The organism is Paenibacillus sabinae T27, assembly GCF_000612505.1.
GTDB lineage: Bacteria > Bacillota > Bacilli > Paenibacillales > Paenibacillaceae > Paenibacillus_AQ > Paenibacillus_AQ sabinae.
Genome location: NZ_CP004078.1, coordinates 4,735,001 through 4,850,343, shown reverse-complemented (window position 1 = coordinate 4,850,343; position 115,343 = coordinate 4,735,001). Strand labels below are relative to the sequence as shown.

At 54.0% G+C, this 115,343-nt stretch carries 81 protein-coding genes, 1 rRNA gene, 3 pseudogenes and 1 riboswitch (2 of these 86 running past the window's edge); of the genes and pseudogenes, 62 read left to right on the top strand and 23 right to left on the bottom strand.

Annotation, left to right across the window (positions count from 1 at the left end; genetic code table 11):
- The 10 genes and pseudogenes from secA to argH all read left to right on the top strand — a co-directional run.
- Positions 1–1,388: the 3' portion of a preprotein translocase subunit SecA gene (secA, locus tag PSAB_RS22385; RefSeq protein WP_025336787.1), read on the top strand. It extends 1,120 nt beyond the left edge of the window; 1,388 of the gene's 2,508 nt are visible here — the last part of the coding sequence; its start codon lies beyond the left edge, outside the window; its stop codon occupies positions 1,386–1,388.
- 135 nt (positions 1,389–1,523) lie between these two features.
- A protein-coding gene (prfB, locus tag PSAB_RS22380; RefSeq protein WP_144240570.1) for a peptide chain release factor 2 occupies positions 1,524–2,637 on the top strand; the annotation gives its coding sequence in 2 pieces (ribosomal slippage) (positions 1,524–1,595 and positions 1,597–2,637; 1,113 coding nt in all).
- A gap of 3 nt (positions 2,638–2,640) precedes the next feature.
- Positions 2,641–3,525 carry a YitT family protein gene (locus PSAB_RS22375; protein ID WP_025336785.1) on the top strand — a complete coding sequence of 295 codons (885 nt, stop codon included), beginning with the start codon at positions 2,641–2,643 and terminating at the stop codon, positions 3,523–3,525.
- 227 nt (positions 3,526–3,752) lie between these two features.
- Positions 3,753–4,808 (top strand): N-acetyl-gamma-glutamyl-phosphate reductase, encoded by a 1,056-nt coding sequence (gene argC / locus PSAB_RS22370; protein ID WP_038596227.1) that lies wholly within the window; start codon positions 3,753–3,755, stop codon positions 4,806–4,808.
- A 20-nt stretch (positions 4,809–4,828) separates the two neighbouring features.
- Positions 4,829–6,055, top strand: a complete 1,227-nt coding sequence (gene argJ / locus PSAB_RS22365; protein ID WP_025336783.1) for a bifunctional glutamate N-acetyltransferase/amino-acid acetyltransferase ArgJ — start codon at positions 4,829–4,831, stop codon at positions 6,053–6,055.
- Between the two features lie 88 nt (positions 6,056–6,143).
- The gene (gene argB / locus PSAB_RS22360) at positions 6,144–6,974 is read left to right on the top strand and encodes an acetylglutamate kinase (RefSeq protein ID WP_051529806.1); all 831 of its coding nucleotides are present in this window, start codon (positions 6,144–6,146) and stop codon (positions 6,972–6,974) included.
- Between the two features lie 130 nt (positions 6,975–7,104).
- Positions 7,105–8,393: pseudogene (locus PSAB_RS22355) on the top strand (aspartate aminotransferase family protein).
- 69 nt (positions 8,394–8,462) lie between these two features.
- Entirely contained in the window at positions 8,463–9,425 is a 963-nt protein-coding gene (argF, locus tag PSAB_RS22350) for an ornithine carbamoyltransferase (protein WP_025336781.1), read from the top strand.
- Between the two features lie 64 nt (positions 9,426–9,489).
- Positions 9,490–10,725: an argininosuccinate synthase gene (locus tag PSAB_RS22345; RefSeq protein ID WP_025336780.1), complete on the top strand. Its 1,236-nt coding sequence runs from the start codon at positions 9,490–9,492 to the stop codon at positions 10,723–10,725.
- A 117-nt stretch (positions 10,726–10,842) separates the two neighbouring features.
- Positions 10,843–12,255 (top strand): argininosuccinate lyase, encoded by a 1,413-nt coding sequence (gene argH / locus PSAB_RS22340; protein ID WP_025336779.1) that lies wholly within the window; start codon positions 10,843–10,845, stop codon positions 12,253–12,255.
- 459 nt (positions 12,256–12,714) lie between these two features.
- Here argH and PSAB_RS22335 read toward each other — a convergent pair whose 3' ends face one another.
- Complete coding sequence (locus tag PSAB_RS22335) at positions 12,715–13,500, bottom strand: alpha/beta hydrolase (RefSeq protein ID WP_025336778.1); 786 nt, start codon at positions 13,498–13,500, stop codon at positions 12,715–12,717.
- 190 nt (positions 13,501–13,690) lie between these two features.
- Between PSAB_RS22335 and PSAB_RS22330 the strand changes: the two genes are divergently transcribed.
- Genes PSAB_RS22330 through PSAB_RS22320 form a run of 3 tightly spaced genes read left to right on the top strand, consistent with a single transcriptional unit; the run spans position 13,691 to position 16,615 of the window.
- Positions 13,691–14,257, top strand: coding sequence for a type IV pilus modification PilV family protein (locus PSAB_RS22330; protein ID WP_038596224.1), 567 nt, complete (start codon positions 13,691–13,693; stop codon positions 14,255–14,257).
- Positions 14,241–14,765 carry a PulJ/GspJ family protein gene (locus PSAB_RS24780; protein WP_025336777.1) on the top strand — a complete coding sequence of 175 codons (525 nt, stop codon included), beginning with the start codon at positions 14,241–14,243 and terminating at the stop codon, positions 14,763–14,765. The genes PSAB_RS22330 and PSAB_RS24780 overlap by 17 nt, the downstream gene beginning before the upstream one ends.
- A gap of 8 nt (positions 14,766–14,773) precedes the next feature.
- Entirely contained in the window at positions 14,774–16,615 is a 1,842-nt protein-coding gene (locus PSAB_RS22320) for a hypothetical protein (protein ID WP_158442614.1), read from the top strand.
- Positions 16,616–16,716: 101 nt separating this feature from the next.
- Here the strand turns inward: PSAB_RS22320 and PSAB_RS22315 are convergent, their stop codons facing one another.
- A complete protein-coding gene (locus tag PSAB_RS22315) occupies positions 16,717–20,139 on the bottom strand; it encodes a DUF5057 domain-containing protein (RefSeq protein WP_025336775.1) in 3,423 nt (1,140 codons plus the stop codon).
- Positions 20,140–20,512: 373 nt separating this feature from the next.
- On the opposite strand from PSAB_RS22315, the gene PSAB_RS22310 reads away from it, so the two are divergent.
- From PSAB_RS22310 to PSAB_RS25605, 8 genes are all read left to right on the top strand, one after another.
- The gene (locus PSAB_RS22310) at positions 20,513–22,177 is read left to right on the top strand and encodes a GspE/PulE family protein (protein ID WP_025336774.1); all 1,665 of its coding nucleotides are present in this window, start codon (positions 20,513–20,515) and stop codon (positions 22,175–22,177) included.
- A gap of 19 nt (positions 22,178–22,196) precedes the next feature.
- The gene (locus tag PSAB_RS22305) at positions 22,197–23,258 is read left to right on the top strand and encodes a type IV pilus twitching motility protein PilT (RefSeq protein ID WP_038596221.1); all 1,062 of its coding nucleotides are present in this window, start codon (positions 22,197–22,199) and stop codon (positions 23,256–23,258) included.
- Positions 23,245–24,453, top strand: coding sequence for a type II secretion system F family protein (locus PSAB_RS22300; protein WP_025336772.1), 1,209 nt, complete (start codon positions 23,245–23,247; stop codon positions 24,451–24,453). The genes PSAB_RS22305 and PSAB_RS22300 overlap by 14 nt, the downstream gene beginning before the upstream one ends.
- Positions 24,454–24,497: 44 nt before the next feature.
- The gene (locus tag PSAB_RS22295) at positions 24,498–24,986 is read left to right on the top strand and encodes a prepilin-type N-terminal cleavage/methylation domain-containing protein (RefSeq protein WP_051529805.1); all 489 of its coding nucleotides are present in this window, start codon (positions 24,498–24,500) and stop codon (positions 24,984–24,986) included.
- A gap of 90 nt (positions 24,987–25,076) precedes the next feature.
- The gene (locus PSAB_RS22290) at positions 25,077–25,826 is read left to right on the top strand and encodes a prepilin peptidase (protein WP_025336770.1); all 750 of its coding nucleotides are present in this window, start codon (positions 25,077–25,079) and stop codon (positions 25,824–25,826) included.
- 16 nt (positions 25,827–25,842) lie between these two features.
- Complete coding sequence (pilM, locus tag PSAB_RS22285) at positions 25,843–27,474, top strand: pilus assembly protein PilM (RefSeq protein ID WP_025336769.1); 1,632 nt, start codon at positions 25,843–25,845, stop codon at positions 27,472–27,474.
- Positions 27,458–28,123 carry a type 4a pilus biogenesis protein PilO gene (gene pilO, locus PSAB_RS22280; RefSeq protein ID WP_025336768.1) on the top strand — a complete coding sequence of 222 codons (666 nt, stop codon included), beginning with the start codon at positions 27,458–27,460 and terminating at the stop codon, positions 28,121–28,123. The genes pilM and pilO overlap by 17 nt, the downstream gene beginning before the upstream one ends.
- A gap of 109 nt (positions 28,124–28,232) precedes the next feature.
- On the top strand, positions 28,233–28,412 hold the full coding sequence (locus tag PSAB_RS25605; RefSeq protein WP_144240568.1) for a hypothetical protein: 180 nt from the start codon (positions 28,233–28,235) through the stop codon (positions 28,410–28,412).
- Between the two features lie 31 nt (positions 28,413–28,443).
- Here the strand turns inward: PSAB_RS25605 and PSAB_RS22275 are convergent, their stop codons facing one another.
- Together PSAB_RS22275 and PSAB_RS22270 are read right to left on the bottom strand one after the other, a co-directional pair.
- Entirely contained in the window at positions 28,444–28,863 is a 420-nt protein-coding gene (locus PSAB_RS22275; protein ID WP_025336767.1) for a CBS domain-containing protein, read from the bottom strand.
- A gap of 250 nt (positions 28,864–29,113) precedes the next feature.
- Positions 29,114–30,541: a VanW family protein gene (locus tag PSAB_RS22270; RefSeq protein WP_025336766.1), complete on the bottom strand. Its 1,428-nt coding sequence runs from the start codon at positions 30,539–30,541 to the stop codon at positions 29,114–29,116.
- A gap of 285 nt (positions 30,542–30,826) precedes the next feature.
- Between PSAB_RS22270 and ftsE the strand changes: the two genes are divergently transcribed.
- From ftsE to PSAB_RS22245, 5 genes are all read left to right on the top strand, one after another.
- On the top strand, positions 30,827–31,513 hold the full coding sequence (ftsE, locus tag PSAB_RS22265; RefSeq protein ID WP_025336765.1) for a cell division ATP-binding protein FtsE: 687 nt from the start codon (positions 30,827–30,829) through the stop codon (positions 31,511–31,513).
- Positions 31,503–32,417 (top strand): permease-like cell division protein FtsX, encoded by a 915-nt coding sequence (gene ftsX, locus PSAB_RS22260; protein ID WP_025336764.1) that lies wholly within the window; start codon positions 31,503–31,505, stop codon positions 32,415–32,417. Before ftsE ends, ftsX begins: the two co-directional genes overlap by 11 nt.
- A gap of 47 nt (positions 32,418–32,464) precedes the next feature.
- The gene (locus tag PSAB_RS22255) at positions 32,465–33,778 is read left to right on the top strand and encodes a murein hydrolase activator EnvC family protein (RefSeq protein ID WP_025336763.1); all 1,314 of its coding nucleotides are present in this window, start codon (positions 32,465–32,467) and stop codon (positions 33,776–33,778) included.
- A gap of 118 nt (positions 33,779–33,896) precedes the next feature.
- On the top strand, positions 33,897–35,363 hold the full coding sequence (locus tag PSAB_RS22250; protein ID WP_025336762.1) for a S41 family peptidase: 1,467 nt from the start codon (positions 33,897–33,899) through the stop codon (positions 35,361–35,363).
- Between the two features lie 279 nt (positions 35,364–35,642).
- Positions 35,643–37,013, top strand: coding sequence for a PDZ domain-containing protein (locus PSAB_RS22245; RefSeq protein ID WP_084266674.1), 1,371 nt, complete (start codon positions 35,643–35,645; stop codon positions 37,011–37,013).
- A 1,514-nt stretch (positions 37,014–38,527) separates the two neighbouring features.
- Here PSAB_RS22245 and PSAB_RS22240 read toward each other — a convergent pair.
- Entirely contained in the window at positions 38,528–39,172 is a 645-nt protein-coding gene (locus PSAB_RS22240) for a response regulator (RefSeq protein ID WP_025336760.1), read from the bottom strand.
- Between the two features lie 45 nt (positions 39,173–39,217).
- Positions 39,218–40,474 carry a sensor histidine kinase gene (locus tag PSAB_RS22235; RefSeq protein WP_025336759.1) on the bottom strand — a complete coding sequence of 419 codons (1,257 nt, stop codon included), beginning with the start codon at positions 40,472–40,474 and terminating at the stop codon, positions 39,218–39,220.
- 227 nt (positions 40,475–40,701) lie between these two features.
- On the opposite strand from PSAB_RS22235, the gene PSAB_RS22230 reads away from it, so the two are divergent.
- The 4 genes and pseudogenes from PSAB_RS22230 (at position 40,702) to PSAB_RS22215 (ending at position 45,997) form a co-directional block, all read left to right on the top strand.
- The gene (locus PSAB_RS22230) at positions 40,702–41,637 is read left to right on the top strand and encodes an ABC transporter ATP-binding protein (RefSeq protein WP_025336758.1); all 936 of its coding nucleotides are present in this window, start codon (positions 40,702–40,704) and stop codon (positions 41,635–41,637) included.
- 14 nt (positions 41,638–41,651) lie between these two features.
- Entirely contained in the window at positions 41,652–42,824 is a 1,173-nt protein-coding gene (locus tag PSAB_RS22225; RefSeq protein ID WP_025336757.1) for an ABC transporter permease, read from the top strand.
- Complete coding sequence (locus PSAB_RS22220; RefSeq protein ID WP_038596217.1) at positions 42,817–44,040, top strand: ABC transporter permease; 1,224 nt, start codon at positions 42,817–42,819, stop codon at positions 44,038–44,040. Before PSAB_RS22225 ends, PSAB_RS22220 begins: the two co-directional genes overlap by 8 nt.
- 797 nt (positions 44,041–44,837) lie before the next feature.
- Positions 44,838–45,997: pseudogene (locus tag PSAB_RS22215) on the top strand (cation:proton antiporter).
- A gap of 24 nt (positions 45,998–46,021) precedes the next feature.
- Here the strand turns inward: PSAB_RS22215 and PSAB_RS22210 are convergent.
- The gene (locus PSAB_RS22210; RefSeq protein ID WP_025336756.1) at positions 46,022–46,945 is read right to left on the bottom strand and encodes a DMT family transporter; all 924 of its coding nucleotides are present in this window, start codon (positions 46,943–46,945) and stop codon (positions 46,022–46,024) included.
- Positions 46,946–47,115: 170 nt separating this feature from the next.
- Here PSAB_RS22210 and PSAB_RS22205 point away from each other — a divergent pair, with 170 nt between their 5' ends.
- Both PSAB_RS22205 and PSAB_RS22200 read left to right on the top strand, forming a co-directional pair.
- Entirely contained in the window at positions 47,116–48,000 is an 885-nt protein-coding gene (locus PSAB_RS22205) for a LysR family transcriptional regulator (RefSeq protein ID WP_025336755.1), read from the top strand.
- A gap of 212 nt (positions 48,001–48,212) precedes the next feature.
- Positions 48,213–51,233: an efflux RND transporter permease subunit gene (locus tag PSAB_RS22200; RefSeq protein WP_025336754.1), complete on the top strand. Its 3,021-nt coding sequence runs from the start codon at positions 48,213–48,215 to the stop codon at positions 51,231–51,233.
- Positions 51,234–51,425: 192 nt separating this feature from the next.
- Here PSAB_RS22200 and PSAB_RS22195 read toward each other — a convergent pair whose 3' ends face one another.
- From PSAB_RS22195 to PSAB_RS22185, 3 genes are all read right to left on the bottom strand, one after another.
- Positions 51,426–53,222 (bottom strand): EAL domain-containing protein, encoded by a 1,797-nt coding sequence (locus PSAB_RS22195; protein WP_025336753.1) that lies wholly within the window; start codon positions 53,220–53,222, stop codon positions 51,426–51,428.
- Between the two features lie 276 nt (positions 53,223–53,498).
- Positions 53,499–54,311 carry an alpha/beta fold hydrolase gene (locus tag PSAB_RS22190; RefSeq protein WP_025336752.1) on the bottom strand — a complete coding sequence of 271 codons (813 nt, stop codon included), beginning with the start codon at positions 54,309–54,311 and terminating at the stop codon, positions 53,499–53,501.
- A 44-nt stretch (positions 54,312–54,355) separates the two neighbouring features.
- The gene (locus tag PSAB_RS22185; RefSeq protein WP_025336751.1) at positions 54,356–54,841 is read right to left on the bottom strand and encodes a DinB family protein; all 486 of its coding nucleotides are present in this window, start codon (positions 54,839–54,841) and stop codon (positions 54,356–54,358) included.
- A 174-nt stretch (positions 54,842–55,015) separates the two neighbouring features.
- On the opposite strand from PSAB_RS22185, the gene PSAB_RS22180 reads away from it, so the two are divergent.
- A complete protein-coding gene (locus PSAB_RS22180) occupies positions 55,016–55,966 on the top strand; it encodes a helix-turn-helix transcriptional regulator (RefSeq protein ID WP_025336750.1) in 951 nt (316 codons plus the stop codon).
- Positions 55,967–56,091: 125 nt separating this feature from the next.
- Here the strand turns inward: PSAB_RS22180 and gcvPB are convergent, their stop codons facing one another.
- The 3 genes from gcvPB to gcvT form a co-directional block, all read right to left on the bottom strand.
- Positions 56,092–57,552, bottom strand: a complete 1,461-nt coding sequence (gcvPB, locus tag PSAB_RS22175; RefSeq protein WP_025336749.1) for an aminomethyl-transferring glycine dehydrogenase subunit GcvPB — start codon at positions 57,550–57,552, stop codon at positions 56,092–56,094.
- Positions 57,549–58,901, bottom strand: a complete 1,353-nt coding sequence (gene gcvPA, locus PSAB_RS22170) for an aminomethyl-transferring glycine dehydrogenase subunit GcvPA (RefSeq protein WP_025336748.1) — start codon at positions 58,899–58,901, stop codon at positions 57,549–57,551. The genes gcvPB and gcvPA overlap by 4 nt, the downstream gene beginning before the upstream one ends.
- 90 nt (positions 58,902–58,991) lie before the next feature.
- Positions 58,992–60,095 (bottom strand): glycine cleavage system aminomethyltransferase GcvT, encoded by a 1,104-nt coding sequence (gene gcvT / locus PSAB_RS22165; protein ID WP_025336747.1) that lies wholly within the window; start codon positions 60,093–60,095, stop codon positions 58,992–58,994.
- Between the two features lie 501 nt (positions 60,096–60,596).
- Positions 60,597–60,694, bottom strand: a riboswitch (glycine riboswitch).
- A gap of 184 nt (positions 60,695–60,878) precedes the next feature.
- Between gcvT and gcvH the strand changes: the two genes are divergently transcribed.
- On the top strand, positions 60,879–61,271 hold the full coding sequence (gene gcvH / locus PSAB_RS22160; RefSeq protein WP_025336746.1) for a glycine cleavage system protein GcvH: 393 nt from the start codon (positions 60,879–60,881) through the stop codon (positions 61,269–61,271).
- Positions 61,272–61,981: 710 nt separating this feature from the next.
- Here the strand turns inward: gcvH and PSAB_RS22150 are convergent.
- From PSAB_RS22150 to PSAB_RS22135, 4 genes are all read right to left on the bottom strand, one after another.
- Positions 61,982–62,623: a hypothetical protein gene (locus PSAB_RS22150; protein WP_025336744.1), complete on the bottom strand. Its 642-nt coding sequence runs from the start codon at positions 62,621–62,623 to the stop codon at positions 61,982–61,984.
- A 147-nt stretch (positions 62,624–62,770) separates the two neighbouring features.
- Positions 62,771–63,994, bottom strand: a complete 1,224-nt coding sequence (locus PSAB_RS22145; RefSeq protein WP_025336743.1) for an AGE family epimerase/isomerase — start codon at positions 63,992–63,994, stop codon at positions 62,771–62,773.
- Positions 63,995–64,419: 425 nt separating this feature from the next.
- The gene (locus PSAB_RS22140; protein ID WP_025336742.1) at positions 64,420–65,295 is read right to left on the bottom strand and encodes a flagellar motor protein MotB; all 876 of its coding nucleotides are present in this window, start codon (positions 65,293–65,295) and stop codon (positions 64,420–64,422) included.
- Positions 65,292–66,071 carry a flagellar motor protein gene (locus PSAB_RS22135; RefSeq protein WP_025336741.1) on the bottom strand — a complete coding sequence of 260 codons (780 nt, stop codon included), beginning with the start codon at positions 66,069–66,071 and terminating at the stop codon, positions 65,292–65,294. Before PSAB_RS22135 ends, PSAB_RS22140 begins: the two co-directional genes overlap by 4 nt.
- 182 nt (positions 66,072–66,253) lie before the next feature.
- Here PSAB_RS22135 and uvrB point away from each other — a divergent pair, with 182 nt between their 5' ends.
- Both uvrB and uvrA read left to right on the top strand, forming a co-directional pair.
- Entirely contained in the window at positions 66,254–68,245 is a 1,992-nt protein-coding gene (uvrB, locus tag PSAB_RS22130) for an excinuclease ABC subunit UvrB (RefSeq protein WP_025336740.1), read from the top strand.
- Positions 68,246–68,795: 550 nt separating this feature from the next.
- Positions 68,796–71,669: an excinuclease ABC subunit UvrA gene (uvrA, locus tag PSAB_RS22125; protein ID WP_025336739.1), complete on the top strand. Its 2,874-nt coding sequence runs from the start codon at positions 68,796–68,798 to the stop codon at positions 71,667–71,669.
- Positions 71,670–71,807: 138 nt separating this feature from the next.
- Here the strand turns inward: uvrA and PSAB_RS22120 are convergent, their stop codons facing one another.
- Entirely contained in the window at positions 71,808–73,442 is a 1,635-nt protein-coding gene (locus PSAB_RS22120; RefSeq protein ID WP_025336738.1) for a nitrite/sulfite reductase, read from the bottom strand.
- Positions 73,443–73,915: 473 nt separating this feature from the next.
- Here PSAB_RS22120 and PSAB_RS22115 point away from each other — a divergent pair, with 473 nt between their 5' ends.
- From PSAB_RS22115 to PSAB_RS22105, 3 genes are all read left to right on the top strand, one after another.
- Complete coding sequence (locus PSAB_RS22115; protein WP_025336737.1) at positions 73,916–74,125, top strand: hypothetical protein; 210 nt, start codon at positions 73,916–73,918, stop codon at positions 74,123–74,125.
- A gap of 144 nt (positions 74,126–74,269) precedes the next feature.
- Positions 74,270–75,373 (top strand): S1C family serine protease, encoded by a 1,104-nt coding sequence (locus PSAB_RS22110; protein ID WP_144240566.1) that lies wholly within the window; start codon positions 74,270–74,272, stop codon positions 75,371–75,373.
- A 27-nt stretch (positions 75,374–75,400) separates the two neighbouring features.
- Positions 75,401–77,320 (top strand): stalk domain-containing protein, encoded by a 1,920-nt coding sequence (locus tag PSAB_RS22105; RefSeq protein WP_025336735.1) that lies wholly within the window; start codon positions 75,401–75,403, stop codon positions 77,318–77,320.
- 137 nt (positions 77,321–77,457) lie between these two features.
- Here the strand turns inward: PSAB_RS22105 and rfbC are convergent, their stop codons facing one another.
- Positions 77,458–78,018, bottom strand: coding sequence for a dTDP-4-dehydrorhamnose 3,5-epimerase (rfbC, locus tag PSAB_RS22100; RefSeq protein WP_025336734.1), 561 nt, complete (start codon positions 78,016–78,018; stop codon positions 77,458–77,460).
- A 19-nt stretch (positions 78,019–78,037) separates the two neighbouring features.
- Entirely contained in the window at positions 78,038–78,916 is an 879-nt protein-coding gene (gene rfbA / locus PSAB_RS22095; protein ID WP_025336733.1) for a glucose-1-phosphate thymidylyltransferase RfbA, read from the bottom strand.
- Positions 78,917–79,227: 311 nt separating this feature from the next.
- Between rfbA and PSAB_RS22090 the strand changes: the two genes are divergently transcribed.
- From PSAB_RS22090 to PSAB_RS22080, 3 genes are all read left to right on the top strand, one after another.
- On the top strand, positions 79,228–81,807 hold the full coding sequence (locus PSAB_RS22090; protein ID WP_025336732.1) for a U32 family peptidase: 2,580 nt from the start codon (positions 79,228–79,230) through the stop codon (positions 81,805–81,807).
- A gap of 337 nt (positions 81,808–82,144) precedes the next feature.
- Complete coding sequence (galU, locus tag PSAB_RS22085) at positions 82,145–83,035, top strand: UTP--glucose-1-phosphate uridylyltransferase GalU (protein ID WP_025336731.1); 891 nt, start codon at positions 82,145–82,147, stop codon at positions 83,033–83,035.
- A gap of 147 nt (positions 83,036–83,182) precedes the next feature.
- Complete coding sequence (locus PSAB_RS22080; RefSeq protein WP_420835615.1) at positions 83,183–84,283, top strand: glycerol dehydrogenase; 1,101 nt, start codon at positions 83,183–83,185, stop codon at positions 84,281–84,283.
- Between the two features lie 111 nt (positions 84,284–84,394).
- Here PSAB_RS22080 and PSAB_RS22075 read toward each other — a convergent pair whose 3' ends face one another.
- Entirely contained in the window at positions 84,395–86,854 is a 2,460-nt protein-coding gene (locus PSAB_RS22075) for an O-antigen ligase family protein (protein ID WP_025336729.1), read from the bottom strand.
- 173 nt (positions 86,855–87,027) lie between these two features.
- Between PSAB_RS22075 and PSAB_RS22070 the strand changes: the two genes are divergently transcribed.
- The 19 genes and pseudogenes from PSAB_RS22070 to PSAB_RS24775 all read left to right on the top strand — a co-directional run bounded on the left by PSAB_RS22070 (position 87,028) and on the right by PSAB_RS24775 (position 110,628).
- Positions 87,028–87,813, top strand: coding sequence for an ABC transporter permease (locus PSAB_RS22070; RefSeq protein WP_025336728.1), 786 nt, complete (start codon positions 87,028–87,030; stop codon positions 87,811–87,813).
- On the top strand, positions 87,803–89,065 hold the full coding sequence (locus PSAB_RS22065; protein ID WP_025336727.1) for an ABC transporter ATP-binding protein: 1,263 nt from the start codon (positions 87,803–87,805) through the stop codon (positions 89,063–89,065). The genes PSAB_RS22070 and PSAB_RS22065 overlap by 11 nt, the downstream gene beginning before the upstream one ends.
- Positions 89,065–89,664, top strand: a pseudogene (locus PSAB_RS26275) (class I SAM-dependent methyltransferase); the annotation flags it as partial. The gene PSAB_RS22065 and the pseudogene PSAB_RS26275, both read left to right, overlap by 1 nt.
- 584 nt (positions 89,665–90,248) lie before the next feature.
- Entirely contained in the window at positions 90,249–91,160 is a 912-nt protein-coding gene (locus tag PSAB_RS22055; RefSeq protein WP_025336725.1) for a glycosyltransferase family 2 protein, read from the top strand.
- A gap of 11 nt (positions 91,161–91,171) precedes the next feature.
- Positions 91,172–93,112, top strand: a complete 1,941-nt coding sequence (locus tag PSAB_RS22050; RefSeq protein ID WP_025336724.1) for an HAD family hydrolase — start codon at positions 91,172–91,174, stop codon at positions 93,110–93,112.
- Between the two features lie 260 nt (positions 93,113–93,372).
- Positions 93,373–94,395 carry a dTDP-glucose 4,6-dehydratase gene (gene rfbB / locus PSAB_RS22045; protein WP_025336723.1) on the top strand — a complete coding sequence of 341 codons (1,023 nt, stop codon included), beginning with the start codon at positions 93,373–93,375 and terminating at the stop codon, positions 94,393–94,395.
- Positions 94,395–95,264 carry a dTDP-4-dehydrorhamnose reductase gene (gene rfbD, locus PSAB_RS22040; protein ID WP_025336722.1) on the top strand — a complete coding sequence of 290 codons (870 nt, stop codon included), beginning with the start codon at positions 94,395–94,397 and terminating at the stop codon, positions 95,262–95,264. The genes rfbB and rfbD overlap by 1 nt, the downstream gene beginning before the upstream one ends.
- Before the next feature lie 193 nt (positions 95,265–95,457).
- Entirely contained in the window at positions 95,458–96,486 is a 1,029-nt protein-coding gene (locus PSAB_RS22035) for a glycosyltransferase family 2 protein (RefSeq protein ID WP_025336721.1), read from the top strand.
- Entirely contained in the window at positions 96,486–96,803 is a 318-nt protein-coding gene (locus PSAB_RS22030; RefSeq protein ID WP_226991844.1) for a chorismate mutase, read from the top strand. Before PSAB_RS22035 ends, PSAB_RS22030 begins: the two co-directional genes overlap by 1 nt.
- 106 nt (positions 96,804–96,909) lie before the next feature.
- On the top strand, positions 96,910–97,857 hold the full coding sequence (locus PSAB_RS22025) for a glycosyltransferase family 2 protein (protein WP_025336719.1): 948 nt from the start codon (positions 96,910–96,912) through the stop codon (positions 97,855–97,857).
- Positions 97,854–99,260, top strand: coding sequence for an undecaprenyl-phosphate glucose phosphotransferase (locus PSAB_RS22020; protein ID WP_025336718.1), 1,407 nt, complete (start codon positions 97,854–97,856; stop codon positions 99,258–99,260). The genes PSAB_RS22025 and PSAB_RS22020 overlap by 4 nt, the downstream gene beginning before the upstream one ends.
- Positions 99,261–99,353: 93 nt before the next feature.
- Positions 99,354–100,235 carry a phosphatidylinositol-specific phospholipase C/glycerophosphodiester phosphodiesterase family protein gene (locus PSAB_RS22015; RefSeq protein WP_025336717.1) on the top strand — a complete coding sequence of 294 codons (882 nt, stop codon included), beginning with the start codon at positions 99,354–99,356 and terminating at the stop codon, positions 100,233–100,235.
- Between the two features lie 153 nt (positions 100,236–100,388).
- A complete protein-coding gene (pcrB, locus tag PSAB_RS22010; RefSeq protein WP_025336716.1) occupies positions 100,389–101,096 on the top strand; it encodes a heptaprenylglyceryl phosphate synthase in 708 nt (235 codons plus the stop codon).
- 70 nt (positions 101,097–101,166) lie between these two features.
- A complete protein-coding gene (gene pcrA, locus PSAB_RS22005; protein ID WP_025336715.1) occupies positions 101,167–103,515 on the top strand; it encodes a DNA helicase PcrA in 2,349 nt (782 codons plus the stop codon).
- 123 nt (positions 103,516–103,638) lie between these two features.
- The gene (gene ligA / locus PSAB_RS22000) at positions 103,639–105,678 is read left to right on the top strand and encodes an NAD-dependent DNA ligase LigA (protein ID WP_025336714.1); all 2,040 of its coding nucleotides are present in this window, start codon (positions 103,639–103,641) and stop codon (positions 105,676–105,678) included.
- Between the two features lie 229 nt (positions 105,679–105,907).
- Complete coding sequence (locus PSAB_RS21995; RefSeq protein ID WP_025336713.1) at positions 105,908–107,635, top strand: alkaline phosphatase; 1,728 nt, start codon at positions 105,908–105,910, stop codon at positions 107,633–107,635.
- A gap of 12 nt (positions 107,636–107,647) precedes the next feature.
- On the top strand, positions 107,648–108,364 hold the full coding sequence (locus PSAB_RS21990) for an ABC transporter ATP-binding protein (protein WP_025336712.1): 717 nt from the start codon (positions 107,648–107,650) through the stop codon (positions 108,362–108,364).
- Complete coding sequence (locus PSAB_RS21985) at positions 108,361–109,590, top strand: ABC transporter permease (RefSeq protein WP_025336711.1); 1,230 nt, start codon at positions 108,361–108,363, stop codon at positions 109,588–109,590. Before PSAB_RS21990 ends, PSAB_RS21985 begins: the two co-directional genes overlap by 4 nt.
- A gap of 15 nt (positions 109,591–109,605) precedes the next feature.
- Positions 109,606–110,628: a hypothetical protein gene (locus PSAB_RS24775; RefSeq protein ID WP_025336710.1), complete on the top strand. Its 1,023-nt coding sequence runs from the start codon at positions 109,606–109,608 to the stop codon at positions 110,626–110,628.
- A 60-nt stretch (positions 110,629–110,688) separates the two neighbouring features.
- On the opposite strand, the gene PSAB_RS21975 is transcribed toward PSAB_RS24775, so the two are convergent.
- A complete protein-coding gene (locus tag PSAB_RS21975) occupies positions 110,689–111,957 on the bottom strand; it encodes a molybdopterin-dependent oxidoreductase (RefSeq protein WP_025336709.1) in 1,269 nt (422 codons plus the stop codon).
- Between the two features lie 180 nt (positions 111,958–112,137).
- Positions 112,138–113,394 carry an MFS transporter gene (locus tag PSAB_RS21970; protein ID WP_025336708.1) on the bottom strand — a complete coding sequence of 419 codons (1,257 nt, stop codon included), beginning with the start codon at positions 113,392–113,394 and terminating at the stop codon, positions 112,138–112,140.
- Positions 113,395–113,798: 404 nt separating this feature from the next.
- Here PSAB_RS21970 and PSAB_RS21965 point away from each other — a divergent pair.
- Positions 113,799–115,343: ribosomal RNA gene (locus PSAB_RS21965) — 16S ribosomal RNA — on the top strand; it runs 12 nt beyond the window's last position.

The window sequence follows — 115,343 nt, the reverse complement described above, 5'->3', positions numbered from 1 at the left end:
CGGCCAAGACGGAAGAAGAGGAATTCAAGAAAATTTACGGACTGGAAGTTCTCCAGGTGCCAACGAACAAGGCGAACCAGCGCGCGGATATGCCGGATGTGGTCTACAAGAGCGAGAACGGCAAGTTTAACGCTGTTGTCGAGGAGATTGTGGAACGCCATAAGAAGAACCAGCCGGTGCTGGTTGGTACGGTATCGATCGAGAACTCCGAGCTCGTCTCGGAAATGCTGAAGCGTAAAGGTGTCAAGCATCAGGTGCTTAACGCCAAGCATCATGCGGCGGAAGCGGAAATCATCTCGCATGCGGGACAACCCGGCACCGTGACGATCGCAACGAATATGGCGGGCCGCGGCACCGACATTATTCTGGGCGAAGGCGTGGCGGAGCTCGGCGGACTGCATATCATAGGTACCGAGCGCCATGAATCCCGGCGGATCGACAACCAGCTCCGCGGCCGGGCGGGCCGTCAGGGCGACCCGGGCTCGACGCAGTTCTACCTTTCGCTGGGCGACGAACTGATGAAACGCTTCGGCGCAGACAATGTGCTGAATATGATGGAGCGCCTCGGGTTTGAAGAGGACCAGCCGATCGAGAGCCGGATGATTACTCGTGCGATTGAATCGGCCCAGAAACGCGTCGAAGGCAATAACTTCGACATCCGTAAAGTGGTTCTCCAATATGACGATGTCATGAACCAGCAGCGCGAAATTATTTATAAGCAGCGCCGTGAAATTCTGGAGTCGGATAATATTAAGGACATCGTCGTGGAAATGATCCGTCCGGTTATCGAACGGGTTGTGGAAGCGCACTGCAGCGACGACATCCCCGAGAACTGGGAGCTGCAGGAAGTCGCTGATTATGTGAACAGCAAGCTCCTTGACGAAGGCTCCCTCACCCGCGATGATCTGTGGGGCAAGGAAGCCGACGAGATTGTCGAGTTTATTTTCGAGAAGGTGCTGGAAAAATACGCGGCCCGCGAAGAACGTCTCGGCTCCGAGCTCGTACGCGAATTCGAGAAGGTTATCGTGCTGCGCGCCGTCGACAGCAAATGGATGGACCATATCGACGCGATGGACCAGCTTCGCCAAGGTATTCATCTTCGCGCCTACGGCGGTACCGATCCGCTGCGGGAGTATCAGTTTGAAGGCTTTGAGATGTTCAATGCAATGACCGCAACCATTCAGGAAGAAGTGGCCACCTACATCATGAAGGCTCACATCGAGACGAACCAGGAGCGGCAATCCGTGGTGGAAGAGAATAAAATCTCGACCAACGGCGAGCCTGCCGAGAAGCGTCCGGTTGCGGTTGGCGCGACGGTGGGACGCAATGATCCTTGTCCTTGCGGCAGCGGCAAGAAGTTCAAGAACTGCCACGGACAAAACGCTTAATTTGATTAATCCACTGACGAAAGTCGGTATGATGAAAATGAGGAACGGCTGGGCCGGGGAGATTCCCGTAAGCGGCTCGGCCGTTTCTTCTTGATGAATATAAACATTTCTTTAATCGAAAGGTGCAGTGAGAACATGATCGATCCAAGTGTAAAACAAGACTTGCGCGAAATCGGCAAGAAATTAACCAACCTTAGGGGGTCTCTTTGACTTAGACCTGAAGCAGGAATTGATCGCCAACTTCGAAGAGAAGATGGCCGCTCCGGATTTCTGGGATGATAACGAGAAGGCGCAAGGCGTTATTGCCGAAATGAACGCTGTTAAATCCAGCGTGGACCAGTACCAGAAGCTGCAGCAGGAATATGATGATGCGCTGCTGATGGCGGAACTCGCGGAAGAAGAAGGCGACGAGGAATTGGCTGTCGAGATCGGAACAAATGTCCGTGCGCTGACGAGCAAGCTGGAAGAGTTCGAGCTTCAGCTTCTGCTCAATCAGCCTTACGACAAGCTTAACGCTATTCTGGAGCTCCATCCGGGCGCCGGCGGAACGGAATCCCAGGACTGGGGTCAGATGCTGTACCGGATGTACACCCGCTGGGCCGAGAAGCGCGGCTTCAAGGTGGAGGTTCTGGACTATCTGCAGGGCGATGAGGCCGGAATCAAAAGCGTGACGCTGCTCATCAAGGGCTACAACGCTTACGGTTACCTGAAGGCGGAAAAAGGCGTTCACCGCCTTGTTCGCATTTCCCCGTTCGACGCCTCGGGGCGCCGTCATACCTCCTTTGTATCCTGCGACGTGGTGCCGGAAATCAATGAAGACATCGACATCGAGATCCGCACCGAGGATCTGAAGATTGATACGTACCGGGCCACTGGCGCAGGCGGCCAGCATATCAACACGACCGATTCGGCGGTCCGGATCACTCACCAGCCGACAGGCATAGTCGTTACCTGCCAGAATGAACGCTCCCAGATCAAGAACCGGGAACGCGCGATGACGATGCTTCGTTCCAAGCTGTATGAGCGCAAGCTCGAGGAACAACAGCGTGAGCTGGACGAGATTCGCGGCGAGCAGTCCGACATTGCCTGGGGCAGCCAGATCCGCTCCTATGTATTCCACCCTTACAGCATGGTCAAGGACCATCGCACATCGGTGGAGACCGGGAACGTCGGCGCTGTTATGGACGGCGACCTTGACGCCTTTATCGACGGCTATTTGCGCAGCCAGATTAAGACCGAGGCGGAGTAACGGATGACGTCAACGAAAACAAGGGGCAGGCCGCCGCTTATTCCGCTTAACGGGCCGCTCCGCCATCTTGCGGATACAACCATGATCACCGTCGGCTCGCTCATTACCGCGCTCGCCTTCAACTTGTTCATGCTGCCGAACCGGATCGCTTCCGGCGGCGTATCGGGCTTGTCGATCCTGGCGAAGGCGTGGTTCGGGGCGGAGCCGGCTTTTACCCAGTGGGCTCTTAATATCCCGCTCTTCATCCTTGGCGTGCTTATTCTGGGCCGCAGCTATGGACTCCGGTCGCTGCTGGGCAGCATTGTGCTGCCGCTGTTTATCTACTTGACCAAAGACGGTCCGGTACCGACAACGAATCCTCTGCTGGCTTCGATCTACGGGGGAATCGGCGTCGGTCTCGGCCTCGGGCTTGTCTTTCGCGGACGCGGATCGACGGGGGGTCTTACGATTCTGGCGCAGATTATCCAGAAGTTGACCGGTTTCAGTTTCTCCCTGTCCGTCGTCCTGCTGGACGGTACGGTGATTACGCTGGCGGCATTCGTGCTGGGGATGGAGCAGGCCATGTACGCGCTGATCGGCTTGTTCGTCACAGGCCGGGTCATCGACGCGCTGGAAGTCGGCTTTAGCTACACCAAGGTAGCTTATATTATTTCGGATCATACCGAGGCGATCTCGGAAGCGATTTTGCATGATTTGAACCGGGGGCTGACAAGGCTGGATGCCCGAGGCGGATATACCGGCGACAACCGCACGGTGCTGATGGTAGCTGTAGGGCAGAATGAGACGACCCGGCTGAAGGCGATTGTCCGGTCGGTGGACCCCGGAGCATTCGTCATTATCAGCGACGCGCATGAGGTGCTGGGCGAAGGATTCAAGAGAGAAGCGTAGTTTTTCCTAAGAGGACAGGAGAAGCGGCGCTTCTTTTTTTTCAATAGCGGGAGGTGGAAATGGCACATGATAAGGGTAAGGAAGCCGGAATACTGTCAGGGTATAAATATTACATAATCTGTTGTATTTATATTAATCCGGTTGTATAATAATACATATTTCTTAGGACGGCGGATAAGGCGATTTATCCGGTATAATAGAAAGAAAAGGCAGAAGGGAGCCGGGAAATGACGGTGGAAGGCAAGTTAAGAGCGGCAATCGTGGGATCGACGGGATATGGTGGCGTGGAGCTGATCAGGCTGCTGCAAGGGCATCCGAAGGTGGAGATTACCTCGGTGATTTCCTCTTCAAGCGCGGGAGAGCCGATTGAGAATGGGTTTCCGCATTTAACCGGCGTGTTTCATAGAAATCTAGACGGCGTGGATGCGGCGGAGATAAAGGAGAGGGCGGATGTCGTGTTCACGGCGACGCCAGCGGGCGTAAGCGCCAAGCTCGCTCCGCAGCTGCTGGAGGCGGGGCTTAAGGTCGTTGACCTGTCCGGCGATTTCCGGCTGAAGGACGGCGGCGAGTACGAGCGCTGGTATAAACGTCCGGCTGCGGAGGAGAGCTATTTGAAGCAGGCGGTTTTCGGCCTCTGTGAGGTATTTGGAGATCGCGCGGCTGGCGCGGAGTTCATCTCTAATCCGGGCTGCTACCCGACGGCGACGCTGCTTGGTCTGATTCCGGCGCTGAAGGCCGGATGGATTAAGCCGGAGAGTATCATCGTTGATGCGAAATCGGGCGTATCGGGCGCCGGACGCGGCGTGAATGTGGGCGTTCATTATGCGGAAGTGAATGAGAACTTCAAAGCCTACAAGATTAACAAGCATCAGCATATCCCCGAGATTGAGCAGACTCTTACAGAGATTGCCGGGGAACCGGTAACGGTAACCTTCACGACGCATCTCGTTCCAATGACACGGGGGATTATGGCGACGATGTATGCAGGGATGAACGGGGCTTACAGCGAGCAGGATTTTGTCGATTTATATCGTAACTATTATGAGGGAAGATCTTTTGTCCGCGTGCGGGATGCCGGAATTTGGCCGGCGACGAAGGAAGTCAGCGGCTCGAACTATTGCGACATCGGATTTGCGGCGGATGCCCGGACAGGCCGGGTCACGATTATTTCGGTAATCGACAATCTCGTAAAAGGCGCTGCGGGGCAGGCGATTCAAAATCTCAATTTAATGATGGGATGGGAGGAAACCCTTGGGCTCGGTTACACGCCTGTGTATCCGTAAAGCTTAGCGGGAAACAAGACATGAGCGAGAAGCTGTACACCGTCGTGGAAGGCGGAAGCATTACGACACCGAGAGGGTTTACATCCGGAGGCCTGCACTGCGGCTTGAAAAAAACCGACCGCAACGACCTCGCCGCCATACTGTGCGAGGTGCCGGCGACGGCAGCGGCGGTATATACAACGAATCTGTTCCAGGCGGCCCCGCTCAAAGTAACGCGGGAGAGTCTCGGCAGCGGTATTCTGCGCGCGGTTGTGGTCAACAGCGGCAATGCCAATGCCTGCACCGGAGAGCAGGGCGAAGCCGATGCCTATGAAATGCGGGCGGCAGCCGCCCGTTACTTGGGAGTAAGCGAGGACGATGTGGCGGTTGCATCGACGGGCGTTATCGGCGAGCTGCTGAAGATGGACCGCGTGCGCGACGGCCTTGCTGGGCTTCCGGCGAAGCTTTCAGGCGACGCGGACGGGGCGGAGGAGTTCTGCCAGGCGATTTTAACGACCGATCTGGTGAAGAAGGAATGCTGCGTGAAGGTCCGGATCGGAGATACGGAAGTCCTGATCGCCGGCGCGGCGAAGGGTTCCGGCATGATTCATCCGAATATGGCCACCATGCTCGGCTTTATGACAACGGATGCTGTCATTGGGCAGGAGGCGCTTCAGACGCTGCTGCGCAAGGCGACGGACACGACCTTCAATATGATTACTGTAGACGGCGATACGAGCACGAACGATATGCTGGTGTCGATGGCGAGCGGTTTGGCCGGCAACGAAGAGCTGGATCAACAGCATACGGATTGGGAAGCTTTTGCAGCGGCGTTCACGCATGTGTGCCGCCATCTTGCGATGGCGATCGCCAGAGACGGCGAGGGCGCGACTCATTTGATCGAGGTGCGGGTAAGCGGAGCGACCGACGAAGCGGCCGCCCGGGCGATTGCGAAGACTGTGGTAGGCTCCAGCCTGGTTAAATCCGCTATTTTCGGCGCGGATGCGAACTGGGGACGGATTATTGCCGCAGTTGGCAGAGCGGGCGTTCCCGTATCGGTCGACAAGGTGGATATTTCGCTCGGAAATATCGAAGTGCTGCGCCAGTCGAAGCCGGTCGTGTTTGATGAAGCGGAAGCATTGGCCTATTTGCAGGGCGATACCACGCTGATTACAGTTGATCTGGCGGACGGCGAGGGCAGCGCCATCGCGTGGGGCTGCGATTTGACCTATGATTATGTGCGGATTAACGCCGCATACCGGACTTAAAGAGGGCCGTTTCCGGCCTTTTTAAAAATATGAAACCTATACGATGAAGGCATATTTCAGCCTTTGATAAGGAAGGATAACGAAACTCATGACGCAAAATGGTGCTTTCAAAGAGAATGGCGCGGGCAATGAGCGAATGTTCGTGATGAAGTGCGGCGGCAGTACGCTGACTGCGCTTCCTGACTCTTTTTTTGATGAGCTTCGGCATCTGCAGGAGGATGGGGTCAAGGCGGTTATCGTACACGGCGGTGGCCCGGCTATATCGGACAATTTGGCTCGTCTTGGCATTGAAAGCAGCTTTGTGAACGGCCTGCGGGTGACGACCGAGGAAGTGCTTGACGTCGTGGAGATGACGCTGTCGGGCAGCATCAACAAGGCGATTGTAAGGCGGATTCAAGGGAGCGGCGGCAGGGCGATCGGCCTGTCCGGTGTGGATGGCAACCTGATTACGGCAGCTCCCGTGGCGAACAGTGACGAGGTAGGGCTCGTAGGCTATGTGACCGAGGTGAAGGCGGAAATTGTGGCGGGTATTCTGGCACTCGGTTACATCCCTGTGATCGCGCCGCTTGGCGTGGACGCTGCCGGTCAGCGGTACAACATTAACGCCGATACGGCAGCCGGTGCAGTCGCTTCCTACATGCAATCGCCGCAGATGATTGTCGTGACGGATGTGCCGGGCATTCTGACGACGGCGGAAGATGGCAGTAAAAAGGTTCTTCCTTCGGTAACGGTTGCGCAGATCGACCAAATGATCGACAGCGGCGAGATTTACGGGGGAATGATCCCCAAGGTCCGGGCTGCGGTCGACTGCATCCAGGGCAGCGTATCCGAGGTCGTTATCGTCGACGGCAAGGAGCCGGGAGTGCTCAGGCGGGTACTGTCTGGAGAGACTATTGGCACACGGATCGTGCGGGTTTAAGGAAAAAAGCGGAAAAGCAGGCAAACGGCATAGCACGCTTTTGTACGGAACGCCGGGAGGCCTGCTGGATTTAGGGCAAATCAAATCATGCCGGCAGTCGCGACAAGCGGCGTGTGCGGAGGGAGAGTGAATGGAAATGAGCAAGCTTACGCAGGTTGAGGGCCATTCTTTGAAGGAAAAGCAGGCGGCAGACACCGGAACGGGAATCAGCACGACGAGTCAGCCGGCGTCTTCGGGGAAGCTGGAACATGTTTTTCCTTCCTATGCGAGATTTGATATCAGTCTGGTTAAAGGCAAAGGAAGCTGGGTATGGGACGATAAAGGCAATAAATATCTTGATTTCACCTCCGGTCTGGCGGTAACCAGCCTCGGGCATGCTCCGGAGAAGGTCGGGGAGAAGCTGAAGGCCCAGATCGACACGCTGTGGCATGTGTCCAACCTGTTCCACAACCCTGGGCAGGACAAGGTGGCTGAGCTGCTGACCGCCAATACCTGCGCGGATCAGGTGTTCTTCTGCAACAGCGGAGCGGAATCGAACGAAGCCGCGATCAAGCTGGCGCGCCGCTACCACCAGAAAGTGAAGGAACGGGCCGCTACGAGGTCATTACATTCAAGCAGTCCTTCCACGGGCGTACGCTGGCGACGCTTACGGCAACGGGACAGGATAAGGTCAAAGACGGCTTCCTGCCGCTGCCGCAGGGCTTTGTGACCGTACCGCTCCATGATCTTCCGGCGCTTGAAGCAGCCATCGGTGAGAATACAGCGGCGATCATGCTGGAGATGGTACTGGCGGAAGGCGGCGTTCTTGAGGTTCAGCCGGAATTCCTGAACAGCGTTGTGGCCCTGTGCAAGCAGCACGGCCTGCTGCTGATCGTCGATGAGGTGCAGACCGGGATGGGCCGCACGGGCAAATTGTTCGCGCATCAGTATTACGGTATTGAGCCGGATATTTTCACGGTTGCCAAAGGCATTGCGAGCGGCTTCCCGGCGGGCGTGATGCTGGCGAAGGGCTATCTGCGCGAGGCGTTCACTCCGGGCAGCCATGCCACAACGTTTGGCGGCACGCCGCTGGCGACGGCGGTTATAGCGGCGACCATCGAGACGATGCTGGAGGATAATCTTCCGCAGCGCGCGGCCGAGTCCGGCGAGTATTTGACCGGGCTGCTCAAGGAGAAGCTGGCTGATTGTCCATTCGTGGTGGACATCCGCGGCAAAGGTCTGCTGATCGGCATCGAGTGCCAAGCTCCAGTGTCAGACATCGTTCTGGCCGGGCAGTCCAAGGGGCTGCTGTTCGTCACGGCGGGAACCCATGTCATCCGTCTGCTGCCGAACCTGTACGTGAGCAAGGAAGAAATCAATCAGGCGGTGGACATCCTTTCGGAACTCATTCATACTTATGCTAACGAACACAAGGCTTAAGCGACAGAGCCTGCAAGCATTGATATATTTGCGTAGTTTTAAGCAAGAATAATAAGGAGGAACGGATTCATGGGTCAGGGCGTCACGGGCAATACACAGGGCATCGAGCTCAAAGGCCGGGATTTTCTGGAGCTGGACGACTACACGACGGAAGAAATCCAGTATCTGATCGATCTGGCGATCGAACTGAAGCGCAAGCAGAAGAACGGTGAAGTGTATCAGCCGCTGAAGGGAAAGACGATCGGTCTTATTTTTGAAAAATCATCTACACGCACGCGCGTATCCTTCGAGGTTGGCATGTATCAGCTGGGCGGACATGCTCTGTTCCTGAGCAAGAATGACATTCAGCTTGGACGCGGCGAGACGGTAAGCGATACGGCGCAGGTCATGTCGCGTTATCTGGACGGCATCATGATCCGCACATTCGGGCATGACAAGGTCGAAGAACTGGCGCGCTATGCTTCGGTGCCCGTCATTAACGGCCTGAGCGATCTGGCGCATCCATGCCAGGTGCTGGCGGACTACCAAACGGTTTATGAGCACAAAGGCCGCTTGAAAGGCCTGAAGCTTGCCTATATCGGCGACGGCAACAATATGGCGCATTCCCTGCTGCTTGGCGGGGCCAAGCTTGGCGTGCATGTGTCGGTTGCTGGACCGGAAGGCTATGAACCGGATGCCGCCGTTGTGGCCAAGGCACGGCAAATTGCCGAAGAGACCGGCTCCGAGATCGTCATCACGCGCAGTCCGGAAGAAGCGGTAAAAGATGCCGACGTCATCTACACGGATGTATGGGCCAGCATGGGCTTCGAGGAAGAGCAGCTCAAGCGGGAAGCGGCATTTAAGGATTACCAGGTGAACGAGGAACTCGTCAAAGGAGCGAAGAGCGACTTCATGTTCCTGCACTGCCTGCCGGCCCACCGGGGCGAGGAAGTGACCGCCGAAGTGATCGACGGGCCGAACTCCTTTATTTTCGATGAGGCGGAGAACCGGCTGCATGCCCAAAAAGCGCTGATGGCCGCTCTGATGGGCTAATCCGTCCTTGACTAAGAGATAAGTACAACGAGAAATCCCCTAACCAGAAAGGAAGACGTTTGTAATGGCAAAAGAAAAAATCGTGCTCGCCTATTCCGGCGGCCTGGATACATCGGTCATTTTGAAATGGCTGAAAGAAACGTATGATGCGGAAATTATCGCTTTTACGGCCGATATCGGCCAGAAGGAAGAGCTGGACGGCTTGGAGGAAAAAGCGCTCGCCACAGGCGCGTCAAAAGTCTATATCGACGACCTGCGTGAGGAATTTGCCAAGGACTTCATCTACCCGATGTTCCAGGCCGGGGCGCTGTATGAAGGGCAATACCTGCTCGGCACCAGTATCGCCCGCCCGCTGATCGCCAAGCGCATGGTCGACATCGCCATTGCAGAAGGCGCGACAGCGATTGCTCATGGCGCGACCGGCAAAGGCAACGACCAAGTGCGCTTCGAGCTTGGCGCGGCTGGTCTGGCTCCGAACATCAAGGTGATCGCGCCTTGGCGTCTGGAAGAGTTCCGCAACCAGTTCCCGGGACGCGCGGAAATGATCGCCTACGCGGAAGCGAACGGCATCCCGGTTCAGGCTTCGGCGGCGAAGCCGTATTCCATGGACCGCAATCTGCTGCATATCAGCTATGAGAGCGGCGTCCTCGAAGATCCGTGGTTCGACGCCAGCGCGCCGGAGAACAAGGAAATGTTCCTGCTGACGAACGCGCCGGAAGACGCTCCGGATCAGCCGGAGTATATCGAACTGGAATTCCTGAAAGGCGACTGCGTTGCCCTTAACGGCGAGCCGCTTGCGCCTCTGCAGGTAATGGAGAAGCTGAATGAGCTGGGCGGCAAGCACGGCATCGGCCGCGTAGACATGGTCGAGAACCGCTTCGTCGGCATGAAGAGCCGCGGGGTTTACGAGACTCCAGGCGGCACCATCCTGTTCACTGCCCATCGCAAAATGGAGTCCATCACGATGGACCGTGAAGTGATGAACGTCCGCGACAGCCTGATTACCCGTTACAGCACGCTGGTGTACAACGGCTTCTGGTTCGCGCCGGAACGCACAGCGATTCAGGCGCTTGTAACCGAGAGCCAGCAGAACGTAACCGGCACGGTTCGCCTCAAGCTGTACAAAGGCAACATTATCGCCGCCGGCGTCAAGAGCCCGGTCAGCCTGTACAATCCGAATATCGCGACGATGGAGGCCGATCCGACGCAGGCCTACGATCAAGGCGATGCTACCGGCTTCATCCGCCTGAACGCGCTGCGTCTGAAGGTTTCCACCGGAGTGGCTGAATCGGCGAAATAAGGCTACCTGAGCAATAAGGTATACCCGGGACTGGGGAGCGGCAGTATATCCTCACAAGCCCGGGTTTTTCCATGAAGGCACACGGAAGAGGCATATTTGAGAAGGAGGAATTAAGCGGTGAGCAAGCTGTGGGGTGGACGTTTCACCAAAGGAACAAATAAGCTTGTGGAGGAGTACACAGCCTCCATCGGCTTCGATAAAGCGCTGGCGGAAGAAGATGTGCAGGGCAGTCTGGCGCATGTGACGATGCTGGGCAAATGCGGGATTTTGCCGCAGGAAGATGTAGAGACGATTAAGCAGGGACTTCAGAAGGTGCTGGAGAAGGTCCGCGCCGGCGAAGTCGAATTTTCCGTGTCGGATGAAGATATTCATATGAACATCGAGAAGCATCTGATTCAGGAGATCGGGCCGGTTGGCGGCAAGCTGCACACGGGACGCAGCCGCAACGATCAAGTGGCGACGGATATGCACCTGTATTTGCGCAACCGGGTCGTGGAACTGACCGACCTGCTGCATGGGCTGCAGGAAGCGCTGATTACCCAGGCCAAGGACAATGTGGAGACGATTCTGCCGGGTTATACGCATCTGCAGCGGGCCCAGCCGATTCTGTTCGCGCATCATCTGCTCGCTTATGTATCGATGTTCCGCCGGGACGCTGAGCGGCTGACGGACAGCTACAAGCGCATCAATGTGCTGCCGCTGGGCGCCGGAGCGCTGGCGGGGACGACTTTCCCGATCGACCGGCATTTTGTGGCGGAGCAGCTCGGCTTTGACGGCGTGTACGAGAACAGCCTGGATGCTGTCAGCGACCGCGATTTTATCGTTGAGTTCCTGGCAAACGCCTCGCTGATCATGACGCATCTGTCGCGCCTGAGCGAAGAGCTGGTGCTGTGGAGCAGCACGGAGTTCAGCTTCGTGGAACTGGATGACGCCTTCTGTACTGGCAGCAGCATTATGCCGCAGAAGAAGAATCCGGACGTTCCCGAGCTTGTGCGCGGCAAGACCGGCCGGGTTTACGGCAACCTGATCGGCCTGCTGACCGTGCTGAAATCTCTGCCGCTCGCTTACAACAAAGACATGCAGGAGGACAAGGAAGGCATGTTCGACACGGTTGCGACGCTGACAGGCGCCCTGCAATTGTTCGCGCCGATGATTGCGACGATGAAGGTCAACAAGGGACGGATGCGGGAAGCGGTGAACACCGATTTCTCCAACGCGACGGATATCGCGGACTTCCTGGTCGGCAAAGGGCTGCCGTTCCGCCAGGCGCATGAAGTCATCGGAAAAACGGTGCTGTACTGCATCAATGAAGGCAAATTCCTGCTCGATCTGACGCTGGACGAATTCAAGCAGTTCTCGCCGCTGTTCGACGAGAATATTTACGCAGTGCTTCAGCCGGAAGCGGTCGTTAATGCGCGCAACGTGTACGGCGGTACGGCAACGGTGCAGGTACAGGCGGCGATTGGACGGGCGGAAGACAGTCTGCTCGAAGCGAAAAAATGGGTAACGGAGCTTGCAGCGAAACTATAAGCCTGCGGTGCCGGACCTGAGGTCGAATTAAACGGCCATCACGGGTTTTGAACTAAAAATGACATTCAAGCGGTTATCCGTTTGAATGTCATTTTTTCTGTCTGGGGATTATCGCGAACTGGCGTATCTGAATGGGGACTGTTTTGTTTTCAAAAACCTGCAAGCGTACATCCTTTTTCAACACTTTTAATTATCGAGGGGATATTCCTGCGAGCATACATGTATTCCGCGTTCATCCAACCTCTATCCCCGAAATCGTGTGAAATTCCTGCACGCTCGCAGCCTTTTTCCCGATCGACCAAAGGATCAACGAAAAAAAGATGTACTATAGCACTTTTGACTGCACCGGAAAAGCACCGGTTTGTGGAGAATGGGAGACCACTTTGAAGTGAAGAAGAGCGGCCTCTTTTAATAAGTGAATTTATCCTCTCGAAGTGAATCTATCCTCTCAGAGTGAACTTATCCTCTCAGCGGCAGCCAGGCCAGCACATCCCGAATTTTGGCGTCCCAGTACCCCCATTCATGGGCTCCCGGACCCTCTTCATAAGTTAAGGACAAGGAAGTCGCTAAGGCGGCGTCGCGAAAACGCAGATTATCCTCGTACAGGAAATCCTCCGTCCCGCAGCATTGATAGAGCAGCGGCTTCGGTCCCCCTGAGGCGTCCACCTTGCGGATTAAGGCCAACAGGTCCTCGTCGGTGCCCAAGATATCCTCCTTGCCAAAGATCAATTCATATTCCCGTTTGGACATCACGTGACCGTGTCTTGCATACAACTGCGATACATCCAGCGCTCCCGACAGGCTGCCTGCGGCGGCAAAAGACTCCGGCTTCCGAAGCCCCAGCTTCATCGCCCCGTAGCCTCCCATCGACAGACCCGCCACGAAATTATCCTCCCGCTCGGCGGACAGCGGAAAGAACGAACGCGCCAGCGCCGGCAGCTCCTCGCTGATAAAGGTCCAGTAGCTGCCCCCGGCTGCCATGTCCGTGTAGAAGCTGCGGTGCACCTGAGGCATGACGACCGCGACTCCCATGTCAGCCACATAGCGCTCAATCGATGTGCGGCGCAGCCAAATAGAGTCATCATCCGATAAGCCGTGCAGCAGATACAAGGTGGGATGAAGAGATGTTCCCCGGGTAACCCCGCCCATTCCAATCTGCGTCATCGTCCGCTGCGGCAGAATGACCGTCATGGATGTGCTGAGGCCCAAGGTCTCCGAATAAAACCGGCATTCGATCAAAGCCATATCATCTAAGCCTCCTCTTTAGCCAAATCATAGCATAGTCTTTTGCCGATATATATTGTGGGGAGTGCCAGATTCTCTCGGTAAAACTTATTGTAGGTCTTAGGTCTCTCCGCATATAATGATAGGAGGTCTAGGTCTTAGGCCTATGTACAAACGCGAAATCATCATGTGATCCGGAGGGGAAAATACGATGCGGTTCGGACTCAAACAGGAGCAGGGCTTCACCCTGATCGAGGTGGTGGCGGCGATTGTGATTTTATCCATTGTCTCGCTGGTCCTGACCTCATACTTCGTCCATGCGATGTCCTACTCGAAATCGAACCAGAACAAGACGATTATGGTTAATCTGGCGCGGAACGCGCTTTTTTATATGGAGAAGCAGGATTTCGATGCGGTAAAAAATTACTTCAGCGGACAAGCCCAGGTCACCGGAGAAGGCGCCGAAGTTGCCATCAAAGGGGGAGACTGCGCTCAGGGATCGTGTCCGCTCCTTCCGAATGAATTTACCGGGTCACCGGCCAATGTGCTGAATCCGACAATCAATGGCGTTGCTTACACCATCGACATCGTGTATCAGCCGAATGTATGGGGCAATCTGCCTCGCCCAACGGGCGCGGCGCCAAGCTTCCTTGACCAGTCATCCGTCCGGAGCTACCTGCTGCCGGTTAAAGTGAAGGTCAAACGCGCGGATGCCGGGAGTCCATCTGCCAATATCGTAGAGGTGGAGGGGTATATAACCGATGAACGAATTCGTTAGGCGCCTGAAAGCGCAGGAGCGGGGCTTTACGCTGGTTGAATTGATCAGCTCGATCACGATTTTTGCTATGGTCGCGGGACTGATCTCCGGCGTGACGATGTTCGGCATGCGAAGCTATCACCAAATTACGGTGCAGAACGCCTTGCGGGACGAGGCCGATCTGATTATGTCCACCATCATTACGAAGCTGTACACCTATGGTCCCGAGCGGGTGCAGAACACAGCCGGCGGCATTGAGCTGATCAAAAGCGGAGCCGACCCGGAAACAATCGCCGTAAACGGCAGTGAGATTGTTCTTGCAGCGGGCCGTACCGGCGCGGTTTCCGGCTCCCCGATAGCCGTGCAGTCTGAGCTTGGGGGATCGACGATCACGCTTATCCAGACGGATGGAAGAACAGCGCCGCTGGGCGCTCCCTATCCATCCGGAACCATTGAAATCAAGCTGGTGCTGAAATATCAAGGAAATGAAGAGGACAGGCTGGAGATGAGCAGCCAATTCGGATTTTAGGAGGTTCAGTGTACAACATGCGATGGAGCGGTACTTCTGATCGTACGGACATGAGACTTGGGCGGATAGGGGAGCGATTGTCCTCCGAGCAGGGCTCTGCTCTTGTGCTGGTCATGTTCATTGTCCTTTTGCTCACGATTCTCGGAGTCGGTGTGCTCAGCGCCGCAGTCGGCGGGGCCACACGAACCGAAACGCGGGAGAACGATGTGCAGAGCATCCATTTGGCCCAGAAAAAAATTGATGAAGTCATGGCCTATGTAACCGCCGATGTGAATCAAAAAATACAGGATTACATAGGTAGGCCGCAGGCGGAGCTGGATCAGTCGATCCACGACTTCCTGGGGTCCCTTAACGCTGGGAAAAACGGGTTCGTCTCCAGCACAAGCCTGAATGGCGCGGCTAACGGGATCACAAGCATTACCTTGGACGAGAACGCCTCCACGAGCAGCAAGTATGTGATCGTCATCCGGGCGAATGCCACGGTCAACGGCGTCGTGCGGACGCTGCAGCAGAAAGCGGAGATCTCAACGTTTCCGGACTTTTTGAATTATTCCCTCGGTTCCGAGGGGACGGTCTATTTGAACGGTGCACCGTATATCGAGGGGAAGCTTTATGCGGGGATTCGGCTGATGCTGAGCCAGGTGGCCAAATATAAATATTTTACCGAATCGACCAAGACGACCTTGTACCCCCGGATCGAAGGAGAAGCGCAGGTGCAGTCGCTCAAGGATATGCGGTATTCCACGGACGGCACGGATTACGAAGAGATTCCGGTGTCCGATAAAGAGGCGTACTCCCTGTTGGATGACCGCGTGAAGCAGGTGTACGAGAAATCTCAGGTCAAGAAGCAGTCCACCTTTGTGCAAATCGATGTCGAGGACTCATTCCTGGACAAAGTCGCCGAAGCTTTGGGATCAACTGGCAATAAGGCGGAGTCCGCCGGTATTTATTATGGTGCAGAGGGCAAAAACAGCTCCGAAACGTCCACGCAAAGAGGCGAAAGATTGATCAATACGCTTCAGCAGCCTTCGGGAAACATGACCACATTAAAAATGCCCGCATTGAGCGATTATGACCAGCTGGTTGACGACACCTTGACCGCAGACGAGCTGAAGTGGAAGAAGCAGGAACTCTATGATGCGGCCGTTCGAGAGTTTAAGCTGAGACTGATGAATCTTGAAGCGAGTACCGTTATCGATGGGGACTTGAATCTGGATGGCACCACCTATAATGAAATTACGGATCTGGATAAGGCGCAGGGCAGCGAAGAATCGCATTGGCTCATTGTTAATGGGGATTTGACCGTGGACAATTCAACGATTCAAGCGAATATGCTCGTTACAGGCAATTTGCACATCAAGGGAGAGGTCAAGCTCGACTCCACGATGTTCGTTCTGGGGAGTACAGACATTGTGAACGCCAACATTTCCGGCAAAAATGATAAAGAGCTCGTGCTAATATCCAAAGGGTCTGTGCTCATTAACCGAATTGAGGAATTTAGGGATGTGGCGACTCGTTTGAAAGGCTTCTTTTATACGGACAGTACGGCCGAGTTATACGGAGTGGGCTCGATCTTCTCGCTCGAAGGCGGTTTTTTCGCCAAAGGCGATTTGACGATTAACGCGGTTGTAGGCAAAGTATATCCGAATCCGGGGCAGCCGGAGTTTCTGTTTGAGGAACAGCATCAGGAGGGAGAAGCGGCCGCCCGTTTCGTGATCCACTATAACGAGGATGTCTTTGCCGACCAGCGGGTAGGGCTGCCGAGGGTGACCCAGGTCAATATTCATCTCGATCCGATCGAGCTTCTTGCCTCGGCGGGGGAGACGGATCAGACCGGGGACGGCAATTAGCGATTGAGAGTGCGTAATGAACGGCGATGAAGTCAAAACAGCCGGTTGAAGCGTTAGCTTCAATCGGCTGTTTTTTTAATAGGGATTTATGCTCGGCCCTGTTAGTAACGGTGATCGGCCTTAGTCGGATCAATAACCTTAATCGTGTAATAGGCGGTTACTGCTTCTCCCGTTCCTTTTGAATATGAAACCTTGATTCTCTCCGCCCCCTCCCGAATGCCGGTGATAGTGACGGTGGACTTATTGGCGACTTGGAGCGTAACGGCCGGTGCCTCATGGCTGCCTTCGATTCTCCAGACCAGCTTTTCAGCCAGACTTGAAGGAATATCGCCATACGGATCGATCGTATGCAGGAACGAATATAGATTGAGTGACTGTTTAATGCTAATTTCTCCGTAATCCGGTGAGAATTCCAAATTCGGCTCGGATAATACCTTAATCGTGAATGGAGGGCTGGTGATTCCAGCTGCTGTCACAACCACTTGGACACTAGCGCTAGGTTTGATACCTTTAAACTGTACCGTGTTTCCGGTAGCATCACCTTTGATGTCGCCTTGATCATCGGTAAAGCCGCCGTAGCTGATGTCTGCTTCATTGGCAAGATGCCATTCATACTGTTCCTTATCGGCATCCGGATCGGGAATCGCAGTCAACGTAATCGTATTATCGACAAATACCGTTGAAAGGTACCCGATGGTCAGGGAGTTTAGTCCGACGGTGATCTCCTTGGTTGCGGTAATGGCTTCGTTAGACTGATCGCTGGTTACTGAGACGGTGATCGTGTATTTACCTGTTTTATCTGCGGAAAAGCCGGCCGATCCCTGGATGCCTGTAATCGGAACGCTCTCTCCCGTGTTATCTACGGCGCTCCACGTATATCGTACGCCGGTGTCATTTGAATGAGAATAAGCCGCGGTCAAAGTCACGCTTTCGTTAACGACTGCTTTATCCTTGTCGGCTGTCAGGCTCAATGTGCGGGTGTTCCTTTCGACCGCTATCACAGTCATCTTCGGAAAAGAAAGGGTAGTCCGTGACGACAAAGGTGACGGTGATGCCACCGAGACCGGATGAATGTCGACAAAGCTGACTTCGGAAGTGTCAAAATGATACGCTTTGGCCACGGCTGCCCGCACATCAATACTGAAGACGATGGGGGCGGGAGAGTCAGGCACATAGGTCTTAACCCCGTCGACCGTCTTCAATGTATAGGTGATGCTGCCAAGTGATTTAATCAGTGTATATCCGGACGACGCATCGCCGGTAACGCGTAACCCTTCAGGCCAGACGCCGTTTCGTTCCAGACTTGCAGGCAGTGTCTCGGAAAATTGGATGTCCGAGATGGTTAACGCATCTGCAGATGGATTGGCGTTCCCCGCCTGAGCAAGCGGGACGGGCTTCGGCTTCACGGAATACGTGATGGAAAACGCCTCATCCTTGGCAACCTCGCCATTAGCGTTGACGTTGGACGACAGTGTACGCGTTAACTCCAAATTGGCGGAAGCCTTGAGAACCGTGATATTAACGTTGGCCACAGCCAGCGCTCCCTGCTTGTCCCGGGCGGTGATTTCAATGGTCAGCGGCCCGCCGTCAGGAAGCGGATTGGCGAAGGTTTCATGTACTGTTTTTCCCGATAGTACCTGGGTTTCCGGCATGCCGGTGCCGGTTAAATATTCGCCATTCGATTTGAAACGGACAGTTGTATATAATTCCTGATCTTCGGGGTCCGGATCTTCGACCTTATAGTCGACGGTAATTGCATTCTGATAAGTAGGCACCGTATCGTTCTGCTGCGGTAAATGAACGGTGATCTCCGGTCTATGGTTGGAGCCGGCGTACCCTTTATACATCATATTAACGAACAGCTTCTGTTCCCAATCCGGAAAGTGACTATTGCTGGGCGTTCCCAAAATATGTCCGGTGGCGGAATACGTAATATTGCCCCTACTGTAGGTGTAGTAATGATTCGCACTGTCTTCGCTGTCCCGGTTGGAACCGATCACGTTATACCACGGAATAATCGACGGGTCCTCTAGATCGACCGGATAGGATGGATTATGCGCTGTGGAAATATCCGGCGTAATGATATCCGTCTGCTGGTTATGGTCATTAAGCGTGCTGAGATAGAACGGATAATGGGCGAGCAGACCGTCGTTGACGGGTTTGACCGATTTGGCGGCGTAAGGCGCATTCATGTCGGAGTTCTTCTGCGGATCAATCTGTCCGGCGATATCCATAAAATATTGTTCCCATGCTCTGGCCGCAGGGCTGTTCCCGTGATATACTGCATCGCTTGCCAAAATAACGCTCTGTTTCGTATCCCTGGCGTATTGCAGAACGGCTTGTGCAGCTTGATCCGTGAGGGCAGTATTTCCGGTGTTCCGGAAGCCGAGAATCAGCATATCGTAAACGCCGTTAAGCCCATAGGTGCCATCCCGTTCATACCTGGCTGCGATTTCATTGTTAAAGTCGGAGTCCTGTTTGACGGTAATGTTGTATTTGTAATCTTCCGTATCCAAATAACTCTGGTTCATGTTCTCGGGGTCCAGCAGGCTGCTCGACCGTTCGCTGTTGCCTACAGACGGCACTACCTGCAAAATATTCACAACCTTCTGCTTCCCCCGGAACCGGATAACGCCGCTGTCGTAATCTTTTAATTTTGTGGCACTCAAGTGGTCAGTGATCTCCAGCTTCCAGTACAGCAAGCCGGATGCCGCATCGGGAAGCTTATAGGCAATCTCTCCATTGGGGCTTTGATCCAAAGTTGTAACGGCTACGACCTGCGACTCCTTAACGGGAACCGATTTATCCGGGCTTATGTACAGCTTGACCCCAATCGGGTGCGTTTTCAAATCTTCCACATTGGCTGCATTAAATCTAAAATCCAGAGTGTCGCCGGGGTGGTAAAGGTAATCTTGATTCTGGTTATAATCGGTAATGTCGCTCTTATTGGTAATTGTGAGACGCGGGCGCTGCTTTAGCAGGGGGATAAGGTTGGAGGTCCCGCTGTTCATGCTGGTAATGAGCGCGCTTAATTCGCTGTCGCCGACAAAACGGACGTTTGGTCTCGCAGGATCGGTACGATACTTGTTGAACGAAGTGTACAGGATGCTGGTTGGGCTCTCCAAATACCCGGTATCTAAAATAACGGGAAGGCCTTTATTGATATAGTACTCGGTAATTTCCTTTGCTTTCAGAGAAGTGATGTCGTTTAAGTCATCGGATTTCCCTGAACCGCCATTCTGAGCGGATGTACCCTCACCGATATAGACCGCGTCGTATTTTCCGTCAAAATCATCGCGCAGCGAAACAAACCGGTTCATGCTTATAGTGTCAACGTGTACATTGTCGGCGGTTAGTGATTTGAGATCGCTTTCCCCGCTGCCCGTAACCTCCAGAACGCGGATGGTATAGACAAAGGGGTCTGCATTCACCTTTTGCACGAGGCTTTTGACAGGCATCGCCAGAAGGCCCAGAAGGGCAAGGCCCGACAGTAATAAAAAAATTCTGGATTTAGTAAGCTTCAACACAATCTCTCCCCGATTTCCATATAAAAAATCCTTCTGACAAAAGGTTTCAAATTTTTCTAAAATCCGATGAATTTCAAGTGATTTTAATTGTAAAACTACCTATTATATGCTATATATCATTCTAGGATAATTTTCACTGATAGGCAATAACAAGCTGTGAAAAATGGCCCTGATAAACGAGACTTTAGAACTACATTTTTGAGCGTGAACCAATTTTATCCATATATCCGAAAGCAAAGAATACATAAGAAATTTATCGGTTCCTTTTTGTGAAAATGTAGTGGGAATTGCCTACTCCAATTACTAAAATTTAAAAGTCCTGCAGCCGATAAACAATTAGACACTACACGGCATGGAGATGAGTTTATCGTTGGCCATTGTGAAAAAAAGACTTGGTGATTTGCTGGTAGAGAACGGGATCATCTCGCAGGAGCAGCTGGAGGAAGCGCTTGTCGAACAGCGCAAATCGAAGCGCAAGCTCGGCGACCTGTTAATCTCGCAAGGCTATATTACCGAGCAGCAGCTGATCGAAGTGCTGGAATTCCAGCTGGGCATCCCGCACGTAAGCCTTTTCAAATATCATATTGACCCTGCGATTACGCAGATTATTCCCGAGAGCATGGCCAAGCGCTATCAAGTTCTGCCTTTTATGAAAGAGGGCGGCAAGCTGATGGTGGCTATGGCAGACCCTTTGGACTATTTCGCAATTGAAGATTTGCGCATGAGCACCGGATTCCGGATTGAGCCCGCGATCTCCACAAGAGACGAACTGCAGCGGGCGATCGCCCGGCATTACGGCATGCGTGATTCCATGACCCAGATGATGGGGGAGCTTCCTTCCCAGGAAGAGATTGAGGAAACGGAAATTACCGATGAGGACTCGCCGATTGTCCGTCTGGTCAACCAGATGATCCAGCAGGCGGTGCAGCTTCGGGCTTCGGATATTCATGTAGACCCGGGCGAAAATAATCTCGCCATCCGCTACCGGATTGACGGCACACTGCGCACCGAGCGGCTGATTCCGAAGCAGATGCAGGGCTTCATCACGGCACGGCTGAAGATTATGGCGCGCCTGAACATCGCCGAGCGGCGGCTGCCCCAGGACGGCCGGATCAAGATGCAGTTCGATTACAAGATGGTCGACATCCGTGTATCGTCCCTGCCGACGATGCATGGCGAGAAGATCGTTCTGCGGCTGCTCGACCTGAGCACCGGGGTTAAATCGGTGGAACATCTCGGGTTTAGCGATGGCAACGCCGAGGCTTTTAAAGCGATGATCGGCAGGCCTTACGGCATGCTCCTGATCACGGGGCCGACAGGCAGCGGCAAGACAACGACTCTGTACTCGGCGCTAAACCAGCTGAACGAAGAGAGCGTCAATATTATTACGGTTGAAGACCCTGTGGAGTATCAGCTGGAGGGAATCAACCAGGTACACGTCAACCCGGGAATCGGATTAACTTTTGCGGCGGGGCTTCGCTCCATACTCCGTCAAGATCCGAACATTGTTATGGTCGGGGAAATCCGGGACACGGAGACGGCGGAGATCGCCATCCGCGCCTCGCTGACCGGACATTTGGTGCTGTCCACCTTGCACACGAATGACGCGATCAGCACCATCTCGCGGCTGCGCGATATGGGAGTCGAGCCGTACTTGATCGCTTCGTCGCTGATCGGCGTCGTATCCCAGCGGCTGGTGCGCAAAATATGCACCGACTGCAAAGAAACCTATGTGCCTTCCCAGCAGGAATCGATCATGCTGGGCAAGTACGGCTTGCAGCGGGAAGTGATGCACCGAGGGCGCGGCTGCGGAAGCTGCAATACGACAGGTTACCGCGGGCGAATTGCGATTCAGGAAGTATTGACGATCGACGATCATCTCCGCCAGCTTATTACGAATTCCGCTTCGGTGGAAGAACTGCGGAATGCGGCGAAGGAACGGGGATTGGTTCAACTGATGGAAGACGGATTTCTCAAGGTATCCCAGGGATTGACGACGCTGCAGGAAGTGCTGCGGGAAACGGTCTCGCATTAATGACAGGAGGAGAATAACGATGCTGTCTGATTCAAGGCAGATTACACAACTGCTGCATATGGCTTACTCCTCCAGGGCATCGGACCTGCACATTTCGGTCGGCTCTCCGCCGGTGCTGCGCATCGACGGCAAGCTGCTTAGCGTGGAGGGCGGGCTCGTCGGTCCGGCCGAGGCGGAGAAGATGGCGCTCGATCTGCTCGGTCCTGAACAGGAAAAAGAGTTTCGGGAAGCAGGCGAATTCGACTTCTCTTATCCGCTGGAAGGCGGTGTGCGGTTCCGTATCAACGTCTACCGGCAGCGGGGAGGGATCAGCATTGCGGCCCGGAGTATTCCGGCGGAAATTCCGACACTTGAACAGCTTGCGCTTCCGCCGGTGCTGTCATCGCTTGCGCTGAAGCCGCAGGGCCTGATTCTGGTAACGGGGCCGACGGGCAGCGGGAAATCGTCCACGCTTGCGGCGATGCTGAACCATATCAACAAGAATGAGCGCAAGCATATTGTGACGCTGGAAGATCCGATCGAATTTCTGCATAGCCACGGCACCTGTCTGATCGATCAGCGCGAGGTCGGCCGTGATACGGCCAGCTTCTCGAACGGCCTGCGGGCGGCGCTGCGCCAGGATCCGGACGTTATTCTCGTCGGGGAAATGCGCGATCTGGAGACGATTTCGGCTGCCGTTACCGCCGCGGAGACGGGGCATCTCGTCATGGCGACGCTGCACACGACCGATGCGCCGCAGACCATTGACCGGATTATCGATGCCTTTCCGGGGCATCAGCAGAATCAGATTCGCCTGCAGCTTGCCTCTGTGCTGCTGGCCGTCGTTTCGCAGCGGCTGTTCCCGCGCACCGAAGGCAAGGGGCGGCTGTGCGCGACGGAGATTCTCGTGAACACGCCGGCGGTCTCCAACCTGATCCGCAGCGAGAAGACGCACCAGATCAAGAACATCATGCAGACCGGGCGCTCGCTCGGCATGCATACCCTTGATATGGCCATCCGCGATTACTTATCGTACGGGTTGATTCATCCGGAGGCGGCCAAGGCTTATTTGGCGGAGGTGAGGACCGATGCCACAATTTGAGTATCAAGTGCGGACATCCGGCGGCAAACAGCTCAAGGGAAAGCTGACCGCAGTGGACAAGCCTTCGGCAATGGAAGAGCTTCGCAAGCGGGGGCTTACTGTTTTTTCGCTGAACGAGCAGAAGAATTCCATCCTGGCGATGGAAATTTATATCGGAAATCCGGTAAAGACGATTCATTTCATTATCTATTGCCGGCAGTTTGCGACCTTGATTCGGGCCGGGGTTTCGATTATCGACGCGACCCGCATTCTGGCGGAGCAGACGGACAGCAAGCCGCTGAGAAAAGCGCTGCAGGACGTCAATTCCAGCCTGATGCGCGGAGTCGCGTTCTCACAGGCCGTTCAGGAGCACAAGAAGATTTTTCCTTCCCTGTTTGTAAGCATGGTGCGCGCGGGCGAGGAGTCGGGCGATTTGGAGGGAACGCTGGACCGGCTGGCGATGTATTTTGAAAAGCAGCATACGACAACCGAGAAAATCAAGTCCGCGCTGACGTATCCGATCACCGTGGCCATTATGGCGGTGGCGGCCGTCATTTACCTTCTTTGGGCCATTGTGCCGCAGTTCGTCACGATGTTCGAGTCCATGAACGCCGAGCTTCCGGCGATTACGAAGCTGGTGCTGGCGTTAAGCCAGAGCATCCAGGGACAGTGGTATTTTTGGCTGCTTGGCATCATTCTGTTGGTAGCGGCCTTCCAGATTGCGAAGCGGACGGAAAAAGGAGCCTACGCCATCGACTATGCGAAGCTGAAGGTTCCGGTGTTCGGCAAGCTGAACCAGAAGGGCTCGATCGCCCAGTTTACGCGGACTTTTTCATCACTCTACGCCAGCTCGGTGCCGATCCTGCAGTCGCTGAGCATTGTAGAGGAGATCGCCGGCAACCGGGTTATCGGCAAATATATCCGCAATGCGGGCGATTCGCTTCGCCTGGGCAACCCGCTGTCCGATCCGCTCAAAAAAGCGTGGGTCTTCCCGCCGCTCGTTACGCAGATGATCGCCATCGGCGAGGAGACGGGGGCGCTCGACCAGATGCTCTCCAAGGTGGCGGATTTCTACGAGATGGATGTGGAGAACACGGTGGACCGATTGAAGTCGCTGCTGGAGCCGCTGCTCATTGCTTTTTTGGCGGGAGTGGTGGGAGTTATTGTGGCGGCAATCATGCTGCCGATGTTCAGTTTGTACAGCAATATGGGGTAGACCGGATTAATCCTATTCACATTTTTTAAGGGGGATGAAACGAAATGTTGGCAAATGCGATTAAGAAAAGATTGAGCAAAGAAGAGAATCAGAAGGGGTTTACGCTGATCGAGCTGTTGGCGGTTATCGTGATTTTGGGGATTATTTCGGTTATTGCGATACCTTTGATCGGGAATATCATCAATAATTCAAAATCGAACGCTGATGTGGCTACTGCTCGTCAGATTTATGATGCTGCCCGTCTATATATTATTGGAGAAAAAGAAGGGAACTTTGTTAGTCAGACTGTATCAGTAGATGCAGGTACCAATAATGATGACTTAGTAACCAAAGGTTATCTTGATACTAATTTAGTATTACCTAGCACTAAGCAGGCTATTACTGGTGGAACTGTAACTTTTAATGCAGCCGGGCAATTAAGCGCCTTGTCTTTAACAGTAAATGGTACTTCAAAGTCTTTCTCGGTTGCTGAAGTTTTAAGTGCCAAACCGTCAGCCCCTGCTGCAGCTGCTCCTGCTCAATCGGGAAGTTAAAGTTATTTTGGAATAACTCAAATTCATTCAGGAATCGGACCATTCCGATTCCTTTTTTAAAACGACCAAGAAAGTGAACAGGAACACGCCATGACGATTTTTCTCGCCGTATATATCACCTTGCTCGGACTGATTCTGGGCTCTTTTTACAATGTCGTGGCGCTTCGGGTGCCGGCTGGGGAATCGCTGACCGCTCCGCCGTCGCACTGCACCAGCTGCGGGACAAGGCTGAGAGCGAGGGACCTGATCCCGGTCTTCAGCTGGCTTGCATCCGGCGGAAAATGCCGCCACTGCGGCACCCGCGTGTCACCGCTCTATATGCTTGGGGAACTCGCGACGGGCCTGCTTTTTCTATGGTCATACCTTAAATTTGGGCTGAACGGCAGCGGAATCACCGCGATGGCACTGTCGAGTCTGGCCGTCATCGTAACGGTTGCGGATTTAAAGTTCATGCTGATTCCGAATAAAGTACTGCTGTTTTTTCTGCCGATTCTGCTCGCGTTGACCTTGCTGTTCCCGGAAGGCCCGCTGTGGCTGCATCTGCTGGGGGCGGTGCTCGGCGGCGGCGTCATTCTTCCGTTCGCTTTGTTCGGCGGAATGGGGATGGGAGATGTCAAGCTGTTCGCGCTGCTGGGAGGGGTCATCGGGTTTCACAATGTTTTGCTTGCGTTCTTTACCGCATGTCTTCTCGGTACCGTCGTCGTCGGAACGCTCCAGCTGCTGGGCATTGTGGGACGCAGACAGCCTGTTCCGTTCGGTCCGTGGCTGGCGCTTGGCGCTTTACTCGCGTACGGTTACGGATCACAGATTATTGGCGGGTATCTCTCGCTCATCCGTTAGGAGGAATATCGATTCAATGCTTGGACTCAGTACACCGGCGGCCGGTCTTGCGATTGAGCAGACGGGAATCCGCTACATCAGCTTAAAGAACAAAAAGTCTTGGGAAGTCCGCAAGAAACGATTTCTCCCGCTCCCTCAAGGCATGATTGTGGCGAATCAGGTCGCGGAAAGCGAGGCGTTGCTTGATCTGGTCAAGCAATGGGTGAAGAAAGAAGGATTGCGGGGCAGCCGGATTGCCTTGTCCATCCCACCTTCACAGATTATTATCCGTAAAATGACCATTCCAAGCGCCAATGATAAACAGGTGGGGCAGCTCGTGAAGCTGGAAGTGGAGACGGGACTGCATCTGCCGTTCGACAATCCCGTTTATGACTATGTCGTTACCGAAGTGGACGAGGACCAGAGCCATCTGCTCGTTTTTGCCGCTCCGCGCAAGCCGATTCAAGAGTACATCGATATTCTGGAAAAAGCGGGCCTGCGGGTCACCAGCGTGGAGATCGCGGCGACCGCATTGGCACGCAGCCTGTCCACGGGGAAGGGCGAAAGCTTTGAAGAGACGATGCTCATTAACATGGAGCAGTCCATGCTGGACGTATACATGTTCCGCAGCGGGAATCCGGTATTCATCCGCACGATTAACCTGATGGACCTAAGCCAGTCCGTGCCGCAGGACAACGCTGCTTCGGTAAGTGACTGGTATATGGCGGAAGCGGCTGCCTCGTCGGAGGAGGCGCATAAGCAGCTGTCTCCGGAGCAGGTGGTGGAGATCACCGCGGAAATTTTGCGGATGCTCAACTTTTATCAATACAGCTTGCACGACGGCAGCACCCGTATTAAAAATGTGCTCATCGCAGGCGCACCGGATGCCCGCCGCCAGCTGTTCGAGGAATTGCACCAATCGCTGACGGAGCAGGATGTTTCCATGATCGGGCTGGAACAGTTGGCTGCTTCCGCGAATGTGCCTGATTCGGGTCTTAACGATTACCGTGTGGCTGTGGGGGCCGCCCTTCGCGGCAGCGGATTCCTGACGATTGACCTGTACCCTCGGGAAGACCGGGAAGCGATGCTGTTCCCTTACATTGCCACGGCTCTGGCCGGGATTTGGCTGCTTGGCACGATCGGGACCGGTATATATTACGTTGCGGAGCAAGGGCGCATCTCCAACAATATCGAGCAGATCCAGGGAGCGCAGGACCGGGGGACGATGCTGCAGGCGGAGCTGGCCAAGCTGAACGGCGACGGAGGGCAGTTGAACCGGAAAGCGGCGGTCGGCGAAATTTTGAAGTACAAGATGAACATTGTCTCCGTGCTGAATGAGCTGGCGTCCGGACTGCCGCAGGGCAGCGCGCTCCGAAATATTAATTATACGTACCGCACATCCATTGATTTGACTGTAAAAGTACCGCGTATGGAGGATGCTTCCATCTATCTGGCCCGGCTTCGTCAAATGTCATTCACCGTGGATGCTTCGATCCAGAAGCTGACGGAAGGAGATACCGGCGCAGGCCCCGTGTCAGCGGCGCTAACCAAATCGTATACCGCCATATACAAGGTAAATCTGACCCCCAATAAACCGAAAGAAGACGCAGACGGTACAAACGGGCAGGAAAACCAAGGGGAGGAGGCCGGAAGTGGAACAAATCAATAAATACCGTTCTCCGATTGTGCTTGGAGTGCTTATTCTTTTCCTGATGCTGCTGGCTTTTTATTTGCTGGGCTTACAGCCTGCGAGCCGGAAGATCAGCGAACAAGAGGCGCAGCTTGCACAGCTCAATGAGCAGAATCAGCTGCTGCAGACCCAAATCGACAAACTCCAAAGCTCCTCACCGGGAGCTGAAGAAGAGGAAGCGCTGCTGGCGCAGCTTCCGCGCGGCGATAACAGTGAACAATTAATTCTCGATCTGCGGGCCATCGGCACGATGACAAGTGCCAGATTGAAGGACATCAGCTTTACGGCAGGAAATGTAAATCCCATTCAGGAAATGACAGGTGCTTCCACTGCCGCCTATCCAACGGTAAAAGCATTCAAAATGACGGCCATCGTCGAAGGCGACTATACCAGCATCCGCAACTGGATGAAGGCGCTGCAAATGCTGCCGCGGATCATTAATGTGGATTCTTTTGTATTCCAGCGGGCGAGCGCGAAGAATCCGGGTGCCGCACAAACCATGAACAGCATTTTAACGGCGACGGTGTCGTTTACGGCTTATTATGAGGAAGCGGATCAAGGTAAGGATGGTGACAAAAATACCTGGACTCAATCGGGCTCTGATCAGACGGCTCTTGCCGGCCAATAACCAGGTCGATACCATCCATGTTTCGCATAGCGTCCGGCTCCTGTAAGGAGGCCGGATTTTTTTCACCTTCCCGGTTAGAAAGCGTTTCAGAGATTGAGCCAAAAGGAGATTGATGGCCTGGAATCCGGGCACGATCAATAACCTGACGGCAACCAGTATCATCCCGCTCGTGGTCATGCCAAGAGAGGTGCTGGAGGAAGTTTCGTCCCAATTGGGACGTTTCAATATAACGGGCAGGAATGCCGAAGAAGGAAAGCGGGGGTGGGGCAAAAGCGAAAGCCTGCGTTGAGGAGAAGCGTAGTGGAGGGAGCGGGTAATGTCTATGGCCTTAAGGCGTGCAAATCGGAGACATACACCACTCCCGCCAGCTTGCCGCCGTCCGTAACGATAATGGCGTCGTTCCAATCCATAGGGTTGCGTCCGAGCGCCATGGCTAGAACCTTGCGCGGAGCAGAGCTGATGTCGACAATCAGCGGACGAACATGGGCCAGCTTCATTACCGGTTCTTTGTAAAAAGAATCTGTTTCGCCTCTGCCTGTCGCCGCCAACAAGAATTTTTCGCTCATCAGTAATCCAACCGGCTCGCCTACTGCATTACAGAGAACAAGGCACTTGGACTCGGGGTGCTCAAACATGGTGCGAAGCGCCTGCCGGCATGTGCGGCGGTCAAGAACTACCGGAACGGGCCGAATGATTTCCGCCAGCTTGGAGGCGGTTAATGCTGTCTTTGTGGTCATCATGTGAAGTCATCCTTTCCCGAATGTTAATCTAATGTTAATTTTGAGTATATCACCAGTATATCAACCGATTGTTAAGGGAAGCGCCGGGCTAGGTAAAGCTCAGATGAAATCAGTGGAAAAAAAAGCGAGAAACGGATGCCCTCCTCCTGAGAGGACGGCGAAGCCGTTTCTTCTTAGTATTTCTACGAGAAACGCACTTGCGTCTCGAAAGACGCCGTCGGGCGTTTCTTCTTGGTTGCCCGGCTCCCGCTTAATTCACCTTCCGGATACCGTCCTCCACGAGCGGACGCTCCGTGGGCTCCGGCGTAAACAGCCCTCCGCTTCCCTGACCGACGGCGACAAGTGCTTTCTGCGGCCGGTAAATGTCGCGCGACAGCCGTTTCCGCTCCACAGCTATGCCATCGACCATGCGGGTGAGATAGGTCTCCACGACATACCCGGCTTTGCCTCTTTGGAGCGTGCGGGAGGCTCCGCGCGGCAGGGAAGCGTCTGGGACGGTTCGGCTGCCAGGCGGCAGGATATCCACGGTTTTCGATTCTACCGTGTACGATACATTTTGCGGGAAGGTGCCGAAGAACTTGACGGTCAGCGTTCTGCCCCGGACCTCCGATCGGATCAATAAATAACGGCCGGTGTTATTGCGGAAACGGAAATTGATCGACCCTTGCGCGAAGGTCGCGTCCTGGCCCTTCGGCAGGTAGCTTACCGGCAGGGAGTGGTTGCGCCGCTCCACGATCTCAAGCCCCGTGCGGAGCGCCGCGTTGTACAGCGTGCTGGACACCTGGCAGATGCCGCCGCCGACGCCCGGCTGAAGCTTGCCGTTCACGATGACCGGCGCTTCGCGGAAGCCGGTGGTGCTCACCGCTTTTTCGATCGCTTTGCCGTAATCGAATATTCCGCCCGGGGGAAGGAGTGTGTCGTTCACCGCTTTTGCGGCAGACTCCACGTTATAGATTCTTCCCGGTCCGCTTGAGCCCAGCGAGGTGCTGAATTCGGTGATCTTCCGCGTCACGCCTTGCTCCTGCAGCGAATCAAGCGTCACATCGGGCTGCACCGTCTTGAGGGGAAGCCCGATGACGATTCCCGTGCTCCGCGCAGCCTCCGCCTGGCTAAAGCTGCCTGGCAGCGCGGCCCTCATCGCTTCTTCCAATCCGTTCCAGTCCACCCTCTGGGCGGTGCTTCCCGGCGTGTAAACAATTCCGTCGCTTTCCGTGATTCTCCGTGTGGCGTTCACCGGATCGCCGAAGGTGGCGCTCTCCCACTGGGGGCTCAGGCTGCGTTTCAGCAGCGTGCTGTCCCAATCGGCCTGAAGGCTCCAGACCTTCCGGAACCCGTAGCGGGCTTTTACCCGGTCCAGCAGGCCTCCGTCCGTCAGACGGTCCAGCCCGCTCAGAAACGAATCCGCGTTGTACGAAACCCCCGCTTCCTTCAGGGTCAGCCGGATCTTGGCCTCTCCGCCAGCCGTCAGCGTGACCGGAACCGTATGGAGCGATTGCAGCTTTCGTTCCAGTTCCTTGCGCGCCTCGGCCATCTTCATTCCTCCAACCTTCCAGCCGGCGAGTGACGTCCCTTTGGGAACGCTGAGCTGCCCCGCATATAAATACAGCCCTCCGTATACGAGCGAAACTGCCAAAATCAGGCTGATAAACGCGATCAGGACGCCATGTAATTTTTTCATTGCAAGTCTCCTCTGGTACGATAATGTTGCGCCGGGAAGGCGCCGGTTCTGCCGCGCCCGGTCTCTTTAGAAACACGGTCCGCTATTCCGATATAGTTATAGAGACGCGCAGGCAGGCGTGATATTTCAGATATATGCCCGAACCCGTCAAAACTTTCGGGTACTCAAGCAGTTACGTATTTGTTACAATAGAAACGTTGCGGGTACATTGCAGTTTATGGAAGCTTACGCGGAGGTTTGTCGAAGCACGCGGGGCCGATAATGTCAGAATCGGGAAGTGATAACTTGATAGAAATGCAGGATATTTGGAAGACGTATCCCAACGGCACCCATGCCCTTCAGGGAGTGTCGGTCAAAATCGACCGCAACGAGTTCGTATATGTCGTCGGTCCGTCCGGTGCGGGAAAATCGACGTTCATGAAATTAATTTATAGAGAAGAGACGCCGACCAAAGGACAGATTTCCGTGGGCGGTTTTAATATCGGCAAGCTGAAGCCCCGCAAAATCCCTTATGTGCGCCGCAACATCGGCGTGGTGTTCCAGGATTTCCGGCTGCTTCCGAAGCTGACGGCTTTTGAGAATGTAGCGTTTGCAATGGAGGTTATCGAAGCGCCGAAAAAGCAGATCAAGAAACGGGTGAACGAGGTGCTCGACCTCGTGGGCCTGCGCTCCAAAGCGAACCGCGAGCCTTCCCAGCTCTCCGGCGGAGAGCAGCAGCGAATTGCCATCGCCCGGGCCATCGTCAACAATCCGTCGGTCATTGTGGCGGACGAGCCTACCGGGAATTTGGACCCGGAGACGTCGTGGGGCATTATGCAGCTGCTCGACGAGATCAATTTTCGCGGCACGACGATTGTCATGGCCACCCATAACCGAGATATCGTGAACAAAATGCGCAAACGCGTGCTCGCCATCGAGCACGGTCAGATCGTTCGAGACCAGCTGAGAGGAGAATACGGATATGAGTTTTAAAACCTTCTTGCGGCATGTGCGGGAAGGCTTCAAGAACGTATTCCGCAACGGCTGGATGTCGGTGGCTTCCATCACATCCATCGTCGTCTCCTTGCTCGTGTTGGGTGTTTTTATTTTATTGGTATTAAATGTAAATTCATTGGCGGACAAGGCGGACAGCCAGGTGCAGATCACCGTTCATTTGACGCTGGAAACCAAGAAGGCTCTGCGCGATACGCTTCAGAACGAAATCGGCAACATGCCGGAGGTCAGCAAGGTTGAATTCATCTCCAAGGAGCAGGGGCTCGCGGAGCTGCGCAAGGATTTGGGGCCGGATGCCGACAGCATTCTGGAAGGATTCGACAAGGACAACAATCCGTTGAACGACGCATTCCGGGTAGAGGTGGTTGAGCCGACGACCGTGCCGTTTGTGGCCAAGAAGATCGAGGCGCTGAACGACACGCATCCGGAGAAGCCGATTTACAAGGTGAAATACGGTCAGGGCGCTATTGAGACGCTGTTCAAAATCACGCGTACGGTCCGCAATATTGGCTTTGTTTTTGTCGCAGGGCTCGGCCTGGTGTCGATGTTCCTGATTTCCAACACGATCCGGGTAACCATACTGGCCCGCCGTAAAGAGATTGGAATCATGAAGCTGGTGGGGGCAACGAACGCTTTTATCCGCTGGCCGTTTTTTGTGGAAGGCGCGCTGATCGGATTGCTCGGCTCGCTGGTTACTGTTGGAGTGCTGTATGCCGGTTACACCGGGCTGAATTCGTCTATGAAGGGTGACCCGCTGATGGGGTGGAATTTACTGCCCTTTAACGATATCTGGATGCAGCTATGCGGTCTGCTAATCGGCCTTGGGATACTGATCGGCATATGGGGAAGCACCGTTTCTATCCGCAAATTTTTGAAAGTATAGCCGTTGGTCAAACCGAACACTAATGAACAAAGGACGGGGAACGCGAGTTGAAAAAAATAGCCGCCGGATTAGCCGTACTGCTGCTGTCTGCCGTAATGTTCCAGCCCTCTGAAGGATATGCCAAGAAGACGAGCGTCGCCGAAATCGAGAAGCAGCTTAAAGCGCTGCAGCAGGATGTGCAGGACGCCAAGGCGCAGCAGGAAAAAGCCTCTGCACAGGGCCAGCAGGCCCAGCATTATAAAAATAAAACGAACCAGAATCTGCAGTACGTGCTCGGCCAGATCGCACAGGTCAAGGGGGAAATGACGCAGATTTCTTCCAAAATCGCCAGCACGGAGGAATCGCTGAAGACAACGGCGGCCGAGCTGGATGCTGCGCAGGAACGGGTAGATTCACGGCAAAAGCTGATCGAATCCCGCGTGCGTCTCATGTATACGGATGGAGCGGTGTCTTATCTTGACGTGCTGCTCTCTTCCACGAGCTTCTCGGATTTTCTGGACCGCGCGGATTCTCTCAAGCTGATCGTCGATCAGGATCAGGATCTGCTGGATCAGCATAAACGGGACGAAGCAACCGTGACAGCCAAGAAGAAGGAGCTGGAAGGCCAGTATGCCCAAGCTAAGCAGTTGTATGGCGATCTGGAATCCCAGCGAAGCGTCCTGAAGGAAAAGGAAGCGGAGAAACAGCAGCTGATCGCTTATTACGACAAGGCGATTGAAGACGCCGAGGATATCAGCCAGGAGCAGAACGCCAAGCTCGTGCAGTTGGCGAGTCAGCGGGCCGCGCTTGAGGACCAGAAGGACAAGATCAAGGCTGAAGAAGCGGCAAGAAGAGCAGCGGCGGCCAAGGCGGAAGCGGCAAGAAGAGCGGCTGCGGAAGCTGCAAAAAGGGCTGCAGCGGCGGCCAGCTCCGGGAGTTCGGACGATGATCACGGCGGCGACGATTCGGGCGGCACCTACGCCAGCGGCAGCGGCCCGCTGCTGCTGCCCGTGGGTAATGCGCGGATTTCCTCGCCTTACGGATACCGGATTCACCCGGTGACGGGAGAGCGCAAGCTTCATACGGGCGTTGACTTTGCCGTTCCGCAGGGCACCGACATTCATGCGGCCGAATCGGGCACGGTCATTGTCGCAGAATGGTGGAGCGGCTACGGCTACTGCGTGGTCATCGACCACGGCGGCGGCATGTGGACGCTGTACGGCCATATCCGCGAAGGCGGAATCAAGGTTAGCGTGGGAGACAAGGTGGAGCGCGGGCAGACCATTGCGGAATCTGGCGCCACCGGAAGAGTAACAGGACCTCATCTTCACTTCGAGGTGCGGATTGACGGAAAGCCGGTTGAGCCGATGGATTACCTGTAGTTTCAAGGCATTATAAATATTATTCGGGATTACGGCATATACTGGAAGTCAGACCGATTCTTGCGGACGAAAGCATTATAGACCGGCAGGATGGACAAGAAGGGACGGTGAAGGCTTCATGTTAAAAAAGAGCACGGCGATTTTTATGGTAATCGCCGCTCTGCTGTGCGGCAGCCTGCTGACGCTGGCCGTGACAGGCTCGCTCTTATCCGGACAAGCTGCCGGAGAAAGCTTGGCGACGGCCCCGTCTATTGGCACAGGGCTTAAGCAGAGCGAAGCGAAGAAGCTGGGAACAACGCTCGGCCTGATCGAGAGCAATTACTACCAGAACGTAGATCGAACGAAGCTGATCGACGGCGCGGTCAATGGAATGATGGAAGCGCTCGGCGATCCTTATTCGAATTATATGGCCAAGGAGACGGCGGAGAAATTCGAGGAGAGCATCGAAGGCTCGTTCACCGGCATTGGAGCCGAGGTGTCTTCCGATAACGGCAAAGTCGTCGTCGTTTCGCCGATTAAAGGCTCGCCGGCGGAGAGAGCCGGTGTCCAGGCGAAGGACATTATCGTCTCCGTGAACGGACAATCGCTGGAGGGCATGGATCTGAACGACGCGGTCGCCAAAATCCGCGGCCCCAAAGGCAGCACGGCCGTACTGGTCATCCAGCGCAACGGCTCTGCCGAACCGCTTACCTTGAGGATCGTGCGTGACGATGTGAAGCTGGAGACGGTGTACTCCTCCATGGAACAGGGCGGCATCGGCGTAATCGAGATTACGCAGTTCTCGCTGAACACCGCGGACCGCTTCAAGGAAGAGCTGGACAAGCTGGAGAAGAAGGGCCTAAAAGGTCTGGTTATCGACGTTCGCAACGATCCGGGCGGCGTACTGCCGGTGGTCATCGATATTGCCGAGCAGTTCGTACCGAACGGCAAGACGATCGTCCAGGTGGAGAACAAGGAGAAGCAGCGCGAGCTGACGACCTCCAAGGGCAGCGGCAAGGATTATCCGGTCACCGTGCTGATGAACAAAGGCAGTGCCAGCGCTTCGGAGATTCTGGCGGGAGCCCTGCAGCAGTCCGCCGGAGCCAAGCTGATCGGCGAGAACTCCTTCGGCAAGGGAACGGTTCAGACCAGCTTCGACAAGCAGCTGGGCGACGGCAGCCTGCTGAAGATTACGATTGCCAAATGGCTGACGCCGAACGGCAGCTGGATACACGGCAAGGGCATCAAGCCGGATATCGCCGTGGCCCAGCCGGATTACTTCTCGGTGTCGCCGATCGATAAGAGCCGGCCGCTGCAGTATAACATGAACAATGCGGACGTGAAGAGCGCGCAAACTATGCTGGATGGCCTTGGCTACAAGCCGGGGCGCAAAGACGGTTATTTTGACGCCGGTACGAGAGAAGCGGTGCGGAAATTCCAAAGCGCAGCCAAGCTGAAGGCTACCGGCATCATTGACGCCAAGACGGCGGATGCACTGGAAGCGGCCTTGATCAAGGCGATCCGGAAACCGGCGAACGACAATCAGCGCAACCGGGGGATAGAAGAGATCCGGAAGGAAATCGGCGCGAAGGCGGCGAAATCTTAAAGAAGGCTGCTTGCAGCCTTCTTTTTCTCTTTATATAAGCGTTTGAACCTAAGACTTATATTTCTATGAGAAACGCACCTGCGTCTAAAAAAGACGCTGTCAGGCGTTTCTTCTTGTGCCGGCGGACGGCTTGAACCCATATTTTTCTATCCGCCAGGCCTGTCTTTGAGCGTTTGATTCCATTAGAATAGAGAAAGAGCCAATAGAGAAAAGCCATTAGAGAAAGAGCCGCACTGAGGTGCCGCAGCCCAAAGGAGCGTGACGATCCGTTTGAATGACATGCTGGAACTGCTGGCAAGCTTGGGAAATGCTGCGCTGCATATGCTGATGCAGCCCTTTTATTATATCGCCTTGCTGTTCATCGCCTTTTATTACCGCAGGCAGACGCTGCTGGAGCGGAAGCTTATCCATGTCAAAATGCACAGCTGGGGCAGTGAAGTCTGGCGCGCCGTTTGGAGCGGACTGGCTGCCGGTGTCCTCGTCTCGGCAGCCGCCGTGCTGCTGGGCGTCTCGGTCACTGGCGCCGCTGTCGTCTGTATCTGGGTGGTCAGCGCCGTACTGGTTATATTCCGGGTACGGTATTTCTGCTTCGCTTACTCCATCGGCCTGCTTGGGATACTGCAGTTCATCCTTTCCTTCTTTCCGGATTTCCAGCCCGGCGGGCTGGGCGGCGAAGCGGCCGCAGCGATAAGAGGAATGGATATTCCGGCGCTGCTTGCTTTGGCCGCCATTCTGCATCTGGCTGAGGCGCTGCTGGCCCGCTGGCAGGGACCGGCGCTTGCGACGCCGCTCTTTCTGGAAGGCAAGCGCGGCCGGGTCGTGGGCGGCTACCGGATGGAAGCCTTCTGGCCGCTGCCGCTCTTCCTGCTTGTTCCCGCAGGAGCCGGGGCCGGCGACCTGCCGTGGCAGACGCTGCTCGGCGGCGGCTTCGGCCTCGTCTCGCTGCCGGTTATCATCGGCTTCAGCCAGCTGACGACCGGCATGCTTCCGCAGCGCAAGGCCGCCCGCGCTTCGGGCTGGCTGCTGCTGTACGGCGCCGTGCTGCTGGGCCTCGCCCTGGCGGCCGCCTGGTACAGCCCGCTGACGCTGCCCGCGGCGCTCGCGGCCCTGCTGCTGCACGAAGGGCTGGTGTGGTACGGCGCTCTGGAGGAGCGCCGCCGCAGCCCCTACTTCGTGCATCCGCCGCACGGCCTGAAGGTGCTGGCCGTGCTGCCTGGCAGCCCCGCGCACGAGCTGGGCATCCTGCCGGGCGAGGTGCTGCTCAAGGTCAACGGCGAAGCGTTGACCGGCCGGGCGCTGCAGCTGCACGAGGCGCTGCGGCGGAGTCCGGCGTTCTGCAAGCTGGAGGTGCAGAACGCCGCCGGCGAGAGTAAGTACCTGCAGCGCGCCATTTACGACGGCGACCATCATCTGCTGGGCGTCATTCTGGCGCCCCAGCCGGATGAGGATACGACGGCGCCGGAGAAGCCCGCGGGCATCCTCGGCATCGCCCTCATGAAGACGGGCGCCCGCCGCCGGCAGAGCGGCGGATCGGAGCTGCTGCCCCGGGAGGCGGCAGCAGCGCAAGAGACGGCAGCAGCGCCGGCTCCCGCGCCGGGAGCCGCCGGGGTGCTGCCCGGCCCCGGCGGAGCGGAATCGGCGAAGGGATAAGCAGGGAAGAAGAGTCGCGGCCTGCGCTCTTGGCGCGATAGAGCAAATGAATAAGCCCGAATTTCCGACAGATCGTCGAAAATTCGGGCTTTTGTGTCTTTGCTCCTCTGCTGCAGCATCAACTCGTTCGCCGCAGCGGGGCATCAGTGGGTTTCAAGCCCCGGATTCCCTCGGCAGGCGTGCTGCAAAACGCAGACTCAACTGGCTGAACGTGCTGCAAAACGCAGATTCCCCCGGCATTTGTGCAGCATCACGCGGCTTCACCTGGCCGGACGTACTGCACAACGCAGATTCCCGCGACTGGATGCGCTACATAACGCGGATTCCCTCGGCCTGCGTATTGCATCACGCAGACTTACCTGGTCGGGCGTTCTGCACAACGCAGATTCTTCCGGCATGCGTGTGGCTTAACCCGACCTTACCTGGCATACGTTCGCATGATGCAGCCACTTTCCAAGCGTATCGCATTACACCAGCCACTCTCCATGGGTGCCGCATAACCCGGCCTCTCCCGGCGCGGTTGAGTGCAGCCTAAGCAACACGCCGGAAGTAGACCATTACTGTCCATCGCTAAAGTAGAGATAGAAGAAAGGTTCAATAGCCGTTTGTTCAGTCGAAAGCTGGCCGGGGGAGCCCGCCGAGGGAACAAGGGGTTCAATAGCCGTTTGTTCAGCCGAAAGGCAGAGCATTCCTGCAAACCTGCAGGTTTTTCAGGCGAAATCCCCCCTTTATGGGAAATTGCTGCTATAGTGCGGTTATTTTGGTGCTCGGCACGTCAGATGGAGAGATGTGGGCGTAATGCCTGCGGATTTGCAGGAATTGGATTAGGGGAAGATTCTTGACGAGAAATAAATGTACAATTGCAGGAATATGCTTAATCACGCGGCCTCACCTGACTGGAAGCACCGCATCGCGCGACCTCCCCCGGCAAGCGTGATGCACCACTCGCAGCGCCTGACCGGACTACTACAATACGCGACCTCACACAATATACGTACTGCATCACGCGGTTTCACTTGGTCGGACAAGTTGCATGACCGCGCGGATCGCCCCCAAGTGTGCGGCATAAGGCAGTAACTCCCCAGACGAGTTGCATCACGTTCCTTCATCTGGCCGGACGAACTGCATCAAGCTACCACCCGGCATACACGTTTGCGCCTGGCCGGACGTCCCCATCACGCGACCTCCCCCAGGATACAGTCTGCACCTGGCCGGACGACGTACCGCTTCATGCGGCCTCCCCTAACCGGAAGCACCGCATCACGCGGCCTCCCCCGGCATACACGTCTGCACCTGACCAGACGTACCTCATCACGCGGCCTCACTCGGCATGCGAGCCGCATAACCCGGCCCCTCCGGCGGGGGTTGGGCTGCTGACGATTGCAGGAATTCTGCGGGAGCTCCCTCTCCCGCCACCGTCCGCCTTGCCTTTAGGGACCCCCTCCCGCCCCCGCCCACAACAAGGATCATCCTCACTAGATAAATCCATCACTCCTCTGCAAATATCGCCCGAATCACCGCTGATTTTTTAAATAAAAAATCGCGATCTGTGTCCGGTCCCGCAGCCCCAGCTTGCTTAAAATCTCGGTTATGTAGTTTTTGACCGTTCCCTCGCTTAGGAAGAGTTCGGCGGCAATCTCCTTGTTGGAGTATCCCTCGGCGATCGCCGCGACCACCGATAGCTCTGTCTTGGTCAGCCCGTAGGAGTCAAGCGAACAGGAGGCCGTTTCCGCAGCTGCGGGCTGCAGAAAGCCCGCCAGCTTGCGGGCAATGTCGGGATGAATAAGCATGTTGCCCTCATGGACGGTCTTGATTCCCTGGATGATGCGGTCCGGGGGGATGTTTTTGAGCAGATAGCCGCTGGCTCCACCTTTGAGCGCCTCGATAATATATTCGTCGTCGTCGAAGGTGGTCAGCATCAGCACGGCCGCCTGCGGGAAGCCCCGCTTGATCAGCCGCGTTCCCTCCACGCCGTCAACCCCGGGCATGCGGATATCCATCAGCACGACGTTCGCTTCCGTGCCGCTTTCCAGCAGCCTCAGCGCTTCGCCCCCATCTGCTGCAGCCCCCGTCACCTCAATGTCCGGGTCCATGCCGACGAGCACCTTCAGACTCTCCCGGATAAAGGAATCGTCATCCACGATCACTACTTTAATCACGCTTGTTGTCCCCTCCTTTAAAGAAACCAGATCCTGTCCGCCGCTTTAGATAATTTCGCTCTGCTTGTAGACCGGCAGCGTCGTAATCACCGTAAAAGGATAAGCGCTCCGCACCTGGAGCGTTCCGCCGACAAGCCGAGTCCGCTCCTCCATTCCTCTGAACCCCATGCCGCCGCCCCCGCCAGCAAGGCGGAATTCGCGATTCCCGCCGGCCAGCCGTTCCGAACGATTTCCATCATCCCGGTTGTCACCTTCGCCCCGGTTACCGCCGCTGCTCTCCGCCATCTCGTTACCGCACTCCACCATATCCGCCCTTCCATTATTACTGATCTCCATCGTCACCTCGGACGGACTATAACGGAGCTTGATGCCGACGGAGGTGGCAAGCCCGTGCCGGAGTCCGTTGGTGATCGCTTCGCGGGCATTTTTGTACAGCACCACCTGAAGGCTCGGATAGAGCGGATAAGGCGTACCCTCCACCGTATAAGAGGTCTCGATGCCTGTATCACGGCCCGTCTCCTCCAGCAGCCGGTCCAGTGCATAGGCGCCTTCAAGCTGCGGCTTCCCGCCGATGCGCCTTACGGCGAAGCGGAGGTCGTCCATGCACCCGGCAAGCTGGTCGCGGACCTGGTCCATCATAGTCATGCCCGCTTCGGGAGCGGAGGGGAGCGTGTGCAGCGCGGCCTCCATCATCATTTTGACGCGGATCAGCCGGTGGCCGATATCGTCATGCAGCTGGCGGGAAATCCGCACCCGCTCCTCGGCCTGGGCGGCATTTTCCACCTGGGCGGCGAACTGCAGCAGCCGGCTGCGCGCTTCGTCGAGCTCGAAATGCTTTTTCCGCAGCTCGTCGTACAGATGAAGCGTCTCTTCCTTGCCCCGTCCTGCCGAATGAAGCTGGGCGGCCAGCGCGGCAGCCAGCAGAAACACAAGATTAACCCAGGCGCGGATCAGCGGAGAAGCTTCCATGACGGCGGCATTCAGGGCGGCCAGATGAATCCCCGCAAACACAAAGGGAAGCGGCCGGGGGCGAAAACGGGAATAGACGAGCAGCGCGGACAGAGAGGGAAGGGCCATGAGGCTTCCGTACCGGAAGCACAGCCAGGAAGCGTACAGCATTTCCGCCGCGGTCATCGCCGCCGTGAAACGTGCGGGAAGACGCGCTCCCAGCGCCGCCAGCAGCAGAAGGATCAGCAGATGCAGGGTGAACCGGTCATAACTGATATATTCCTGGACGTACATCGAGAGAAAAGCGGGCACGGCAATGAGTCCGTACCGCAGCAGCTTCAGCTCCTTGGTCACACGTCGTCATCCTTTTCGGTCAAAATAGAATTTCCCTTTCATCTTAGCACATCCCACTAGTTTCGGTACGCGTCCCCTGCCAAAAAAAACACAACTGCCTCCCCCTCCGGCCTTGCTTGAAGAGATGACTTAAGTCACCTTCACATCATGACCTTCCGTACCTTCGGCGGCTCGCGGGCTGCGCTACAATGAGGACATGAAGAATACAAGGGCAGGAGAGATGAACAATGGCGCTTGCGCAGCTAACCGATGTGGTGAAACGGTATGAAAGCAATTTGACGGTGGATCATGTGAACCTGAGTATTAAGGAGGGAGAAATATTCGGCCTTCTCGGCCCGAACGGCGCGGGCAAGAGCACGACGATCAGCATGCTCTGCGGGCTGTTGAAGTCGGATGGGGGGAGCATTGTCATCGACGGCATCTCCGTATCCAAGCAGCCGCTTGAAGCCAAGAAACGAATCGGACTCGTCCCCCAGGACCTGGCGTTGTACGAAAATATGACCGCTCAGGAAAACGCGACCTTTTTCGGAAAGTTGTACGGCCTGCGCGGCGGGCTGCTGAAGGAACGGGTGCAGGAGGCGCTGGAATTCACGGGACTTGCGGACCGGGCCAAGGATAAGCCGTCCACTTTTTCCGGGGGGATGAAACGGCGGCTTAATATTGCCTGCGCCATCATGCACCGCCCCAAGCTGATCATTATGGATGAACCGACGGTCGGCATTGACCCGCAGTCCCGCAACCATATTCTTGAATCGGTCAAGGCGCTCAACAAGCTGGGCTCAACCGTCATCTATACAAGTCACTACATGGAAGAGGTCGAGGCGATCTGCGATCGGGTAGCCATTATGGACAAAGGGCATATCATTGCCTGCGGGACGGAACAGGAGCTGCGAGAACGGGTCGCCCATGAAGAAAAAATCGTGATCCAAGCGGGAAATATCACCCCCGGCCTGATTCAGGAGCTTAAGCAGCATCCCCGGGTGACCCGGGTGGAAGCGGATGGGGAGAAGGTGGAGCTGTACCTGCCGTCGTCCCAAGGTGAGCTGCAGGATATTCTATTTATTTTCGCCAAGCATGGAGGCGTCATTCAAGCGTTGCAAATTGAAGAGCCGGACCTGGAAACATTATTCTTAAGCCTGACCGGGCGGACTTTACGGGATTAGGAGGGGAAATAGCCATGACTAACATTTGGACGATTGCAGCCTATGAGCTGCGGCGACTGTTCCGTTCCCGCACGATGCTGATCAACCTGTTCCTGCTGCCGATCCTGCTGATTTTCCTGCTCGGGTCGGCGCTTTCAGGCGTGGTGGGCACAGGGAAGGATCAGACGATTGATCCGCTTCGGGTGGGCATTGTCGATGCGGCGGCGAGTCCGTCCGAGCGCTCGCAGATGGTCGGAAGCTTTCTGAAGTCGCCGGAGATCGCGAAGCTCATTATTCCGGAAGCCGCAGGTAGTCGGGAAGCAGCGGAAAGCGGCGTGCGTTCGGGAGAATACGCCTATGCTGTCATTATTCCGGCGGGATTCGACCGGGACGTGCAGAGCGGGAAGGAAGCGAAGCTTGAATATATCCTCGGCAAGGACCGGAGCGACAACATGGTCGCGGCGACCGTGTTCGATAATTTTCTCAGCCGAATCAATTACACGCAGGCTGCCGCCTTGACGCTTGGTCCCCAGGTGATCCCTGCGATGGCACAGCCCGGACAGGGAGGCCCGTCAGCCGTGCTCGGCAAGCTGAACGAAGGCGGAAATTCGTACACCGCTTCCCAGTATTACGCGGCTGCGATGCTTCTGATGTTCCTGCTCCTGAGCGGTCAGACGGTAATCAGCAGCCTGTTCAGCGAGAAGGATAACCATACGCTGTTTCGGATCGGCTCCATGCCGGTCAAAGGCTCGGAGATCTTTGTCGGAAAAATGCTCGGCATCGGTCTGGTGACGGTCCTTCAGGGCGCTGTCATTATCTTTGCGACACATTTTCTGTTCGGCGTGTACTGGGGCAACCGCCCGTGGCTTCTGGCCCTGGTGTGCCTGCTGATGATTCTCGCTTCACTGACGCTATCGGTGATCATTTCGATGTTCGTGCAGACGGCGGCCTCGGCGCGGTCCATTTCCAGCGGGCTGACGGTGGTGATGACATTTATCAGCGGCGGGATGGCCCCTCTGCCTGATTCCTTTGTGAATACGGGCGGCGCTTTTTCCATTAATTATTGGGGACTCCGGAGTGTTTTGCGGATGATGTTGGAAACGCCGCTTTCACAAATTTCGGGGAACGTCGCGATGCTGTCGCTGATCTGCCTCGTGCTGCTGGGCCTGGCATTTTTCTCATACCGAAAGGTGGGTTACCATGCATAATATTATGACAATAGCCTGGAATCTGGCGAAGCGGATGATTGGCAGCCGGAGAGGGTTAATCGCCTACATCCTTATGCCGGGCGTTATCGTTTCCTTGATTATATGGATGACCGGGGGTCCGGGAAATCATAAGACGAACGTGCTGTACAGCAATCTTGATCAAGGTTCCGCGGGAGTACATGTCATTGCCGAACTGGAGAAGACCGGAGAGTATAACCTGATTGAAAAAAAGAGCGAAGATGAGCTGCGCGCCGGAGTCCTTAATGAGGAAGGAAGCGCGGGACTGGAAGTCCCGGCGGGCTATACCGCTTCGCTGCTCGCCGGCCAGACGCCGCCCATCCATATCTATGAGCTGAAGACAACCGAAACGTCGATTACGCTCAAGATGAAGGCCGGAGAAATCGGCGATCGGCTCCGCGAGTTAGCCTTGGCTGTAGGCGCTGCGGGAACTGGAACCGGAAGTGCCGCAGGTACGGCAGAGACTCCAGTCGCGGCTAAGACAGCGGATGCGACGGTCAGTACGGCTCCTGCGCGGGAAGCGAAGCTGTCCTCCATCCTGCTGCTCGCGGAGCAGCATCGCGTGGGCGGTGTGAAGACCGATTATAACCTGTATCCCCGTCAAAGTCTGGATACCGTCACCGGCTTTATGCTGATGTTCCTGATGGCGATGGTTACGAGCTCCGTCTCGGTCATCATGGATGACCGGAGACAGCGGACGATGATGCGGATATTCAGCGCGCCGGTCCGTTCCTATGAAATCGCCATCGGGAATTTTCTGGGCAGCTTCACGGTTGGGGTCATCCAGATTGCCGTCGTGCTTCTGGTGGGCCGGTACGTGCTGAACTATGATTATGAGCTTCCGATGTATATTTATTTCCTGGTGCTTGCCGCGTTCATGCTCGTATCGATGGGGCTGGCCAGCACGGTTGCCGGACTGATCCGCAATCCGAACAATGCGGGCATGCTGAATGCGCTCATCCTGACCCCGACCTGCATGCTGGGCGGCTGCTTCTGGCCGATCTCGATCATGCCGGACTTCATGCAGAAAGCCGCCAATTTCGTCCCGCAAAAATGGGCGATTCAGGCCGCCGACCTCGCCGCAACCGGCAGCGGCTGGAGCGAGCTGTGGCTGCCCTTTGCAGTGCTGGGCCTGATGGCCGCCGTTCTGCTGGCGATCGGCTCCGCCATCCTGCGTCCGAATGAGGCGGCTATTTAGAGCAGCTTGCTTGCAGCTGTAATAGCGTAATGATCAATTTTACGTCAACCACAATGTATGAGACGAAGAACGTCCTGATCCATTCCACCGAGTGGCCGGGGCGTTCTTTGTCATTTTAGGGTGATGATCAGTATGAATGTTGTGGAAGCGCCAGCAGCATTTACCTTAGTACCATTTGCGGAGCAGAACCACAGAACGAAAGGGCCTTCTGGAGCAGCGTAGGAATCAGGAAGGTCGAGAAGTTGTTTTATGTACGAGGTTCGGCGAGGCGTGATGAACCAAATGATGCAGAAAACCTGAAATTGTACATCTTTTCTCTAACGTAGAACCCTCACTGAATAAAATACCTGAAAAGATGCAGTTTTTTACTCGCTTAACCTCGAATGCAGTTGGAACAGCCATAAATTCCTGCACAATCGGAGGCTTTTTCTGCTAACAAACACTTCTGATCGAAAAAACCTGCACATTAGCCGGTTTGCAAGACGCTGTTTAGCCGGTTTGCAGGCCGCTGAACTAAAAATCATAACAAACTTAGGGCCCTCAATGGTGGAGCTTTTCGAAATCTGAACGGCTTGATTTTAAATGTGCGGCCATAGGAGATTATCCAGCCCGTTTGCTTCTACTCTTTACAATGATTCTAGACAAGGGTATATTTATAGGGATAATTTAAAAAAACCGAATAAACTATCCTTTTATGGAGGAGCCTGTCACCAAGGGCTCCTTTTTGCCGTTTTCAGGGCATTTTTGTGCAAATCCTCTGGCTTTTCCCATCTTACTAAGAATTGGAGCGTTGATCGATGGAATTTATTTTAACCTTGCTGCTGATATTGCTGTCCACCAAGCTGGTCGGAGATCTTGCGGTGCGCCTGGGCCAGCCAGCCGTGCTCGGCAAGCTGATTGTGGGAATCGTGCTCGGCCCGGCGGTGCTGGGATGGATTCGGGACGGGGAATTTATTCATTTTATGTCCGAGATCGGCCTGCTTCTGCTGATGTTCATCGCGGGGCTTGAGACGGATTTGGACCAGCTGCGGCGAAGCTGGAAGTCGTCCATTGCCGTCGCTGTGGGAGGAATCATCCTCCCGCTCTTTGGAGGCATGGGCATTGCGGAGCTGTTCGGCTTCTCCTATATGCATGCGCTGTTCCTGGGGGCGATCTTGAGCGCGACCTCCGTCAGCATTTCCGCCCAGGTGCTCAAAGACATGAACAAGCTGAATTCCCGGGAAGGCTCGACGATTCTGGGCGCGGCGGTGGTTGACGATATTCTGGTTGTGATTATGCTTGCAGTGCTTATGAGTCTTTTCGGCGAGGGGGAATCGATCTCCCTTGGACTGCTCATCGGTAAAAAGCTGCTCTTTTTTGCCGTCGCCCTCCTTGCCGGCTGGCTGATCGTTCCCCGGATGCTCAAGTGGCTGGCACCGTTAAAAGTTACGGAAGCGACCGTCAGCATCGCGCTGGTCATCTGCTTTGCGTATTCCTGGTTCGCCGAATGGACCGGAATGGCCGGCATTATCGGCGCTTTCGCCGCAGGGATCGCCGTCTCGCAGACCAACTATAAACACAACGTTCAGGAAAAGCTGGAGCCGATCGCCTACGCCATGTTCGTTCCGGTGTTCTTTGTCAGCATCGGGCTGAATGTCTCGTTCGAAGGCGTCGGCGGCCAGATCGGCTTTGTCGTTGCGCTGTCAATTGTGGCGGTGCTGAGCAAGCTGCTCGGTGGCGCCCTCGGCGCGCGTCTGACCGGATTTAACAATCACTCCTCCATATAGCTATCGGCGCGGGGATGATTTCCCGGGGAGAAGTGGCCTTGATCATTGCGGCGATGGGACTCGGGAACGGACTGCTGCATCCGGACTATTTTACCTCGGTTATTATTGTCGTCATCCTGACAACGCTCGTGACCCCGCCGATGCTGAAAGGCATGTTCCGCGAGAAGGTCAAACCGGGGCAGGAAGGGTAGCTCCTACTTTCATTCGGGAAGCCTTCAATTCTTTGCCGATTTGAACGCCATCCCCGGCGGCTTGCTTGTAGTGGCGGATTTCATCCCCTTGGGACTCGTGCGCCCACGCTGCATCTCTGCAATAAATAATCCCGATAGAATCAGCGCCGCTCCGATATAGCCGCGTACGGAGAGGTGTTCATCGGCAAAGACGTAGGCGAAAGCGGCGGCAAACACAGGCTCCAGTGCAAAAATAAGTCCCGTATGGGTCGGTGTCGTATACTTTTGCGCGATCGATTGAATGATGTAGCCCGCCGCGCTGCACACAACGCTGAGCATCAGGACGGAGATCCAGCCTTCCAGGGTTACAGGGACCTGGGGCGACTCGAACAGGAAAGAGAACAACAAGCCGAGGCCCCCGGCGAACCCCAGCTGCAGAATTCCGAGATTCAGCGGATCGGCAACCTTGGCCGCCGCTCCCGTCACCAGGATATGGACGGCGTACAGCAGTGCGGCAAGGATGCATAATAAATCGCCCGGCTTTACGCTCATGGGCCCGCTGAGTGTCAGCAGCCCGATGCCGGTCATCGTCACGCATGCGCCAGCTATAAGCCTCGCTCCCGGCTTTTGGTTCAGTACAACCACCGACAAGGCGGGAACGAAAATGACCGTTAGACTGGCGAGAAAGCCGGCATGGGATGTTGACGTGCTGCGAAGGCCGAAAATGACGGAGGCGGACACGGCGAACAACAGAAAGCCGAGCACCAAGGAATAACCGAGCGTCCTTTTATCCGCCAGGCGCAGCCGCTTAAACCATATAGCCCCACACAGGATGAAGGCCAGGAGAAACCGAAGGGCGACCAGATTAAACGGTGAGACTGAATTCAATCCGTTCTTCATAAACAGATACGAGGAGCCCCAGCTCAACGTGACAAGCATCATCAGTAAATCGGCGTTTCTTTGTTTCATCGTAACCGGCTCCTTTGGGTTAGTGGAATGTACCAAGGAAATCCACCTTTTGGAAATCGGTGCTGGACACCTCCTTGTTCTAAGGTTAGTATAAAACTGGATTTAGATTAAATAAATTGAATGTGTATAAAGGTATTCTTGAATAAAATTCATCTATGGAGGCGGGATCATTGAGCCTGCTCAAATATGAGGTCTTTCAAACCATTGTTGATTTGGGAAGCCTTGCCCGGGCCGCCGAAACCCTTGGCCTTACCCAGTCCGCAATCAGCCATGCTCTCAGCAGTCTTGAAGACGAGCTCGGCTGCGTCCTGATGATCCGGAACCGGACGGGGGTGCGTTTAACGGCGAATGGCGAGCGTGTATTGAAGCATGTACGGAATATGCTTGGCTGTCACGAACAGCTCAAGCAGGAGGTTGCGGCCATCCATGGAATTGAAGCCGGGATGATCCGGATCGGCACCTTCTCCAGCATCTCCATCAATTGGCTGCCGGGAATCATGCGCCGCTTTCGGGAGGAGCATCCCCGGATTGAAATCAGGCTCGTGAACGGCGATTTTGAGGAGATCGAGGATGGGCTTAAGAACGGCACGATCGATCTCGGCTTCATGTCCCTCCCCGCTTTGGGCAATTTTGAGATCATACCGCTTAGAGAGGACCGGATGGTGTGTATCGTACCGGAGGAGCATCAACTTAGCGGAATGGAACGGATTACGTTCGCCCAGATGGAGCAGGAATCTTTTATCATGCCTACCCCAGGCTGTGATCAAGACGTCAGGCGCGTGCTCCAGAAGCTTCCCTGCCAGCCCCGCGTGCAATTCCTCGCCGGCGATGATTACGCCATTATTGCCATGGTCGAGAACGGACTGGGGATCAGCATTATCTCCGAGATGATCCTGAAGAGCCGCGGCTCCCGGGTCGCCATGCTGGAATTGGAAATACCCTGCTCCCGGTCGCTTGGAATCGTTGTTCCTTCACGGAAGCAAGCTTCACCGGCAGCCCATAAATTCATCGAGCTTGCGCGGCGTTGGGTAGAGGAGTGGAGACTGCCCTCATGATGAGCGGTCCGCTTCGCATATTCATGCAGCACGTCCCATCCTTTGGTAGGGGAAGTTCTCCGTCCAGAGGCTGAGAATCAAACCCGCCGTCCGACGGTTTTAAGCCTGCCGGAAAGAAACTAAACTGAATCATGAGAAAAGCTGATCATACATACCAAGAAACAAACAGCAAGAGCATCACCAATACTGGGGAGTGGAAGGAGAAATTAATAATGACATGGTTGACAAAATGGGCGTTCGGCAATAAAGCAGCCGCAGGGCTGCTAATTGTGATGGCGCTCGTCGTGGGAGTGATGAGCTACAGCTCATTGCCGATGGAGTTCATGCCGGAGGCGGATAATCCGCAGGTGACGATAACGGCGCTCGGTCCCGGACAGGATGCGCATTCGATGGAAGAGAAGGTAACCAAGCCGATCGAAGCGGCCGTGTCCACGGTTAAAGGCAAGACGGGCATGACGTCTACCTCGGGAGACAGCTTTACAAAAGTGGACCTTAATTTCGATTCCAAGACAAATATGAAGGATGCCGCGCAGGAAGTGCAGAAAGCAGTCGATTCGCTGCAATTCCCGCAAGGGGTGATGAAGCCGTTCGTGCTGCAGTTGAATACCTCGATGATTCCGGTCTCCCAGGTTACGCTCGCGTTCGATCAGGGAATCACCAAAGAGAATCTGAAACTTGCGGAGACTACGATTATTCCCGAGCTTCAAAAGATCGAGGGAGTTGCAAATGTCGCGTTGTACGGTAAGACCGCGCCTCAGGTGACGGTGAAGCTGGACCCCCGTCTGATGGCGGAGAAGAAAGTATCCGTCCAGCAAATTACCGGCCTGCTTCAGGGCCGAACCGTGTCGGCATCCATCGGGGAGCAGACGCTTGGCGGCCAGACGGGAAGCGTCAGCGTCGTATCCTCTATTGATAGTATCGATACCTTGAAGAAGCTGCCGGTCTCTCCCGGAGTAACGCTGCAGGATATTGCGACGGTTCAGGAGAAGAGCGATCAGGAAAGCGTCAGCCGCTCGAACGGCAAGGATGTGCTGTTTGCGGTTGTGACGAAGGAGGCCAATGCCAACGCGGTCGCCGTAGGCAATAAGGTTAGGGATGCGGTGGACAGCATCAATAAGGATGTGAAGGGAACCGAAGCCGCGGTCGTATTCAGCACCTCGGATATGGTCGTCGATTCCGTAAACAGCATGATGCGGGAAGTGCTATTAGGCGCCTTGTTTGCCACGATCGTCATTCTGCTGTTCCTGCGCAATCTGCGGGCAACGCTCGTGACGGCCGTTTCCATTCCGCTGTCGCTGGCCGTTACGCTATACCTGCTCGATATCTCGGGAATTACCCTGAACATTATTACGCTTGGCGGGGTAGCCGTTGCGGTCGGCCGTCTGGTCGACGACAGCATTGTCGTGATCGAGAACATTTACCGCAGATTGCAGAAAGAGTCCTTCTCCGTTGACATGATGATCAGTGCGACCAAAGAGGTGGCTCGGGCGATTACGTCCTCGACGGTTGCGACCGTTGCCGTCTTCCTGCCGATGGGCCTGCTGCGCGGCGGTCTGCAGGCGTTCCTGCTGCCTTTTGCACTAACGGTTACGTATTCGCTGCTGACATCGCTTGTGGTCGCATTGACTGTCGTTCCACTCCTCAGCTCTGTGCTACTGCGGAACACCTCGATGAAAGAGCACGATCCGTCCAAGGGCTTCCAGCGCTTCCTGAAGTGGAACCTGAACCATAAGTGGGTGTCGCTGTCGCTGGGACTGATTATTCTGGTGTCTTCCATCGCTGCTTATATGAACATGCCGAAGGGCGCTCTTGACGCTTCCGATGCAAGCTTTGTATCGGTGGAGATGAAATATCCGAATGACACACCGGTGGCCGAGGTGCTTGATCAGGGCAAGCGTCTGGAGCAGGATCTGATGAAGCTGCCTCAAGCAGAGACAGTGCTCATGCAGTCCGGGAACAGCGCCGATTCCGCTAAATGGGGCAGCGTATCCTCGGCTACCGTAGTCAACTTTACCGTGGCTTTGAAGAAAAATGTTGACGGCCAGGCGTTCATTGATGCGGTCCGCGGCATGCAAAAAACATTTGATGGTGCTACGCTGACAGCCAACGAGGCGAGCATCATGGGCTCGGCTACGACGAGCGAGTACGTTGATATCGCCGGCGAAGATCTGTCCAAGGTTACTGCGGCGGCGGGTCAGGTTATGGATAAGGTCAAGACCATTGACGGCATTCAAAAAATCTCCAGCAATATGGAGGATACGAAGCCGGTCTTTGCCTTCAACGTGAATCCGGCGCAAGTCAACGCACAGGAAATTTCGATGCAGCTCGCTGCTGTGCTGAATCCGATCCCGATTGGGGAGATGCAGCTGAACGGCTCTCCGGCATCGGTTGTACTGTCGCCTCTGGCCGAGCCGAAGTCTCAGGCGGACCTGCAGAATATTACGCTGATGACTTCCACCGGTCCGAAGCCGCTGTCGCAGCTGGCCAGCCTGGAGGTTCGGGAAGAACCGGCCATGCTGTACCGCAAAGAAGGCAAGCCTTACGTTCGCATTACGGCTGAAGTTGATCCGAAGAAGGTATCCGAAATCGGGGCCTCGATCAAAAAAGAAACCGACAGCGTCAAGCTGCCGGAAGGCGTAACCATCATCTCGGGCGGCGCCTCCGCCGACCAGGCGGGCGATTTCAAAGACCTCGGGATGACGGCGCTCATTTCAATCGGTCTCGTCTACCTGATTATGGTGATCACCTTCAAGACGCTTCGCGCTCCGCTGGCGATCATGTTCTCGCTGCCGCTCGCGGCCATCGGCGCCGTCGTCGGTCTGCTGGTATCGGGAGTGACCCCCGATTTCACCGCCGTATTCGGCGCGCTGATGCTGATCGGTATTGTGGTCACGAACGCGATTGTGCTGATTGACCGCGTCAAGCAGAATGAAGCGCACATGAGCATCCGTGATGCGATTCTCGAAGCGGCGGGAACGCGGATGCGGCCGATTCTGATGACGGCCATCGCGACGATCTGCGCGATGCTGCCGCTGCTGTTCGGCCATTCTGAGCAGGGCAGCATCGTCTCGCAAAGTCTGGCCATCGTGGTCGTCGGCGGCTTGACCGCAGCCACGGTGCTTACACTGATTATCGTGCCTGCCGTTTACGAGCTGTTCTACTTCCGCAAGTCGGCGAAGCAGCGCAAAAAAGCGCTGAAACCGGCGGCTTATCCAGCGGCAGGCACGAATTAACCGGACCTGTAACGGACCTTTTAAATAACCGCCTCACGGGACCTTGCCGAACCGGCATCCTGTGTCAGGGCGGAAGAAATGAATTGCGGAGCGGGGATTCCCTGGTATTTTACCGGGAGAAGCCCCGCTCTATTTTTACGCAAAAAAATACCCTCATGCACATGAGGGGGAACTGCCGGACACCCGGCATATTCAGCAAGTTTCTGTCGATTTGGAAAAGAACAGTCCGGAGCATTCCCAGCCAGCCAACAACCGCTCCACTTCTTTCGCGGCAAGTGGTTTGCTGAACAGATAACCCTGGATTTTGTCGCAGCCCTGCTCCTGCAAATAGGCCAGCTGCTCCGCTCTTTCTACGCCCTCCGCAATGACGCACATGTTCATCCGTTTGCCGATCATCAACATTTGTTCGAGCAGTATTGCCTGATTCGTTTCCGCCGGAATGGAGTCGATAAAGGACTTGTCGATTTTTAATGTGGAGATCGGCAGATGGGTCAGATAGCTTAAAGAAGAATACCCGGTCCCGAAATCATCCAGCGCAATTTTGATGTTTTTTTCTCTCAGTTCGTTCAGTTTGGTGCCGACATGCTCATACGATTGGATCAATATGGACTCCGTGATCTCCAGTTCCAGATAATCGGGCTCAAGCCCGGAGGAATGCAGCGTGTCCAGGACAACCTCATTAAAATCGGTTTGCAGCAACTGCAGCATCGAAATGTTGATGGACATGGTCAAATGTTCGAAGCCCTGCTCATGAAGCTTCTTCAAAAATGCGCAGGCTTTGCGCAGAACCCAGCTTCCCAAAGGAATAATCAAATGCGAATCCTCGGCTACTTTGATAAATTTAAATGGAGAGACAGGTCCCAGTTCGGGGCTGTTCCAGCGTAGGAGTGCTTCCAGACCGGTCACCTTGTTCAGTGCCAGATCCACCTGGGGCTGATAATAGAGGTCGAACTCATTCCGTTCCATCGCGGTGTATAGCTGCTTCTCAATGTTCATTCGTTCGGCAAATGTATCATTCAGGGGGTTATCGAACACGATAAAGTTGCCTTTGCCCGCTTCTTTTGCCTTGTACATGGCGATGTCCGCCCGCTTGACCAGCTCCATAATATCGCTGCCATGATCGGGATAGAGGCTGATTCCAACACTGGTGCTGATGTGAACCAGACTGTTGTCGATATCGACGGCCTCTTTAAGTCCGGCCAGAATGCGGGACGCCATCATACCAGCCTCTCCCTTGTCCGTCAGGGAATGGAGAAGAATAATAAATTCATCGCCTCCGAACCGGTATATAACCCCGTGATCTCCCACGATGGACAGCAGCTTCTTGCTGGCTTCTACAATGAGACGGTCTCCGAAGCCATGGCCCATCGTATCGTTGATATACTTAAAGTTGTCGATATCCACGAACATTAAGGCCGCACTGCCTCTGGAGCCTGCGAGAAGATTTGCCCCGTTCTCGTACAAATTCAGTTTGTTGGGAAGATCTGTCAGCAGGTCGTGGTAGGCCAGATGCTGCATTTTCTCTTCACTATCGCTCAGCTTGCGCTGATTCTCGATCAACTGATCATACTGCTGCCGCAGCTCCTCTTCGGTAGCCGTGATCTCCTCGTATGCGGATTCCAGATTCTCATGGGTGTTCATCAGATTTTTATAGGATACCTCTAAATCTTCTTCCACCTTCCGAATTCGCTTAAGCGTTTCAAGAATGAGCACAAAGATCAAAAGTGCCGTCATAAAAACGAAGAACCATCCCTTGACCATATTGATTGTGGCGATCAAATCGGCATTGCTGGTGAGGGCGGAAACGGCCTTGTCGGTCAGCAGAATCCATAAACATCCGATAATAAAATAAATACCTGCAATTCTCGAGGCTCCCCATAGAGGACTGAAGCTTTGGGTGTTCAGATGCTGCGGACGGATTTCTTCGTAGGAGCTTCTCCTGAGCCAGGTGGAGTTGTGGGTGCCTTTATTGTTGTTTTTTCGCAGCATTATGCCCTCCGTATTCATCTATATCAACGTTATTAATGCCTTTTAAAATTCGATGTTATCATTCAAAATCCTCTATTTTCCATTAATATTTTCATAAATTTGCATACATAAATCAAGTGAATATTATCGGAAATTGTCCGTATGCGCGACATCGAACGGTCACGGCCGGCTGCCTTGCCGGCACCTCCCTGTAAACGCAAAAAAGGACAGGCGAAAGGAGATCTGCACCCAAGGCGCTTCATCTTCCTTTGCTCTGTCCCTTCTTGCTAAAAGCTGCTAAGAATGGGCGCCGGTCTCGGTCAGAAACTGCTCAATTTCCTCCAGGTAACGATCCGGCGCGTCAAAATGAATAGTGTGCCCGGCGTCCAAATGGACGAGTTTCGTGTTCGGCCTTCTTCGCGCCATTTCTTCCGCCTGCCCGTAAGACAGGCAGTTGCTTCGCATACCATGAAGCAGTAGGGCGGGACAATCAGTCGCGAGCCAGTCGTCCCAGTGGTTGCCGTTCAGCTTCCGCTGGGAGCGAATCATATCCTCAGGGACAAATGGCAGCCCCCATCCGTCCTCATACTGCCGCATCGAGTAAGCGAAAGCCGGACCCAGACGCCCAAGAACGGCAATCAGCGCTTCCCTGGTCGGCATGCGCCGCGGCCACTCGGCCGCAAAGCCCAGATCGTCGTCCACGGCCGCGCCGATATCTTCAATAATAAGCGCCCGTACCCGTTCCGGCCGGCGGGCGGCAAGCCGGTAAGCGACGACGCCGCCAAGAGAGTGCCCGAGCAATACGGCATGATCGATGCCGAGATGATCGAGCAGCGCCAGCGCATCGGCGACATAGCGATCGTTATCAAAGCTTGCGGGACGGCCGGATTCGCCATGCCCCCGCTGATCCAGCGCGATGACCCGGTATTCGCGGGCGAATCTTTCGGCAAGGTGCCGGGCGAACAATCCCTCGTTCATATGGCCGTGCAGAGCCACCAGCGGAGGTCCCCCGCCGCCAAAATCGATATACGACAAAACCGTGTCCGGACCTTCAAAGGATTTTCGATGATAGCTTACGGAATCATGGTTGTTTGGTATAGGATCGGTCATCTATTTTTTCCTCCATTATAAGAGTCAGCTTCCCGGACCGTCGTTCAGTACAGATCAAACATGTTCACTTCATAGCCCAGTTCCTTCAGGTAATTGAAGAGCTGCGCGCGGTGATGCTGGGCATGGGTGACGATTTCAATCAGCCATTTCGCCTGCACCGACCCCTGTTCCAAATAAAAAGGCTTGGTGGCTTTGTGAAGAAAATCCTCTTCGCTCAAACCCTCCATGTAGGCCTTCAAGTCCTGAAAGCCTTTGTCCATCCACGCCGACAGTTTCTCCGCAGTCCGGGCTTCGTTAATCTCTTCTTCCGTCCGGCGGATGTCGGGCTGTCCTTGCTCCTGCAGGATCAGCAGATCAACTGAGGGAACGGAGACGAGATGCTGCGCCAGCTCCAGCAGGGAGCGCATATTTTCTCGGGGGCGGTAGTCCCAGTGTTCGGGAGAGATTTTGGCAATTAGCTTGGAAGAGGTTCGAACGATATGCTCCAGTTCATGCAGGAGAAGACCTTTCATTTCAATTATGGCTTGCATTAAACTCACACCTTTCGGATTTATGGATTTGGCCGGCGGCATGCGGCGCTCTTGGGTTCGGTTCTCATTGTAGACTATAATAGTGACAAGTATTGTCATAAAATAATCGGAAGATTCCCCCCCAATAGAGGAAGGAGGCTCGGCGCCATGTCCCCACGTGATAATCGGGATACTATGCCCAAATCGAAAAGACTGCTGGAGCTGATGCTGACCGTCAACCGAAAGCGGAAATTTACCGTCAAGGAGCTGGCGCAGGAGTTCGGCGTGTCGCCAAGGACGATATTAAGGGATTTGCAGGAGCTTGGAGAGCTGGGCGTTCCCTTGTATTCGGAAGTGGGGCCGCACGGGGGCTATCAGGTGCTGAACGAACGGATTTTGCCACCTATCGCTTTTACCGAGGAGGAAGCGGTCGCTCTATTTTTCGCGTGCCACGCCCTGCGTCATTATTCTTTCATTCCTTTTGAGACAGAGGCGTCATCGGCGCTTGGAAAATTCTATCATTATATGTCCGGCGATGTGCGGGACCGAATCGATCAGATGAAGAACCGGGTGGATTTCGTCATTCCGGTCAGGCAGGCGGAGTCTCCCTTTCTGTCGGCGCTACTTGAAGCGGCCGTGATGCAAAAGGTCTTGCGGATCGGATACAAATCGCAGGAGAACGTTACGGTCCGGGACATTCAGCCGATCGGCATTTATGCCAGCAGCGGCCTGTGGTACTGTCCGGCGTACTGCTTCCTGCGCGGCGGGGTCCGTCTGTTCCGGTGCGACCGGATCATCAGTGTGGAGGAAGGAGACCCCGAAATCAAGCCGCTCGACCTGCGCAGTATTCATTTGGATAACTGGGAGGATTCTTTTTCGGACAAAAGCCGATATGCCCGCTGCCGCGTCCAATTGAGCGAGGAAGGGGTGAGGGTGTGCGAGGCGGAGCTGGGGCGGCGGGGGCTGCTGCAGGTTCGGGAAGACGGCACCGGCTGGATAGACGGAGATATTCCGATTGGAGAAATCCCTTACTTCGCCAGACTGTTCATTGGCCTTGGGAGCGACGCCGAGGTGGCGGAACCGCTGGAGCTGATTGACTGCATGAGGGTGAAGCTGAAGGAGCTGCTGGCCAAGTATGACGCGTAAAGGTAACAAGGCAGGGAGCATAACCCTCTCAGCTACGTAAAAATCCCTCTTGACGCATCCGGTGAAAAAGGCGATCGGATGTTCAAGAGGGACTAAGTTTGTGTTAATGATGTGCGGCAGCCCGCTTAACCACAGGAGCAGTTCAGCACAGGCTTCCGCGCTGCCTGCGTCTCGTCAAGGCGGCTGATTTCCGTAGTATGCGGCGCGTTCAGAACGATTTCTGGCGTCTCCTTCGATTCCTGCACGATCCGGATCATCGTATCGATGAACCCGTCGAGCGTTTCTTTGCTCTCCGTCTCGGTCGGCTCGATCATGATGCACTCCTCGACATTAAGCGGGAAGTAGACGGTCGGCGGATGGTAGCCGAAGTCGAGCAGGCGTTTGGCGACATCGAGCGTGCGGATGCCGTATGGTTTCAGGTTTTTGCCGGACAGGACGAATTCATGCTTGCAGATGCCGGGGTAAGGCACCTCGAAATGCGGCGCGAGGCGGCTCAGCATATAATTGGCGTTCAGCACCGCGTTCTCCGACACCTCGCGCAGTCCGTCCGGACCGTAGGTGCGGATGTACGTGTAGGCGCGAACGAGAATGCCGAAGTTGCCGTAGTATGCCTTCACGCGGCCGATCGACTGCGGTCCGCCTGCTTGAAGCTTGAAGCCGCCGTCCTCTGTTTTGGCCACAGTCGGGCCGGGAAGAAACGGTGCCAGCTTCGCCTTGACGCCTACCGGACCGGCGCCCGGGCCGCCGCCGCCGTGCGGCGTGCTCATCGTCTTGTGCAGGTTGAGATGCACAACGTCGAAGCCCATGTCGCCGGGGCGGGTAATGCCCATGATCGCGTTCGAATTCGCGCCGTCATAGTAGAGCAGGCCGCCCGCTTCGTGCACGATCCGGGCGATCTCCACAATCTGCGTCTCGAACAGGCCGAGCGTGCTCGGGTTGGTCAGCATAAGCGCAGCGGTGTCGCTGCCGACCGCTTGCTTCAGCGCCTCCAGATCGACCATTCCCTGTTCATTGGACGGAATGGTCACTGTCGTCAGCCCGGCCGCCGAAGCGCTGGCCGGGTTCGTGCCGTGCGAGGAGTCCGGAACGATGACCTTGGTCCGGACTTCGCCGCGCGCTTCGTGATAGGCGCGGATCATCATCAGCCCGGTCCATTCGCCGTGCGCGCCGGCGGCGGGCTGGAGCGATACGGCATCCATGCCGGTCAGCGCGGCCAGGTCGCTCTGCAGCGTATGCATCAGCTCCAGCGCGCCCTGGATGCTCTCCTCCGGCTGGTACGGATGGATCTTCGCGAATCCCGGGAAGCGGGCAACATCCTCGTTGATCTTCGGATTATATTTCATCGTACAGGAGCCGAGCGGATAGAAGCCGTTGTCGACGCCGAAGTTGCGGCGGGACAGAGCGGTGTAATGGCGGATGACATCCACCTCGGACACTTCCGGCAGCACCGCCGGTTCGCTCCGCAGCAGCTCGGCGGGAATCAGCGTATCCAGGCCTTCCTCCGCCGGCACATCGCATTCCGGAAGGGAGTAGGCGGCGCGTCCGGGACGGCTTAGTTCAAAGATAAGGCTTTGTTCCGGTTTCATAAACAGCCCTCCAGTGCGCTTGCAAATTCGTCGATTTCACTCTTGCTCCGTTTCTCCGTTACGGCAATCAGCATGTGGCCGGCAAGCTCCGGGTAATCCTTGCCGAGATCGTAACCGCCGAGGAAGCCCTCTTTCAGCAGCTTGGCGTTAACCGCGCCCGGATCGCTGCCCTCCGGCAGCTTCAGCACGAATTCGTTGAAGAACGGGGAGCCGAAGGCAACCTTGACGCCTTGGATAGCTCCAAGCCGGGCGGCGGCGTAATGGCTCTTGCGGATGTTCAGCCCGCCGACCTCGCGGACGCCTTCCTTGCCCATGACGGACAGGTAGACCGACGCGCAGAGCGCGAGCAGCGCCTGGTTGGAGCAGATGTTCGACGTCGCTTTCTCGCGGCGGATATGCTGCTCCCGGGCCTGCAGCGTCAGCACGAAGCCGCGCTTGCCGCTGCGGTCGACCGTCTGGCCAACGATGCGGCCGGGGATGCGGCGCATGAGATGCTCCGCGACCGCGAAGTAGCCGCAGGTCGGCCCCCCGAGCGAGGCATTGATGCCGAGCGGCTGGGCGTCGCCGACGACAATGTCGGCGCCCAGCTTGCCCGGCGTTTCCAGCACGCCGAGGGCAAGGGGATTGGCGCTGACGACGAGCAGCGCCTTGGCGTCATGCGTCAGCTTCTCGATGGCGGCCAGGTTCTCGATGCACCCGAAGAAGTTCGGGTACTGTACCAGCACCGCCGCTGTGTCGCCGTCAATCGCCTGCGCCAGCAGTGCAAGATCGGTGACGCCGTCTGTGCAGCCGACCTCGGCGATTTCAAGGCCGAGTCCGGCGGCGGACGTCTTCAGCACCTGCCGCGCTTCGGGATGAACCGCGCTGCTGACGACGATTTTCTTGCGCTTCGTAGCGCCGGAAGCCAGTACCGCCGCCTCGGACAAGGCCGTCGCGCCGTCGTACATGCTGGCGTTGGCGACCTTCATGCCGGTCAGCTCGCAGATGTACGACTGGAATTCGAAGATCGCCTGCAGCTCGCCCTGGCTGATCTCCGGCTGGTAAGGCGTGTAAGCCGTATAAAATTCCGAACGGGAAATGACATGGTTGATGACGACGGGAACATGGTGATCGTAGAGGCCCGCGCCCAGAAAGCTGATGTGGCTGTCGAAGTCGGCGTTTTTGTCCGAGAGACGTTTCATATGCCGCAGCAGGGCGTATTCGTCCAGCGCTTCGGACATGGGCAACCGGCCTTTGTAGCGCACGGCTTCGGGAATATCGGCGAACAGCTCTTCCACGGACTGAATCCCGATTTCCGCCAGCATTTCGCTGCGGTCCTGCTCGGTCATTGGCAGATAACGATGCTTCATTTTCGGATTCACTCCTTGGGTGATTAATGATGAAGCTGATTAATTATAAAGCTGATTAATGAATAGGTTATGTCCTGCACAGGCAGGTCCTTAACGGCTCTTCTTGTAAAAAGGGGCTTTCACGACGGCGGCTTTAAGCCGCTTGCCGCGAATTTCAACTTCCAGTTCCGTTCCGATTTCGCCGTACCGGGCATCCACCAGGGCAAGCCCCAGGTTCCGCTTCAGCGTCGGCGACTGCGTGCCGGTCGTAATCTCGCCGATCTGCTGGCCGCCCGCATATACCGGATAATGCGACCGGGGAATGCCGCGGTCGATCATTTCAATGCCGACCAGGCGGCGCGGAACGCCCTGCTCCTTCTGGGCCAGCAGCGCCTCGCGGCCGATAAAATCGGCCTTATCCAGCTTCACGAAGAAGCCGAGCCCGGCTTCCAGCGGCGAGATGTCCTGCGACAGCTCCTGGCCGTACAGCGGCAGCTTCGCTTCGAAGCGAAGCGTGTCGCGCGCGCCGAGGCCAGCCGGCATAAGCCCGTGGGCGCTGCCCGCTTCGAGCAGCCCGTTCCACAGCGCCGCCGCAGCGTCAACCGGAGCATACAGCTCGAAGCCGTCCTCGCCGGTATAGCCTGTGCGCGACAGCAGCACTTCCACGCCGCACACGGCTGCCCGTTCCACGAAATGGAACGGCTTCAGATCCGCCAGCGGCACATCGGTGACTTCGCTTATGATCCGCTCGGCATGCGGCCCCTGAACCGCGAGCAGCAGCGTCTCCTCCGAGCGGTCCGTAAGCTCCACGCCGCTCTCCGGCAGATGGTCCTGAAGCCACTGGAAGTCCTTGCCGATGTTGGACGCATTCACGACCAGCATGTAGCGTCCTTCACCCAGACGGTAGACAAGCAGGTCGTCGACCGTGCCGCCATCCGGATAGCAGAGGAGCGAATACTGCGCCTGGCCGTCCGCGAGCCTGCCGACATCGTTGGTCGTCATGCGCTGCAGGTAAGCTTCCGCTCCGCTGCCGGTCACCATAAATTCGCCCATATGCGAGACGTCGAACAAACCCGCACGGCTGCGCACCGCTTCGTGCTCTTTCTGGATGCCGGCGAACTGCACCGGCAGTTCCCAGCCGCCGAAATCAATGCTCCTGGACTCCGGATAAGCGGAGTAGAAGGCGAAAAAAGGCGTTCTTTTCAAAGCGCTCATATCGTCACTCCCCGTGAAATTTTGTAATGCAAGAATTTGGATTTACCCTATATTTTCAAAAGAAACGCGGCAGCGTCCAGCAGGGACCCCGTCCGGCGTTTCTTCGTGCCCCATAAATGTTGAGAGACCTGGCAGAGCACCCGCGCTTGCTGCACCGCCTTAAAATTTCTTTGAGGTAGGGCAGAAAAGGGGCTCATGGTTTCCGTAAAAATGTAGCTTGCCCACTGCCGCCCATTCCAAAACCAGATGCGTGAATCCCATTGGTGACTCTAGTGGCAAGCGCAAAAAAGGACAGCCAAAAGACGAATTGCGCAGCATCTGCACACTCGTTCGTCTTTCGCTCTGTCCTTTGTACCTGAGAGTTACCCCGCTTTCGGACTTCGGCAGTCCGGCAGTTCAGCTTTAGCCGCGGCCGTTCTGACGGCGGTTTGGCTTTGACTTTGAGCAGGTTTCCCCGTTGGTGACCGTTCGCTGCCAGGCGCCCAGTGCTCTCCAGAGATGCGTCCGGCAGAGGTCCTTTTGCCTGAGAGATTCACCTTGGTTCAAGGCTTACTCCTTCGGCGCCGTCTTCGGGGGACGGTCTCTCCCTATACCATCATTCGCTGTTTGTATGTGATTCTTCTCACTCCATTAATACTGGATTCCCCGACCGGTGTCAACCACATTCGATCAAATACCGGGCAAAATTATTTTCCTGTCAGAAATATTGACACCCGATAAGGGCATAACTTAGTCTATAACTAATTTATGACTCCCAATAATGAAAAGAGGCGGCTATCGAAAATGAGTGAAGTGCTAGACAATCTCCGGTACAGCGAAGAGCATGAGTGGGCGCAGCAGGGCGAAGGCCAAATCGTGCGCGTAGGCATCACCGACCATGCCCAGCATCTGCTTGGCGATATCGTATTCGTGGAGTTTCCGGAAATCGGCACGGCGGTGAGCGCCGGCGACAGCGTAGGCAGCATCGAATCGGTCAAGACCGTATCCGAATTATATTCTCCGATTTCGGGAACGGTGACACGGGTCAACGAGGCGCTGGAAGACAGCCCCGAGCTGCTAAACGGGCAGCCGTACGGCGAGGGCTGGATTTACGAGGTGGAGATCGAGGGCGATTACGCTTCCGCGACGGCCGGGCTGCTGGATGCGGCGGCTTATCGTGAGCTGGTTGGGGAGTAGCAGGCCGGTAATCGGTTAACCTGATAATCGGCTAATGCGTTAAAGGGATAGTTCCGTTCGTACTTGGACCGGCATCGGATTTCTAAGTGAACGGGAAAACCTCCGGTTTATTTTTGGGGAAATAGATGATTCGCTCAATAAACGGGAAAACCTCCGGTTTATCCGCTGTTTTTTCTTCATTTCCGGCTAAAGCGCCGAATTTAGAGGGAGATTTTCCAGCTTAATTCGGAAAGAGGTCTCTTTTTTGAAAAATAAGAGGGAGAAATTCCGCTTCGTCTTTTTCGGCTCATTTCGATTTTGGCAGGTAGAGGAGCGAATGCTACTCTGATAAGGATGCCGGAGGCGGAGTTTGAGCCGTACTGCATACGGAATTAATCATGAGAAAAAAACAGCACGGGCGGGCTTGGACACGACGGATTCACCGGACCAAAGCCGGAATTTATGGCGGGCTTTGGACAGCGGCGGATTCGCCGTACCCCGGCCGAAATTCTCAGGCAGGCTTTGGACAGCGGCAAATTTGCCGGACCAAAGCCGGAATTTATGGCGGGCTTGGACAGCGGCGGATTCGCCGTACCCCGGGCGAAATTCACAGGCAGGCTTTGGAGAAGCGGACCGATCCGCCGGACCAAGGCCCGCCTTTTTTGTTTTTTGCAAGGTGGGTGAGGTTGTTTAGCCTTGCGTCTTGCTGATTCCAACCGTTCCGCAGGATGCTACCGAGTCGGAAACCCGGCGATTCCCTCGTAGATCGATGGCGCCAGATGCCAGAAGAAAGGCTCCAGAAACAAGCAGGCTGCCGCAAAAAGAATCCACAGTCCGAGAAGCCGTCCTATCTTCCGGGGCCTCCGGATAGAAGGGGAAAACACCAGCCAGTAAACGGCTGCGGAGTAGAAAGGGAACAGCGAAGTGGTCATCAAGGCGGTGCTCATCGTAAAGGTAATCTCGGCGACAGGGGTTGGAATCATGGCATTCGGATTGTTGACCGGATCGGCAAAATACACCCCCGCGAGAAGAGGCAGCCAGGCGGCCAGCACATGAAGCGGAAACGCCCGGATCTTGCCATCGTTCAGCGCCCGCAGAATCCACCAATACCCGCACCAGACGAGCGCGTACAGAGCGCCAAAGGCCAGCAAATAGCTCCTTATCACCGAAAGTCTCCAGCCTGTCGGCATACCTGAAGGAACATCCCAGAACAGATGCGGAGAGACCCCGAAGAAAAATACAAACCCGCCGAAAATCATTAAAAACATTAGAAAAACGGCATGAAAAGCGAGACTGACCAACGGCAGGCCAACGGTATACAGGGTGGTTCGCCACCGGTTCGGATCGCGTAAAGCGCGGACAAGAGAAGCCATGGCTATCGCAACATCTCCTTTGCTTACTCTTTCCACACAATGTATATTTTTTCCTGTTCAATTACGCATGAATTTCCTGCGAATTTCCCTTGATTCCCTCTGAATCTCCCGGCTTAAAGCCGCTCCCATTCGATATTGCGTATCCGCTCAAAAAGACTTGCCTGCTGCGGTTTCCCAAACGGAAATAGCCGTTATGCAGTTAGTGATGGGGTGATAGTCGGTCTTCGGCGGCGGACTTTTGATGCTGTTGTACTTCCGGTTAGACGCATCCAAAAGCTGATACCACGCTCCATAAGTATGGTCGACGAAATGGGTCCAGCAGTAGCCAAAAATATCCTCGTAAAACTTCCGGTATTCCGGCTGCCCCGTGCCTTCGGCGAGCAGGGCGGCAGCGCCAATCGTCTCGGCCATGACCCAGTACCGCTTATCCGAATCGATGATTCGTCCGTCCTCAGGAGACATTGAGTAAAAAATACCGCCATGCTGCCGGTCCAGCCCTTTATCCACCGCCTCCCGGAACAACCGCTCCGCCTGCGGCACAAGCCATGCTTGCGGACACACCCGGTTAAGCAATAGAAGCAGCTTGGCCCACTCGATGGAGTGGCCGAAAATATAGCCGTAAGGCCGGAATTCGTCCTTATTATTGCCCTTGTTGTAATTCCAGTCGATTCCCCAGTCGGCTGTGTAGTGCTCCCAGATCAGCTGGCCCGATAACGGAAGCAGCTTGAACATGACGGAATGCGCGAGCGTATAGGCACGATCGAGATAGCGCTTTTCGCCGGTAGCCTCGTAAGCCGCCATCATCGCTTCGGTTAGATGCATGTTTGCATTTTGTCCGCGATAGGGAGACACATCAGACCAGTCTCGGGACGCTTCATCAGCGTACAGACCGTCCTGTTCATTCCAGAAATGCTTCTCCAGCACCTCGTAGACTTCGCCGATCACCGCCCTAGCTGTGGGGATTCCCGCTTTAAGAGCGGTAGAGGCTGCCAATAAGGCAAACGCGTTGCCGTAGGCAAGCTTTCTTTTGTCAACCGGATTCCGGCCCTTCAGCGTCCAAAAATACCCTCCATGCTCATGATCCCATTGGCACTCCCGAAGAAAGCGCAGTCCGTGCTCCACAGCCCCGCGATACTTCTCAGGCCCTCCAACGAGCAGAGCCGCGCTGAACGTATAAATAAACCGCGTCATTCCAACGAGGTGTTTCGTCTCGTAATCGCATACGGTCCCGTCGTCCAGAAAGCAGTTGATGTAACCGCCGTTGACATGGTCGATGCAGCGGGGAGCGTAAAAACGAACCGTGTCCAGAATATGCCGTTTCAAAAATGAAGGATCGGCGAAATCGGGACGGGTGATTGGCGAATCGTTCATAGATAATCCCTCTTTTTTAATAATTTAAAAGCTTAGAGCTTATTGCCGTTCCTTCTTCTTAAAGTTATTAATGATTAAAGTTGTTAATAATTGTATATGCATATTGTGGCTAGGCTTAGTCTTTATGATACTTAACGCAATTAAGTAAGGAGGTAAACTTGGCGGCGCCATTAACGTCCTTGAGTCCGGTCGGGCAGGAGAACCTGTGTATAAAAAAGCAGCACGAAAAAGCCGATTTTAGCGAACGGCAAGTGAGTATGCCGCTGAAAATCCGCCTTGCAGGCTTATTCGTTTTTTGCTGCTTCAGTCATAGTTGGCTGTTCCCGGCAGGCATCGTCCTACACCGGGTTCAGCAGGGAGGCTGCGCTATGCGTCGGGGCATTTGGTGCGTTCGGTTCAAAGACGCTTTTGGCTGTCAAAGCCGTTCACTCTTCCTGCAGCTGCCGCAGGACGATAATCTCCACCCGGCGGTTCTTCTGGCGTCCGCTCTCCATGGTGTTGTCTGCGGCGGGACGCGTGTCGGCGTAACCCGCATACTGGAACTGGCCGGGGCTCAGGCTTTCCTCATCCAGAAAAAAACGCAGGACGGACAGCGCGCGCGCTCCCGACAGCTCCCAATTGTCCTTATAACGGGAGGAGGGAAGCACCGGTGTGTTGTCGGTATGACCCTCGATGCTGACCGTCGCGCCGATGCCGCGGAACAAGCCGGACAGCTGGCGCAGCGCGGGGAACGCGGCGGGCTTCAGATCCGCCTTCCCGACGTCGAACAGGAAACGGTCGCTGAGGGTGATGGCGATGCCCTGCGGCTTGTCTGCGACAAAAATCTGGTCGCCAAGCTGATTGTCCTTCACGTATCTTGTGATCACGTTCATCAGTTCGGCCAGCTTCGCTTCCTGCCGGCGGAAGGCCAGCTCTCGGGGCGACGGCGACGCCTCCGCGCTAGGTGTCGCTCCGACCTGACCGCTTCCGTCTCCCGTTCCGGCTGATGCTCCGGCGCTTGATGCGGGCGAGGGGGAGGAGAGGCCAGTGGAGCCGCTGCCGGTGCTGTTCTGCCCGTTTTTCAGGCCGTTCCCGCCGTTCAGCACCCCGCTTCCGCCGTCCAGGATGCCGCTTCCGGTCTGGAACGAACGCTGAAGCGAGGCGATTACGCTGCCGTATTTTTCCTGATCGAGACTGCTCATGGCATATAAAACAACAAAAAAGATCAGCAGCAGCGTAATCAGATCGGCGTAGGTAATCATCCAGCGGTCCCTATGCTCCCGGCTCTCCCGCCGGCGAATCCGCTGTCCCCGCTGCCTCATGGCTGGACTCCAACTGTGGCGTTCTCAGCCGTTCCGTCCTGAAGGAAGGATGCCAGCTTTTTGCGCACGAGCAGGGGGTGATCGCCGTTTTGCACCGACAGAATGCCTACCAGGAGCATCTCCATGCCGTGCAGCCGAAGCTGGCTCCGCGCCTTGATCTTGGAGGCAATGGGCAGGAGGAGCAGGTTGGCGCTGGCGACCCCGTAGAGCGTTGCGGTGAATGCCACGGCGATCGAAGGGCCGAGATGCGAAGGATCGGTGAGGTTGCCGAGAACGCGGATAAGCCCCATGACGGTTCCGATAATGCCCATGGTGGGCGCGTAGCCGCCTGCGGCCTCGAATATTTTGGCATAGCGTTCAGCTTTAAGCTCCGCCGCGTCCATCTCGAGCTCCAGGATTTGACGAACCTGACCGGGGTCCGTGCCGTCCACGATAAGCTGCAGACCTTCGCGTGTAAAGGGATCGGGATGCGCCTCGGCCCGGGACTCGAGTGACAAGACGCCGCTTCGGCGGGAGATCTGGGCCATTTCCACCAGCTCTTCAGCCTGCTCGTCAAGGCGGGTCCGGCTCAGGCCGAAGGCCATCTTCACCGCTGCCGGAACGTCCCGCAGCGTGCGGGCGGGAAAGCTGATCATGACCGCGGCAATCGTGCCTCCGAACACAATCAGGGCGGCGTTCCATTGCAGGAGGCCTGACACGCGTCCCCCTTCCCAGAAAAATCCGCCGATCAGGGCGGCGAGCCCGGCAATGATACCGATTATTGAGGTTATATCCATCGGGTAAACTCCTTAATTGTTCTATATAATTAGGTTTGCATGAATGCGGCAGGACATGTATAATTGACGGGAACAAGTATTCTTATATTCCTTTTTTTCACTTTCGTATGAAGAACGGTATTTGAGATAAGAATGGTTTAATATATTCATATATTTTAGACGATTAAGGGGGAGACGGGCAAATGAATGATATTGTCGTCAGTACGAAGACTTTCCAGTTGGAGTCCGAGTACACACCCCAGGGCGATCAGCCCCGCGCCATCGGAGAATTGGTGGAAGGCCTAAGCGCGGGCATGAAGCACCAGACCCTGCTGGGAGCGACGGGTACGGGCAAGACGTTTACCATTGCGCAGATGATCGCCAAGGTGAACCGGCCTACGCTGGTCATTGCGCATAACAAGACGCTAGCGGCTCAGCTGGCGAGTGAATTCAAGGAGTTTTTTCCGCAGAACTCGGTCGATTATTTCGTGAGTTATTACGACTACTACCAGCCGGAGGCCTATATCCCGTCTTCGGATACTTATATTGAGAAGGATTCCAGCATCAATGAGGAGATCGACAAGCTCCGCCACTCCGCTACGAGTTCGCTGTTCGAACGAAGGGATGTCATTATCGTTGCGAGCGTGTCCTGCATTTACGGCCTCGGTTCGCCGCAGGAGTACGGCAGTCTGCTGCTGTCGCTTCGGGTGGGGATGGAGAAGCCGCGGAATCAGATCTTAAGCCGGCTGGTGGATATCCAGTATCAGCGGAACGACATCAATTTCGTGCGCGGCACGTTTCGGGTGCGCGGCGACGTGGTCGAGATTTTTCCCGCTTCGCAAGGGGAGCATGCGATTCGCGTCGAGCTGTTCGGCGACGAAATCGAGCGGATTACCGAGATCGATGTGCTTACCGGGGAGCTGATCGGGGAGCGGGAGCATGTCGCCATTTTTCCGGCTTCCCACTTTGTTACGCAGGAAGAGACGATGCGCCTTGCTCTGGTCAACATCGAGAGGGAGCTGGAAGAACGTCTGGCCGTACTGCGTGACGCCGGCAAGCTGCTGGAAGCGCAGCGGCTGGAGCAGCGGACCCGCTACGACATTGAGATGATGAAGGAGGTCGGTTTCTGCTCCGGCATCGAGAACTATTCCGGACCGCTGACCTTTCGCGAGCGCGGGGCGACTCCTTATACGCTGCTGGATTATTTCCCGGACGACATGCTGATCGTCATCGACGAGTCGCATGTGACGCTTCCGCAAATCCGGGCGATGTATAACGGTGACCAGGCACGCAAGACCGTGCTGGTAGAGCACGGCTTCCGTCTGCCGTCCGCCCTCGACAACCGGCCGCTGAGATTCGAGGAATTCGAGGAGAAGGTCAAGCAGATCGTCTACGTCTCGGCTACGCCCGGTCCATACGAACTGGAGAAATGCGACACGATGGTGGAGCAGATTATCCGGCCGACCGGCCTGCTCGACCCTATCATCGAGGTGCGTCCGACGGAAGGGCAGATCGACGATCTGATCGGTGAAATCCGCGAGCGGCTTGACCGCGACGAGCGCGTGCTGATTACGACGCTGACGAAGAAGATGTCGGAAGACCTCACCGATTACCTGAAAGAAATCGGGATCAAGGTGCGATATCTGCATTCCGACATCAAGACACTGGAGCGGATCGCGATTCTGCGCGACCTGCGGCTCGGTACGTTTCACGTTCTCGTGGGTATTAACTTGTTAAGAGAAGGACTGGATCTTCCGGAGGTCTCGCTGGTCGCCATCCTCGACGCCGACAAGGAAGGCTTCCTGCGCTCCGAGCGATCGCTGATCCAGACGATCGGACGCGCCGCCCGCAACTCGGAAGGCAAGGTGCTCATGTACGGCGACCATATCACGGAGTCCATGGACAAAGCGATTACCGAGACCCAGCGGCGCCGGTCCATCCAGATCGCCTATAACGAGCAGCACGGCATTACGCCGCAGACGATCCGCAAGAGAGTGCGGGACGTTATCGAGGCGACGAAGGTTGCCGAATCCAAGGCGGACTACCTGACCGGCGCAGGCGGCAAGATGAGCAAGAAAGAACGTCAGAGCTTGATGCAGCGGCTTGAAGCTGAAATGAAGGAAGCAGCGAAGAACCTCCAGTTCGAGCGCGCCGCCGAGCTGCGCGACGCCTTGCTGGAGCTGCGGGCCGAGTAAACACAAGAGAAGCCTGGCATCACGATAGCATGTGCATTTTCTCGAACGGCGCTAATCCTTAGGCCGTTCTTCGTGCTTTTTGCCGTGGCGCAAAGATTCGAGCAGGGCTGAAGCGTATCCCGCAGGGAGAGCGGTCCAAGCAGGTTGATGGCAGTAAACGCTCGAACCGCTAACGTAAAACGAATCCTGCAGGAAGAGCAGTCCTTGCAGGCAGTGGAAATAAACGCTCGAACCGCTAACGTAAAGCGAATCCTGCAGGGAGAGCGATCCTTGCAGGCAGTGGAAATAAACGCTCGAACCGCTAACGAAAAGCGTATCCCGTAGGGAGAGCGGTCCTTGCAGTCAGTCGCACTAAACCCACTCACTCTCGCGAGCGCAAACGTTCGAGCGGTCCCGCAGGGATAAGCGGCTTCCCGCACAGAAGCATCTAAAAAGAGCCAACCTCCCTCCCCCGTCAAACTTTGCGGGTGTCCAGAGGGCGGAGCCCTTGGGGCCCTCCCTCTAGGAGGGTTTGGGAGGGCAAGCACCACATATTAAGGAGGACATACCGTTGGCGAACGAAAACATAGTCATCAAAGGCGCGAGGGCGCATAACCTCAAAAATATTGACGTGACGATACCGCGCGACCGGTTTGTCGTCCTGACGGGTCTGAGCGGCTCCGGCAAGTCGTCGCTGGCCTTCGATACCATCTATGCCGAAGGGCAGCGCCGGTATGTGGAGTCGCTGTCGGCTTACGCGCGCCAGTTCCTCGGCCAAATGGAGAAGCCGGATGTCGATTCCATCGACGGCTTGTCCCCGGCTATTTCCATCGACCAGAAGACGACGAGCCGCAACCCGCGTTCCACCGTGGGGACGGTGACGGAAATTTACGATTATCTGCGGCTATTGTTCGCACGGGTCGGACATCCTCACTGCCCGGACCACGGCATAGAGATCACGTCACAGACGGTGGAGCAGATGGTCGACCGGATCATGCAGTATCCGGAGAAGACAAGATTGCAGATTCTCGCCCCGGTCATTTCGGGCCGCAAAGGCGAACACAAGAGCCTGTTTGCGGACATTTCGAAGCAGGGCTTCGTACGCGTACGTGTGGACGGCGAGCTGCGTGATTTATCCGAGGATATCGAGCTTGAGAAGAACAAGAAGCATACGATCGAGGTTGTGGTTGACCGGATCGTTATCAAGGATGATATTGAATCGCGGCTTTCGGATTCGATTGAGACGGCCCTGAAGCTATCAGGCGGGAAAATCCTCGTCGACATCATCGGACAGGAGGAGCTGTTGTTCAGCTCCAACTTTGCCTGCCCGATCTGCGGCTTTAGCATGGAAGAGCTGGCCCCTCGCATGTTCTCCTTTAACAGTCCATTTGGGGCTTGCCCGGAATGCGACGGGCTCGGAGCGCAAATGGTCGTCGATCCCGATCTGCTTGTACCGGAACCGGAGAAATCGATTGAAGACGGCGCTTTTTTGGCTTGGACCGGCAGCACGTCGAACTATTACCCGCAGTTTCTGAAATCGGTCTGCGAGCATTTTCATATTCCCCAGGATGTCCCGGTCAGCGAGCTGTCGCCTGAGCATATGAACAAGCTGCTGAACGGCACGGGCAGCGAGAAGATCCGCTTCCGCTATGAGAACGACTTCGGGCAGCGGAAGGAGGCGCTCGTTCCCTTCGAAGGCATTATCCCGAACCTTCAGCGCCGCTACCGGGAGACCGCATCAGATGGCATCCGGGAATTTATCGAAGGCTTTATGAGCGCCAAGCCATGCCCCGTATGCAAAGGTAAACGGCTGAAACGTGAAATCCTGGGCGTGACGGTGGGCGGCAAGAACATCGCCGACGTCACCGATCTGTCGATCGGGGATGGCCAGCGCTTCTTCGGCGAACTTTCGCTAAACGAGAAAGAAGCGGCTATCGCCAATCTTATCCTCAAGGAAATCAGCAGCCGTCTCGGGTTCCTCGTCAATGTCGGCCTCGATTATTTAACGCTCAGCCGTTCGGCCGGTACGCTGTCCGGCGGGGAGGCCCAGCGTATCCGGCTGGCGACACAGATCGGCTCCAGCCTCATGGGCGTGCTGTATATCCTGGACGAGCCGAGCATCGGCCTGCACCAGAGGGACAATGACCGGCTGATCTCGACGCTCGCGCATATGCGTGATCTCGGCAACACGCTGATCGTCGTCGAGCATGACGAGGATACGATGCTGGCGTCGGATTATATCATCGACATCGGCCCGGGAGCGGGCATCCACGGCGGCCGGGTGATCGCCCAGGGAACGCCGGAGGAAATCATGAACGATCCGAACTCGCTGACCGGCGAGTATCTCAGCGGACGCAAGTTCATTCCGGTTACCTCCAAGCGGCGCGAGACCGACGGGCGCTGGCTGGAAATCCGGGGCGCGAAGGAAAACAACCTCAAAAATGTGAACGTCAAAATTCCGCTCGGCGTCTTCACGGCGGTAACGGGCGTGTCCGGCTCCGGCAAGTCGTCGCTGGTCAACGAAATTCTGTACAAGAGTCTGGCCAGGGAGCTGAACAAAGCGGTTAAGGTGCGTCCGGGCCAGCATAAAGAAATTCGCGGCCTGGACCTGCTGGACAAGGTCATCGATATCGACCAATCACCGATCGGGCGTACGCCGAGATCCAATCCGGCAACGTATACCGGGGTGTTCGACGATATCCGCGACTTGTTTGCCAAGACGAATGAAGCGAAGATCAGAGGCTATCAAAAGGGCCGCTTCAGCTTCAACGTCAAAGGCGGCCGCTGCGAAGCCTGCCGGGGCGATGGCATTATCAAGATCGAGATGCACTTCCTGCCGGACGTCTATGTTCCATGCGAAGTCTGCAAGGGCAAACGTTACAACCGCGAAACGCTGGAAGTTAAGTACAAAGGGAAGAACATTTCTGATGTGCTGGAGATGACGGTGGAGGACGGAACGGAATTTTTCCAGAACATACCGAAGATTCACCGCAAGCTGCAGACGCTTCTGGATGTCGGCCTCGGCTATATCAAGCTTGGCCAGCCGGGAACAACCCTTTCCGGCGGGGAAGCCCAGCGTGTAAAGCTCGCGTCTGAGCTGTACCGCCGGAGCACGGGCAAGACGCTGTACATTCTGGACGAGCCGACGACCGGACTGCATGTCGACGATATCGGCCGTCTTCTGGAAGTGCTGCACCGCCTGGTCGAATCGGGCGAGTCTGTGCTTGTCATTGAGCATAATCTGGACGTCATCAAGACGGCGGATCATATCATCGACATGGGGCCGGAAGGCGGAAGCGGCGGCGGAACGGTTGTGGCAACCGGGACGCCGGAGAAAATCATCGAGGTGCCGGAATCGTACACCGGGAAGTATTTGAAGCCGATTTTGCATCGTGATCGGGAACGTACGGAGGCGCTGACGCTCCAGGCGGCGGAAGCGAACTAAGCATACGAGGGTTTCAAATAAGAAAACAGAGGCTGTCCCCGGAGTGTGCGGATTAACTGGGAACAGCGCAAAAATGACCTCAACCCCACGAGACTGTGGAGGTTGAGGTCATTTGTTTGTAGCCCAAGTATTAATCCATCAAGAGGCTGGAGCGGCCAGGATGGAGCTAAGCTTGTCCTGGAAGGCCGGCAGGCCAACCCGTTCAGCGAAAGCATGGAAACCTTCGCCGGCAGCGCGCTCACTCTTGTAGAACAGCAGAAGCTGCTCAATCACGCCCGCCACTTCGTCCGCCTTGACGCGCCCTTTAAGCGGCTGTGCAAACTTCGCGGCCGGTCCTTGCGCGCCGCCGCCAAGCGTACCGCCGATGGCGATATCGTAGGCTTCGACCATGCCCTCAGGGGTCTTCAACAAAGCCCCCTGCAGCCCGATGTCGGCGATCTGCTTCTGCCCGCAGGCATTCGGGCAGCCGATCAAATGAAAGCGCACGTTCTCATCGAGTGCCAGACGTTCGTCCAGGAACTCGGCAATGGCAACGGCCCGTTTTTTCGTCTCCACCAGAGCCAGGCTGCAGAACTCATTGCCGGTGCAGGCCACCGTGCGGCTGATGAAAGGCTTCGGCGCAGGAGCCAGGCGCTTCAGCAGAGGAGCGGCCAGCAGTTCGTCGACCTTGTCGTCAGGCACGCCGCTGAGAATCGCGTTCTGCGACATCGTCGTCCGGATATGTCCGTCGCCATACGCGTCGGCCAGATCGGCCAGCTGCGTCAGCTCATCGGCGTTAAGCCGCCCTACGGGAACGTTCAGGCCGACATAATTCAGCCCCTGCTGGGGCTGCGGCTGCACGCCGTAGAAATAGGCGGCCTGCCAGCCGATGGTTTTGTCCTCGCCCCGTGCAGGCAGCTCTCCGATCAGTTCAACCAGCTTGTCCTTGAATTTCTCCGCGCCCCAATCGGCCATCAGGAATTTCAACCGGGCATGATGCCGTTTCTCACGGTATCCATAGTCGCGGAAGATCGTCGCGACGCCCGTTGCCACTTTAAGCACCTCATCCGGACGGACGAAGATATCCAGCTTCTGCGCCAGATGGGGCTTAGCGGACAGTCCGCCGCCGACCATCACATGGAAGCCGATGAATTCCTCACCGTCAATCTCCTTAACGGCAGGCGTAAACGCCAAATCGTTGATCTCGGCATGGGCGTTGTTATACGGATTGGCGGAAATCGACATTTTCAGCTTGCGCGGCAGGTTGGAGAAGTCGCGATTCAGCATGAAAAAGCTGTTCACTTCATCGACAAGGGCTTTGGTATCCAGCAGTTCGTCTTTGTCGATTCCGGCAAGCGGATTGCCGACAATGGTGCGCGGGCAGTCGCCGCACGCTTCGAACGAATATAACCCAGCTGCATCGAGACGTTTAAAGATGTCCGGGAAGTTCTCCACCGTCAGCCAGTGGAACTGAATCGCCTGCCGGGTTGTAATATCGACGAGCTCTCTGCCGTAAAGCCGGGAAATATCGGCCAGCGTTCGGGCCTGCGCGGAAGTCATAATGCCGGAGTTAATACGGACACGCATCATAAAATGCCCGTTCTTCGGCTTTTGCTGGTACACGCCCGCCCATTTGAACAGGTCCAGATCATCGGCCGGAATGGAATCATAGCCCTCCAGCGCGTATTTTTCAATAATGGTACGGATGACGTCCAGTCCGTCTTTTTCCAGTTTGACCAGTTCGAATTTGGACAGTTTGTCCGGTTCTTTGGTCCAGATCGGCTCGTATGCCATTGTTGCAGCCTCCTTCTTCAATCCTTGACGGTTTGCGCCTGATTCGCGCTCATTTCTGATCTAAATCCGACGAGGTCCCTGAGATATTAGTTTATGGTATCAAATGTCCGTCCTCCCGTATGTGAAGTAAGGTATACCTCATATAACAATTGTTTATGGAATCTCCAGATTCCGTTGATAAATAACTAGGCATATGCCGGGGCCGTAGCGCGTAAGATTCAAACAGGGACAAACCCGTTGATATAGATAGAAGCAGAAGATTGATAGATTTCCCGTTTCAGGCCCCTTGAGAATTAAATATGCGCATTGGGTGTCAATGAATGTGGTCACAAGTACATAGGTTTTTGGAAAAAATTCTATTGCGCGCCGTCTTTGGTAACGGTAACATAGAGGTGATAAGGCATGGTGCAAAAGAGCGGACTATGCGGCTGACGGGCAGGTCTGCTTGACAATCCTGATGAGGAGGTAGGGCTATGCTGCTTGCGGAAGCCGCTACGGCAACTGCGTCCAGATTTCATACCTTTGATGTGTTTATGATTTTGTTCACGGTGCTCATAGCGACCGGGGTGATCCGGCTGCTCAGGGCCCCGCAGAAGAACAAGTTTGCGATTGCCTTTGGAGTCGTCAGTCTGCTGGTCTTTCTCATTTCCGACTATGCCATGGTTAAATATTGGCTGAGCTGAAGAACCGGTTTTTCACGAATGATTCAGAAAAAAAGTTTCGTTTACCGAAAGACACCTTTGCCGCTTGCGGGAGTAAGGGTGTCTTTTTTTTCGGATGCGGGGCGGCCGAGCGATAATACAGAACAGTAAAAAGGGGATAAACCTATGGGAAGATTCAGTATGATGCGAAACCAAGCTTCGCGCTTGCTGCTGTGCGGCCTTGCCGTGGGACTGGCCCTATCTTTAAGCGTACCCGTGTCCGCAGCGGCTGCCTCCGTGAACCCATCCTCTAAAAAGGCGGTGCTGCAAGCCGCGGACCCGGTTCCGCAAATCTATGCACGCGTGTCTCCGTCCGTCGTCGGCATTATCGGCAAAGCCCAGGGCGGGAAAAATACGGGGCTGGACAACCGCTACAATCTAGTGCACGGTTCGGGCGTTATTCTTACAAGCGGCGGTTGGATCGTCACCAATGCGCATGTGATCCAATCCATGCAAAAGGCCACGGTTGTGACATCAGACGGCAAATCATACAGCGTCACCGATTATTATGCGGATGAACTCAGCGATATCGCGATTCTCAAAATCAACGCGGCTCATCTAAAGTCGGCCTCTCTGGCCGGAGCATCCAGTGTAAAAGTGGGCGAAAAGGTCGTCGCCATCGGCGCGCCCTTGTCTTTTGCGCTGCGCAATTCCGCCACCGTCGGTGTCGTTAGCGGCTCCGGGCGGGTGGTCGATGCCTCATACCGCCTTCTGCAGAGCGATGCCGCCATCAATCCGGGCAACAGCGGCGGTCCCCTTGTCGATATGAACGGTAAAGTCATCGGGATCGTCAGCATGAAATATTCGGCGGTCGGTGTGGACAATACGGGATTTGCGATTCCGGCGGAAACGGTTCGCTATATCATTAAGCAGCTGTTCACTTACGGTGAAGTGAGGCGTCCAAGCCTGGGGCTTGAGCTTCAGCAGAGCTGGTCCTCCATTGTCGGCCTGCCTGCGGAAGACCCGCTGACGGTTACCAAGGCGGTCTCGGCGGCAGCGCGGAAGGCAGATATTGCCGAAGGCGACGAGTTGTACAGTATCGACGGGCACCGCGTGACCTCGGCGGTCGATATTAATGAGCTGTTCAAAAGCTATCGCCCGGGACAGACTGTACAGCTGCTCATGCAGAGCGGAGGGGATATCGTTCAGCGAAAGCTGGTGCTGGGCGAGGGAGATCCGATCGTGGGTACGGATGACGGCGGCAGCGCAGATGATGAAACGGAAGAGTAACGGGAAGCGAAAGCGGGGAGAGCCGATATGAACAAAATGTGCTTGAAAGTTCTGCATGCCGCGCTCGCGGCGCTGATTATACTGGCCATGCTGCCAGTGAACGATGCAGGGGCGGCGGAGAAAGAGAAGCTTATGCTGACGCTGAAAGTGGGTAGCAAGCAGGCCAAAGCGAATGGACAGAGTATCGTCATCCCCCCGCCTTTTTCCGAGAATGGGAGTGTCCTGGTCCCGCTCGGGGTGTTCAAAAAAGCATTCGGCAGCGGCGTCTCGCTCGCAAAAGATAATGTTGTCAAAGTGACCTTTGGTCCGCATACAGGCGCAATGACGATCGGCGGGACGACTGCCTGGAGGGACGGGCAGAAAGTGAAGTTGGCCGCTCCTCCGCGCATGGTGAACGGGGTTCTTATGGTTCCGCTGCGCTTTGCCGCCGGGGTCATCGGTGCGAAGGTGTCGGCCGGAAGCGGGGGAAGTATCGTTGTGGCGCTCCCTGCCGCAAATTCGGCAAATTCGGGAGATGGCAGCCTGCCGGAGGGGGGCATCGACAGCGAAGCGGGCAAGACGAAGGTCGGCAACAGCTACGAGGAGTGGAGCATGCAATATCCGGCCGGGCTGATCATCGGCGACAGCGGCGGCGAGGAGGGCGTGTCTTCGTTCATGAGCGCCGACAACGCCTATTATCTGGAGGTACATGTGACGACGCAGGAAGCGGCCTCGGACGCAGACGACCTGCTGGATCAGCTTGTGCGCAGCTCCGAGGACGGCGGCGAGGTCGTGCTGGACCGGGAGGTTTTTCCGAAGGCTGCCATTCCCTATGCCCGCATTGTCAGCAAGGACCCTTCCGGGGCTTTATGGGAAGGCCGCGCTTATTACGCCAACGGGCGATTGTATAAGCTGTATTTGACGGATGACCGTGCCGAGAATTATAAAGATTTTGCCAAGTACGCCGGGCTGCTGAATTCGTTCCGCCCGTCTTTCGACGAGAAGGACCGCTCGATTCGGGATCTGTCCACGGTTCTAAATGGTATGCGCTCTGCCGGCAGTGACGATTACGGCATTTCGCTTGAAGTCCCCGCCGGATGGAGCTTGGACAACCGTCATCTCGTCTATGAGAGTAAAGACGGCAGCTATCTGAAGCTGAATATCAGCTCGGCGCCGCCGGCTTCGACGCTGGACAGCTGGGAAGAGGAGCTGCGCCAGAAGGATGCGGAGCTTTTTGTCCAGGAAGCCTACAGCGAGCAGAAGATTACGGATGCGGAGATATCCGGTGTTCCGGCGAGGGTGCGGAAAGTCCGTTATAATGACGGCGGCGGGTGGATGACGGTTTACCAGACGCTGCTGTTAAAGAACGGCTACCGCTACTATACAGAATACGCTGCGGCGGGGCAGGACGAAGATCAGGCGAAGTTCGCGGCGGTTCTCGCCTCGCTGAAGATTGATTTTGACACCGTTAAAGAGAACTTCGGCCGCCTGGAGCAGGATGACTATCCCTCGCTGAAAAATAAAACCGTAACCAAAACATCAAAAATCTACGGCTACTCCATCGACATGCCTCGGTTGTGGACACCGTATCAGGGCGTATTCGACATGCAGTCCGTGGATTACCGGTTCACCGGCGGCAGATTCCAGATCGCGGTTCTGCCCGAAGGCTCGATGGAGTATACCGTTAATCAGCTTAAAGAATTTTACCGGAATGCGGCCGGCGACCCGCAGGGTCCGTTCATCGAACAGGAGCGGGAGACAACCTTTGCCGGAGTACCGGCGGTGGAAGTGACCGTGCGGCAAACCAAGAACGGCATTCCTTCGCACATCCGGGTCTTCGTCTTCAGCCGCGAGGATATCGTGTATACGTTAACCGCCACGCTGGGCGATGCGAACGCGACGGAGGTGCAGCAAGCGATGCTGGATCGGACGTTTCAGTCGTTCCGGTTCACGGACGAGGGCAAGTAAGAACGGGGGCTAGCAGTCTCGGACATAAGCCAGCCCTACCAAATAGTAAGAACCTCCAAACCGCACTGAGGCGGAATGGAGGTTCTATTTTTAAAGGAAAAGCTTAATTTGGCATTCCGTCACCGCAGGGCAGGGACTTAAGCGTTGTATACGAAATTGAGGTTCGTATCCTTAAGCAACGGCGCCTTCTCGTCTTTGGCCGACAGCACCGGCACCACATCGATCGGCCACTTTACCCCGATGTCCGGGTCGTTCCACAGAATGCCTCCGTCGCAATCCGGCGCGTACAGCTCGTCGCATTTGTACTGAACCTCGACGTCCTCGGTGAGCGTCATGAAGCCGTGGGCGAAGCCTTTGGGGATCAGCAGCTGCTTCTTGTTCTCCGCGCTCAGCTCGATGCCGAACCACTGGCCGTAGGTAGGGCTGCCTTTCCGGATATCGACAGCGACATCATAAATGACGCCGCGCGTGCACCGGACGAGCTTCGTCTGCGCTTTCGGGTTCAGCTGGTAATGGAGTCCGCGCAGCGTGCCTTTAACCGCCGAGTAGGATTGATTGTCCTGAACAAAGGTCAGGTCGATCCCCTGCTCCAGAAATTTCGCCTGGCTGTAGGTTTCCATGAACCATCCGCGATGGTCGCCGAACACGGCAGGCTCAACGATCAGTACGCCTTCCAGATTCGTTTTGGTGAATTTCATCTATTTCACTCTTTCCGCATTAATATTTGATTCTGCCGGTGGCCACCTTGATCAAATACTGACCGTAGCCGGTTTTGCTCAGCTTCTCGCCGCAGGCCAGCAGCTGATCCTCGGTAATCCACCCGTTAATATATGCAATTTCCTCGGGGGCGGCGATTTTGATACCCTGATGGTCCTCGATCGTTCGGACAAAATTGGTCGCGTCCACCAGACTCTGATGCGTGCCGGTATCCAGCCACGTAAAGCCCCGTCCCAGCAGCTCCACATCCAGCTCGCCCAGCCGCAAATACTCCTCGTTGACCGAAGTGATTTCCAGTTCGCCCCGCTTGGACGGTTTGACGCTGCTCGCAATCGAGACAACCCGGTTATCGTAAAAATACAGCCCCGTAACCGCATAGTTCGACTTGGGCTGCTCGGGCTTTTCTTCGATGCTGAGGACTCGGCCGTCCTCGCCAAATTCAACAACGCCGAAGCGTGAGGGATCTGGCACATGATACCCGAATATGGTAGCTCCGCGCGTTTTCTCGGCAACCTGCCGTAAAATTTTTCGGAATCCGTTTCCGTAATAAATGTTATCTCCCAAAATCATGGCGACTGAATCGCTTCCGATGAAAGACTTGCCCAATATAAATGCCTGTGCCAATCCATCGGGATTGGGCTGAACTGCATAATGTAATGAAATTCCGAACTGGGAGCCGTCTCCAAGAAGGTCTGAAAATCTAGGTGTGTCCTCGGGAGTTGAGATAATCAATATATCTTTAATCCCTGCCAACATCAGGGTAGAAAGCGGGTAATAAATCATAGGTTTGTCGTATATAGGAAGTAGCTGCTTGCTTGTTACCAGAGTCAACGGGTAAAGTCGTGTTCCGCTGCCTCCAGCCAGGATGATGCCCTTCATTCGTTAGATTCAACTCCCTTGGTGTATCTTGACTATATTTTCCAAAAAAAGCTATACGGGTATTTTATGCTTGAACCTGAGCGATGTCCATTTTCTAAAAAATACAATTAGAGTATAACATTTAAATATTCCAGAGTTGTTAATATACCGAAGATTGTAGCTTGGCAGTGTGATTTTTGATACAATAGTTGGGTTAACCGGACCTGAAATAACAGTAGGACAATTCTATGATGATGGATTCAATCACTTTGATATCCGGCTCTGACTATTAATGATATAGACCCGTCCCTCGGACGGTTGGGAGGATATAGATGAAAGAACGGGATATACGCAGGGAAGACGTGGAGCTGCTCGCTCCGGCGGGCGACTGGGACTGCATGCGGGCAGCGGTGGCGAATGGGGCGGACGCCGTCTATTTCGGCGTAGAGAAATTCAACGCCCGGGCAAGAGCGAATAATTTTCGGATGGACGAGCTGCCGGAAATCATGGCCTTTTTGCACAGCTATGGGGTTAAAGGGTTTTTGACGTTCAATATTCTGGTGTTCGAAAATGAATTGGAGGATGCCCGGGAATTAATTGAGGCCTGTGTCGACGCCGGCGTGGATGCGGTCATTGTGCAGGATCTCGGGCTGGTGAAGCTGATCCGCGAGATTTCGCCGGATTTTCCAATTCACGGATCAACGCAGATGACGATTACTTCGCCGGAGGCGGTGGAATTCACCAAGCCGTTCGAGATGGAACGCGTCGTTCTGGGCCGGGAAAACAATCTCAAGCAGATCCGCACGATAGGCGATCAGGCCCGTCTGCCGATGGAAGTGTTCGTGCACGGCGCGCTGTGCGTCTCTTATTCGGGCCAATGCCTGACCTCGGAGATGTGGGGCGGACGTTCCGCCAACCGTGGCGAATGCGCGCAGGCCTGCCGGCTTCCGTACGACCTCGTCGTGGACGGCGAGGTAAAGCCGATGGGCGATATCGCCTATCTGCTGTCCCCAAAGGATTTGGCGGCGATCGAGCTTATTCCGGAGCTGATTGAAGCGGGCGTGACTTCCTTCAAAATCGAAGGACGGATGAAGAGTCCCGAATATGTGGCGAATGTGGTCGGCAAGTACAGCAAGGCGCTTAAGCGTCATTTCGATGGAAAATGGTCGGCACCCTCCAAGGAAGAAATGCGGGAGCTGCAGCAGAGCTTCTCACGGGGCTTCACCCACGGCTTTCTGGAAGGGACGAACAACAAAAAGCTGGTGGACGGCACCTTCCCCAAAAGCCGAGGCGTCTACCTTGGCACAGTGGAGCAAATTCTGCGCGATGGTGTGGTCTGCCGGATTGAAGCGCCGGTCAAGCGCGGCGACGGCATTGTGTTCGATGCGGGCGATCCCACGAAAAAAGAGGAAGGCGGCCGCATCTACGATTTGCGCCGCAAGGGCGTGAAGCTCGAGGGCGAAGCGCAGGAAGGCTGGATCGTCGATATTATCCCGGGACGCAGCGACGTCAACCTTGGCCGCCTGCATGTCGGAGACCGCATCTGGAAGACGAACGACCCGGCGCTGGACAAGGCGCTGCGCCAGACGTTTGAGACGGAGAAGCCGTACCGGGTATTCCCGGTCCACGTCAAAGCGGCGGGCCGTGCGGGCGAGCCGCTCTCCACCTGGTGGACCGACGTGCAGAAGGGCGTTACCGTCCGCGTCGACTCCGAGCTTGTGCTGGAGACGGCGAACAAGCGACCGATGGATGCCGCGCTGCTCGAAGAGCAATTCGGCCGCCTCGGCGGCACGATCTTCCAGCTCGAGCGGCTGGACGCCGCCCTCGAAGGCGGCGTCATCGTGCCGATGCGCGAGCTGAACAGCATCCGCCGCCGCGCGGTGGAGCAGCTTGCGGGCGAGCGCCCGAAGCCGCCCGTATACGTGAAACGGGCGGTGGAGGTGTACGGCGACGCAGCGAAGCTCGGCGCCGGAAGCGCCGTCCCGGCACGGCCGGACGGCGTGGGAACAGCCGCCCCGCTCGGAGCGGGCGGCGCCTTTGTAAGCGGCGGTGACGCGCAGCTCACCGCGCTGTGCCGCAGCCTGCCGCAGGTGCAGGCTGCCCTGAAGGCCGGCGTAACGTTCATTTACGCCGACTTCGAATTCATCAAGCAGTTCCCGGCAGCGGTGGAGGCCGTTCGGGCAGCGGGCGCGAGAATCGCGCTGGCGACGCCGCGCATCCATATGCCCGGAGAGAACGGCTACCATGCCAACATCCTGCGCCTCCAGCCCGATGCGGTGCTGGTGCGCAATACCGGCGCGCTGTATTATTACCTGCGCCGCCGGCAGGAAGAGCCGGATGCTGTGCATCCGCAGCTCATCGGCGATTTCTCGCTGAACATCGCCAACCACAAAACGGTTGACCTGTTCCTTGAAGCCGGCTGCGATCTGGTAACGCCGTCGTATGATCTGAATATCCAGCAGATGGTCGATCTGCTGCGGCGGACCCGCACTTCGCAGCTGGAAGTCGTCATTCACCAGCATTTGCCGATGTATCATACGGAGCACTGTGTCTACTGCACCTTTATGAGCGAAGGGACCGACTTTACAAACTGCGGCCGTCCCTGCGAGAGCCATCGGGCTTCCCTGCAGGACCGGATCGGCATGTCCCATCCCGTCCGTGTGGATGAAGGCTGCCGCAACACCGTTTACAACGCGATCGAGCAGTCCGGTGCGGAGTATCTGAACAATTTCCGTGAACTTGGCGTATCGACTTTCCGCGTAGAGTTTCTGGAAGAGACGCCCGAGCAGGTAGCCGAGGTCATTGACCTGTACAGTAAGGCGCTGCGCGGCGAAATTTCCGGGACCCAGGTGTGGAAGACGCTCAAAGCGACCAACCAGCTTGGCGTTACCCGGGGACAGCTCGTCAAGTAACTCGTGAAGTAATTGGAACAGAACACTTCGCCAAAAGGTCCGCATGCACCTCAAACGTTCTACAGCTCCCGCCATCTTGGCGGGGGCTTTTAAAATTTGATAGTGTCATACCTTAAATAGCCTTATATGATCTACGAGAATAATACTTCGCCCTCTGCAAAGACGCTTCCAGACATTTTTTCTTGCGTGTTTTCCCCATCGTTTTTCCATTCTTTTGCATGACCAATCTGACAATATACCCATGAAGCTGATATAATAGTAGTATAACAACCGATCTTACATCCTAATGAATGCGTTCTACATAATGGAATCTAACTTTACTCAAAGGAGCCAGACTATGACTAAAATTCGCAAAGCTATTATTCCGGCCGCCGGTCTCGGTACCCGCTTCCTGCCCGCCACCAAGGCGATGCCCAAGGAGATGCTGCCGATTGTGGACAAGCCCACCATCCAGTACATTGTGGAAGAGGCCGTCGCTTCCGGCATCGAAGATATCATTATCGTAACCGGCAAGGGCAAACGGGCAATCGAGGACCATTTCGACAATTCCTTCGAGCTGGAATTCAATCTGGCCGAGAAACAGAAATGGGAACTGCTGAATTCCGTCCGCAAATCGTCCGAAATGGCAGACATCCACTATATCCGGCAAAAAGAGCCCAAAGGTCTCGGACACGCCATCTGGTGCGCGCGTAAATTTATCGGCAACGAGCCTTTTGCCGTACTGCTGGGTGATGATATTGTCGAGTCGGACAAACCCTGCCTGAAGCAAATGATCGAGGTCTTTGACCAATATAAATCGTCCATCGTAGGCGTACAGCCGGTGCCGTGGGAAGAGGTTTCCCGTTACGGCGTTGTCGACGGAACAGAGCTGGCGGAGCGGGTGTACAAAGCGAACCGGCTTGTCGAGAAGCCGAAGAAAGAAGAGGCGCCTTCCAACCTGGCTATCCTTGGCCGGTACATTTTGACTCCGCGCATCTTTGATATGCTGGGTGAGCAGCAGGCGGGAGTAGGCGGCGAAATTCAGCTGACTGATGCCATTGCGCGTCTCAGCGAGGTGGAGCGCATTTTGGCCTTCCATTTTGAGGGACACCGGCATGACGTCGGCGAGAAGATGGGCTTTATCCAAACGACGATCCATTATGCGCTGCAGCATGAGGAACTCAGGGAAGATCTGCTTGTCTATCTTAAAGGTCTGATTGAACAAGAAGCTTCAAAGACCATATCGTAATCATATCTTTATTAAATAAAAACGGTGCACGTTTATCGTACCTGTCTACAGCACAGAAATGGCAGTTTCGGGAGATCGCCCGAGCTGCCATTTTTAGTGTTTTACCTGTGTAATTTAGTTGATTGGCTATTAAATTAATGAGTAGGAGTGGGTACATTGACCAGAAGCATCCTGTCACCGGCCAAGTATATTCAAGGCAGGGGAGAAATCCGCCATCTTCCCCGTTATTGCGCCGATCTGGGCGCCGACAAAGCTTACATCATCGCAGATTCGTTCGTACTTTCGCATTACGAGAAGGAAATCACCGGGGGCTTTCAAGAAGGGGATGTATCCTGTGTTCTGCTTCCTTTTGCCGGAGAATGTACCATGAAGGAAGTGGAGCGGATCGCCCTAGCGGCCAAGGATTCAGAAGCGGATGTCATTATAGGGATTGGCGGAGGGAAGGTACTGGACGTAGCCAAAGCGGTCGGCTTCTACAGCCACCTGCCACTGATCGTCGCGCCAACCGTTGCTTCGACCGACGCGCCGTGCAGCGCTCTGTCCGTCCTCTATACGGAAGACGGCCGTCTGGATAAGTACTTGTATCTGCGAAGCAATCCGGACAGAGTTGTGGTCGATACGGAGCTTGTTGCAGGGGCGCCTGTCCGCCTGCTGGTCGCCGGCATGGGTGACGCGCTATCGACGTACTACGAGGCGCGGGCCTGCCGGCGATCTGCCGAAAGCCGTGGCCAGGATAAAAGCGCCATCGGCGCTTATGCCCTTGCGCAGGCCTGTCGGGATACGCTGCTGGCCGATGGGGCACAGGCGAAACGGGATGCGGAGAACGGCATCCTCACCGAAGCCGTGGAGAACATCATCGAAGCCAATATCTACCTCAGCGGCATTGGCTTCGAGAGCGGTGGGCTTGCCGCCGCCCATGCCATTCATAACGCCATGACGCAGCTGGAAGAGACACGCCCGGTTCTGCATGGAGAAAAAGTCGCCTTCGGAACGATTGTACAGCTTGTGCTGGAAAAGGCCGAGCCTTCCGAAATCGCAGAAGCCCTGGCCTTCTGCCAAAGCGTCGGCTTGCCGACCACCTTGCGGCAGTTGAATCTGGATGCGGCTGACCAATCGAAGCTGCGGCTTGTTGCCGAGGCGAGCTGTGCTCCTCAGGAGCCGATGAGCAATATGCCTTTTGAGGTGAAGCTAGAAGACGTCTTGACTGCCCTGGTGGAAGCCGATCGGTTGGGGCAGTCTATTATTTAGCCCACAACCTCTTGTTCACTTTTGAACAAAAAAAGAGCGCAGCGGTTTCCCGCTTGCGCTCCTTTTTACTTTGCAGATCTTAAATAATGGTCCAGCCTGCTACCCTCTATATTAATACTGGGCTGCTACAATTTCATCAATCTTTGCTTTTTCCCCGGCATCGGCTTGAACCAGCTTGTCATAAACTGCTTGATCCTGCTGTCCTGCCTTTTGTAAAGCCGCCAGATAAAAGCGGGCAGTCTCGCGATTAGTCGCATCATTATAATTGTCGTTTAATCCCTGTTTCAGGGTGGCAGCGGCATCGGCCGTTTTGCCCGACATGAGCTGCATTTTTCCTGCGCTAAGAGCGATCAAAGGCGTCACCGAGAACGGACGGCCCTGCATCTGTCCTGGCGGCAGTGTCTTAAGGTGCTCGACACCCGCGACCACATGCTCATAAGCAGCTAAACCGGTTTGGAAGTATTGCTGTTCCTTGGCGCTGTCCTTCTGCTGGTACGCTTGATTGCCAAGATCGAACGAACGGCTGATGAGCGGTTCATACCACTCAATATCCCAGTTATACTTGTCCGCGTTATCCCGGTAGACAGCGTAAGCTTCTTCGGATTTTCCTTCCAGATCATACAAAGCAATTAACTGCTTCAGCATCTGCTTATTGTACGGCTCATCCTTAAGTCCGCGGGTCAGCACGGCGAGAGATTCCGCCGCAAATTGTTCGTTCTTGTTCTGGCTGTAAACCTGGTTGTCCATCGAGGCGAGAATGATCACAGATTCCGGATGACTGGGACGGTTTTTAAGCGCCTTGATCAGCGGAGCCTTGATTTCTTCATAGGACTGGCTTGTCTGCACAATCGCCTTGGCATCCGCAGCAGCACTGGCGGAACCAATATAGCGGAGCGATACAAATAGAATGGCCGCCGCCCCAATACACGCCAAAGCCATATAGCTCAAGCGCAGGCCGGAAGCGTTCCATTTTACCTGGAGCGGTTTAGCATCCATAACGGCCGCCATCCCCGCTAGCCCGATGAACACAAGCAGGCCCATAAAGGCGTAACTCATATTAAAGTCAAGAATACTGTGAAGCAGAATCGAGAGCGTGATAATAAGGAAGAAGAATCCATTCTCGTAATCATCCTTATCCTTTTGCTTGATAAATCCTTTGATATATTTGTAGAACACAAACAGGATAAAGCCCATAAATACAATGAAGCCCAGAATACCTACTTCAATTAAATATTGCAGGAAGAAGTTATGCGCCTGTCGGCTCGTGTACGGATTGTTCTGATACTGCTCATAGAGAGCGGCCCAACCGCCGCCACCAGCGCCGAGAATCGGATGATCCTTGGCTACCTTGAGCGCATCCTTGTAAAAGGTGAAACGCTCCAGTACGCTGTGCTGCTGGAAGTTGATGTTTTCAAGACGGGTTTCAATATTGTCCGGCAAAATGCTGCGGACGCTCGTCCCGATCAGCAGGAAGGCGGCCACTGCCACCAGCACCGTTGCACCGATCGGCAGCCACAGATTGGCGAACCTGCGGTCCGCCCAGCTCTCAAGAGTCCCTTCCAGCTTAGGAGCGACAAAACGCTGCACCGCCCAGCACAGAACTGCTGTAACGACTGAGGCTATCAGCAGGTAAGCCCAGCCTTTTACAGCCGCCGAAGCGTCGGGTACAGCGCTAAGACGTTGGCCGATGGTGGTGACCGGACTGGTTACCGCCAACGAGGCGATTCCCGCGATAATCAGATGGATAATCCACAAAATCTGCCGTGCCGGCTTCTGGAACAGCAGCAGGAGCACGAACACCACCGGCAGCATGACAAGCCCGCCCCGCGAAAGCGTCAGCAGCAGCGACACAATGATCGGAACGAGCATGAAGCCGTTGATCAGCGTGCCGTAGGCTTTTTTCGAGCGGATCAGCGCAAAAATCGCCACGAACAAAAAGGCCATCAGGAACGCGGCATATGTATTGGCATACTGGAAAATCGAAGTCAGACGCAGGCCGTTGGAGTCGGTCATCACCGCGTCCAGATATTTTCCGTTTTTCACCGTATTCGAGAACCAGCCGACCAGACCTCCGGCAACATTCCATGCGCCGAGCCAGTTGAACAGGCCGAACCAGACAATCAGATATGCTACTGTCAATACGGCGTTTTGTATGATAACATTAACTTGTTTTTGTCGAAGGAGGTAGAGACTTACAATGAAGAAGGCGGCGTACATGCTCTGAATCAGCAGCATATTCATCGCCATATAGTGCGACACAGCGACAAACAGCGACAGGAAGTACGTCAGAGGAAGCAGCAGCACGGCTACCGCCAGCAGATCCCGCTGGTCCTCCAATTTAAACCTCTTATAGTAGAGGCCAAACCAGCCGATGAGTATCAGACTCCCGAGCAATGCCGAGATATAAATCGGTTTCTCAAAATCCGTCTGCTGCCCATTAAATAATCCCACTTGAAACGGGGTCCAAATCAAAAATACAATAAAACCAATTACCAACACCCACAGCGATTCGGGTATTTTTTCGGCATTTCTCGACTGAGCCGCCTTTTTACCGTATACTGGATTAGCCAACTTTTTAATCTCCTTTTCCTGTAGATACGACAATATTTTAGCATACAGGCTATCAATATGAAATTATTTAATATCTATAAATAATAACTGATGAACCTTACAGAGAATTTAGATAGGAGAATCTTTGGGTTTACTTAACTAACTTTTATATGAAATGAGGCGTGAATTTTAAAATGAATAAAGCTTCGAATTATAATAGCTTGATGTACCAATTGACGAAAAGAGAAATACTAAGCAGATATAAAGGATCATATTTTGGTCTCCTCTGGTATATTATTCAGCCACTCTTAATGTTGGGTGTATATACATTTGTATTTAGTACTGTGTTTAAGTCACGCTGGGGAGTTGTACAAACAAGTAACTTAGAGTACTCGCTAATATTATTTGCTGGTATAACTACATACAATATATTTGCAGATGTTGTAAACCGAGCGGCTACTTTGATTATTAATAATCAAAATTACGTTAAAAAAGTAGTATTTCCTTTAAGCATACTTTCGCCTGTAACATTACTCTCATCTTTGTTTTTTAATGGAATCAGTTATTTGATTTTGATACTAGGGGTATTATTTATTAAGGGAACCATATATTGGACGGTATTATTTTTACCTTTAGTGCTGCTGCCTATTTTTTTTCTATCACTTGGTCTTTCTTGGTTTATAAGTTCTTTGGGCGTTTTTTTCAGGGATATGAATCAAATAATCAACGTACTATTTACCGCGCTTATGTTTTTAAGCCCGGTTTTCTACCCGGTTTCATCGGTTCCTAAACAAATGCAGGTATTGTATCACTATAATCCGATCAGTTATGTTATTGAAGATGTGCGAAATGTTGTTTTGTGGGGGAGGCTACCCGACTTTGCATTGATGGTTAAAGGGATTTTAATCTCATTAATTATTCTTGTTTTAGGCTATCTTTGCTTCAAAAAAACGAAAGGCGGATTTGCAGATGTCCTCTGATTTAGCGATAGAAGTTAAAAGTTTAGAAAAAGTATATAGAATATACGATAAGCCACAAGATCGGTTCAATCAGTTCTTCTTTGGGAAATATAAGAATTTCTATACTGAATTCTCTGCTCTTAAGGATGTTTCCTTTAACGTAAGAAAGGGTCAAACCATTGCCATAATAGGGAAGAATGGTTCTGGGAAAAGTACGGTTCTACAAATCATTGCTGGTACTTTAAATGCAACATCTGGAGAGTGTAAGGTAAATGGAAAAGTAGCTGCCTTGCTAGAATTAGGTAGTGGATTTAATCCGGAATTTTCAGGTGTGGACAATGTATTCCTTTACGGATCTATACTTGGGATTTCTAGGGAAGAGATGAATGAGAAATTTTCAAGTATAAAAGATTTTGCAGATATCGGGGACTTTATAAACCAACCTGTAAAGACATACTCCAGCGGTATGTATGCGAGATTAGCGTTTTCTGTGGCAATCCATGTTGATCCTCAAATACTCATTGTAGATGAGGCACTAAGCGTAGGAGATGTTTTTTTTCAACAAAAATGTAATATCTATATGAAAGAAAAGATGAAAGAGGCAACCAAAATTTTGGTAACCCACGATATGAGCACAGTTGCAAAGATGGCTGATTATGTAATCGTATTGGAAAAAGGTCGAATCGTATATGAAGGTAATCCTTTAAAAGCAATTGAGTTTTATATTAAATCTCTTCACAATGAAGTATTTCAATATAACTCCGAGGCTTCAACATCATTTAAAATTAACCATAGCGAATGGAATTCTGTTTCTGAAAAGGACTTATCAGGAGCGATGAACGCCAGGATTAAGAGCTATAATTTTAAGGTCAATAACGAACAATATAAAGGATACATTACAAAAGGCGATTTATTAGAGGTTTCCTTCTTATTTGAAACTAATAGAAAAATGGGTCAAATGATTTATGGGTATTTGGTTAACGACAAATACGGTAATAGCGTATTTGGTGAGAACACACTTAGTTCCGAAATAGTTATATATGAAGTGGATATTGGATTGCATGAAGTGAAATTTGCTGTTGTTTGGCCTGAAATAAGGGAGGGGACTTATACGGTTACATTAGGAATAGGCGAAGGCGATCATGAATTTAATCATGTTATTCAGTGCTGGGCTCATAATATTATATCTCTTAATAATGTTAATCCCAATATAACAATCCATGGTCTTTTCAATAATAAAATAATTGAAGTGGCCGCTAGGAGAGTAAAATGATGCAGGAATGGATTATTAGTGAACCGGTTTTTGAATCTGACTCTATAAATGATATGTTGCTATCCCCTTGGGGAGGACATAGAAATTTCGCTTATGACCTTACAAATTTTATGAAACCATCAATTATTGTAGAACTTGGTTCTCATTTAGGAGGCTCTTTTTTTTCTTTTTGCCAAAGTGTGAAAAACTCAGCATTATCTACAAAATTATATGCTGTTGACACATGGCAAGGTGATGAACATGCTGGCTTTTACGATGAAAAGGTTTTTGAATTGTTTAAGAAAATTATTAGTGCTGTCTATGGAAATGAAAATATTAACATGATTCGAAAACTTTTTGATGATGCGGTGAAGGATTTTGAAGATGATTCGGTCGACATCCTTCATATTGATGGTTTTCATAGCTATGAAGCTATCTCGCACGACTATTATACTTGGATTTCAAAAGTTGCTGCCAATGGTATCGTGCTATTTCACGATATTGCAAAAGATACTGGATATGAGGCATATAAATTTTGGGATGAGATTAAAGTACAATTTCCATCATTAGAATTTTCGCACAATTGGGGACTTGGAATCCTATTCCCTAAAGGTGATAGTTATTATAAAACCATGGTGGAAAATAATATAAAAGATAAGTTGAAAATATATGAGTTTAAAGCAAAACATATGATTGATTCCAAAAGACTGAAAATCGACTTATCTTGGCAAAAGGAACAAACCGATAAGTGGTGGCAAGAAGCACAAAATTATAAGTGTCAAGTAGATACACAAAATGAACAACTTAAATGGCAAAAAGAACAAACGGACTACTGGTGGTCAGAATTTATTGCTGAAAAAAAGAAAAGTACAAAATTGCTTGAAGATTTAAAATGGCAAGAAGATCAAACAACTAACTGGTGGGGAAAAGCAGAAGGGTTTCAAATAGACCTAAAATGGCAAAAAGCACAAACGGATAAATGGTGGGCAAAAGCGGAAGAGTTACAAAGGGACTTGATTTGGCAAAAAGAACAGACGGATAAGTGGTGGGAATCGTATATTAAAAGTTTGGAAATGTCTGAGGGTTTAGAGCGAGAAAAGGAAGAATATCAATATCTTCTCTCAGAAAAAACAAAATTGATAAATAACATGAGAAATCCATTGTTTTATACAAAGTATATTATTAACTCCAGGGGGAAAAAATCTTGAAATTCGCTAAAGTTGCAGTTATCACAAGAACTAAAAATCGAAACATCTTGCTGAAAAGAGCCATTGAAAGTGTCATTAATCAATCTTTTTCCGACTGGGTCATGGTGATTGTTAATGATGGAGGAGATAAAAACAAAGTTGAAGATTTGGTTTCTAATTATGCTGAAAAAAAATCAGGGAAAATAGTTGTTGTTCATAATGAGGAATCCAAAGGGATGGAAGCCGCTTCAAACATAGGCATTAGATCAGTTGATAGTACTTATGTGGTTATTCATGATGATGATGATTCATGGCAACCAGATTTCCTTAACAAAACAGTTGCGTGTTTGGAAAATGTATCAGTAAAAAGTATAAAAGGCGCTGTAACTTATAGTACGAGGTATATTGAGACAATATCTGGTGATAAAGTACATGTGAAATATACTGAGCCATTCAATACATGGCTTGATTCCATTACGTTGTATCGAATGGCAGCAGGAAATGTGTTTCCTCCCATTTCTTTTATTTTCCGAAGAGAAGTTTTGGATGAAATTGGATATTTTAGAGAGGATCTCCCTGTATTGGGAGATTGGGACTTTCACCTTCGATTCTTAAGCAAGTATGATATTTTTTTAATAAAAGAATGTTTGGCTAACTATCATCACCGTTTAGAAGTTCGTAGCGGAGAGTACTCAAATTCAGTCATCGGAGGTTACGACAAACACATCTTCTATGATACTTTATTGAAAAATGAACTTCTTAGAAAAGACTTGGAAAACAATAGAGTTGGGTTGGGATTTTTGGTTAATATCGGCAAAAGCTTCGAGGTGATCCATGCTCAAATTGGACCTATTGAAGTCTTAGCTAATAAAGTGAAAAGTAACGAAAAACTAAAAAGAATCGCTAAATTTTTCCTTAGAACACGTTAAGGGGAATACAAATGAATCATTTAGAGCTTATAGAAAAAATAAAACGAGTTAAAGTTGTGTCGTTCGATATCTTTGATACTTTGATTCTAAGGAAAATTGAAAAACCGATCCATGTTTTTGAATTAATTGAGAATTTTTGTGAAAAGGCCAAAGAGACCCATGTTGAAGAATTCGCTTTAAAAAGACAACAGGCTGAAAAAGCGGCTAGAGATAATGTTTGGATGAAGGAACGTCGTACCGAAGTCACTATTGATGAAATCTATCAAGAGTTTCAGCAAGAGACGAACAAACCTCATTCAGTTTGCGAGGCTCTAAAAGACTTGGAACTGAATTTTGAAAAGCTGTTATGCACTAAAAACGAATATATGTACGAAGTTTATAATGAGTGTTTGAAATTAAATAAATCTATTATTATTACTTCGGATATGTACCTTACACATTCCTTCATTAAAGGTTTGTTAACAGAAAACGGATATAAGGATTATAGTAAGATATATCTCTCCTCAGAGCTAAAAATCACCAAAGCTACAGGTGAGTTATATAGTTATATAATACAGGATTTGAAAATCAAACCTGATGAAATTCTGCATATTGGTGATAATTATCATGCTGATATCGAGGAAGCTCAAAAAAAGGGGATTGTTACACACTATTACCCTAAATGCTTGGATCAAAACAAAAAGTTAAGTGTATTTCAGGATGAAAATTCTATTGAAACCAATATATTAAAAGGGCTTATTAATAATAAATTGTTTTCAAGTCGAAAGGGTGAAGCAAGTTATGACTTTTGGTATTATTTTGGATACGAAAATGTCGGTCTTATATATTTGTCGTTCATCCAATGGCTCTATGCAAATTTGAAACAAAACGACATAGAAGCTGTATTCTTCCTTTCAAGAGATGGATTCATTATGAAAAAGGTTTTTGAATTGATGGGTATGAACCAAGAATTCTCTTCAAAATATCTTTACGCTTCCAGAAGAGCACTTAATTTTGCTTCGATAAAAGCAATTGATGAGGACTCTCTCAATTTCTTGGTCAGCGGAACAAGTAGATTGAAAGTAAAAGAGTTCCTCCAACGTATTGGATTGAATGAGTTTGAATACAGAGAGAGAATTACAAAAGTCGGCTTTCCAAATGAGGACCATATTGTTGATAGTGGAGAAGACTACGCAAAATTAAGAGACTTATATGCTTCCCTTAGTGAAGTTATAGCAGATAAGGCTACTAAGGAAAGAGAGTTGTTAATAGAATATCTTAGGCAAGAAGAGTTTTTTGATTATAAAAAGATTGCAATTGTTGATATAGGATGGCATGGTTCAATGCAATTTTCTCTTGAAAAGATGATCGAAGATGTACCTGATAAGCCAGAGATTTTTGGTTATTATTTTGGGACGTATGAGCAGGCTCAGCGATATATAGATCAGGGATTAAAATTGCAAGGTTACTTGTGCGACTTAGGCCAGCCTGATGAGTATTATAAAACAATTAAGTTGTGTGTTGAGGTATTCGAGTTTATTTTTGGAGCGCCTCATGGAAGTGTTATTAACTTTTATAGAGATCAAGGATATATCAAACCTACACTTGAGAGTACTGACATGGACCAGGAGAAAAATGAAAAGCTTATAGCAGTTCAAAATGGGGCGCTAGATTTTGTAAAAGAAATAGAACCACTGGTTAAAGAGTCTAGCCTCATTTTGGATATAAAAACAGCAATCCGCCCTTTACAGAAAATTTTATCTAAACCATCTATAGAAGAGGCTGTACGTCTCGGAGATCTCGTACATGCCGAGGGCTTTGGGGAAATTTATGTAAAACGTTATGTAGCCAAGCCTTCTACAAGAATTTCTTTGTTATTTAACCCTGCCAAATTGGTGAAAGAGTACAGGAACAGTTTTTGGAAAGCGGGGTATCTTAAGAGGTTGACAGCACTGAATAATAAGGAAAGCTAAAGCTTGTAGTGAGGAAGCAGCGACATATCATTAAAGTAATTAATGGCACAAATATTCTTTTGAGTATTATCACTTATACATGGACATATTTATTCTATGCTTCCTTTTATAGGGGATAATTACAAATGGAAGATGTAGGGCATTATGTTGATTGCAACTAGATAGATCCGTCTGCTGACAAGATAATTTATAAATTCATTCTCAATCAGAGTACTCATGCATACTATGGTTTATGGTAAGTAAATAAGAGGTGGTCACTCATGAAACTCCTCATCACCGGCGGAGCCGGCTTTATTGGCAGCAATTTTGTTATGTATATGCTTCAGCAGCATCCGGATTACCAAATCGTTAATGTGGATGCTCTAACGTATGCGGGAAACCTGGAGAATTTGCAATCGGTGGAGAATCATCCGAAATACGCGTTTGTAAAAGCGGACATTACGGATGTCCAAGCGATGGATGCTTTGATTGGCGACGGCGTCGACGTGGTCGTTAACTTTGCGGCGGAGTCGCATGTGGACCGGAGTATTTTGGAGCCGGATGTGTTTGTGAAGACGAATGTGCTGGGGACTCAGGTGCTGCTGGACGCGGCAAAAAAACATAAAGTCACCAAGTTTGTGCAGGTATCAACCGACGAGGTGTATGGTACGCTTGGAGCGACCGGTCTGTTCACGGAAGAGACGCCGCTGACGCCGAACAGTCCTTATTCCGCCAGCAAGGCTGGCGGCGATCTGCTGGTGCGCGCCTATCATGAAACCTTCGGTCTGCCGGTTAATATTACACGCTGCTCAAACAACTATGGCCCTTACCAGTTCCCGGAGAAGCTTATTCCGCTGATGATCTCCCGCGCTTTGGCTGACGGGGCGCTGCCTGTATATGGCGACGGCCTGAACATTCGCGATTGGCTCTATGTGGAGGATCATTGCAGTGCGATCGATCTGGTCATTCACAAAGGTGTGCTGGGCGAAGTGTACAACATTGGGGGCAATAATGAGCGGACGAACGTGCACATCGTCAAGACGATTTTGCAGGAGCTGGGCAAGCCGGAATCGCTGATCACGTATGTGCAGGACCGTCCGGGGCATGACCGCCGCTATGGCATTGACTCAACGAAGATCATGAACGAGCTGGGCTGGAAGCCAAAGCATACGTTTGAGACGGGTATTAAAGAAACGATTCAGTGGTATTTGAACAATAAAGAATGGTGGACTCGCATCCAATCCGGTGAATATCAGAAGTATGCCGAAAAACAGTATGGCAGCCGCTTGGGGGATGCTCTGTAATGGCGGGTAAGGTTCTTGTAACGGGAGCAACGGGACAACTCGGACAGGATGTAGTGAAGCTGCTGGAAAAACAGGGGCATGAGGTTCTGGCCTGCGACCGGCAGGAGATGGACATTACCGATCTCGATCAGTGCAGCAAGGTCATTGGTGAATTTGGCCCTGAAGCCATTATTCACTGCGCCGCGCATACGGCGGTTGACGCCGCAGAGACCGATATTGATGCTGCCTATTTGATCAATGCTGTGGGCACGCGTAATGTCGTAGTTGCAGCAGAAAAGGTCGGTGCGAAATTGGTCTATATCAGCACGGATTATGTGTTCGACGGGCAAGGAAGCCAGCCTTATCATGAATACGACAATACCGATCCCAAGAGTATCTACGGCAAGTCCAAACGAGCCGGGGAAATTCTGGTGCAGACCTTGTCGTCCAAGTATTTTATCGTGCGCACCTCGTGGGTGTATGGAAAGTATGGGAATAATTTCGTCAAAACGATGTTGAAATTTGGTCAGGAAAAACCGGTGCTGCAGGTCGTGGATGACCAAAAGGGATCACCAACGTATACGGTGGATTTGGCGAATTTCCTGCTGGAATTGATCGGAACTGAAAAGTATGGCATTTACCATGCCTCCAATACTGAGGTTTGTACGTGGTATGAGTTTACCCAGGCGATTTTTGCCGAGGCCGAAGAGATTCTGGGACTCAAGTTTACCGCTAAGCTGGAGCCGTGTACGACGGAACAGTTTCTGCGCCCCGCTCCGCGTCCTCGCAATTCGGCGATGGAGCATTTATCGATCCGGACGAACGGTTTTAAGGATCTACGGCCATGGCGGGAAGGTCTTAAGGCATTTTTGGCTGAACTGCGGGATTAGTTTAAGGAAGCTTAGAACTCTCGGTCTGCAAGTCAGGCCGGGAGTTTTTTGCTAGAACATGAGATTAATAAGCTTTGGGCTTACCGCGTGGACCTTATTTCGATGAGAGGACGCAGCGGAGTGTCGAATAAATGCCGCTCGTCGGCCGTTTCTTTTTATTTAAGGATCATTCGTTTTCCTTTATAATGGCCTTATGAACAACAAAACCGTAAGCATACATATCGTTACCTATAACAGCGAAGAGGACATTATCGATTGCCTGGAAGCTGTGTTTCATCAAGACTATCCTATTCAAAAAATCATTGTGGTGGATAATGCCTCAAGCGACCATACAGTGGAGCGTATCCAATCCCGGTATAAAGCAGACGTCTGGCACGAAATAAGGGGCGATCGGATGGCGGGAACGGACCGGGCAACAATGCCGGTTAGCCATGACGAACAGCTGCCATTTCCGCTCCTCCTCCTACAAAATCCCTCCAACACCGGCTTCGCGCCCGCCCATAACCAGGCGATTGCTGCGAGCAATGCTGATTATGTCCTGGTGCTGAACCCTGACGTTGTGCTGGCGCCGGACTATGTGTCCAGGCTGGTTGCCCGGATGGAAGCCGATCCCGGAATCGGCAGCGCTACCGGCAAGCTGCTGTTCAAGGCGGATCCGGGGACGGTGGACAGCACGGGGCTGCGGATGAACAAGGCCCGGAGGGCCTTTGACCGGGGAGCGGGCGAGCCGGCGGAGCATTGGACCGACCCTAGCGAAGTGTTCGGCGTATCGGGTGCAGCGGCGATGTATTCGAGGCGAATGATCGAGGCGGTCAGCGTGGACGGCGAGTTTTTTGACGCGGATTTTTTTGCCTATAAGGAAGATGTCGATGTGGCGTGGCGGGCGCGGCTGCTGGGCTGGAAAGCGTATTACGACGCGGATGCGATTGGGTATCATGAACGGGGCTGGAAAGCATCGGGCCGCAGCGGGAAGCCGCTGTTTATCCGGCGGATTTCTTATATCAACCGGTATAAGATGATTGTTAAGAATGAACCGATACGAACCTTGCCGAAGACGATATTACTGTCTCTGCCTTACGAAATCGCCGTCCACGCATATATGCTGCTTAAGGAGCCAGGCGTATTGAAGGCATGGGGGAGTTTTTTTAAAGAATGGGGTTCGCTGAGAAGAAAAAGAAAATGGGTTCAGGAGAGCGTGAAATGCGGAGGGGGAAAAGTGTGATGAAATCCTGCGGCAGCATCGAAGAGGTAAGAGCTAATATAGACAGGCTGGACAGGGAGATTGTGGCGCTGCTGTGCGAGAGGCATCTGTACGTAAATCAAGCGGCCTCATTCAAAAAGGATGCCGAAGCCGTCAAGGCTCCGCAGCGTGTAGAGCAGTTAATTAACAAAGTACGGACGACAGCTGCGGAGCATGGCGGCGATCCAGATGTTATAGAGCAAATCTATCGCGGCATTGTATCGACATTTATTGAGCATGAACTGCGGCTTCATCGAGAACGGACCCGCGAGCAGACCTGCAATCCCGAGAATGAATAAGTAAATAGATGAATCTTACTGAAAGCCTCCCTTATTTAGGGAGGTTTTATGCTATAATATTGTCGATAGATTACTATTTTTGTCTGGAGCGTAAGCAAAAGTGAATATCGATGCCAGCATCATCATTGTCAATTACAATACGTGCCGCCTGACAGTCGATTGTCTGCAGTCGGTCTATGACTCGGAAACCCAATATGCCTATGAAATTATTGTGATCGACAATCATTCTTCTGACGGATCGGTGGAAGTCATAAGGGAGCGGTTCCCGCAGGTGAAGTTGATTGCCAACCAGGAGAACACCGGATTTGCGCGGGCCAATAACCAGGGAATGAATATTGCCGCGGGCAGATATATTTTACTGTTGAATTCGGATACGTTGGTGCAGCAGGACACGCTTGAAACGATGATTGCCTTGATGGACCGGCGGCCGGAGCTTGGGGCTTCGGGGTGCAAGGTGATTTTGCCGGATGGAAGTCTGGATAAGGCGTGCAAACGGGGATTTCCGACCCCGGCGGCTTCCTTCTATTATGCGTTCGGATTCAGCAAGCTGTTCCCTGACAGCCCGCGTTTCAACGGCTATCAACTCGGTTATCTTGACCCTGATAAGGAATACGAGGTCGATTGTCTGGTCGGGGCGTTCATGCTGGTAAGACGGGAAACGATCGAGCAGATCGGGGGACTGGACGAAACCTTTTTTATGTATGGTGAGGATCTGGATTGGTGTTACCGGATCAAGGAAGCCGGCTGGAAGATTTATTATTATCCCAAAGCTTTCATTGTGCATCTGAAGGGCGGCAGCGCACGGCGGAGACCGCTCAAGATCATCTACGAGTTCCATCGCGCTATGATTGTCTTTCATCGTAAGCATTACAGCAGGCAATATTCTTTTGCGGTCAATGGGGCGGTATCCGCCGGGGTGGCGCTCAAGTTCGCCGCGGCGCTTCTACGGAATGCCTTGACAGCCCCGCGCCGGAAGCGGGAGCCTGTGCCAAGTCTTTCGACCGCGGGCAGCTCCGGCAAGAGTTCCGAATCCAATGCTGAGGTGAGATTATGATTCGCCGCAACCAGCGATTTTTGACCCAGCTTTATATGGTCGCTGACTTTATTATCATTCAGGCTGCGTTTTTGCTCGCCTGGTGGCTGAAATTCAAGAGCGACTGGATGCCTTACGAGAGCCATATGCCGGCTGAATCTTATGCCTACTGGAGCTTAATCTACGGCGGAATCGCCGTTCTGCTCGGTATTCTGCTCACCCTGTATATGCCGAAACGGAAGAAGCGGTTCGCGGATGAGTTCCTGAAGATTTTTCAGGTACACATTATGGGCATCTTCATCCTGCTGGGCCTGATGTATTTTGTAAGAGAAATCGACATTTCCCGCCAATACTTGTCCATTTATATCGGCTTCATCATGCTCTCTACCATGCTGTACCGGTACGTGATGAAGAAGATGCTGAAGTCCTTCCGGGAAAAAGGGCTGAACCGCCAATTTGTGCTCATTCTCGGGGCGGGAACGCTGGGCAGAAGAATTTATGATAATCTCGCGAATTACCCCGAGCTCGGTTATGAGATTATCGGCTTTCTGGACGATTACCAAGTATGGGATACGCTGGAGTCCAGGCGCTATAAACCGATTCTCGGAAAGCTTGACGAACTGCCAAAGATGCTGGAGACGATGCTGGTCGACGAGGTGGTTCTCGCTCTGCCGCTTGATGCGCATCACAAGTTTTCCGCCATTATCGCTGCCTGTGAACGGGCAGGGGTTCGAACGCTGATCATTCCGGATTTCTTCGACTACCTGCCTGCGCGTCCGTACTTCGATAATTTTGCGGGAATGCCAATGATCAATGTGCGTGATATCCCGCTGGACATGACGGCCAACCGGTTGGCCAAGCGGATGTTCGATATTGTATTCTCGCTCTTCGCTATTGTGGTCATGAGTCCGGTCATGCTGATTGTGGCACTAGGAGTGAGAATGACCTCGCCGGGGCCCATCGTTTTCCGGCAGGAACGGGTCGGCCTCAACCGCCGAACGTTCACGATGTATAAGTTCCGATCGATGAAAATGCAGCGGGACGGCGAGGAGGACACGGGGTGGAGCACGGAGCGTGATCCGCGGCGAACCCGGTTCGGGACATTCATCCGCAAGACGAGCCTGGATGAGCTTCCGCAGTTCTTTAATGTGCTGATGGGACATATGAGCGTAGTCGGCCCGCGGCCGGAGCGCCCTTATTATGTGGAGCAGTTCAAAGAAGAAATTCCAAAGTACATGGTCAAGCATCATGTGCGTCCCGGGATTACCGGCTGGGCGCAGAGCAACGGTCTGCGCGGCGATACCTCGATCGAAGACCGGATCAAGCATGATATTTTCTATATTGAGAATTGGTCGCTGCTGTTCGATATCCGGATTATTTTCAAGACGATTCGCAACGGTTTTATCAATAAGAACGCTTATTAATAAGGCTATCATACATCCCGTTTCCCCGCTCCGCCGATTGAAGGCGGGCGGGGAATTTGCTTTTTACAGCCTATTTCCAAAGGAATCCTGCATATGAAGAAAAAAACAGTCTTGTCATTTGCCGTCCTGTTCTCGCTTGCTTTACTCCTCCTGCTGGCGCTGTCTTATAAGGATGAAGAAGAGGCTGGAACGGGGCTTGCTGCATATCGGATTGTCGCCCATGCGATGGGGAGTATAAACGGTCAGAAGTACACCAACGCCTTTGAAGCTTTTGTAGCCAATTATGAAGCGGGCACTCGGTTGTTCGAGACCGACCTGCTGCTTACGAGCGACGGCAGGCTGGTGGCGAGGCATGAATGGACGAAGAATATGAGCAAGCTGCTTGGACAGCTAGACGCTCTGCCTGCAGCGAAGCAAGGGAAGGCGATCAGCTACGATGATTTTATGAACACGCCGATCCTGGATATCTACTCTCCGATGGATTGGGATACCATTCTAGACCTGCTGCAGCATTATCCGGACGTTTATATCGTGACAGACATCAAGAAATCCGGCAGGGCGATGGCGAAGGAGTTCGAGATGCTGGTGGGAAAGACCCGGGAGCGCGACCCTGCGCTGCTCACCCGAATTGTGCCGCAGATTTACAACCGCCCGATGCTGGAGGAGTTGAACAGGATTTATGCTTTTCCGCATGTAATCTATACGTTGTATGATTCCCCGGACAGCGAAGAGGAGGTTATCGAATTCGTTCAAAAAACGAACGTCGATATTACGATGCCTGCCGACCGCGCCAGTGCCGGATTTGTAGGCAGGCTAAAGGATGCCGGAGCTCGCGTTTACGTCCATACGGTCAACGATATGAAGGAAATTCGCAGGCTGTATCGTTTGGGGGTGGACGGATTTTATACCGATTTTATCTCCGAGAACGAGGTGAAGACGTCGGGGGGATTGCGTCAGCCTTTTTGGGGCCAATAGAGTTGGAGAACCCTCTTTTATGCTGTAGGGATTGACCGAAAAGGCGAAAAAATGTTCGCATTTCATTGACACGTCTATCCGGCTATCATAACATATAAGAAGTATAAGCTGGATGCTTATTAACCCGAATAAGGATGGAAGATCATGACTGTGGTGCGACAAATGATTGAGAGCTGGCGTCATGTGTTCAAGCTGGACCCGGATCGCGATATCAGCGAGGAAGAGCTGAGGGCGGTCTGCCAGTCTGGAACGGATGCCATTTTGGTGGGCGGGTCTACAGGCGTAACCTATGAGAATACCTCCCTTCTCCTGTCCAGAATTCAGGATTATGGCGTGCCGTGCGCCCTGGAAGTGTCCGATCTGACCGCTGTCGTGCCCGGCTTTGACGCTTACATGATTCCTATGGTGCTGAACACCCCCGATCCGGCATGGATTATCGGCCACCATCGAAGAGGCGTCGAGCGCTACGGTGATTTTATCCCCTGGGAGCTGCTGTTGGCCGAGGGGTACATTGTGCTGAACGAAAATTCCGCCGTAGCCCGCCTGACCGGTGCGGATACAGGGCTGTCGGCTGATGAAGCGGCTGCGTGTGCGCATGTTGCGGACAAGCTGATGGCGCTGCCTATCGTCTATCTGGAATACAGCGGCAGCTTTGGAGATGTGGAGACCATGAAAACGGTGCGCGATGCCGTCAGCCATGCCCGTCTTTTCTACGGCGGCGGAGTGGCCGGACCGGAGCAAGCTCAGCTTGCGGCTTCTCTGGCTGATACGGTTGTCGTAGGAAACATCGTTTATAGCGACATTGAGCGGGCACTGTCCACAGTCGAGGCGGTTAAGCAGACCGCGCTATTCAAGGAATAATATAGTAGTTTTATGTAGAACCACGTATGGAATTTGCGTTTTAAGCTATTCAGAAAGGGGCATGTCCTACATGCAATCCGTTAATATACAAGACGCCGTAACCCGGCTCAATCCTCCCCAGCGCCAAGCGGTCGAGACGACAGACGGTCCGCTGCTGATTATGGCCGGAGCGGGAAGCGGGAAGACCCGGGTGCTCACCCACCGCATCGCCTGGCTGATCGCTAACCGCAAGGCTCCGCCTTGGGCGATTCTTGCCATTACATTCACGAACAAGGCGGCAAGAGAAATGCAGGAACGGGTGTCCAAGCTCGTAGGCCCGGAAGGCCGCGACATTTGGGTGTCCACATTCCACTCCATGTGCGTTCGGATATTGCGGAAGGATATCGAGCGGATCGGATTTACGTCCAATTTTTCCATTCTGGATTCCACCGACCAGCTCTCCGTAATCCGCAGCTGCATGAAGGAGCTGAATATCGACACGAAGAAATTCGAGCCGAAGGCGGTTCAGTCGATGATCAGCACGGCCAAGAACGAACTGGTGACGCCTGCGCAGTATGAGATGAAGATCGGGGATTATTTTGAAGGCCTCGTTGCCAAAATATATACAATGTACCAAAAAAGGCTGAGAAGCAACAACTCGCTCGATTTCGACGATCTGATCATGACGACGATCCAGCTGTTCAAGGAAGTGCCCGAGGTGCTCGATTTCTACCAGCGGAAGTTCAAGTACATCCATGTAGACGAGTATCAGGATACGAACCGGGCGCAGTATATGCTCTGCCGTATGCTGGCGGACAGCCATCACAATATATGCGTCGTCGGCGACAGCGACCAGTCGATCTACCGCTGGCGCGGCGCCGACATCAGCAATATTCTCAACTTCGAGGAAGATTATCCGGAGGCCAAGGTTATTTTGCTGGAGCAGAACTACCGCTCGACCTCGAACATTCTGAACGCCGCGAACGGCGTGATCGCGCTGAATACCGGACGCAAGCCGAAGAAGCTGTGGACGGATTCGGAGGAGGGGCCGAAGATCAAGGTGTACCGGGCCGATTCCGAGCATGATGAGGGTTATTTTGTATCCGGAGAAATCAGCAAGAATGTGAAAAAAGGTAAGTCGTACCAGGATCATGCGATCCTGTACCGGACCAATGCGCAGTCGCGGGTAATAGAGGAAATTCTCATTAAATCGGATATCCCTTACCAGATTGTCGGGGGCATCAAGTTCTACGACCGCAAAGAAATCAAGGACCTGCTCGCTTATCTGCGGCTGCTGTCCAATCCCGATGACGACATCAGCTTAACCCGGGTGATCAATGTTCCCAAAAGAGGGCTCGGCGACACGACGGTTGGCAAGCTTACCGATGCGGCAGCAGCCCGTGGCGTCTCCATCTTCCGCGTGCTGGAAACGGTGGACGACCTGGGATTTGCGGGACGGACGCGGAACGCGCTGGTCGAGTTCTACGACATGATTCTGGCGCTCCACCGGATGGTGGAATTTCTGTCGGTGACGGAGCTGACGGAGAAGGTGCTGGAAATGTCGCAGTACAAGCTGGAGCTGCAGAAGGAGAACACGATTGAATCGCGCTCCCGCCTCGAGAATATCGACGAGTTTCTGTCGGTGACGATGGAATTTGAGAAAAATAACGATGACAAGTCACTCGTCTCCTTCCTGACCGATCTTGCCCTGATCGCCGACATCGACAGCATGAACGATACGGAGGAGGACCGCAGCGACGCGGTCGTGCTGATGACGATGCACAGCGCGAAGGGGCTGGAGTTTCCGGTCGTGTTCATCATTGGCATGGAAGAAGGGGTATTCCCGCACAGCCGCGCCTTCCAGGACAATGATGAGCTGGAAGAAGAGCGGCGGCTGGCGTATGTGGGCATTACCCGCGCCGAGAAGCAGTTGTTCCTCTCCTGTGCGCGGGCGCGCACGCTGTTCGGGCGGACGACGGCCAACCCGCCGTCCCGCTTCCTGGACGAGATTCCGGAGGAGCTGAAGGAAGACACCGTCATGAGCAGCGACCGCTTCCGCCGGGGCAGCGAGGCGGGCGGAGCCTATGGCGGCCGCGGCTTCGGCGCAGGCGGCCGCGGCAATTTCGGCGGCGGCCGGAGCGGAGCCGCCGCCTCATCGCCGGGCGCCGCCGCAGGCTACGGCGGCGCTTCGGCGTCCGCGGCGGCCGGGCGCAGCCGCGTGACCGTGACCTCGGGCGGGGCTGCGTCCCGTCCGGCGGGTGGTGGGGCGCCCGCTGATTTCAATGCGGGCGACAAGGTCTCGCACGGGAAATGGGGCGTTGGCACCATTGTGGCCGTGAAAGGCAGCGGCAACGACATGGAGCTGCAGATTGCCTTCCCGGCGCCGGTGGGCGTGAAACGGCTGCTCGCAGGGTTTGCGCCGATCACTAAGGTGGAGTAAGAGATTCGGCGCGATAGCCCTGGCTTATAGCGCCGGGCATGGCGCGGATGGTTAACCAGCCTGCTTTTGGATCAGGCTGAGGAAGAAGGAAATGAATCGGGATGGCGGAGGGATGTCTGAGGCATGGACGCAATGCATACGATGGAAGAGCTTGTGGCGGAGCTGAATAAATATAATTACTACTACTATACGCTGGATGCGCCGATTGTCAGCGACAAGGAATACGACGCGCTCTACGACAAGCTCGTCGCCCTGGAAGCGGAGAGCGGCATCGTTCTGCCCGATTCGCCGACCCAGCGCGTCGGCGGAGAGCTTCTGAAGGGCTTTGTGCCGCACCGGCACCTCGCTCCGCTCTGGAGCCTCGACAAAGCCCAGAACATTGAACAGCTCCGCAGCTGGAATGCCCGGGTGCTCAAACTGGTGAACGATTATAACAGCAAGAATCCCGAGCAGCCGCTTCCGGAGCCCGGCTATGCCGTGGAGCTGAAATTCGACGGTCTGACGCTGAATCTGACCTATCGTGATGGCAGACTGGTTCAGGCTTCCACACGGGGCAACGGCACCACAGGCGAAGGGATTTTGGCGCAGGTGAAGACGATCAAATCGGTTCCGCTGACCATTCCCTTCAAGGATGGCGTCATTGAGGTTCAGGGCGAGGGCATCATGAACTTATCGGTGCTTGCCGAATACAACCGGACGGCGGCTGACCCGCTGAAGAACGCCCGCAACGGCGCGGCCGGAGCGCTGCGCAACCTGAATCCGAAGCTGACGGCGGAGCGGAAGCTGAATGCCTTTTTCTACAATGTTGGCTACTCGGAAGGCATCGAGTTTCATGACCACCAGGAAATGATGCAGTTTTTGCGAGACAACCGGTTCAAGGTTAATCCTTATCTGGCCTATTTCGACAGCTTCGACGAAGTGACGGAACAGTTGGCCGAAATTGAGGAAGGCCGCTCTAAGCTTGATTACCTGATCGATGGCGCGGTCATCAAAATCACGGATTTCCGTATCCGCGAAGTGCTCGGGTATACGGACAAGTTCCCCCGCTGGGCGGTCGCCTACAAGTTCGAGGCGGAGGAGACAACCACTGTGCTGGAATCGGTCGATTGGAACGTCGGCCGGACTGGCAAAGTAACGCCTTTGGCACGGGTCGAACCGGTGGAACTGGCCGGCGTTACCGTGCAGAACTGCACGCTTAACAATATCGGCGACATTGAGCGGAAGAACCTGAAGCATGCGCTCGGAACGCGCGTGTTTATCCGCCGGTCCAATGATGTCATACCGGAAATTCTCGGGAAGGTAACGGATGAGAAAGACGGCGGGGAGATCATCTATCCCGACCACTGTCCGGCCTGCGGTTATCCGCTGGAAATGCGGGGAGCGCATCTGTTCTGCAACAACAAGCTGAACTGCAAGCCGCAGATCGTCGCGAGGATCACTCATTTTGCCTCGAGGGACGCCATGGACATCGAAACCTTCAGCGACAAGACGGCGTCCCAGCTGTACGATGAACTGGAAGTACGTGAGCCTGCGGATCTCTACGAGCTGACGCCCGAGCAGCTTGTGAAGCTGGAGCGGTTCGGCGAGAAGAAGGCGAGCAATCTCCTTCAGGCGCTTGAGGAGAGCAAGGGGCGGGATCTCGCTTCCTTCCTGTTTGCGCTGGGCATCCCGAATACCGGCAAAGCGACGACCAAGATGCTGGCCGATCACTTCCGCGATCTGAACGCCGTCATGACGGCAAATGCGGAGGAGCTGTCGGCGCTGCCCGATATCGGCGGCATTGTAGCCGAGAGCATCGTTTCCTTTTTTGCCGATCCGTTTGTGGTCACAGGCATCCGCCGCCTGCTTGATTTGGGCGTACAGGCCAAGGCGCCGGAAGCGCCGGCTCCGGTCGTGACCGATTCCTTCTTCAGTGGCAAGACGGTAGTCTTGACCGGAACGCTCCAGAAGCTGACCCGGGACGAAGCGGCCGAGAGGCTGGAAGCGCTTGGCGCTAAAGTCACCGGCAGCGTTTCGAAGAAGACCGATCTCGTCATTGCCGGGGAGAAGGCCGGCAGCAAGCTGGCCAAAGCGCAGACACTCGGCATCCCGGTCATCGAGGATGAGGAGGAATTGCTCCGTCTGCTGGAGGGCGGTGCTCCGTCTGAAGGTTCGAAGGGCTAATCCCCGCAGACTGCAGACGTTTCTTTAAGGTTAGGCTAAATCTAAGCTAAGCATCACGTTCCTCATAATGGACCCGCTCCAAGGGATACCCTTGAAGCGGGTCTTTTTTTCTGAGTAATCACAGAAAGGCTCAAATTTAATCCAAGTCAGGCAATATTTTTACATGGAGACAATACTCTCCCCTTAGACTATAGAAGAATTACTTACCACTGGGAGGGTATATAAAAAGATGAACAAAGGTCTGAAAAAAGTTGCAATCGGCGGCTTGGCCTGCCTGATCCTTTCTGCAGGAAGCTTCGCCTACGCGGCGCAAAGTTCTTCCAAAACGCCAACGGCTCCAAAAGCAAAAGCCCCATCGAAAAATCTCATCGTCCTGATTGGCGACGGCATGGGACCCGCGCAAATCTCGGCAACGCGTTATTACGAACAGTATAAAAAGGGAGTCAAGCATCTCAACCTCGACCCTTACTATGTTGGACAAGCTACTACCTATGCGGATCGCGGCGAAGACGGCGGTAAAGTGGTGTCAGGGGTCGTAACGGACTCCGCATCGGCCGGCACAGCTTTTGCCACAGGGCATAAGACTTACAACGCGGGCATCAGCGTCTCCAATGAAGACGTAGCCAAGCCTTTTGCTTCCGTCATTGAAGCTGCGGAGAGAAGCGGCAAAGCAACCGGTCTTGTGACCACCGCGCGGATCACCCATGCAACACCAGCCGTATACGCATCGCATGTACGCAACCGCGACAACGAGTCGGCCATTGCCACCCAGTACCTGGATAGCGGCGTGGATGTGCTTTTTGGCGGGGGCAAGCAATTTTTTGTAACGAAGGATGAGAAGGGCAAGCGGACGGATAAAAATATTCTGCCTGATTTTAAAGCGAAAGGGTATACCATTGTCGAGAATACGAGCGCGCTGAAGGCCCTTCCGGCTTCCACGACTAAAGCGCTGGGTCTGTTCGGCAGCTCCCATGTCGCCTATACCCCGGACCGTACTGCTGAAATTCCGAGCCTGGCGGCTATGACGTCGTCCGCTTTGAAGATTTTGTCCAAGGATAAGAACGGCTTTGTCATGATGATCGAAGGCGGTCGGATCGACCATGCGGGACATGCCAACGATTTTCCAACGCTTGTCCAGGAGACGCTTGATTTCGACGCTGCCTTTAAGACTGCAATCGAGTTCGCCAAAAAAGACGGCAATACATCCGTAGTCGTGACCGCGGACCATGAAACGGGCGGTTTGTCCCTGTCGCGCGACAATATCTATGAGCTGAATATCGACCTGTGGGACAAGCAGAAGCATTCCTCGGAATCCATCGCCAGCAAGCTTGCGGAGGCCAAGACTCCGGAAGAAATTCGCAGCATTGTGGCGGAGAATACCGGATTTAACGATCTGACCGATGAAGAAGTGCAAGCGATTCTGGCGGGCGACGGTTCCTCTTACAAGCAGGAGGGAGCCTACAATGCCGTGATTTCCAAAAGACTGCTGATTGGCTGGTCCGGGCACGGGCATTCCGCCGTTGATGTCGGGATATGGGCTTATGGTCCAATCGCGGGTAAGGTGAAAGGCCAAGTGGATAATACCCAGATCGCCAGAGCTTCCGCTGCCATTGTAGGGGTTAATCTGGACAAGAGATCCGCCGAGCTCCAATCGAAATATGTTTATCCGAAATTTAAAATCAATCGCGAGAACGAAGTGCTGTATCCTGTTGCCTCGCTGATCAAAGCCCTTGGTGGAAGCTACAGCAGCGGATCGACCGTAGCTAAAGCCTCTTTTGGCAAAAATACGCTGAACATCGACATGTCGTCTCTGACCGCAACATTGAACGGCAAGGCTGTATCTTTCACGGTCGATAACGATAACGGAACCGTATATCTTCCGCTGACCGCTTTCAGCCAGTTGACCGGCAAAAATCTGAAATGGGATTCGCTCTCCGAACGAATTGTTCTGCGGTAAGGGGGAGTGAGCATGCTTCAAATTTCCGGCCTGAGCAAAAGCTTCCGGATCGACGGACGCAGTCTGCCGATTCTGGATATTCCTTCTTGGCAGGTGGAAAAAGGTGAAAAGGTGGCGATTACCGGACCCAGCGGGTCCGGTAAAAGCACGTTGCTCCATTTAATCAGCGGAATTGCGGTGCCGGACAAGGGTGAGATTTACCTGGAAGGGCAGCCGCTGCACCAAATGACGGAATCGCAGCGGGATCGGCTGCGTTCCCGGAGCATCGGTTATGTGCTGCAGGATTTTCACCTGATTCCATCTCTTACCGCCAGCCAGAATATCGAAATCGCAATGAACGCCAGTATGCCCGCGAAGCAGAGAAAGACGCTCATCTCCGAGTGGTTGGAGAGAGTAGGCTTGCCTGACCGGGCGAAGCATATGCCTTCCCAATTGTCCCGGGGCCAGCAGCAGCGGGTGGCGATTGTCCGCGCGCTTGTGAACAATCCGCCGCTGGTACTTGCGGATGAGCCCACCGGCAGTCTGGACTGGGAGACCGCGGATGAAATTTCGCGGCTTTTGCTCGATCTGAGCTCTTCCAGGCAGCAGACCCTGATTGTCGTCACGCATGACCTGAACATGGCGGAGCGCTTTCCGAAATGTCTCGATATTAGGGAACTGAACCGCGTTCGGAAGCATGCCGAGCATCCAGCCGGGAGAGAGGGAGTACAGGAGGTAAGCAACGGATGAATCTTTTTTCATTGTCGCTGAGCAATATCCGGCATCGGCTTTTTCTTTCTTTTCTTACCGTCTGCGCGATCGGGGCGACCGTCGCTTTTATCGTTCTGTTTTCGCTTTTCCGGGATAGCGTCGAGCAGGGGGCGGAAAAAGGTTACGGCCCGTTCGATCTCGTCATTGGCGCACAGGGCAGCGAAACCCAGCTTGTACTGAATACGTTCTATCATATCGGCGCGCCTACCGGGAACATTCCGGCAAGCGTACTTGACCAGGCGCGAAGCGATTCGGGCGTGGACAAAGCTTACGCCATGACCACTGGTGACAACTATAACGGATTTCCGGTAGTCGGCATTGATCCGGAGTATTTTCTGACACGGTACGGCGACCGTACCCTGAAGGCAGGCCAGCTGTATGCCAAGACGGGCGAAGCGGTTGTCGGATCGCATGTCGCGCAGACGCTCGGTCTGCATGTGGGCGATACGTTCGCTGGCGCTCACGGTCTTGTGGAGGAAGGAGAGCATCATTCCGCTGAAGAGGCCACCGAGAGCCATACCGGTGAAGGAGAGGAAGAACATTCACATGAAGGCTTTAAATATACGGTGATCGGTATCCTTCCCACGCTGAACACACCGGATGACCGGGCGGTGTTCACGACCGTTGACTATGCCTGGGCGGTTCATGGGCTTCAAGGAGAGGATCGTGAGATTACGGCCGTTCTGGTGAAGCCTGCCACCTTACTTGGCGCGCATAATCTGAAGCAGACGCTTGATGGCAGCGGCCAAGTTCAGGCTGCATATTCAAGCAAGGCCGTGTCGGATGTAGTGAACGCGGTCGATCAAGGCTCCCGGCTTGTCGAAATATTGGCCGGCCTGTGTGTGCTTCTTGCCGCGATTACGATTCTGTTGTCTTTGATCGCCGCTGCCGGGGAGCGCACCAAAGATGCCGGTCTGCTGCGGCTGCTGGGCAAGCCGAAGAGTTATGTATGGATGACACTAATCAGTGAGGGTCTGATCCTGACGCTGACCGGTCTTGCGGCGGGCTTCCTTGCGGGACATTTGTCCGCGCTGCTCTTTAGAGAAGTGCTGTTTGCCAAAGCGGGAGTCCGAATCAACCCTTATTTGTGGAACGCCGATCACGGCTGGATTGCCGCAGGAACGATCGCGCTCGGGCTGCTGGCATCGCTGATTCCCGCCTTTCGGATGTACCGGCTTCAGCCGCTCGCTTTGTTTAAATCTTAGGAGGTAAGCTGCCTTATGAAGACAAGACAAAAGTTTCTGACCGCCGCGGCTGTATGCCTTACCCTATTGCTGTCCGCATGCGGCAAGGATGGGGAAGAGACGTCGGCGTCTTCGTTTTCGTCGGTTCAGAACACCTCGGTATCTGATGAGGAACAAAATAGTTCTCAGGTGAATGAGGATCGGAAGGCAGCCGGGGATTCCGCCGCTGCTTTACATTCCGCTTCGCCGGAGGCGTCCCCGGGCGCTTCACCATTCCCGGGTTCCGCCACCGCTGCCGTCAGCTCTGCCGAACCATCCCCGGGCTCCGCTACCGCCGCTTCGAGCTCTGCGGCACCATCCCCGGCGTCAACTGCCTCGGCTTCGTCCGATGCGAAGCAAACGCCGCTTCCAAAGACGGAAGCTTCGAATTCGGCGCCAGCGACGAATTCGGCCAAAGGAACGCCTTCCGCCGATGGGGCGAAGGCCGGCGCCGGCAAGCCTGCGGCTGTTCCCGCCAATAGCGCCGCAGCCAAGACGTCCGGCGCCAGCCGCCAAGCGTCTGCCGCCGCTGCTTCCCCTACGCGTGAGCCTGCTTCGCCTTCCGTCAATTCGGGTAACGGCGGCAAGACGGAAGCCGCCTCTTCCGCCGCTCCGGCTAAGAGCCCGAATGCAGCTAGCCCGTCAGGCACGGTAACCATAGGCTGGTCGGATTTTTTTGACGGAGGGGACCAGACCCGGCCGTCGGAGCGCTTCTGGGACCTCAGCGAGAGTAAAAGCACAGTGACCATCAAAGGCTTTATGGGCGAGGTGCTCTCCTTCGAAAAGCACTGGTTCCTGCTGATCCCTCAGCCCGGTGCCGAATGTCCTTTTGACAACGGGGACGAAACGTACTGGAACAAGATTATGATTGTATTTGTGCCGGACGATGTTAAGCTGAGGCATAAATCGGGTCCGCTCCAGGTGACCGGACGGCTTGAGGTAGGCATTAAAATCGACGAGTCGGGATACAAGACCATGTTCCGGCTGTACGACGCTTCGTTTGAGGAAATTAAGGAGTAACCTGCTTCTTACTTGTTGGCTTGTCCGGGGAGAGAGCATTCCCTAAAGGACAGGCCTTTTTCAAATTTTCGTTTTCCCCGGCAGCCACGCATCGGTATTATAGCCCCGCTGTTCCCAGTAGCCGACATGTTCGCCTTCGATCAGTTCAATGCGATTAAGCCATTTTACCGATTTATAGGCATACATTTGCGGAACGATAAGCCGTACGGGACCGCCCAGCTCGTTTGTAATCGGCTTGCCGTCGTGCATAACAGCGACTAGCACATCGTCCATCCGCGCTTGCTCCAACGTCAGCGAATCGGTGTAAACGCCGTCTCCGGAATAAAATTTGACGCTTGCAGCACCATTTTGCACGGAGGCCATGTCGAGCAGCTTGGCAAGGGGGAGGCCTTCCCATGTATTTTTATACACCGACCAGCCCGTAATACAATGAAAATCGCTCACCTGAACCTCCCGCGGGAGATTCACGAACTGCTCCCAGTTCCAGTTCAGCTTGTTGTCCACCAGACCGTCAACCGTAAAAGACCAGTTCGAATTGTCGAAGGAGGGGATGTCCGTTACCGTATACACGCGAAAATGCCCTTCTGCGCCCCCTCCGATCGGCGGGGAAGACTGCGGCAGCGGAACGGGGTCGGGCAGGAGGTGGTTGGCATTAGCCGCCGCAGGCACTTCAGACGAAGGCAGCTGCAGCGACCGGCCCATCCAGCGGACAAAAGTAGGTCCGAGCGTAACCGCCAGCCCCGCGCCGACGGCAGCTTTGAGAAAGCCGCGCCGCGTATATAGAGGCTGGGGCGACGAAACGGCTTTTTCAGCTTTTTCAGGAAGCGCTGCGTCTTTGATATCTTGTTCCGGCCGAATCGACCGTTTATCCGGTTCTTTAAGCCAGCGGGTGCGGGTAAGCGAGTGATAAATGATGATCGGCAGACCGATCCATGTGAAGAGATCATGCGCCAGCAGCGCGGCGTTGGCCGCCCTAGGGCCAAAGACTTTGAATAGCCAGAGGACAACACCGGATACGATCCAACCTAGCAGCAGCGCAAGAACCGTGATAACATTGGCTTTTTGCCCCGGTTTCCCATTTAGCCGTTTCCAATGCTTCGCCGCCAGCAGCAGATAATAGGCAACCGGAACGAGCAGCGCAAGCCCGGCCAGAATATGCCCCCATTTCAGCCAGACGCGGCCTTCTCCCAGCCATTCCCTCCAAAAAGCGCCCAGCAGCATCAAGCCGCTTACAGCCAAGAACAGTACCAGCCAGGCGTTCCATGCGTGAATGGTGACAAGCTTTTTTCCATAGCCTTTTCGGATGCGCGCAAGCGCTTTGTTTGCCATTGCCTCTCCCCCTTTCTGAAAGACCAGTCGATAATTCAAGTTTTAATTAATTGTAACGCAAAAATCGGACGTTGAATAATACATCAAAACAATGCGGCGCCGGGCAGCAAAAAAGACTCACTCTCCTCCTCCAGAGAAGGGAGATGAGCCTTTATCGAAAAAGCTATACATTATCAAGCGTTACTCCGCCGCCCACTCCTCAAGCTTACCGTCCCCCGGAAGAAGCAGGGCAAGAAGTCCGAGAAGCGGAAGAAAGCCACAGACAATGAATACGCTCGTGATGCCTACCGCATCGATCATGTGGCCGATGAACAGCGAGCCAATGCCGCCGAGTCCAAAAGCGAGGCCGGTAATCAGGCCGGAGACGGTGCCGATATTGCCGGGATACAGCATTTGCGCGTAAATGACGGTAACCGAGAAACTGGACAAAAGAACGAATCCGCCGATCAGCAGCAGCACACCTGCCCAAAACGGGCTTGCGAACGGAAGCGCGAGCGCGAAGGGCACGGTTCCGACCATGGAGAACAGGATGAGATTCCGCCGTCCGAACCGGTCCGCCAGTGGACCGCCAAATAGAGTACCAACCGCGCCGGCGGCCAAGTACATGAAAATATAATTCTGGGCATGATCCAGCACCATACCGTACTTCTCCATTAAATAGAACGTATAATAACTGCCGATGGCCTGACCGTACCATGACCGCACAAAGACGAGGATGACCAGAATGACGGTGGCATTCAGAATGCTTTTATTCCTGGCGGGGTCCATTGCGCGGGAGACGGTTTTTTTGCGAAAGGTATACCCTGCGTCCAGCATCTCTTGGTACCAACGAGCTACATAGGTCTGCACCAAGACGCCAGCAGCGGCGACCACCGTGAATCCCAACGCGCCGATCTGTCCAAACGGGATGAACACCCATTTTGTCAGCAGGGGACCGAGAGACTGTCCAGCATTGCCCCCGACCTGGAAAATCGATTGGGACAGCCCCTTTTTCAGTCCCGCCGCCATATGTGCAACACGCATGCCTTCAGGATGAAAGGCCGCGGAGCCAAAGCCGATCAGAATAACCGAAAGAAGCACCAGCACATAATTATTGGCGTAACCCAGCAGCAGAACACCCGTTAAGGTGCTGCCCATCCCAAGCGGAAGCAGGATTGGACGCGGATGGCGGTCGGCGGCATAGCCGATGACCGGTTGGATAACCGAAGAAGTGACGTTGAGCGCGAATGATATCCATCCGACCTGAGCGTACGATAGAAGCATATTGCTCTTAAGGATCGGAAAAATCGCCGGAATCACCGCCTGAATCGAATCATTGAACAAGTGAACGAAGCTGACGGCGAGGAGTATACGGTAGATTGTAGCTTGCTGAAGATTGCGCTGCTCACCGGCCGCCAATTTTGACGGGGCTATTGTTGACGTCGGCTGATTTCTCATAACAGCTCCTTTCTATATTAAAACCGGGCATATCGATATGAACTAAGATAACTCTTTTTGCCGTTTTACCGCAATGAACATTACGGGGAAAGATGATAGATTGAACGTTTAACCCTCTGGCAAGAAAGAGGAATAAATTATTTTGAAAAAAAGGGTTGCGCAATTGCTGTTGGCATGATATATTATTTCTTGTCGCTCGCGAGGTTGTGATGAAGATTGAAATCACGATTGAAAAAAAGAGTTGACGAACGAAGTTGAATATGTTATTCTATAATTCCTGTGCATGAGACGAAATATTCAAGTGCCGGGAGCAAGTTCTTTGAAAACTGAACAAATGGAACACGTTAATTTATAAGATTCATATTAATGAATCGTCAGTTTCAAAATGAGCTATCAGCTCTACCTTTTTGGAGAGTTTGATCCTGGCTCAGGACGAACGCTGGCGGCGTGCCTAATACATGCAAGTCGAGCGGAGTATTTTGGAGAGCTTGCTCTTCAAAATACTTAGCGGCGGACGGGTGAGTAACACGTAGGCAACCTGCCCCTTGGACTGGGATAACTACCGGAAACGGTAGCTAATACCGGATAAGACCTTCTGGTGCATACCGGAAGGCGGAAAGGCGGAGCAATCTGTCACCAGGGGATGGGCCTGCGGCGCATTAGCTAGTTGGTGGGGTAACGGCTCACCAAGGCGACGATGCGTAGCCGACCTGAGAGGGTGAACGGCCACACTGGGACTGAGACACGGCCCAGACTCCTACGGGAGGCAGCAGTAGGGAATCTTCCGCAATGGGCGAAAGCCTGACGGAGCAACGCCGCGTGAGTGATGAAGGTTTTCGGATCGTAAAGCTCTGTTGCCAGGGAAGAACGTCTCTTAGAGTAACTGCTAAGAGAGTGACGGTACCTGAGAAGAAAGCCCCGGCTAACTACGTGCCAGCAGCCGCGGTAATACGTAGGGGGCAAGCGTTGTCCGGAATTATTGGGCGTAAAGCGCGCGCAGGCGGCTGTTTAAGTCTGGTGTTTAAACCATGGGCTCAACCTGTGGTCGCACTGGAAACTGGGCAGCTTGAGTGCAGAAGAGGAAAGTGGAATTCCACGTGTAGCGGTGAAATGCGTAGAGATGTGGAGGAACACCAGTGGCGAAGGCGACTTTCTGGGCTGTAACTGACGCTGAGGCGCGAAAGCGTGGGGAGCAAACAGGATTAGATACCCTGGTAGTCCACGCCGTAAACGATGAGTGCTAGGTGTTAGGGGTTTCGATACCCTTGGTGCCGAAGTTAACACAGTAAGCACTCCGCCTGGGGAGTACGGTCGCAAGACTGAAACTCAAAGGAATTGACGGGGACCCGCACAAGCAGTGGAGTATGTGGTTTAATTCGAAGCAACGCGAAGAACCTTACCAGGTCTTGACATCCCTCTGAATCACCTAGAGATAGGTGCGGCCTTCGGGACAGAGGAGACAGGTGGTGCATGGTTGTCGTCAGCTCGTGTCGTGAGATGTTGGGTTAAGTCCCGCAACGAGCGCAACCCTTGACTTTAGTTGCCAGCAGGTGAAGCTGGGCACTCTAGAGTGACTGCCGGTGACAAACCGGAGGAAGGTGGGGATGACGTCAAATCATCATGCCCCTTATGACCTGGGCTACACACGTACTACAATGGCCGGTACAACGGGAAGCGAAACCGCGAGGTGGAGCCAATCTTATAAAGCCGGTCTCAGTTCGGATTGCAGGCTGCAACTCGCCTGCATGAAGTCGGAATTGCTAGTAATCGCGGATCAGCATGCCGCGGTGAATACGTTCCCGGGTCTTGTACACACCGCCCGTCACACCACGAGAGTTTACAACACCCGAAGTCGGTGGGGTAACCCGCAAGGGAGCCAGCCGCCGAAGGTGGGGTAGATGATTGGGGTGAAGTCGTAACAAGGTAGCCGTATCGGAAGGTGCGGCTGG

Coding starts and splice junctions, on each gene's coding strand:
- PSAB_RS22375 (WP_025336785.1), top strand. CDS start 2,641: ATGACGTCAACGAAAACAAGGGGCAGGCCGCCGCTTATTCCGCTTAAC.
- argC (WP_038596227.1), top strand. CDS start 3,753: ATGACGGTGGAAGGCAAGTTAAGAGCGGCAATCGTGGGATCGACGGGA.
- argJ (WP_025336783.1), top strand. CDS start 4,829: ATGAGCGAGAAGCTGTACACCGTCGTGGAAGGCGGAAGCATTACGACA.
- argB (WP_051529806.1), top strand. CDS start 6,144: ATGACGCAAAATGGTGCTTTCAAAGAGAATGGCGCGGGCAATGAGCGA.
- argF (WP_025336781.1), top strand. CDS start 8,463: ATGGGTCAGGGCGTCACGGGCAATACACAGGGCATCGAGCTCAAAGGC.
- PSAB_RS22345 (WP_025336780.1), top strand. CDS start 9,490: ATGGCAAAAGAAAAAATCGTGCTCGCCTATTCCGGCGGCCTGGATACA.
- PSAB_RS22335 (WP_025336778.1), bottom strand. CDS start 13,500: ATGGCTTTGATCGAATGCCGGTTTTATTCGGAGACCTTGGGCCTCAGC.
- PSAB_RS22330 (WP_038596224.1), top strand. CDS start 13,691: ATGCGGTTCGGACTCAAACAGGAGCAGGGCTTCACCCTGATCGAGGTG.
- PSAB_RS24780 (WP_025336777.1), top strand. CDS start 14,241: ATGAACGAATTCGTTAGGCGCCTGAAAGCGCAGGAGCGGGGCTTTACG.
- PSAB_RS22305 (WP_038596221.1), top strand. CDS start 22,197: ATGCTGTCTGATTCAAGGCAGATTACACAACTGCTGCATATGGCTTAC.
- PSAB_RS22300 (WP_025336772.1), top strand. CDS start 23,245: ATGCCACAATTTGAGTATCAAGTGCGGACATCCGGCGGCAAACAGCTC.
- PSAB_RS22295 (WP_051529805.1), top strand. CDS start 24,498: ATGTTGGCAAATGCGATTAAGAAAAGATTGAGCAAAGAAGAGAATCAG.
- PSAB_RS22290 (WP_025336770.1), top strand. CDS start 25,077: ATGACGATTTTTCTCGCCGTATATATCACCTTGCTCGGACTGATTCTG.
- pilM (WP_025336769.1), top strand. CDS start 25,843: ATGCTTGGACTCAGTACACCGGCGGCCGGTCTTGCGATTGAGCAGACG.
- PSAB_RS22275 (WP_025336767.1), bottom strand. CDS start 28,863: ATGATGACCACAAAGACAGCATTAACCGCCTCCAAGCTGGCGGAAATC.
- PSAB_RS22270 (WP_025336766.1), bottom strand. CDS start 30,541: ATGAAAAAATTACATGGCGTCCTGATCGCGTTTATCAGCCTGATTTTG.
- ftsX (WP_025336764.1), top strand. CDS start 31,503: ATGAGTTTTAAAACCTTCTTGCGGCATGTGCGGGAAGGCTTCAAGAAC.
- PSAB_RS22250 (WP_025336762.1), top strand. CDS start 33,897: ATGTTAAAAAAGAGCACGGCGATTTTTATGGTAATCGCCGCTCTGCTG.
- PSAB_RS22245 (WP_084266674.1), top strand. CDS start 35,643: ATGCTGGAACTGCTGGCAAGCTTGGGAAATGCTGCGCTGCATATGCTG.
- PSAB_RS22230 (WP_025336758.1), top strand. CDS start 40,702: ATGGCGCTTGCGCAGCTAACCGATGTGGTGAAACGGTATGAAAGCAAT.
- PSAB_RS22225 (WP_025336757.1), top strand. CDS start 41,652: ATGACTAACATTTGGACGATTGCAGCCTATGAGCTGCGGCGACTGTTC.
- PSAB_RS22220 (WP_038596217.1), top strand. CDS start 42,817: ATGCATAATATTATGACAATAGCCTGGAATCTGGCGAAGCGGATGATT.
- PSAB_RS22210 (WP_025336756.1), bottom strand. CDS start 46,945: ATGAAACAAAGAAACGCCGATTTACTGATGATGCTTGTCACGTTGAGC.
- PSAB_RS22200 (WP_025336754.1), top strand. CDS start 48,213: ATGACATGGTTGACAAAATGGGCGTTCGGCAATAAAGCAGCCGCAGGG.
- PSAB_RS22195 (WP_025336753.1), bottom strand. CDS start 53,222: ATGCTGCGAAAAAACAACAATAAAGGCACCCACAACTCCACCTGGCTC.
- PSAB_RS22190 (WP_025336752.1), bottom strand. CDS start 54,311: ATGACCGATCCTATACCAAACAACCATGATTCCGTAAGCTATCATCGA.
- PSAB_RS22185 (WP_025336751.1), bottom strand. CDS start 54,841: ATGCAAGCCATAATTGAAATGAAAGGTCTTCTCCTGCATGAACTGGAG.
- PSAB_RS22180 (WP_025336750.1), top strand. CDS start 55,016: ATGCCCAAATCGAAAAGACTGCTGGAGCTGATGCTGACCGTCAACCGA.
- gcvPB (WP_025336749.1), bottom strand. CDS start 57,552: ATGAAACCGGAACAAAGCCTTATCTTTGAACTAAGCCGTCCCGGACGC.
- gcvPA (WP_025336748.1), bottom strand. CDS start 58,901: ATGAAGCATCGTTATCTGCCAATGACCGAGCAGGACCGCAGCGAAATG.
- gcvT (WP_025336747.1), bottom strand. CDS start 60,095: ATGAGCGCTTTGAAAAGAACGCCTTTTTTCGCCTTCTACTCCGCTTAT.
- gcvH (WP_025336746.1), top strand. CDS start 60,879: ATGAGTGAAGTGCTAGACAATCTCCGGTACAGCGAAGAGCATGAGTGG.
- PSAB_RS22150 (WP_025336744.1), bottom strand. CDS start 62,623: ATGGCTTCTCTTGTCCGCGCTTTACGCGATCCGAACCGGTGGCGAACC.
- PSAB_RS22145 (WP_025336743.1), bottom strand. CDS start 63,994: ATGAACGATTCGCCAATCACCCGTCCCGATTTCGCCGATCCTTCATTT.
- PSAB_RS22140 (WP_025336742.1), bottom strand. CDS start 65,295: ATGAGGCAGCGGGGACAGCGGATTCGCCGGCGGGAGAGCCGGGAGCAT.
- PSAB_RS22135 (WP_025336741.1), bottom strand. CDS start 66,071: ATGGATATAACCTCAATAATCGGTATCATTGCCGGGCTCGCCGCCCTG.
- uvrB (WP_025336740.1), top strand. CDS start 66,254: ATGAATGATATTGTCGTCAGTACGAAGACTTTCCAGTTGGAGTCCGAG.
- PSAB_RS22120 (WP_025336738.1), bottom strand. CDS start 73,442: ATGGCATACGAGCCGATCTGGACCAAAGAACCGGACAAACTGTCCAAA.
- PSAB_RS22115 (WP_025336737.1), top strand. CDS start 73,916: ATGCTGCTTGCGGAAGCCGCTACGGCAACTGCGTCCAGATTTCATACC.
- PSAB_RS22110 (WP_144240566.1), top strand. CDS start 74,270: ATGGGAAGATTCAGTATGATGCGAAACCAAGCTTCGCGCTTGCTGCTG.
- PSAB_RS22105 (WP_025336735.1), top strand. CDS start 75,401: ATGAACAAAATGTGCTTGAAAGTTCTGCATGCCGCGCTCGCGGCGCTG.
- rfbC (WP_025336734.1), bottom strand. CDS start 78,018: ATGAAATTCACCAAAACGAATCTGGAAGGCGTACTGATCGTTGAGCCT.
- rfbA (WP_025336733.1), bottom strand. CDS start 78,916: ATGAAGGGCATCATCCTGGCTGGAGGCAGCGGAACACGACTTTACCCG.
- PSAB_RS22090 (WP_025336732.1), top strand. CDS start 79,228: ATGAAAGAACGGGATATACGCAGGGAAGACGTGGAGCTGCTCGCTCCG.
- galU (WP_025336731.1), top strand. CDS start 82,145: ATGACTAAAATTCGCAAAGCTATTATTCCGGCCGCCGGTCTCGGTACC.
- PSAB_RS22070 (WP_025336728.1), top strand. CDS start 87,028: ATGAATAAAGCTTCGAATTATAATAGCTTGATGTACCAATTGACGAAA.
- PSAB_RS22065 (WP_025336727.1), top strand. CDS start 87,803: ATGTCCTCTGATTTAGCGATAGAAGTTAAAAGTTTAGAAAAAGTATAT.
- PSAB_RS22050 (WP_025336724.1), top strand. CDS start 91,172: ATGAATCATTTAGAGCTTATAGAAAAAATAAAACGAGTTAAAGTTGTG.
- rfbB (WP_025336723.1), top strand. CDS start 93,373: ATGAAACTCCTCATCACCGGCGGAGCCGGCTTTATTGGCAGCAATTTT.
- rfbD (WP_025336722.1), top strand. CDS start 94,395: ATGGCGGGTAAGGTTCTTGTAACGGGAGCAACGGGACAACTCGGACAG.
- PSAB_RS22035 (WP_025336721.1), top strand. CDS start 95,458: ATGAACAACAAAACCGTAAGCATACATATCGTTACCTATAACAGCGAA.
- PSAB_RS22030 (WP_226991844.1), top strand. CDS start 96,486: ATGAAATCCTGCGGCAGCATCGAAGAGGTAAGAGCTAATATAGACAGG.
- PSAB_RS22020 (WP_025336718.1), top strand. CDS start 97,854: ATGATTCGCCGCAACCAGCGATTTTTGACCCAGCTTTATATGGTCGCT.
- PSAB_RS22015 (WP_025336717.1), top strand. CDS start 99,354: ATGAAGAAAAAAACAGTCTTGTCATTTGCCGTCCTGTTCTCGCTTGCT.
- pcrA (WP_025336715.1), top strand. CDS start 101,167: ATGCAATCCGTTAATATACAAGACGCCGTAACCCGGCTCAATCCTCCC.
- ligA (WP_025336714.1), top strand. CDS start 103,639: ATGGACGCAATGCATACGATGGAAGAGCTTGTGGCGGAGCTGAATAAA.
- PSAB_RS21995 (WP_025336713.1), top strand. CDS start 105,908: ATGAACAAAGGTCTGAAAAAAGTTGCAATCGGCGGCTTGGCCTGCCTG.
- PSAB_RS21990 (WP_025336712.1), top strand. CDS start 107,648: ATGCTTCAAATTTCCGGCCTGAGCAAAAGCTTCCGGATCGACGGACGC.
- PSAB_RS21985 (WP_025336711.1), top strand. CDS start 108,361: ATGAATCTTTTTTCATTGTCGCTGAGCAATATCCGGCATCGGCTTTTT.
- PSAB_RS24775 (WP_025336710.1), top strand. CDS start 109,606: ATGAAGACAAGACAAAAGTTTCTGACCGCCGCGGCTGTATGCCTTACC.
- PSAB_RS21975 (WP_025336709.1), bottom strand. CDS start 111,957: ATGGCAAACAAAGCGCTTGCGCGCATCCGAAAAGGCTATGGAAAAAAG.
- PSAB_RS21970 (WP_025336708.1), bottom strand. CDS start 113,394: ATGAGAAATCAGCCGACGTCAACAATAGCCCCGTCAAAATTGGCGGCC.